Source organism: Pseudocitrobacter sp. 2023LY-00077 (assembly GCF_055796175.1).
On sequence record NZ_JBSPEI010000001.1, the window covers coordinates 1 to 114,167 of the forward strand.

The 114,167-nt window shown below is 53.8% G+C and carries 108 protein-coding genes, 6 tRNA genes and 1 pseudogene (1 of these 115 running past the window's edge); 71 read left to right on the plus strand and 44 right to left on the minus strand.

The features are described 5' to 3' along the window. Positions 1-241 (plus strand): hypothetical protein (locus tag ACWWFX_RS00005; RefSeq protein WP_473222905.1); only part of this gene is annotated, 241 nt, incomplete at its 5' end. A 54-nt stretch (positions 242-295) separates the two neighbouring features. Beyond that, positions 296-2,500, plus strand: coding sequence for a hypothetical protein (locus tag ACWWFX_RS00010; protein WP_473222906.1), 2,205 nt, complete (start codon positions 296-298; stop codon positions 2,498-2,500). Positions 2,501-2,548: 48 nt separating this feature from the next. Here ACWWFX_RS00010 and ACWWFX_RS00015 read toward each other — a convergent pair whose 3' ends face one another. Next, positions 2,549-3,667 carry an acyltransferase family protein gene (locus ACWWFX_RS00015; protein ID WP_473222907.1) on the minus strand — a complete coding sequence of 373 codons (1,119 nt, stop codon included), beginning with the start codon at positions 3,665-3,667 and terminating at the stop codon, positions 2,549-2,551. A gap of 191 nt (positions 3,668-3,858) precedes the next feature. Between ACWWFX_RS00015 and ACWWFX_RS00020 the strand changes: the two genes are divergently transcribed. From ACWWFX_RS00020 to ACWWFX_RS00035, 4 genes are read left to right on the plus strand one after another with little or no spacing between them, the layout of a single operon-like run. Beyond that, positions 3,859-4,263: a putative holin gene (locus ACWWFX_RS00020; protein ID WP_473222908.1), complete on the plus strand. Its 405-nt coding sequence runs from the start codon at positions 3,859-3,861 to the stop codon at positions 4,261-4,263. Next, positions 4,250-4,534, plus strand: a complete 285-nt coding sequence (locus ACWWFX_RS00025; RefSeq protein WP_473222909.1) for a phage holin family protein — start codon at positions 4,250-4,252, stop codon at positions 4,532-4,534. The genes ACWWFX_RS00020 and ACWWFX_RS00025 overlap by 14 nt, the downstream gene beginning before the upstream one ends. After that, positions 4,524-5,153: a glycoside hydrolase family 19 protein gene (locus ACWWFX_RS00030; RefSeq protein ID WP_473222910.1), complete on the plus strand. Its 630-nt coding sequence runs from the start codon at positions 4,524-4,526 to the stop codon at positions 5,151-5,153. The genes ACWWFX_RS00025 and ACWWFX_RS00030 overlap by 11 nt, the downstream gene beginning before the upstream one ends. Then, positions 5,150-5,632 carry a DUF2514 domain-containing protein gene (locus ACWWFX_RS00035; RefSeq protein ID WP_473222911.1) on the plus strand — a complete coding sequence of 161 codons (483 nt, stop codon included), beginning with the start codon at positions 5,150-5,152 and terminating at the stop codon, positions 5,630-5,632. The genes ACWWFX_RS00030 and ACWWFX_RS00035 overlap by 4 nt, the downstream gene beginning before the upstream one ends. A gap of 313 nt (positions 5,633-5,945) precedes the next feature. On the opposite strand, the gene ACWWFX_RS00040 is transcribed toward ACWWFX_RS00035, so the two are convergent. After that, positions 5,946-6,137 (minus strand): YfgG family protein, encoded by a 192-nt coding sequence (locus tag ACWWFX_RS00040; protein ID WP_276219426.1) that lies wholly within the window; start codon positions 6,135-6,137, stop codon positions 5,946-5,948. 353 nt (positions 6,138-6,490) lie between these two features. Here ACWWFX_RS00040 and ACWWFX_RS00045 point away from each other — a divergent pair, with 353 nt between their 5' ends. Then, positions 6,491-8,743 (plus strand): sensor domain-containing phosphodiesterase, encoded by a 2,253-nt coding sequence (locus ACWWFX_RS00045; protein WP_473222912.1) that lies wholly within the window; start codon positions 6,491-6,493, stop codon positions 8,741-8,743. On the opposite strand, the gene ppx is transcribed toward ACWWFX_RS00045, so the two are convergent. From ppx to purM, 4 genes are all read right to left on the minus strand, one after another. Then, a complete protein-coding gene (gene ppx / locus ACWWFX_RS00050) occupies positions 8,723-10,264 on the minus strand; it encodes an exopolyphosphatase (protein ID WP_276219430.1) in 1,542 nt (513 codons plus the stop codon). The two genes, ACWWFX_RS00045 and ppx, sit on opposite strands and share 21 nt — an antisense overlap. Before the next feature lie 3 nt (positions 10,265-10,267). Beyond that, positions 10,268-12,328, minus strand: coding sequence for a polyphosphate kinase 1 (gene ppk1, locus ACWWFX_RS00055; RefSeq protein ID WP_015963451.1), 2,061 nt, complete (start codon positions 12,326-12,328; stop codon positions 10,268-10,270). A gap of 206 nt (positions 12,329-12,534) precedes the next feature. Then, the gene (purN, locus tag ACWWFX_RS00060; protein ID WP_473222913.1) at positions 12,535-13,179 is read right to left on the minus strand and encodes a phosphoribosylglycinamide formyltransferase; all 645 of its coding nucleotides are present in this window, start codon (positions 13,177-13,179) and stop codon (positions 12,535-12,537) included. Next, a complete protein-coding gene (gene purM / locus ACWWFX_RS00065; RefSeq protein WP_015963454.1) occupies positions 13,179-14,216 on the minus strand; it encodes a phosphoribosylformylglycinamidine cyclo-ligase in 1,038 nt (345 codons plus the stop codon). Before purM ends, purN begins: the two co-directional genes overlap by 1 nt. A gap of 286 nt (positions 14,217-14,502) precedes the next feature. Here purM and bglK point away from each other — a divergent pair, with 286 nt between their 5' ends. The 5 genes from bglK (at position 14,503) to ACWWFX_RS00090 (ending at position 19,819) form a co-directional block, all read left to right on the plus strand. Beyond that, positions 14,503-15,381 (plus strand): beta-glucoside kinase BglK, encoded by an 879-nt coding sequence (gene bglK, locus ACWWFX_RS00070; RefSeq protein WP_473222914.1) that lies wholly within the window; start codon positions 14,503-14,505, stop codon positions 15,379-15,381. Between the two features lie 12 nt (positions 15,382-15,393). Beyond that, on the plus strand, positions 15,394-16,824 hold the full coding sequence (locus tag ACWWFX_RS00075; protein ID WP_473222915.1) for a 6-phospho-beta-glucosidase: 1,431 nt from the start codon (positions 15,394-15,396) through the stop codon (positions 16,822-16,824). Between the two features lie 194 nt (positions 16,825-17,018). Further along, positions 17,019-17,645: a uracil phosphoribosyltransferase gene (gene upp, locus ACWWFX_RS00080; protein WP_015963457.1), complete on the plus strand. Its 627-nt coding sequence runs from the start codon at positions 17,019-17,021 to the stop codon at positions 17,643-17,645. A gap of 88 nt (positions 17,646-17,733) precedes the next feature. Then, positions 17,734-19,023, plus strand: a complete 1,290-nt coding sequence (uraA, locus tag ACWWFX_RS00085; RefSeq protein WP_276219442.1) for a uracil permease — start codon at positions 17,734-17,736, stop codon at positions 19,021-19,023. Positions 19,024-19,117: 94 nt separating this feature from the next. Next, on the plus strand, positions 19,118-19,819 hold the full coding sequence (locus tag ACWWFX_RS00090) for a DnaA inactivator Hda (RefSeq protein ID WP_071843484.1): 702 nt from the start codon (positions 19,118-19,120) through the stop codon (positions 19,817-19,819). Positions 19,820-19,822: 3 nt separating this feature from the next. Here the strand turns inward: ACWWFX_RS00090 and ACWWFX_RS00095 are convergent, their stop codons facing one another. The 4 genes from ACWWFX_RS00095 to ACWWFX_RS00110 all read right to left on the minus strand — a co-directional run bounded on the left by ACWWFX_RS00095 (position 19,823) and on the right by ACWWFX_RS00110 (position 24,614). Continuing rightward, positions 19,823-20,740, minus strand: a complete 918-nt coding sequence (locus ACWWFX_RS00095; RefSeq protein WP_473222916.1) for an Rpn family recombination-promoting nuclease/putative transposase — start codon at positions 20,738-20,740, stop codon at positions 19,823-19,825. A gap of 154 nt (positions 20,741-20,894) precedes the next feature. Continuing rightward, entirely contained in the window at positions 20,895-22,334 is a 1,440-nt protein-coding gene (locus ACWWFX_RS00100) for a leucyl aminopeptidase family protein (RefSeq protein WP_473222917.1), read from the minus strand. A 3-nt stretch (positions 22,335-22,337) separates the two neighbouring features. Beyond that, a complete protein-coding gene (locus tag ACWWFX_RS00105; RefSeq protein WP_473222918.1) occupies positions 22,338-23,291 on the minus strand; it encodes a glycosylasparaginase in 954 nt (317 codons plus the stop codon). 3 nt (positions 23,292-23,294) lie between these two features. Beyond that, the gene (locus ACWWFX_RS00110; protein ID WP_456146181.1) at positions 23,295-24,614 is read right to left on the minus strand and encodes a PTS sugar transporter subunit IIC; all 1,320 of its coding nucleotides are present in this window, start codon (positions 24,612-24,614) and stop codon (positions 23,295-23,297) included. A gap of 154 nt (positions 24,615-24,768) precedes the next feature. Between ACWWFX_RS00110 and ACWWFX_RS00115 the strand changes: the two genes are divergently transcribed. Next, positions 24,769-25,638 carry a helix-turn-helix domain-containing protein gene (locus ACWWFX_RS00115; protein ID WP_473222919.1) on the plus strand — a complete coding sequence of 290 codons (870 nt, stop codon included), beginning with the start codon at positions 24,769-24,771 and terminating at the stop codon, positions 25,636-25,638. Here ACWWFX_RS00115 and arsC read toward each other — a convergent pair. Further along, positions 25,631-25,990: an arsenate reductase (glutaredoxin) gene (gene arsC / locus ACWWFX_RS00120; RefSeq protein ID WP_276219447.1), complete on the minus strand. Its 360-nt coding sequence runs from the start codon at positions 25,988-25,990 to the stop codon at positions 25,631-25,633. The two genes, ACWWFX_RS00115 and arsC, sit on opposite strands and share 8 nt — an antisense overlap. 37 nt (positions 25,991-26,027) lie before the next feature. After that, entirely contained in the window at positions 26,028-27,491 is a 1,464-nt protein-coding gene (bepA, locus tag ACWWFX_RS00125; RefSeq protein ID WP_276219449.1) for a beta-barrel assembly-enhancing protease, read from the minus strand. Positions 27,492-27,715: 224 nt separating this feature from the next. On the opposite strand from bepA, the gene ACWWFX_RS00130 reads away from it, so the two are divergent. Continuing rightward, positions 27,716-28,780 carry an AI-2E family transporter gene (locus ACWWFX_RS00130; protein ID WP_015963463.1) on the plus strand — a complete coding sequence of 355 codons (1,065 nt, stop codon included), beginning with the start codon at positions 27,716-27,718 and terminating at the stop codon, positions 28,778-28,780. A 151-nt stretch (positions 28,781-28,931) separates the two neighbouring features. Here ACWWFX_RS00130 and bcp read toward each other — a convergent pair whose 3' ends face one another. Continuing rightward, a complete protein-coding gene (bcp, locus tag ACWWFX_RS00135) occupies positions 28,932-29,402 on the minus strand; it encodes a thioredoxin-dependent thiol peroxidase (RefSeq protein WP_473222920.1) in 471 nt (156 codons plus the stop codon). Then, on the minus strand, positions 29,402-29,974 hold the full coding sequence (locus ACWWFX_RS00140) for a glycine cleavage system transcriptional repressor (protein ID WP_015963465.1): 573 nt from the start codon (positions 29,972-29,974) through the stop codon (positions 29,402-29,404). Before ACWWFX_RS00140 ends, bcp begins: the two co-directional genes overlap by 1 nt. A 156-nt stretch (positions 29,975-30,130) precedes the next feature. Between ACWWFX_RS00140 and dapA the strand changes: the two genes are divergently transcribed. From dapA to ypfH, 6 genes are all read left to right on the plus strand, one after another. Further along, positions 30,131-31,009, plus strand: a complete 879-nt coding sequence (gene dapA / locus ACWWFX_RS00145; protein ID WP_108473428.1) for a 4-hydroxy-tetrahydrodipicolinate synthase — start codon at positions 30,131-30,133, stop codon at positions 31,007-31,009. A gap of 16 nt (positions 31,010-31,025) precedes the next feature. After that, the gene (gene bamC / locus ACWWFX_RS00150; protein ID WP_473222921.1) at positions 31,026-32,060 is read left to right on the plus strand and encodes an outer membrane protein assembly factor BamC; all 1,035 of its coding nucleotides are present in this window, start codon (positions 31,026-31,028) and stop codon (positions 32,058-32,060) included. Between the two features lie 108 nt (positions 32,061-32,168). After that, positions 32,169-32,882 carry a phosphoribosylaminoimidazolesuccinocarboxamide synthase gene (gene purC / locus ACWWFX_RS00155; protein WP_015963468.1) on the plus strand — a complete coding sequence of 238 codons (714 nt, stop codon included), beginning with the start codon at positions 32,169-32,171 and terminating at the stop codon, positions 32,880-32,882. A 128-nt stretch (positions 32,883-33,010) separates the two neighbouring features. After that, a complete protein-coding gene (gene ypfJ / locus ACWWFX_RS00160; RefSeq protein ID WP_276219457.1) occupies positions 33,011-33,880 on the plus strand; it encodes a KPN_02809 family neutral zinc metallopeptidase in 870 nt (289 codons plus the stop codon). Between the two features lie 8 nt (positions 33,881-33,888). Continuing rightward, positions 33,889-35,898, plus strand: a complete 2,010-nt coding sequence (locus ACWWFX_RS00165; protein WP_473223133.1) for a tRNA(Met) cytidine acetyltransferase TmcA — start codon at positions 33,889-33,891, stop codon at positions 35,896-35,898. A gap of 74 nt (positions 35,899-35,972) precedes the next feature. Next, on the plus strand, positions 35,973-36,671 hold the full coding sequence (ypfH, locus tag ACWWFX_RS00170; RefSeq protein ID WP_015963471.1) for an esterase: 699 nt from the start codon (positions 35,973-35,975) through the stop codon (positions 36,669-36,671). A 34-nt stretch (positions 36,672-36,705) separates the two neighbouring features. On the opposite strand, the gene ACWWFX_RS00175 is transcribed toward ypfH, so the two are convergent. From ACWWFX_RS00175 to ACWWFX_RS00185, 3 genes are all read right to left on the minus strand, one after another. Then, a complete protein-coding gene (locus ACWWFX_RS00175; protein ID WP_473222922.1) occupies positions 36,706-36,909 on the minus strand; it encodes a YpfN family protein in 204 nt (67 codons plus the stop codon). Positions 36,910-36,933: 24 nt separating this feature from the next. Next, a complete protein-coding gene (dapE, locus tag ACWWFX_RS00180; protein ID WP_276219461.1) occupies positions 36,934-38,061 on the minus strand; it encodes a succinyl-diaminopimelate desuccinylase in 1,128 nt (375 codons plus the stop codon). A 104-nt stretch (positions 38,062-38,165) separates the two neighbouring features. Further along, positions 38,166-38,540, minus strand: a complete 375-nt coding sequence (locus tag ACWWFX_RS00185; RefSeq protein WP_276219463.1) for an ArsC family reductase — start codon at positions 38,538-38,540, stop codon at positions 38,166-38,168. A gap of 113 nt (positions 38,541-38,653) precedes the next feature. Between ACWWFX_RS00185 and ACWWFX_RS00190 the strand changes: the two genes are divergently transcribed. After that, on the plus strand, positions 38,654-38,872 hold the full coding sequence (locus tag ACWWFX_RS00190) for a hypothetical protein (RefSeq protein WP_473222923.1): 219 nt from the start codon (positions 38,654-38,656) through the stop codon (positions 38,870-38,872). 137 nt (positions 38,873-39,009) lie between these two features. Beyond that, positions 39,010-39,069, plus strand: a complete 60-nt coding sequence (gene ypfM, locus ACWWFX_RS00195) for a protein YpfM (RefSeq protein WP_001386977.1) — start codon at positions 39,010-39,012, stop codon at positions 39,067-39,069. Positions 39,070-39,179: 110 nt separating this feature from the next. Here ypfM and acrD read toward each other — a convergent pair whose 3' ends face one another. After that, entirely contained in the window at positions 39,180-42,296 is a 3,117-nt protein-coding gene (gene acrD / locus ACWWFX_RS00200; RefSeq protein ID WP_231826544.1) for a multidrug efflux RND transporter permease AcrD, read from the minus strand. Positions 42,297-42,658: 362 nt separating this feature from the next. On the opposite strand from acrD, the gene aegA reads away from it, so the two are divergent. The 3 genes from aegA to ACWWFX_RS00215 all read left to right on the plus strand — a co-directional run bounded on the left by aegA (position 42,659) and on the right by ACWWFX_RS00215 (position 46,446). Further along, entirely contained in the window at positions 42,659-44,638 is a 1,980-nt protein-coding gene (gene aegA, locus ACWWFX_RS00205; protein ID WP_473222924.1) for a formate-dependent uric acid utilization protein AegA, read from the plus strand. A gap of 59 nt (positions 44,639-44,697) precedes the next feature. Next, on the plus strand, positions 44,698-45,273 hold the full coding sequence (gene nudK / locus ACWWFX_RS00210; RefSeq protein ID WP_276219468.1) for a GDP-mannose pyrophosphatase NudK: 576 nt from the start codon (positions 44,698-44,700) through the stop codon (positions 45,271-45,273). A gap of 126 nt (positions 45,274-45,399) precedes the next feature. Beyond that, positions 45,400-46,446 carry a DUF1176 domain-containing protein gene (locus ACWWFX_RS00215; RefSeq protein ID WP_456147608.1) on the plus strand — a complete coding sequence of 349 codons (1,047 nt, stop codon included), beginning with the start codon at positions 45,400-45,402 and terminating at the stop codon, positions 46,444-46,446. A gap of 115 nt (positions 46,447-46,561) precedes the next feature. Here ACWWFX_RS00215 and tkt read toward each other — a convergent pair whose 3' ends face one another. Beyond that, positions 46,562-48,559, minus strand: coding sequence for a transketolase (gene tkt, locus ACWWFX_RS00220; RefSeq protein WP_473222925.1), 1,998 nt, complete (start codon positions 48,557-48,559; stop codon positions 46,562-46,564). Between the two features lie 188 nt (positions 48,560-48,747). On the opposite strand from tkt, the gene maeB reads away from it, so the two are divergent. The 19 genes from maeB (at position 48,748) to ACWWFX_RS00315 (ending at position 66,770) form a co-directional block, all read left to right on the plus strand. After that, positions 48,748-51,027, plus strand: a complete 2,280-nt coding sequence (maeB, locus tag ACWWFX_RS00225) for an NADP-dependent oxaloacetate-decarboxylating malate dehydrogenase (RefSeq protein ID WP_473222926.1) — start codon at positions 48,748-48,750, stop codon at positions 51,025-51,027. A 158-nt stretch (positions 51,028-51,185) separates the two neighbouring features. Continuing rightward, complete coding sequence (eutS, locus tag ACWWFX_RS00230; protein ID WP_015963481.1) at positions 51,186-51,521, plus strand: ethanolamine utilization microcompartment protein EutS; 336 nt, start codon at positions 51,186-51,188, stop codon at positions 51,519-51,521. Between the two features lie 12 nt (positions 51,522-51,533). Then, positions 51,534-52,013: an ethanolamine utilization acetate kinase EutP gene (gene eutP, locus ACWWFX_RS00235; RefSeq protein WP_015963482.1), complete on the plus strand. Its 480-nt coding sequence runs from the start codon at positions 51,534-51,536 to the stop codon at positions 52,011-52,013. After that, positions 51,991-52,674, plus strand: a complete 684-nt coding sequence (eutQ, locus tag ACWWFX_RS00240; RefSeq protein ID WP_473222927.1) for an ethanolamine utilization acetate kinase EutQ — start codon at positions 51,991-51,993, stop codon at positions 52,672-52,674. The genes eutP and eutQ overlap by 23 nt, the downstream gene beginning before the upstream one ends. After that, a complete protein-coding gene (gene eutT / locus ACWWFX_RS00245; RefSeq protein ID WP_473222928.1) occupies positions 52,671-53,474 on the plus strand; it encodes an ethanolamine utilization cob(I)yrinic acid a,c-diamide adenosyltransferase EutT in 804 nt (267 codons plus the stop codon). The genes eutQ and eutT overlap by 4 nt, the downstream gene beginning before the upstream one ends. Then, positions 53,471-54,487 (plus strand): phosphate acetyltransferase, encoded by a 1,017-nt coding sequence (gene pta / locus ACWWFX_RS00250; RefSeq protein ID WP_473222929.1) that lies wholly within the window; start codon positions 53,471-53,473, stop codon positions 54,485-54,487. Before eutT ends, pta begins: the two co-directional genes overlap by 4 nt. Before the next feature lie 40 nt (positions 54,488-54,527). Beyond that, positions 54,528-54,821, plus strand: a complete 294-nt coding sequence (gene eutM / locus ACWWFX_RS00255; RefSeq protein WP_015963486.1) for an ethanolamine utilization microcompartment protein EutM — start codon at positions 54,528-54,530, stop codon at positions 54,819-54,821. 81 nt (positions 54,822-54,902) lie between these two features. Further along, positions 54,903-55,190, plus strand: a complete 288-nt coding sequence (eutN, locus tag ACWWFX_RS00260) for an ethanolamine utilization microcompartment protein EutN (RefSeq protein WP_015963487.1) — start codon at positions 54,903-54,905, stop codon at positions 55,188-55,190. A gap of 10 nt (positions 55,191-55,200) precedes the next feature. Then, a complete protein-coding gene (locus tag ACWWFX_RS00265) occupies positions 55,201-56,604 on the plus strand; it encodes an aldehyde dehydrogenase family protein (protein WP_327621898.1) in 1,404 nt (467 codons plus the stop codon). Positions 56,605-56,614: 10 nt separating this feature from the next. Then, positions 56,615-57,451, plus strand: a complete 837-nt coding sequence (gene eutJ, locus ACWWFX_RS00270; protein WP_473222930.1) for an ethanolamine utilization protein EutJ — start codon at positions 56,615-56,617, stop codon at positions 57,449-57,451. After that, positions 57,441-58,628: an ethanolamine utilization ethanol dehydrogenase EutG gene (eutG, locus tag ACWWFX_RS00275; RefSeq protein WP_473222931.1), complete on the plus strand. Its 1,188-nt coding sequence runs from the start codon at positions 57,441-57,443 to the stop codon at positions 58,626-58,628. The genes eutJ and eutG overlap by 11 nt, the downstream gene beginning before the upstream one ends. A 123-nt stretch (positions 58,629-58,751) precedes the next feature. Further along, positions 58,752-59,978 (plus strand): ethanolamine utilization protein EutH, encoded by a 1,227-nt coding sequence (gene eutH, locus ACWWFX_RS00280; protein WP_015963491.1) that lies wholly within the window; start codon positions 58,752-58,754, stop codon positions 59,976-59,978. Further along, positions 59,975-61,378: an ethanolamine ammonia-lyase reactivating factor EutA gene (gene eutA / locus ACWWFX_RS00285; RefSeq protein WP_473222932.1), complete on the plus strand. Its 1,404-nt coding sequence runs from the start codon at positions 59,975-59,977 to the stop codon at positions 61,376-61,378. Before eutH ends, eutA begins: the two co-directional genes overlap by 4 nt. Positions 61,379-61,389: 11 nt before the next feature. Next, positions 61,390-62,751, plus strand: a complete 1,362-nt coding sequence (gene eutB / locus ACWWFX_RS00290) for an ethanolamine ammonia-lyase subunit alpha (protein ID WP_276219493.1) — start codon at positions 61,390-61,392, stop codon at positions 62,749-62,751. A gap of 20 nt (positions 62,752-62,771) precedes the next feature. Further along, a complete protein-coding gene (gene eutC, locus ACWWFX_RS00295; RefSeq protein ID WP_473222933.1) occupies positions 62,772-63,659 on the plus strand; it encodes an ethanolamine ammonia-lyase subunit EutC in 888 nt (295 codons plus the stop codon). A 9-nt stretch (positions 63,660-63,668) separates the two neighbouring features. Further along, a complete protein-coding gene (eutL, locus tag ACWWFX_RS00300) occupies positions 63,669-64,328 on the plus strand; it encodes an ethanolamine utilization microcompartment protein EutL (RefSeq protein ID WP_473222934.1) in 660 nt (219 codons plus the stop codon). Positions 64,329-64,340: 12 nt separating this feature from the next. After that, positions 64,341-64,838: an ethanolamine utilization microcompartment protein EutK gene (gene eutK / locus ACWWFX_RS00305; protein ID WP_276219497.1), complete on the plus strand. Its 498-nt coding sequence runs from the start codon at positions 64,341-64,343 to the stop codon at positions 64,836-64,838. Positions 64,839-64,885: 47 nt separating this feature from the next. After that, complete coding sequence (gene eutR / locus ACWWFX_RS00310) at positions 64,886-65,938, plus strand: HTH-type transcriptional regulator EutR (protein ID WP_473222935.1); 1,053 nt, start codon at positions 64,886-64,888, stop codon at positions 65,936-65,938. 151 nt (positions 65,939-66,089) lie between these two features. Next, positions 66,090-66,770 (plus strand): hypothetical protein, encoded by a 681-nt coding sequence (locus tag ACWWFX_RS00315; RefSeq protein WP_473222936.1) that lies wholly within the window; start codon positions 66,090-66,092, stop codon positions 66,768-66,770. A gap of 29 nt (positions 66,771-66,799) precedes the next feature. Here the strand turns inward: ACWWFX_RS00315 and hemF are convergent, their stop codons facing one another. Both hemF and amiA read right to left on the minus strand, forming a co-directional pair. After that, positions 66,800-67,699, minus strand: a complete 900-nt coding sequence (gene hemF / locus ACWWFX_RS00320; protein WP_473222937.1) for an oxygen-dependent coproporphyrinogen oxidase — start codon at positions 67,697-67,699, stop codon at positions 66,800-66,802. Beyond that, the gene (gene amiA / locus ACWWFX_RS00325) at positions 67,699-68,565 is read right to left on the minus strand and encodes an N-acetylmuramoyl-L-alanine amidase AmiA (RefSeq protein ID WP_276219502.1); all 867 of its coding nucleotides are present in this window, start codon (positions 68,563-68,565) and stop codon (positions 67,699-67,701) included. Before amiA ends, hemF begins: the two co-directional genes overlap by 1 nt. Positions 68,566-68,779: 214 nt before the next feature. Between amiA and ACWWFX_RS00330 the strand changes: the two genes are divergently transcribed. The 4 genes from ACWWFX_RS00330 to ACWWFX_RS00345 all read left to right on the plus strand — a co-directional run bounded on the left by ACWWFX_RS00330 (position 68,780) and on the right by ACWWFX_RS00345 (position 71,277). Beyond that, a complete protein-coding gene (locus ACWWFX_RS00330; RefSeq protein ID WP_015963500.1) occupies positions 68,780-69,205 on the plus strand; it encodes a GNAT family acetyltransferase in 426 nt (141 codons plus the stop codon). After that, positions 69,192-69,641 carry a DUF2919 domain-containing protein gene (locus tag ACWWFX_RS00335; protein ID WP_456146161.1) on the plus strand — a complete coding sequence of 150 codons (450 nt, stop codon included), beginning with the start codon at positions 69,192-69,194 and terminating at the stop codon, positions 69,639-69,641. Before ACWWFX_RS00330 ends, ACWWFX_RS00335 begins: the two co-directional genes overlap by 14 nt. Positions 69,642-69,703: 62 nt before the next feature. Beyond that, a complete protein-coding gene (locus tag ACWWFX_RS00340; protein ID WP_276219508.1) occupies positions 69,704-70,279 on the plus strand; it encodes an RpoE-regulated lipoprotein in 576 nt (191 codons plus the stop codon). Between the two features lie 98 nt (positions 70,280-70,377). After that, positions 70,378-71,277: a Dyp-type peroxidase gene (locus tag ACWWFX_RS00345; RefSeq protein WP_276219510.1), complete on the plus strand. Its 900-nt coding sequence runs from the start codon at positions 70,378-70,380 to the stop codon at positions 71,275-71,277. Between the two features lie 70 nt (positions 71,278-71,347). On the opposite strand, the gene ACWWFX_RS00350 is transcribed toward ACWWFX_RS00345, so the two are convergent. Further along, positions 71,348-72,334 carry an IS110 family RNA-guided transposase gene (locus ACWWFX_RS00350; RefSeq protein ID WP_473222938.1) on the minus strand — a complete coding sequence of 329 codons (987 nt, stop codon included), beginning with the start codon at positions 72,332-72,334 and terminating at the stop codon, positions 71,348-71,350. Between the two features lie 427 nt (positions 72,335-72,761). On the opposite strand from ACWWFX_RS00350, the gene ucpA reads away from it, so the two are divergent. The 6 genes from ucpA (at position 72,762) to cysM (ending at position 78,551) form a co-directional block, all read left to right on the plus strand. Further along, on the plus strand, positions 72,762-73,553 hold the full coding sequence (gene ucpA, locus ACWWFX_RS00355) for an SDR family oxidoreductase UcpA (RefSeq protein WP_015963504.1): 792 nt from the start codon (positions 72,762-72,764) through the stop codon (positions 73,551-73,553). 158 nt (positions 73,554-73,711) lie between these two features. Continuing rightward, entirely contained in the window at positions 73,712-74,728 is a 1,017-nt protein-coding gene (gene cysP, locus ACWWFX_RS00360; RefSeq protein ID WP_473222939.1) for a thiosulfate/sulfate ABC transporter substrate-binding protein CysP, read from the plus strand. Continuing rightward, the gene (cysT, locus tag ACWWFX_RS00365; RefSeq protein ID WP_000458420.1) at positions 74,728-75,561 is read left to right on the plus strand and encodes a sulfate/thiosulfate ABC transporter permease CysT; all 834 of its coding nucleotides are present in this window, start codon (positions 74,728-74,730) and stop codon (positions 75,559-75,561) included. The genes cysP and cysT overlap by 1 nt, the downstream gene beginning before the upstream one ends. Beyond that, the gene (gene cysW / locus ACWWFX_RS00370; protein WP_000852686.1) at positions 75,561-76,436 is read left to right on the plus strand and encodes a sulfate/thiosulfate ABC transporter permease CysW; all 876 of its coding nucleotides are present in this window, start codon (positions 75,561-75,563) and stop codon (positions 76,434-76,436) included. Before cysT ends, cysW begins: the two co-directional genes overlap by 1 nt. Beyond that, positions 76,426-77,520, plus strand: a complete 1,095-nt coding sequence (cysA, locus tag ACWWFX_RS00375; RefSeq protein WP_473222940.1) for a sulfate/thiosulfate ABC transporter ATP-binding protein CysA — start codon at positions 76,426-76,428, stop codon at positions 77,518-77,520. The genes cysW and cysA overlap by 11 nt, the downstream gene beginning before the upstream one ends. 119 nt (positions 77,521-77,639) lie before the next feature. Next, entirely contained in the window at positions 77,640-78,551 is a 912-nt protein-coding gene (gene cysM, locus ACWWFX_RS00380) for a cysteine synthase B (protein ID WP_473222941.1), read from the plus strand. Here the strand turns inward: cysM and ACWWFX_RS00385 are convergent. After that, positions 78,548-78,955 carry a YybH family protein gene (locus ACWWFX_RS00385; RefSeq protein WP_473222942.1) on the minus strand — a complete coding sequence of 136 codons (408 nt, stop codon included), beginning with the start codon at positions 78,953-78,955 and terminating at the stop codon, positions 78,548-78,550. The genes cysM and ACWWFX_RS00385 overlap by 4 nt on opposite strands. 248 nt (positions 78,956-79,203) lie before the next feature. Between ACWWFX_RS00385 and pdxK the strand changes: the two genes are divergently transcribed. Further along, a complete protein-coding gene (pdxK, locus tag ACWWFX_RS00390; protein WP_276219530.1) occupies positions 79,204-80,058 on the plus strand; it encodes a pyridoxine/pyridoxal/pyridoxamine kinase in 855 nt (284 codons plus the stop codon). Positions 80,059-80,074: 16 nt separating this feature from the next. Here the strand turns inward: pdxK and ACWWFX_RS00395 are convergent, their stop codons facing one another. The 6 genes from ACWWFX_RS00395 to cysZ all read right to left on the minus strand — a co-directional run bounded on the left by ACWWFX_RS00395 (position 80,075) and on the right by cysZ (position 86,590). Beyond that, on the minus strand, positions 80,075-81,622 hold the full coding sequence (locus tag ACWWFX_RS00395) for an EAL domain-containing protein (protein WP_473222943.1): 1,548 nt from the start codon (positions 81,620-81,622) through the stop codon (positions 80,075-80,077). A gap of 109 nt (positions 81,623-81,731) precedes the next feature. Then, positions 81,732-82,241, minus strand: a complete 510-nt coding sequence (crr, locus tag ACWWFX_RS00400) for a PTS glucose transporter subunit IIA (protein ID WP_008803873.1) — start codon at positions 82,239-82,241, stop codon at positions 81,732-81,734. 38 nt (positions 82,242-82,279) lie between these two features. Further along, positions 82,280-84,007, minus strand: a complete 1,728-nt coding sequence (gene ptsI / locus ACWWFX_RS00405) for a phosphoenolpyruvate-protein phosphotransferase PtsI (protein WP_276219534.1) — start codon at positions 84,005-84,007, stop codon at positions 82,280-82,282. Between the two features lie 44 nt (positions 84,008-84,051). Beyond that, positions 84,052-84,309, minus strand: a complete 258-nt coding sequence (ptsH, locus tag ACWWFX_RS00410; protein WP_002913505.1) for a phosphocarrier protein Hpr — start codon at positions 84,307-84,309, stop codon at positions 84,052-84,054. A 380-nt stretch (positions 84,310-84,689) separates the two neighbouring features. Then, the gene (gene cysK, locus ACWWFX_RS00415) at positions 84,690-85,661 is read right to left on the minus strand and encodes a cysteine synthase A (RefSeq protein WP_015963515.1); all 972 of its coding nucleotides are present in this window, start codon (positions 85,659-85,661) and stop codon (positions 84,690-84,692) included. Between the two features lie 167 nt (positions 85,662-85,828). Beyond that, positions 85,829-86,590, minus strand: coding sequence for a sulfate transporter CysZ (cysZ, locus tag ACWWFX_RS00420; RefSeq protein ID WP_327621837.1), 762 nt, complete (start codon positions 86,588-86,590; stop codon positions 85,829-85,831). 230 nt (positions 86,591-86,820) lie between these two features. Here cysZ and zipA point away from each other — a divergent pair, with 230 nt between their 5' ends. The 3 genes from zipA (at position 86,821) to ACWWFX_RS00435 (ending at position 90,148) form a co-directional block, all read left to right on the plus strand. After that, complete coding sequence (gene zipA / locus ACWWFX_RS00425; RefSeq protein WP_276219546.1) at positions 86,821-87,846, plus strand: cell division protein ZipA; 1,026 nt, start codon at positions 86,821-86,823, stop codon at positions 87,844-87,846. 72 nt (positions 87,847-87,918) lie between these two features. Further along, positions 87,919-89,934 (plus strand): NAD-dependent DNA ligase LigA, encoded by a 2,016-nt coding sequence (gene ligA, locus ACWWFX_RS00430; protein WP_473222944.1) that lies wholly within the window; start codon positions 87,919-87,921, stop codon positions 89,932-89,934. Between the two features lies 1 nt (position 89,935). Next, positions 89,936-90,148, plus strand: coding sequence for a DUF3820 family protein (locus ACWWFX_RS00435; protein ID WP_015963519.1), 213 nt, complete (start codon positions 89,936-89,938; stop codon positions 90,146-90,148). On the opposite strand, the gene ACWWFX_RS00440 is transcribed toward ACWWFX_RS00435, so the two are convergent. Continuing rightward, positions 90,145-91,152, minus strand: coding sequence for a bile acid:sodium symporter family protein (locus tag ACWWFX_RS00440; protein WP_473222945.1), 1,008 nt, complete (start codon positions 91,150-91,152; stop codon positions 90,145-90,147). The genes ACWWFX_RS00435 and ACWWFX_RS00440 overlap by 4 nt on opposite strands. Before the next feature lie 89 nt (positions 91,153-91,241). Here ACWWFX_RS00440 and ACWWFX_RS00445 point away from each other — a divergent pair, with 89 nt between their 5' ends. Continuing rightward, entirely contained in the window at positions 91,242-92,168 is a 927-nt protein-coding gene (locus ACWWFX_RS00445) for a LysR family transcriptional regulator (protein WP_456146155.1), read from the plus strand. 39 nt (positions 92,169-92,207) lie between these two features. Here the strand turns inward: ACWWFX_RS00445 and ACWWFX_RS00450 are convergent, their stop codons facing one another. After that, positions 92,208-92,972 carry a nucleoside-specific channel-forming Tsx family protein gene (locus ACWWFX_RS00450; RefSeq protein WP_473222946.1) on the minus strand — a complete coding sequence of 255 codons (765 nt, stop codon included), beginning with the start codon at positions 92,970-92,972 and terminating at the stop codon, positions 92,208-92,210. A 248-nt stretch (positions 92,973-93,220) separates the two neighbouring features. Between ACWWFX_RS00450 and xapA the strand changes: the two genes are divergently transcribed. From xapA to ACWWFX_RS00470, 4 genes are read left to right on the plus strand one after another with little or no spacing between them, the layout of a single operon-like run. Next, positions 93,221-94,054: a xanthosine phosphorylase gene (gene xapA, locus ACWWFX_RS00455; RefSeq protein WP_473222947.1), complete on the plus strand. Its 834-nt coding sequence runs from the start codon at positions 93,221-93,223 to the stop codon at positions 94,052-94,054. Positions 94,055-94,112: 58 nt separating this feature from the next. Next, positions 94,113-95,366, plus strand: a complete 1,254-nt coding sequence (gene xapB / locus ACWWFX_RS00460) for a xanthosine/proton symporter XapB (protein WP_276219558.1) — start codon at positions 94,113-94,115, stop codon at positions 95,364-95,366. Positions 95,367-95,418: 52 nt separating this feature from the next. Next, on the plus strand, positions 95,419-95,577 hold the full coding sequence (locus ACWWFX_RS00465; protein ID WP_276219560.1) for a XapX domain-containing protein: 159 nt from the start codon (positions 95,419-95,421) through the stop codon (positions 95,575-95,577). Positions 95,578-95,626: 49 nt separating this feature from the next. Beyond that, the gene (locus tag ACWWFX_RS00470) at positions 95,627-96,511 is read left to right on the plus strand and encodes a LysR family transcriptional regulator (protein WP_276219562.1); all 885 of its coding nucleotides are present in this window, start codon (positions 95,627-95,629) and stop codon (positions 96,509-96,511) included. A gap of 125 nt (positions 96,512-96,636) precedes the next feature. On the opposite strand, the gene ACWWFX_RS00475 is transcribed toward ACWWFX_RS00470, so the two are convergent. The 4 genes from ACWWFX_RS00475 to ACWWFX_RS00490 all read right to left on the minus strand — a co-directional run bounded on the left by ACWWFX_RS00475 (position 96,637) and on the right by ACWWFX_RS00490 (position 97,034). Continuing rightward, positions 96,637-96,712: transfer RNA gene (locus tag ACWWFX_RS00475), tRNA-Lys, on the minus strand. Between the two features lie 4 nt (positions 96,713-96,716). Further along, positions 96,717-96,792, minus strand: a tRNA-Val gene (locus tag ACWWFX_RS00480). 46 nt (positions 96,793-96,838) lie between these two features. Further along, positions 96,839-96,914 (minus strand) — tRNA-Val (locus ACWWFX_RS00485). A 44-nt stretch (positions 96,915-96,958) separates the two neighbouring features. Beyond that, a tRNA-Val gene (locus tag ACWWFX_RS00490) sits at positions 96,959-97,034 on the minus strand. 257 nt (positions 97,035-97,291) lie between these two features. Here ACWWFX_RS00490 and gltX point away from each other — a divergent pair. Next, entirely contained in the window at positions 97,292-98,707 is a 1,416-nt protein-coding gene (gltX, locus tag ACWWFX_RS00495) for a glutamate--tRNA ligase (RefSeq protein ID WP_473222948.1), read from the plus strand. Between the two features lie 26 nt (positions 98,708-98,733). On the opposite strand, the gene ACWWFX_RS00500 is transcribed toward gltX, so the two are convergent. Both ACWWFX_RS00500 and ACWWFX_RS00505 read right to left on the minus strand, forming a co-directional pair. Continuing rightward, positions 98,734-99,132: a YfeC-like transcriptional regulator gene (locus ACWWFX_RS00500; protein WP_276219566.1), complete on the minus strand. Its 399-nt coding sequence runs from the start codon at positions 99,130-99,132 to the stop codon at positions 98,734-98,736. 5 nt (positions 99,133-99,137) lie between these two features. Continuing rightward, positions 99,138-99,500, minus strand: coding sequence for a YfeC-like transcriptional regulator (locus ACWWFX_RS00505; protein ID WP_015963529.1), 363 nt, complete (start codon positions 99,498-99,500; stop codon positions 99,138-99,140). Positions 99,501-99,717: 217 nt separating this feature from the next. On the opposite strand from ACWWFX_RS00505, the gene ACWWFX_RS00510 reads away from it, so the two are divergent. The 3 genes from ACWWFX_RS00510 to ACWWFX_RS00520 all read left to right on the plus strand — a co-directional run bounded on the left by ACWWFX_RS00510 (position 99,718) and on the right by ACWWFX_RS00520 (position 102,283). Continuing rightward, positions 99,718-99,793: transfer RNA gene (locus tag ACWWFX_RS00510), tRNA-Ala, on the plus strand. A 40-nt stretch (positions 99,794-99,833) separates the two neighbouring features. Further along, positions 99,834-99,909, plus strand: a tRNA-Ala gene (locus ACWWFX_RS00515). Between the two features lie 190 nt (positions 99,910-100,099). Then, positions 100,100-102,283, plus strand: a complete 2,184-nt coding sequence (locus ACWWFX_RS00520) for a sensor domain-containing phosphodiesterase (RefSeq protein WP_473222949.1) — start codon at positions 100,100-100,102, stop codon at positions 102,281-102,283. Positions 102,284-102,337: 54 nt separating this feature from the next. Here ACWWFX_RS00520 and nupC read toward each other — a convergent pair whose 3' ends face one another. Next, on the minus strand, positions 102,338-103,525 hold the full coding sequence (gene nupC, locus ACWWFX_RS00525; RefSeq protein ID WP_276219570.1) for a nucleoside permease NupC: 1,188 nt from the start codon (positions 103,523-103,525) through the stop codon (positions 102,338-102,340). A 297-nt stretch (positions 103,526-103,822) separates the two neighbouring features. Between nupC and ACWWFX_RS00530 the strand changes: the two genes are divergently transcribed. The 3 genes from ACWWFX_RS00530 to ACWWFX_RS00540 all read left to right on the plus strand — a co-directional run bounded on the left by ACWWFX_RS00530 (position 103,823) and on the right by ACWWFX_RS00540 (position 106,735). Then, on the plus strand, positions 103,823-103,885 hold the full coding sequence (locus ACWWFX_RS00530) for a hypothetical protein (protein WP_436650122.1): 63 nt from the start codon (positions 103,823-103,825) through the stop codon (positions 103,883-103,885). Then, positions 103,860-105,101, plus strand: a complete 1,242-nt coding sequence (locus ACWWFX_RS00535) for an Nramp family divalent metal transporter (protein WP_276219572.1) — start codon at positions 103,860-103,862, stop codon at positions 105,099-105,101. The genes ACWWFX_RS00530 and ACWWFX_RS00535 overlap by 26 nt, the downstream gene beginning before the upstream one ends. 86 nt (positions 105,102-105,187) lie before the next feature. Continuing rightward, positions 105,188-106,735 (plus strand): BglG family transcription antiterminator, encoded by a 1,548-nt coding sequence (locus ACWWFX_RS00540; protein WP_473222950.1) that lies wholly within the window; start codon positions 105,188-105,190, stop codon positions 106,733-106,735. Here the strand turns inward: ACWWFX_RS00540 and ACWWFX_RS00545 are convergent. The 5 genes and pseudogenes from ACWWFX_RS00545 to mgrA all read right to left on the minus strand — a co-directional run bounded on the left by ACWWFX_RS00545 (position 106,728) and on the right by mgrA (position 111,260). Then, the gene (locus ACWWFX_RS00545; protein ID WP_473222951.1) at positions 106,728-108,074 is read right to left on the minus strand and encodes a class-II fumarase/aspartase family protein; all 1,347 of its coding nucleotides are present in this window, start codon (positions 108,072-108,074) and stop codon (positions 106,728-106,730) included. The genes ACWWFX_RS00540 and ACWWFX_RS00545 overlap by 8 nt on opposite strands. A 16-nt stretch (positions 108,075-108,090) precedes the next feature. Beyond that, positions 108,091-108,381 (minus strand): annotated as a pseudogene (locus ACWWFX_RS00550) (PTS sugar transporter subunit IIB); the annotation flags it as partial. A gap of 12 nt (positions 108,382-108,393) precedes the next feature. Further along, the gene (locus tag ACWWFX_RS00555) at positions 108,394-109,650 is read right to left on the minus strand and encodes a PTS transporter subunit EIIC (RefSeq protein ID WP_473222952.1); all 1,257 of its coding nucleotides are present in this window, start codon (positions 109,648-109,650) and stop codon (positions 108,394-108,396) included. Positions 109,651-109,808: 158 nt separating this feature from the next. Beyond that, the gene (locus tag ACWWFX_RS00560) at positions 109,809-110,135 is read right to left on the minus strand and encodes a DUF2502 domain-containing protein (RefSeq protein WP_276219580.1); all 327 of its coding nucleotides are present in this window, start codon (positions 110,133-110,135) and stop codon (positions 109,809-109,811) included. A 135-nt stretch (positions 110,136-110,270) separates the two neighbouring features. Further along, complete coding sequence (mgrA, locus tag ACWWFX_RS00565) at positions 110,271-111,260, minus strand: L-glyceraldehyde 3-phosphate reductase (RefSeq protein ID WP_473222953.1); 990 nt, start codon at positions 111,258-111,260, stop codon at positions 110,271-110,273. 175 nt (positions 111,261-111,435) lie between these two features. On the opposite strand from mgrA, the gene ACWWFX_RS00570 reads away from it, so the two are divergent. Next, positions 111,436-113,097, plus strand: a complete 1,662-nt coding sequence (locus tag ACWWFX_RS00570) for an alpha-keto acid decarboxylase family protein (RefSeq protein WP_473222954.1) — start codon at positions 111,436-111,438, stop codon at positions 113,095-113,097. Here the strand turns inward: ACWWFX_RS00570 and ACWWFX_RS00575 are convergent. Beyond that, positions 113,094-114,167 carry the 3' portion of an ion channel protein gene (locus ACWWFX_RS00575; RefSeq protein ID WP_276219587.1) on the minus strand. Its footprint extends 165 nt past the window's final position, so 1,074 of the gene's 1,239 nt are visible here — the last part of the coding sequence; the start codon falls outside the window, past its right edge; its stop codon occupies positions 113,094-113,096. The two genes, ACWWFX_RS00570 and ACWWFX_RS00575, sit on opposite strands and share 4 nt — an antisense overlap.

A 114,167-nucleotide genomic window follows, 5' to 3' on the forward strand; every position in this document is an offset into this window, starting at 1 on the left:
TTACCTGCCACGGATCGGACAGGTTGAGAATATGAGCGTAGAGGGACTTTTCGTCCATGGCGGTGACCTCTGGCGATTAAATACACCATTATCATGCCTTCAGCCACCACAACAAGGGAAGACCCATGTTTATACAGTAGCAAATAGTTTGCCGTCTATCCAGTGGACATTGCAAATTACCAATAGGGTAATAACTTTAATGATTGCTATTCATTCGATTCATATAGTGGTTATCAGGTAATAGAATAACCAGATGATGCACGCGCGCCGGGCGCTGCTTTACTGGAGAGAGGCCATGACGGTATCAACCGTAGTTGACCATAACGATTATACGGGGAACGGCGTTACGACATCATTCCCCTATACCTTCCGCATATTCAAGAAAACAGATCTGGCCGTATCCGTTGTAGACCTCAGCGAAAACATTACTGAGTTGGTGCTGGACACCGATTACACAGTGACAAATGCTGGTGGCTACAATGGCGGTAATGTGGTACTCACCTCGCCTCTGGCAAACGGCTGGCAGATCTCAATTGCACGGGAGCTTGAGCCAACTCAGGAAACAGATCTGAGAAACCAGGGCAAGTTCTTCGCTGAAGTGCATGAGGATGCTTTCGACAAGTTGACGATGCTGATCCAGCAGGCATACAGTGCGTTCCGTCTTGCGCTGCGTAAGCCATCCAGTGTTGCGAACTGGTACGATGCCATTAACAACTACATCCGCAACGTGCGAGATCCTCGCGACCCGCAGGATGCGGCCACCAAGAATTATGTGGATACGCTGGCAAGCGGCAATCTCAGCCGCACGTTGCGCGTTCCAGAGCCAATCCCAATACTTCCTGATGCAGCCACTCGAGCAAACAAGATGCCTGCTTTCGATAACAATGGTAACCCTGTTGTTGTGCTTCCTCCATCTGGCTCTGCTTCTGATGTATTGATCGAATTAGCTAAACCGACTGGCGCAGGATTGATTGGATCCACATCTGGAATAACTGTTCAGGAAGAGCTCGACGAGCTTAACAACAAAACAGGCTATGACCCTGCTGATATATCTCTTTATGGCTATACTTATGGCAGCGGACTTGATGGAAAGGATGCAGTTATTTCGGCAATATCGCATGTTGGAAGGGCGCATATAAGCGGTCCGACATCGCTATCAAGATTTGATTGGCCTCAAGGTGCTAGGTTAACAGGTAAAGCAACCATCACGTACACAAGATTGCCGAGCGTGCCATGTGAATTAGATAGCGATATTCCCGTTAATCACTCCCTGATTAAAGCGGTATATGTCCACCAGGTGTTTGATATTTGCGACATGCTTCAACTTAAGACCGCTGGATTTAATACACTAATTCACTATGGTCAGGCATGGCTTGATGGCGGAAACATGGTTAAAGCTTGCAATGCAGCAGAGGCTATAGGGATGCATATGATCCTTGGTGGTCCAATTTATGGACAAACAGACTCTCCATCACCATCATTGGATAATCGTAATTGTGTAGTTGGATATTATTTATATGATGAACCTCAGAATAATTCAGTAACAAGATTAGCTCAAGAAACCAGAATAAGTTCATTCAAGGCCTTTACTGAAAAGGCACTGGTAATTGCAGATCATGGTGTTTTTGGTTTCGATACAAGTACGCATCCGAATGGATATGATGGTATCGGATACGATCTCATTTTTGCTGACGCATACTATCATGATGACTGGGATGACGCGAGAAATAAGCGGCAGGCTGTTATTGGATGGGGTGAGATAAAATATAAATGCCCAAATGCTAAGATACTTCCATGTGTTGGTCTGTTTACAACTGATGCAAACGGAGGATCTGATCACTTTAAAAATAAAGCAAAACAATTAGGGTTCGCCAAAAAATTCTACGATATGGGAGATGGGTCATACGCAGCATTTTCGTGGGAGTCAAATCTTGTTGCCTCAACACATAAAACAATAACAACAGATACAGATCTTTATGCTTTAGGTAAAGAGCTAAATGCAAACTCTATCCAGAAACCTTATGAATGTAAAATATATGTATTCTATACTGATAGGCTTAGCGGGGCGTTAGAGTTATATAACGATAAATACAGTAGTACAGATGTAACGCCATGGCAGACTGTTAATACAGGAACAGCAACAAATGAAAGAAATACCACTTTCAAACAAGGAGGGATAGCAGCTAAAAATCTTGGTGGGATTTTTGCAACAAGAGTTAATAACTACGGATATATTTGCATCGAGGCGTATTATTTTAATGGTGCAGATTCTGCATCTACCGCGTTTGCAGTTACCACATGCGTAGATGATTTCTACACTAACGTAGAACGATTGGCAACAACATTTACATCTATTAACAATGGTTTTATAAATGCAGTGGAAACAACCCCAAATACTGGAGTGGCACTAAAGATTACACCATCTGCATCATACCAATACAGGTGGAAAATAATAACAGGTGGTGTTATTGACTGCTCATGGAGGGGGGACTCATTTTAAATTAAAGCGCATTAATCACTACATCCTTCGTGATTAATGCGCTAAAATTTATAATTTTATTCCTTTTCCGTACTTAATTAGTGGTCGTTCAATAAAAGAAAATGTAAGTGATGATAAAACACACAGCACTACGAATAGAATTGTTATCATTGGGAGTGAGATATTTAGGTTGTTAATATCATATTTATCTTTAATAAAGGCAAATGAAGGATAGAAAACAACCCCTTGTAAAAGGTAAATGCTGTAAGAGCACTCCCCCAAACGAGTAAATCCTTTTATATTTAATAGACCAAACAAGCTTGCGCCTTTAATCACGCAAAGCATAAACACTGTGACTATTATCCACGGTCTAGTGCTGTTAAGTGATGGATTTAACAGTACGAATATAGTCACAGATGCTAACAGCATGAGGTCAGATGTTTTTTTTGATAATGAAATTCTGCATGATAACTCTTTAGCTAGGATACCACAGGCGAAAGCAGAATAATACCAATATGATGCGTCTGTAAATGATGGTAGAAAATACATACAAACAAACATAATACCAATTGAAGCTTCAAGTGGCCTGGATCGTAAAAAATAAAGGATTGGTAAAGAGAAGTAGAATCCCCATTCCCATTTTATTGTCCATGTTACACCAGACAACACCAATACAGAATTATTGAATCCATTTATATTAGGTTTTATGTCAAATACACTTGCGTCAAACCATTTCAACAAATCATCCAAACTAATACTGTTGTGGTTTGTTGACATTAAAATAATATATGATACAGCAATGAATGATGAAAGATATGTCAGCGGTACGATTCTAAAAAATCTATCTTTATATAAGTTGATCCAGTCAACATTTTCTGATTTACGAATCTTTCCCCAGAAAAGAAAAGCTGTAATTGAAAAGAAAATCGCTACGCCAAATTTCCCTATCGCATAAATAAAATCAGAATGAGTAGTCCATTTATTTATTGTAAAATAATTAATAAAATAGTCTGAGTGATGGAACACAACCATGGATGCAAGAATATATCTTAGACCATCAAGATTCCGCTCCCTTGAGTAATCATGATCTTTCCCGTCTATGTAAGAAAAAACATTAGAGCTAAATAAAAGACCACATATAAAAATTGAACATCCAACCCACAAGTATATGATAACAGAGTCAGTCATTTTTAGTTTCCATATTATATCCCAGTATTAGCTGCATGCAGAACCATTTTCCTATGGACGGCAGCATTGTATCACCCAGGGGGTAATTTCGATAGGAGTATTCATAGGTAAACATATCCATATATGGTTTATTGTGTATGATGTACTCACCAACTAAGGGGGTTCTTTATGCACATTAAACGGTGGTCATAATGGCGCAAACGTTAACCACGGAAACGCTAAATCAGGGGCTTAGCATGAGCGCTCTGATGTCTGTGTTCGCTGGAGTACCGCCAGAGGTGGCTTTAGGGGCGCTAGCTGGAGCGGTAATTTTTGTTACCTCGGCAGTGGAGTACCCGATTAAGCGTAGGTTACTGCTGGCGTTCCTCAGCTTCTTCTGCGGACTTCTCTTCTATAAACCAACAGCAACCATCCTCATTGGGTTTGCATCTGCTTTCCCGGGAATATCAACAGATATGTTTGAGAAAGGGGTTGCGTTCTCAGCTGGAGCATTCGTTTCTTCAATCGTTGCTGTGGGTATTGGCACCTGGCTTTATCACCGTTCTGAAAATCCGCGCGACCTGATCCCGAGGAGAAAAGACGATGACCGGTCCTGACATTCTGAACGCCGCTATCTGCGGCGCCATAGCTATTAGAGTCTTGCTTTTTCGCCGTGACGGGTCACGCCACCGCTGGTGGGGTGGATGGCTCGCCTACATCCTGATCGTGGTGGCTGCCAGCGTACCTATCCGGACGTTCTATGGGTATTACGTCAGCACAGACTGGTCAGAAATCATCATCAAAGCCGTGTTCCTTGCCGCGCTCATTAAGACAAAGGGGAATGTGGTTCAAATCTTCAAGATAGCGAGGTCTCAACATGGACATTAATAAATTCCGCCGTGCAGCAGGAATCAGTGAGGTGCTGGCCGCGCGCTGGTTTCCGCATATCACCTCAGCAATGAAAGAGTTCGGCATCACTGAGCCAAAAGATAAGGCGATGTTCATTGCTCAGGCAGGGCATGAGAGTACTGGATTCACACGCCTTGTGGAGAACTTCAATTACAGCGTGGGCGGATTAGATGACTTTATCCGTCGTGGGAGAATTTCACAGGACCAGGCAAATGCGCTTGGCAGAAAGACATATGAAAAATTACTGCCACTTGAGCGACAACGCGCAATCGCGAATCTGGTATACAGCAACCGCCTCGGTAACAAAACTGCTGGTGATGGCTGGAAATACCGTGGACGCGGGTTAATTCAGATTACCGGTCTCACCAATTACCGTGACTGCGGCAACGGCCTGAAGGTGGATCTTGTTAAACAGCCGGAACTACTGGCGCAGGACGAATACGCAGCCCGCAGTGCAGCGTGGTTCTTCGCCACCAAAGGTTGCATGAAGTACACCGGTGACCTGGTGCGCGTCACGCAGATTATCAATGGCGGGCAGAACGGTATCGACGACCGGCGCGCGCGGTACATCACTGCCAGTAAGGTGCTGGCGGTATGATCTGGGCATTAGTCAAAGCGTACTGGAAACAGTTGCTTATCCTACTGATGCTTGCTGCGATGGTTATCGTCGGGGTGGTTGCCTGGAACGTTCACGGCGATCGGCAGTACGCCGCCGGGTACGCACAGGCACAGGAAGACCGCAAAGCCGAAGATGATAAAGCCCGTCAGTATGACGAACAGGAGAAAGCTAACAATGAACGTGAAGCGCAGCAGAGGATCGACCGGGCGCGCAATGATGCTCTTGATGCTGCCGCTCGCGCTGGTCGGTTGCAGCAACAGCTCGTTGCCATCCGTGAGCAGCTCAGGCAGTATAACGCCACTGTCGGCGCTGGGGCGTCAGCCGCAGACACCGGAGTATTGCTTGCCGACTTGCTCAGCAAATCTCTCGAGCGAAACCGACAACTGGCAGAGTACGCTGACCGGGCCGCCGAAGCAGGACGAGTCTGTGAAAAGCAGTACGATTCGTTGACCCGGTGACATGGCATTTTTCATGGTACTGATTTCCGGTGACGGTATATAAAACGGTACGGTGATAATTACTTTTTAGAAAGTTGTTACCAATCAATTGGTTATGCGTGTTGTAAATAATTGAGTGGGAATGATTATTTCTGCTTTGATTCGATAAAGTAATTTGAAACCCGCTTAACGGCGGGTTTTTTTATGCTTTCAGAAAGTTAAAAGAAGAACGTACGAAAAATTAATGACAAGAATAATATCGTACGAATAATCCGGGAGGGAGGGCAACGATAAAAGAGTACTCAGCGATTCGGTTACAGCATAGCGGTATCATTCAGCGCTGCACAGGTGCCTCAATCGTCAGGGTCGTTGATTGTGATTCTTTTTTATCCTGATGATGATGCCACGCGCCGATAGAAGAGTAGACGAAACGCCCAAGGAAGAACATCAAACTGATGAGTAGTATGATTCGAATCATTCGACCATTGAATTGGTGTCGTTTTCGCATACTGGTAGCCTGGCTCACAAAGGGGTCCTTTAACAATACCCACAAACGGGGCGATGTCTACATTAAGGCATAGGGAATCATCGGGGTCAATCAAAGACAATGTAAAAAAACGTCAAACGAATCATTAATTAATGTTATATAAGATAATAATGCTATTTACAAAATCCATTAATTAATCTGCCCCACCGCAAAAAATTGAAACTTTATGTTTTTATGCGCGTTATTTGTTGATTTGTATCAAGCGCTCATGCCTGTTGACCTCTAGAATTCCCAGTCCGAACCGCATGGTAACTTACTTTGCGGGCCACTAAGCCAGGTTGGATGCCTGTCTGAATATACCCAGCAGGATTTGGGATATCCTTAGAGCATCTATGTATTTCTGCAAAACATATAAAAAATATCGTGATTGCTGGTGGGCATTACCGCTTGCTTTGCCCTTGATTTTACTACCAATCATAAAGCTTGCTAATACATATGCATGGATTGATGGGGGCAAGGTATCGCTTTATTATCTGCCGCTGCCATTTATGCTGTGTCTAATGCTTTTTTTTGGCTGGAAAGCGATACCGGGTATTGCTGCGAGCATCTGGCTCTACCTGAGCAAGGATCTCTGTTTTCTTGAGAGAGTCGGTATTGTCCTGCATTTTATTATTCCGCTGGTTCTTGCCTGGGGCGGCTATCGTATTTTTATCCCGCGTCGCCAAATGGTTTCTCATGGTGATACGCGGCTGATTGCGCATCGCCTGTTCTGGCAGATGTTCTTCCCGGCGACCGTGTTTCAGCTGTTGTTTCAGTTTGCCATCTACGTGGGGCTCTATCCCAGCCGCAGTGATTTTCAGTGGGTATCGCCGCTGACGTTACGCAGCCTGATTAACTATCAATCGCTGCTGGTAAGCTGTTTAACCGGCGTACCGTTCTGCTACATGCTGATTCGCCTGGCACGTAACCCTTGCTACATTCGCGGGCTGATTTCGCAAATGCGGCTCGATTTCGATCCCAAAGTAAAGTGGATGGAAGTTGTCGCCTGGCTGATTGTCCTTTCATTGCTGCTTGGCCTGCTGCTGATGCCTTTGACCAATCAGAGCACCATTTTCAGCACCAACTACACGTTGTCGCTGCTGCTGCCCGTGACGCTGTGGGGCGCGATGCGTTTTGGCTATCGCTTCATCTCGCCGTTGTGGACTCTGCTGCTGATTGTCGCGATTCATTTCCATTATCACTATTTGCCTATACACCCCGGTTATAGTTCTCAACTGGCGATCACCTCATCCAGTTACCTGGTGTTCTCCTTTATCATTGCTTACATCGCCGTGTTGTCGACGCGTGAGCGAACGATCCATGCCAGAGTGCGGAGGATGGCATTCCTCGACCCTGTGGTACATTTACCCAATCTCCGCGCCCTGAATCGGGCAATTGATGCTGCGCCCTGGTCGGTGGTCTGTTTCCTGCGGATGCCCGACCTGGAAGTACTGGGCCGCCATTACGGCGTGATGCTCCGTATCAACTACAAACAGAAACTGGCAGAGTGGCTGAGCGAGGTGCTGCGGCCTGGGGAAGATGTGTACCAGCTTTCAGGGCACGATCTGGCAATGCGGTTGAATACTGAAGACTACCAGCAACATATCGCGCGGGTAGATGCCAGAGTGAAGCAATTTCGCTATATCTGGAACGGGATGCCGCTTCAGCCACAGGTCGGGATGAGCTACTGCTACATTCATTCACCGGTTTCCCACCTTTCCCTGCTGCTGGGAGAACTGAGTACCATCGCCGATTTGTCACTGATTTCTCACCAGCCGGAAAACCTTCAGCGGCGTGGCGCTCTGCATTTGCAGCAGGAATTAAAAGATAAAGTGGCGATGATGCTACGAGTGCAGCAGGCGCTGGAGAGCGATCGCTTTTGTCTGATGGCGCAACCGATCGTCAGTATTCGTGGCGATGATTATCATGAAGTGCTGCTGCGGATGATTGGCGATGACGGGGAACTGATTTCGCCCAATGATTTTCTGCCTGTCGCCCATGAATTCGGGATGGCATCACGAATCGATCTTTGGGTTCTGGAACATACATTGCGCTTTATGGATAACCATCGTGAGCATCATCCCGGAATGCGCTTGTCGGTCAATTTATCGCCGTCTACGGCCTGTGGGCTGGAGTTTTCCCAGCAGGTTGCTGATTTACTGGCAAAATATAATATTGAAGCCTGGCAGCTGATTTTTGAAGTCACCGAAAGCCATTCGCTAAGTAACCCGGAGCAGGCTCGTCAGACGCTGGCAGTGCTTCAGGATATGGGATGCCGCGTGGCGATTGATGATTTTGGCACCGGTTATGCGAGCTATGCGCGGCTGAAACACGTCAGCGCCGATATTCTCAAAATAGACGGCAGCTTTATCCGTAATATCGCGACCAGCAGCCTCGACTACCAAATCGTCGCCTCCATTTGCCATCTGGCGCGGATGAAAAATATGCGAGTGGTCGCTGAGTTTGTCGAAAATGAAGAGATTCGTGAAGCAGCGATATCGCTGGGAATTGATTACCTTCAGGGATATTGCATCGGCAAACCAGCTCCTCTGGAGGAACTGGCTACCGAGCCTTTATCGCCGCGATTAGGCAGCGATTTCCGGTGAACTTTCTTCGGTGATTTTTAACCACCAACCGGAAACGCCTTCCCAATATTCCTGCTCTTTTTCCAGATCGAGCAGGACCAGCGCATTCTGGCTAAACCAGCCGTGGGGGAAACAGAGCGTCCAGTGATGGGCCTCTGTTTTCAGCGTCAGCGTCGGCGGTTTAGTGGTGGCCTGACGTTGATTATTCAGCAGCACGCCAAGGCGCAGTAACTGAATCATCGGCAGGAACTGTTTTTTCTTAAACAGCGTAAAACGTGGAAGATCATCCAGCTTGATGGCCTTCCGGTGGTAGCGCACCAGCGTCGCCATCAGTGACTGCTGTTCCTGATTGAATCCCGGCAGATCGCTGTTTTGCAGAATATAAGCGGAGTGGCGATGCATACCGCTGTGATTAATATTCAGCCCAACTTCATGCAGCAACGATGCCCATTGCAGCAGAGCCGCCAGCTGCGGGTGTCCCAGCTTCGGATTCTGCGCCAGCCACTGTTCATACATATGCGTGGTGGTTTCCAGGACGCGCTGTGCCTGCTCGCGGTCAATGTTGTACTGGTTTGCCAGACTTTGCGCGGTACGGCTACGAACATCCTGATGACGGAAACGGCCTTCCATTTCATACAGCACGCCTTCGCGTAGCGCGCCATCGGACAAACGCAGCTCTTTAATCGCCAGCGAGTCAAAGACTCCGCAAAGAATCGCAAGCCCTGGAACAAACACGTTTTTGCGCTCTTCTGAAAGACCCGGCAAGCTTAGCGCCGAAAAGTTCTTACATTTCAGCACACCTTCCACCAGCATCTCGAGGCGCTCCGGCGTGATGAAACCATCTTTTTCACCCATTTCGATCAGTACTTCATGGGCGGCTTTTATCGTGCCTGATGCGCCCAGCGCAACGTTCCAGCCCTGAATGCGATATTGCCAGGAGAGCGTCTCCAGCTTTTGTACCGCCGCCAGACGGGCGCGCTGGAAGCTTTCGCGGGTAATCACACCGCCCGGGAAAAACTGCTGCGCGAAGCTGACGCATCCCATGCGACGGCTCTCAACCAGCTTGGGCTCGAAATCTTCGCCGATCACCAGTTCCGTCGAACCGCCGCCGATATCCAGTACCAGTTTGCGGCCTTTTTCCGGCTGGGTGTGCTCCACGCCCATAAAAATCAGACGCGCTTCTTCATTACCCGAAATGATTTCAATCGGATAGGGGATCACTTTTTCAGCGCGGGTTAAAAATTCCGTGGCGTTCGCGGCCTGACGCAGAGAGTGTGTGCCGACGATACAGACGCTGGAAGGGGAGAACCCTTGCAGGCGTTCGGCAAACAGCGCCAGGCAGCTTAATCCACGCTCCATCGCTTCTTCGCTAAGCATATTATTTTCATCCAGACCATCAGCCAGATGCACACGCTGCTTCAGGCGGCCAATGATCTGCATCGCGCCGTCAACCACACGGGCGATAACCATATGAAAACTGTTCGAACCAAGGTCTACCGCCGCAAATTCCTGCGGGCGGGGGGCTTTGCTTTTTATGGGCATAGGTTATTCAGGTTGTTCAAGTGATTTTATATAGTCGTAGATCGCCTGCTGGGCCCGCACTTTACGGCGGTTACCACGCGGAACATAGCGATTACTCAGCTCTTTATCAATGTAACGTGCTTTGACCGTGTCGCTGAACAGAATCTCGATAATATCGAGAATGCGCTGTTTCAGACGCGGATCGAGCAGCGGCGTCGCCACTTCAATTCGGTAGTCAATGTTACGTGTCATCCAGTCGGCGGAAGAGAGGTAAACCTGCTTGTCGCCGCCGTTTTCAAAAATATAGACCCGGTCATGTTCGAGGAAGCGGTCAACGATACTGATCACGCGGATGTTATCGCTCAGCCCTTCCAGTTCCGGGATTAACGAACACATACCACGAATCAGCAGGTTAACCTGCACGCCCGAGCCTGACGCGGCATACAGCCTGTCGACCAGGCCTTTATCAACCAGGTTGTTCAGCTTGAGCGTAATGCCCGCTTTCTGGCCGTTTTGCGCGTTGGCGATTTCCCGGTCAATCATCTCATAGAGCAGACGGCGGGAGTTTTGCGGTGACACCATCAGGTAATCGAAGGTGACCGGGCGATACGGGTTCTCAATAAAGTTGAAGACCCGACGCACTTCGTTGGTGATCCGCGCGTCGGCGGTCAGCAACGAGTAGTCGGTATAAATACGCGCGGTTTTCTCGTTAAAGTTCCCGGTACCGATATGGGCGTAACGCACCACATCTTCGCCTTCTTTACGCGAAATGAGGAACAGTTTGGCGTGAATTTTGAGCCCTGGCGCCGAGAAGATAACGTGAACGCCCGCTTCCGTCAGGCGCTTGGCCCAATGGATGTTGGCCTCTTCATCGAAACGCGCCTGTAACTCCACCACTACTGTCACTTTCTTGCCGTTGTGCGCAGCGTGGATCATGGCGTCGATGATGCGGGAATCTTTGGCCACGCGGTAAATGTTAATTTTGATAGCCAGCACGCTCGGATCGAATGACGCCTGGCGCAGCAGCTCCAGCACGTGCTCAAACGTGTGATACGGATAATAAAGCAGCACATCGCGTTCGCGGATGGCATCAAAACCGTTGCGGAATTTGTCGAACCAGATATGGCGCAAGCGCGGCATCGGTTTATTAACCAGATTGGCTTTGCCGACGTTCGGGAAGCCAATAAAGTCTTTAAAGTTATGATAGCGGCCACCCGGAACGATGGAGTCGTAGCGGGAGATCGTGAGCTTTTTACGCAGCATTTCCACCATCGCATCTGGCATATCGCGCTGATACACAAAACGCACCGGCTCGGCGGTCAAACGTTGCTTCAGACTGGAGGACATCAGCTCCATCAGGCTCGATTCCATTTCGTGTACCAGATCGTATTCGGCATCACGGGTCATTTTCATCGAGTAGGCGTTCAGAGCATCGTAATCAAAGAAGCCTTTGAAAATATCATCCAGACAGTATCGAAGAATGTTATCCAGCAGAATCATCGGTTTGCGACGGCGAGGCGTTTCCGGCGGCAGATTCACAAAGCGTGGAACCTTATCAGACGGAATTTCCAGCAGCGCATAGTTAGTTTCATCGCCGCGAATAATCTCCACCGCCAGATAGGTGTAATCATCCTTCAGGAACTGCACCAGGTCCGTTTCCCGGTTCAACAAAATCGGGGTAATGTGCTGACGCAATTGATGTTTAAAGTAATGGCGCAGCCAGCTTTGCTGATTCACTGAAAGCTGACGCTCGTTAATCAGGAAGATCTGATTACGCGCCATTTCCAGCAGCAGTTCGTTGTAGAGACCGTCGAATTCCTGATCGGCTTTCAGTACGCGGGATTGGATCTTGCCCAACAGATGACGAGAGTGGGCAGTGATGCCCTGTTCTTCGCTGATGATGATGCGCCGCTTCAGTTCGGCGAAACGCACTTTGTAGAATTCATCCAGGTTATTGGAATAAATCCCCAGAAAACGCATGCGCTCAATCAGCGGATTGCTTTTATCCGCGGCTTCCTGGAGAACCCGCTCATTGAAGGATAACCAGCTTAGCTCTTTCTCGATATACAGTTTGTCCTGACCCATTACTACTTACACTCCGTTCCATCCACGCGTTATGGCCTGGCTATTATGGCGAGCATTCCAGTTGAATGTCCAACTGTGCCAGAAGAGTATGACACTTATTAAGCGGTGGCAGGGAAATTCATGACCAGAATACTAATCGCCGGGCGGCTTTGGTGGGAGGATTGCTTGTATTAAAATCACCGCAGCGGAAGCTGCGGTGAATAAGATTACTCATCTTCAGACGCATAACCACTGACTGGCAATTTCACGCCATCCAGCCAGGCGCTGTTATCACGCATGGCCAGGCGGCCTTCGACAAACCAGCTCACCACCAGCGGGTAAATGGCATGTTCCTGAGCCTGCACGCGCGCGGTGATATCGGCTTCGTCGTCACCGTCAAACACGGGGACTTTGGCCTGTAAAATCACTGGCCCGCCGTCCAGTTCTTCGGTGACAAAGTGTACCGAGGTGCCGTGTACAGCATCGCCGTTTTCCAGCACCTGTCGATGGGTATCGAGGCCGGGATATTTTGGCAGCAGGGAAGGGTGGATATTCAGCAAACGCCCCTGATAGTGGCTGACAAACTCGGCGCTCAGAATGCGCATATAGCCTGCCAGCACCACGACATCCGGCGCATAAGCGTCGATTTCGTGCATCAGCTCGCGATCGAACGCTTCACGGCTGGCGTACTGGCTGGCGGTTAACGCATGCTGCGGGATACCCGCATCAAGGGCGCGCTCAAGGCCGAACGCGTCGGCCTTATTGCTGAATACCGCACGAATGGTGCCCTTTATTCTCTTCTGCGCACAGGCGTCGATAATTGCCTGTAAGTTGCTTCCGTTGCCGGAAATGAGCACCACGATATTTTTCATTATTCGATGACCACACGCTGTTCGGAATCAGTGGCTTTGATATAGCCGATTTTCCACGCGTTTTCACCTTTTTCGTTCATCAGGGCGATGGCTTTATCCGCTTCGTCGGCTGCCAGCGCAATCACCATACCCACGCCGCAGTTAAAGGTGCGGTACATTTCATGACGGCTAACGTTACCTGCGTCCTGCATCCAGTTAAAGATGGCCGGCCACTGCCAGGAGGACTCGTCAATCACCGCCTGAGTGTTATCCGGCAGCACGCGCGGGATGTTTTCCCAGAAACCGCCGCCGGTAAGGTGAGCGATGGCGTGAACGTCAACGTTTTCGATCAGTTCCAGAATGTTTTTCACGTAGATACGGGTTGGCGCCAGCAGATGGTCGGCGAGAGACTTACCTTCCAGCTGTGTGGTTTCCGGGTCGCAACCGCTGACTTCCACTATTTTACGCACCAGTGAATAACCGTTAGAGTGCGGGCCGCTGGAGCCCAGCGCGATCAGCACGTCGCCGTCGGTGACTTTTGAGCCATCAATGATTTCTGATTTTTCTACCACCCCGACGCAGAAGCCTGCCACATCGTAATCTTCACCGTGGTACATGCCCGGCATTTCCGCCGTTTCGCCGCCCACCAGGGAGCAGCCAGACTGTAAACAGCCTTCCGCGATGCCGTTGATTACGCTGGCCGCGGTGTCGACGTCCAGTTTGCCGGTGGCGTAGTAGTCGAGGAAGAACAGGGGCTCAGCGCCCTGAACAACAAGGTCGTTCACACACATGGCGACGAGGTCGATACCGATGGTGTCGTGACGCTTTAAATCCATTGCCAGACGCAGCTTGGTGCCAACGCCGTCAGTGCCAGAGACCAGCACCGGCTCACGATATTTTTGCGGCAGCGCGCACAATGCGCCGAATCCACCTAATCCACCCATCACTTCCGGGCGACGGGTTTTCTTCACCGTACCCTTGATTCGGTCAACCAGAGCGTTTCCTGCGTCAATATCAACACCGGCATCTTTATAGCTGAGAGAGGTTTTGTCGGTCACTGCTAAGTCTCCACGCGTTTGCGTTAGCAAGAAAAATCGGCGCAATTCTAACAGTCTAAGCAAACGTTTGCGAGCCCATTATGCATCCATTTTTCAGGGCGTGGATTTTTGCCGTTCGGCCTGAGAACGCGGTCAAGTTTGATACCGTTCACGAAAATGAAACCGGGTACATTTTTGTCCTTGCATCAGTTGCGTTGAATGCACATGATGCCACTGAAACCGGTTTCTGTTTTGGCGGAAACGAGAAGTCAGCGTGTCGTTTTACCATTCTGGAGGGATGAGAACGATGAGCATTGCAGCATTTGATATTGGCGGCACCGCGCTAAAAATGGGCGTAGTGGACGCGCAGGGCACGATTGTAGAGAAAGGCAAAGCGACGATTGTCGATAGCGACGGCGACCAAATTTTGCAGGCAATGCTCGACTGGGTTGCTGCGCATCCTCACTGTACGGGCATCGCTATCAGCGCACCGGGTTATGTTAATCCTCATACCGGATTTATCGAAATGGGCGGCGCTATCCGTCGCTTCGATAACTTTGCGATGAAAGCGTGGCTGGAGGCGAAAACATCGCGCCCCATAACGGTCGAAAACGACGCCAACTGCGTGCTGTTGGCGGAGCGCTGGCTTGGTAAAGCCACGAGCATGAATGATTTTCTGGTGCTGACTATCGGCACCGGTATTGGCGGCGCGATTTTCTGCAACGGCAAACTGGTTCACGGCAAGCGCTTTCGTGCCGGTGAGTTTGGTTACATGTTCACCGATCGGCCCGCCTCGCGCCACGTAACAAATTACACCATGAATACAACCTGTACGCTGCGCGTGCTGCGTAAACGCTACGCGGACAGCCTCGGGCAACCGCTGGATGCCGTTACCGGCGAAGCGGTTTTTGATGCCTATGAAGCCGGCGATCGCGCGGCGCTTCGTCTGGTCGATGACTTCCTGAATGGCATCGCTACCGGGCTCTATAACCTGGTCAATCTTTTCGATCCTGAAACCATTTTTATTGGCGGCGGCATTATTGAACGCCCTGGATTCCTGGCGTTGCTGCGTGAGCATTTGCGCTGGTTCGGTATCGACGACTTCGTGTGTGCGGCAAGCCAGGGCAACGACGCCGGGCTGCTGGGCGCGGTTTACCATTTCAATCAACAGAACGCGACTGTTTAATGAGGGAAAGCTATGTCTGGATTTAAAGCGGGATTTCTGTGGGGCGGCGCGGTGGCTGCGCATCAGCTGGAAGGTGGCTGGCAGGAAGGCGGGAAGGGCATCAGCGTGGCTGATGTAATGACGGCGGGTGCGCACGGCGTGCCGCGTGAAATCACCGATGGCGTATTGCCCGGCAAAAATTACCCCAATCATGAAGCCATTGATTTCTATCATCGCTATAAAGACGATCTCAAACTGTTTGCCGAAATGGGCTACAAGTGTTTCCGAACCTCTATCGCCTGGACGCGTATTTTTCCTAAAGGCAACGAACTGGAACCGAATGAAGCCGGATTGCAGTTCTATGACTCTCTGTTTGATGAGTGCCTGAAGCTCGGCATTGAGCCGGTGATCACCCTATCGCACTTCGAGATGCCATATCACCTCGTCACCGAATATGGCGGCTGGCGTAACCGTAAACTCATCGACTTTTTCGTACGCTTTGCACAGGTCGTTTTCGCGCGCTATCAGCACAAAGTGAAGTACTGGATGACCTTTAACGAGATCAACAACCAGGCCAACTTCCATGAAGATTTCGCCCCGTTTACCAACTCCGGGCTCAAATATCAGCCGGGTGAAGATCGCGAGCCGGTGATGTATCAGGCGGCGCACTACGAGCTGGTGGCCAGCGCCCTGGCAGTAAAAGCGGGGCGTGAGATTAATCCTTCGCTGCAAATCGGCTGCATGATTGCCATGTGTCCTATCTATCCGCTGACCTGCGCGCCTAACGACATGATGATGGCGATGAACGCCATGCATCGCCGCTACTGGTTCACCGATGTGCACGTACGCGGGAAATATCCACAACATTTGCTGAACTACTTCGAACGTCGCGGATTTGCACTGGATATCACCGAAGAAGACAAACAGGCGCTCACCCAGGGCTGTGTCGATTACATCGGTTTTAGTTATTACATGTCGTTTGCCACCAAAGCGACCGACGATAACCCGCAACTTGATTACGATGAAACCACCAGCCTGGTCTCTAACCCCTACGTGCAGAAATCCGACTGGGGCTGGCAGATTGACCCGGTAGGGCTGCGTTACTCGCTGAACTGGTTCTACGACCACTATCAGTTGCCGCTGTTTATCGTCGAAAATGGTTTTGGCGCAATCGACGTGCTGGAAAGCGACGGCACGGTGAACGACCAGTACCGTATCGATTATCTCGCGGCGCACATTAGCGAGATGAAAAAAGCGGTTGTGGAAGATGGCGTTGACCTGATGGGCTACACCCCATGGGGCTGTATTGACCTCGTTTCCGCAGGCACCGGCGAGATGAAAAAACGCTACGGCTTTATCTACGTTGATAAAGATAACGAAGGCAATGGCACGCTGGCGCGCAGCCGTAAAAAATCCTTCAACTGGTATAAAGAGGTGATCGCCTCTAACGGCGAGAAGCTGTAATTGCTTTTAAGCGGTCAACCCCGGTTGGCCGCTTTCCTTTCACAACGCGTGTCTGCGCCGATAATCGTTTCTCTCTTCACAGCAACCCCGCCTATGCTTGATCAGCATCAAGTAAAAAAATGTTGCCGGCGAAAAGAATGGCGGTATAATCCGTCGATTTTTTTTGTGGCTGCCCTATTCAAAGGAGAAAGAGAATGAAGATTGTGGAAGTTAAACACCCACTCGTCAAACACAAGCTAGGCCTGATGCGCGAGAACGATATCAGTACTAAACGCTTCCGTGAACTCGCCTCCGAAGTTGGCAGCTTACTGACTTATGAAGCAACCGCCGATCTGGAAACCGAGAAAGTGACTATCGAAGGCTGGAACGGCCCGGTAGAAATCGACCAGATTAAAGGCAAGAAAATTACCGTTGTGCCAATCCTGCGCGCGGGCCTTGGCATGATGGACGGCGTGCTGGAGAATGTTCCGAGCGCGCGTATCAGCGTTGTGGGTATGTACCGCGACGAAGAGACGCTGGAGCCGGTACCGTACTTCCAGAAACTGGTTTCCAATATCGATGAGCGTATGGCGCTGATCGTTGACCCGATGCTGGCAACCGGCGGTTCCGTTATCGCCACCATCGACCTGCTGAAAAAAGCGGGCTGCAGCAGCATTAAAGTGCTGGTGCTGGTGGCGGCGCCAGAAGGCATCGCTGCGCTGGAAAGCGCGCACCCGGACGTTGAGCTGTACACCGCATCCATTGACCACGGGTTAAACGAGCACGGATACATTATTCCGGGCCTCGGCGACGCCGGTGACAAAATCTTTGGTACTAAATAAGATAATAAATCATAAAGAGCCGACTTAAGAGTCGGCTTTTTTTTGAATAAAACTAAATGCAAAATCTAATAACACTGAGGAAAACATTATGACGCGCCGTGCTATCGGAGTGAGTGAACGACCGCCGCTGTTACAGACGATCCCGCTTAGCTTGCAGCACTTGTTCGCCATGTTTGGTGCCACCGTTCTGGTGCCAGTCCTGTTTCACATTAACCCGGCAACCGTGCTGCTGTTCAACGGTGTCGGCACTTTGCTTTACCTCTTTATCTGTAAAGGCAAAATTCCGGCGTATCTGGGCTCGAGTTTTGCGTTTATTTCACCGGTAATGCTCCTGCTGCCGTTGGGATACGAAATGGCGCTCGGCGGCTTTATTATGTGCGGCGTGCTGTTCTGTCTGGTGTCGTTTATCGTGAAAAAAGCCGGTAGCGGCTGGCTGGATGTGATGTTCCCCCCGGCGGCGATGGGCGCAATCGTTGCCGTCATCGGTCTTGAACTGGCCGGCGTGGCGGCGAACATGGCGGGCCTGCTGCCAGCGGAAGGGCAAACGCCGGATAGCAACACCATCATTATCTCTATGGTAACGCTTGCGGTCACCGTATTTGGTTCAGTTCTGTTTCGCGGCTTCCTCGCCATTATCCCTATTCTTATTGGGGTGCTGGTGGGCTATGCGCTCTCCTTCGTGATGGGCGTTGTCGATACCACGCCAATCGCACAGGCGCACTGGTTCGCGCTGCCAACTTTCTACACCCCGCGCTTTGAATGGTTCGCTATTCTGACGATTCTGCCTGCTGCGCTGGTGGTGATTGCCGAGCACGTCGGCCACCTGGTGGTGACCGCGAATATCGTTAAAAAAGACCTGATTCGTGACCCGGGCCTGCACCGTTCTATGTTCGCTAACGGTCTGTCGACGATTATCTCTGGTTTCTTTGGCTCCACGCCAAACACCACTTACGGTGAAAACATTGGCGTGATGGCGATTACCCGCGTCTACAGTACCTGGGTTATCGGCGGCGCAGCGGTGATTGCGATTCTGCTCTCCTGCGTCGGTAAACTGGCTGCGGCCATCCAGATTATCCCGCTGCCGGTGATGGGGGGTGTATCTCTGCTACTGTACGGCGTGATTGGCGCATCCGGTATTCGCGTCCTGATCGAATCGAAAGTGGACTACAGCAAAGCGCAAAACCTGATCCTGACCTCTGTGATTCTGATCATCGGCGTCAGCGGCGCGAAAGTGCACATTGGGGCTGCTGAGCTGAAAGGCATGGCGCTGGCGACCGTTGTGGGCGTCTGCCTGAGCCTGATCTTCAAACTGATTAGCGTGCTGCGCCCGGAAGAAGTGGTGCTGGATGCTGACGACAGCGACGTCTCCACCCGCTGATCCTCTGACCGGGCGGTACGCCGCCCGGTTCTCTCATGGGATAATTCTGTGATAAACTCATCGCGTTTTTACGTAAGCTCATGAAGAGGTCCCTCTGAACGCACCGGCACAGCTCTCTTTGCCACTCTATCTTCCCGACGACGAAACGTTTGCAAGTTTCTGGCCGGGTGATAACCCTTCTCTCCTTGCAGCCGTGCAAAATGTCCTGCGCCAGGAACACAGCGGATACATCTATCTTTGGGCACGGGAAGGGGCAGGGCGTAGCCATCTGCTGCACGCAGCCTGTGCTGAACTCTCGGCGCGCGGTGATGCCGTGGGCTATGTTCCGCTGGATAAACGCACCTGGTTTGTGCCGGAAGTGCTGGAAGGGATGGAACAGCTTGCGCTGGTGTGTATCGATAACATCGAGTGCGTCGCCGGAGATGAACTCTGGGAGATGGCGATTTTCAACCTGTATAACCGGATCCTCGAAACCGGGAATACCCGACTGCTGATCACCGGCGATCGTCCACCGCGTCAGCTTAATCTCGGCTTGCCGGATCTCGCTTCTCGTCTCGACTGGGGGCAAATTTATAAGCTTCAGCCGCTCTCTGATGAAGACAAACTACAAGCGCTACAACTGCGCGCGCGTCTGCGCGGGTTTGAGCTGCCGGAAGATGTGTGCCGTTTCCTGCTTAAACGGCTGGACAGAGAGATGCGTACGCTATTTTTAACGCTCGACCAGCTGGATCACGCGTCGATTACTGCCCAGCGAAAACTCACGATTCCGTTTGTGAAAGAGATTCTGAAGCTGTAGCGGTTAGTGCGTGCTGGCGCTGACCAGCTCTGTCTCAGCGACACCTGTCAGTTTACTCGCCTGTTGCACATTAAATCCCTCATCCAGCATGGCAAGCGCAATACGTCGTGCTTCTTCACTGCGGCCTTTCTGTTGCCCCTCTTCAACTCCTCTGGTCCAGCCTTTCTGCTCAAGATATTCGGCAATAGTCATTAGCGTTCCCTCATGGTGTGACGTGCGCTGAGAAAGCTCCTGAATCAGCTTCTCAGGGTTCTCGGCTGTGCCGGTATGCAGCATGTAGTTCAGAATGGCAAGCAGTCGATCCTTGTTAGTGTATCCCATCGTCAAAAGTGCGGCTAGCGGGGCGATTTGCTCGGAAAGATCCCGCAATCGGATATGTTTTTGCAGCAGTTCGAGTGTGGCAATTCGCCGATGCTGCATAATTTCGCTGTCGGGAATGACAGTGATATCCACCAGAGGAAAAGGCTGGCTATACAGTCGTTTAGCCAGGTCCGGGTCTGAAAACTCGTCAAACCAGCGCAGGCTGTAGGGGTAGGGCGTTGCTTCACCATGATAAAACAGCAGGGGGATAACGATAGGCAGCTGTTTATTTTTGGCATCCAGATGCCGCTGCATAACGTCCAGCGAGTAGCGCAGCATCCGAAACGCCATGTGTTTTTCCGGACGACTTTGATGCTCAATTAGCGTGTAGATGTAGCCATCGCCCGCCTGCGTTTTCACCGAATAGAGAATATCGGAAATACGCGAGCGCAGATTCTTCTCCACCATGCTGGTGGCTTCAAGCTTTAAACTGCTCAGATCGCAAATCGCGTGTAACGGGGCGGGGAGATAAATGTCGAGAAAATCACGCGCCGTGTCCACGTGGGCCATGAAATGTTTGAAAATCGCGTCGTGCGGTGTGGATGTGGTTTGTTCTTCCATAAGTCCCTCCATGGGATGTTGACCAATGGAAGGACTCTGGCAGCGTTACATCACCGACTCAATGGGCAAATCTCGCCGCTGCGAGCAGCGGCGAGAGAGACTTTTACTTGCCGTGCAAGACGACAATTTTTCCTGAAAGTGGCACGCATTTTTTTCAGTGAAGGTCGTTAAGCAAATGGCGCAGCAGCAGGGGAATGGGCCTCCCTGATGCTACACTTTTTCCACCTTCGCGCCACAAAGCGGTACCGCTGACGTCTAAATGCGCCCATGGGATACCTTGTGGGCAGAAGTGGTGCAGCAGCCACGCGGCGGAGGCGCTGATGGCGGCATTATTCCCCGGTGTATTACACAAATCGGCAATCGCGCTGTCGGTCTGTTTTTTCAGGCGTGCATCCAGAGGCAGCGACCACACGTCATCGCCGCTTTGTTCCCCGGCGTGCGTCAACGCCTGACGCAGATTTTCATCCTGGGTCATTAAACCACTCAGCTCGTAGCCTAACGCCTTGACCACCGCGCCGGTGAGCGTTGCCATATCAATGATGTATCGGGTATGGGGATGACGCTGGCTGGCCCAGGCGATGGCGTCGGCCAGCACCAACCGACCTTCGGCATCGGTGTTATTGATTTCAACCGTTAACCCGTTACAGGCGCGCGTCACACTGCCCGGTTGCATCGCATCGGGCCCGATGGCGTTCTCCGCCAGCGCCAGTACACCCATCACCCGCACCGGCAGCGCCAGCGTGGCGATGGTCAACATTAGCCCCAGAACGTTGGCGGCACCGCACATGTCGTACTTCATGGTATACATGCCAGCGCCTTCTTTCAGCCACAGACCGCCGGTGTCGAAGGTTATCCCTTTGCCCACGTAACTGCGTACCGGGCCTTCTTTTGCGCCTTCATAATGAATCGCTAACAGGCGTGGCGGGCGAGCGGATCCTTTCCCCACGGCATGCAACAATCCCAGCCCTTGCTCAACGATGGCCTGTTCGTCGAGAACTTCGCAGCGCAATGCCGGAAAGGCGGTGCAAAGTCGCTGCGCCTCGTCGACGACAAACTGCGGGGTACATTGTTCAGATGGAATATCAGCCAGTCGACGGGCGGCGATCATGCCATAGGCAATGGCGTGTTCTTCGCGGATTAATGCTTCCAGCGATGGTTTCTGTTCCTCGTGACAATAGAGGCTGAGCTGGGTGACGCGTAAGTGATTGGTCGTTTTCTTTAGCCCCAGATCGTCCAGGTTATGCGCCAGGTTGAAGATGAAACGCACCGCTTTTCTCACCACAACGAGATGTGGGGCATATGAACAATCCAGCACGACATGCTCGCTACGCGGCGCGGCCAGCAGAGGGCGCAGATGATTAACCAGCGTATCGGTTAGCGTATCCTGCCAGTCGCTTTGCGGCACGATGGTCAGGCGGGCCAACGGCGCGCAGTGAAACGTGGTATCCGCAAGCTCACCCGTCTCGGCTTGTGCGCTCATTTCTTGCATTAATAACGAGGGGAGTGCATTCGCGAGCGGGCTACCTGCTGTGGTGATGAGATGGCTTTTTGCCACAATCTCCTGGTGAGATGTCAGTAATCGATAGTGAATCATAAATTATTCCTCAATCGGAGCCCGGATACGCGCAGCGTAGGCCTGCATCCACGCATCATCGACGGGATAACAAACGGTTTTTCCTTGTACGCGCTCGGTGCGAAAAACAGTTAGCGGCTGGTTTTCCGTCGCAACCACGAAGGAGAAGGTTTGAATATTGGTGGCCGCGCCAAACTCACCTCGCGCGTTCATGCAGACGACAGACAGGTCGCCCGCTCGCCCGAAGCGCGACATCAGCTTGTCTTCCAGCTCCTGGACGACGGAATCCGCTGCCTGCTGTGGCGCCATGCCCTGCGCCATGCGGCGAACGATTTCGTAGCTGGCGCAGCCTTTCATGAGATCTTCCCCGACGCCGGTGGCCGTTGCGGCGCCAACTTCACTGTCGCAATAGAAACCGGAGCCGATAACAGGTGAATCGCCCACGCGTCCGCGTTTTTTCATAAACAGGCCGCTGGTGGAAGTCGCGACGCTCATTGAACCCTGTTTATCCAGACCGATGATGCCGACGGTGTCATGTCCATCGTACGGGCTTAGCCCTTTATCGAGCGTTTCGCGGCAGCGTTTACGATAGTGTTGAAGCGCGCGTTCGGTGAGCATCTTTTTATCGGCAAAACCCTGGCTTAACGCCCATTCCCGTGCGCCTTGCCCGACCAGCACACAGTTGTAGCGTTGCCGTCCAAGGGCATGCGCCACGCGGACCGGGTTCGCGATGTCGACCAGATTAGCTACCGCGCCAAAGGCCAGCGTATCGCCATCCATCCAGGCGGCATCCAGCTCAACGTCGCCATTTTCTGTTGGCAATCCACCGTAGCCGACGGATTTATAAAACGGAAAATCCTCAACGGCGGCAACCGCTTCTACGACCGCGTTGCCAGCGCGATGACCCTGCATCAGGGCAGTGGCGGATTCCGTTACGCCTTCCAGCGCCATTCTCCAGGTGGCAATAATTCCCCACATTGTTTACTCCTGTTTCGCCAGTTCGTTTGCGGCGTCGTGATGCGATTGAATTTCTGCGGCGCGGTACTGGTTATCCAGAATGCGCATGAAAGGGAGATAGAGCATGGCACCAATCAGCAGGTTCACTATCTGCATCAGACAGCCAGAAAGATGCCCGGTAACAATGAAACCGCTGATGACCGGCGGTAGCGTCCAGGGAATAAAGACCCCGGTGGTCACCGCGACGATACCGATTTTCATTGCTACATACTGCACCGTCACCAGTACCAGTGGCACCAGGTTAAATGGAATCAGCATGATGGGGTTCATAATGACCGGCAGGCCAAACAGAATCGGTTCGTTGATATTAAAGACCGAGGCCCCGGCTCCCAGCCGGGCGACCTCGCGCATATTTTTACTGCGGGCAAAAATGAGCATCGCAATCACCAGGGATAACGTCGCACCTGCGCCGCCCATCCAGATCATGTCGAAAAACTGCTCGGTGATGATGTGCGGTGGCGTTGCGCCGGCCTGAATAGCAGCGAGATTATCCGTTTGGTTTTCCATCCACAGCGGACGAATAATGCCGTTAATCATGGAGCCGGAGTTGATCCCGACGGACCAGAGGATGGTGATACTGAACACTGTCATCAGCGCACCAAAGTATGACGTGCCGTAGTGACGAACCGGCGTCGCAACCACTTCATAAATAAACTGATGAATGGTGCGGTAGTGGGTGTTGTCAAAACTAATACGAATAGCCAGCACGATAATCATCACGATCAGCGCCGGAATCAGCGCGGCGAAAGACTCCTGAACCGCCGGAGGAACGCCTTCAGGCATCTTGATCACCAGTTTTTTGCGTTTCAGCCAGCAGAAGAGTTCCGTCCATAGCAAGGAGCCAATCATGGCGACAAACAGGCCTTTGGTGCCAATCCATTCGACCGGCACCACGGTGATCCCGCCGTTGTCGGCGACTTTGATAAACGGGGTAAGAATTAAGAAGCAAACCAGCGCGAGGATCCCACTGGAGATTCTGTCCTCTCCATAGTGTTCCGCCAGGCGAAAGGCCACCAGAAAGCTGATGAACAGCGACATCGTGGAAAAGACGGCGCTGAAGGGAATTTCAACGATGCTGCTCCAGTTATCACCAAAGGTGCGAGACATAAACAGCTGGTAAGGCTGGTTAGGGAACGAGGAGATAACCAGCAGAATAGAGCCGACGATAATAAAGGGCATAAAGGAGACGTAGGCACCGCGAATGGCGCATAAATGGCGTTGCTGCGCCGCTTTTGCCGCCAGGGGCATGAGTTTTGCTTCAAGAAATCCCAGAACATTGTTCATTGTGAACTCCGTACAAGATTAAGGGCAGGGAGGTGTGTTATGTATCAGGATTATTGAAGAATTCCTCGCGCAGAACGGTGAAATGAGTCACATTGCGTTGGGTTTAATCATATTAATCTCATATGATTAGTTACGTTTTATTGCGGAGATAGCCATGGAAATTAAGCTGCATGCCAATGCCACCACCACGCCGCGTATACGTCGCTATCTACAACAATCGAACAAAAGCGACCGTGAGCTGGCGAAAGAGCTGGGTATTTCTGTGACAACCGTCCGCCGCTGGCGTCACCGCGAGCAAATCAATGACCGACAAACCACACCCGGCGTGGTACACAAAGCTCTGAGACCTGAACAAATTGCCTTGATAAATATCTTACGTGAATGGCTGCGTGCGCCGCTGGATGAACTGCTATTTCTCGTCGTCGAGGGGCTGGGGATTTCGGTTTCGCGGGCGACGCTGAATCGCTATCTGAAGCCTGTCAGACGCGGCCAGGTGGCTGCGCCATTACAGGGGAAAAAAGCGCTAAAGGCGGGGCTGCATGCGAATTCATTGCAGCTGCATTATGTTTTCCTGCCGCTGCACATGGATGATGGCGGCGATCATCACTTACTGTGGGCGCAGGAACCTGTCAGCGGCTGGCTCTATGCGCACATCTACTCAGGTATATCTCAACAACGGGTGGTTAACTGGCTGGAAGACGCGCTAATTCGGTGTCCGGCTGATATTCAATCTGTTGAGACAGATGATTGTAAGTGGTTTGAGGCGTCGACAGAAACGACAATCGGCAAGTGCCTGGCAGCAAAAAGTATTGAACACCGTGTGTCATCGCAACAAACAATGTTGTGGGGAGAGTTTTCGACACCGCCGCTGAGAGAGCTCTATCCGGCATTCAAAGATAAGACGCTTGATGAGGTATTACAGCACCTCTGTGAACTATGGAATTCGGGGAAAGGGCAGAAAAAACTGGGTGAATGCACGCCGCAGCACTTTCTTAAAGCGCTGCGGCAAACTCACACTAGCTAACGATTTCCAGAACCTGCTCCGGCGGGCGGCCGATTCGCGCCTGGCCATTGCTGACCACAATCGGGCGTTCAATCAGCTTCGGGTTCTCAACCATCGCCTGAATCAGCTGCGCTTCAGTCAGTTGGCTATCGGCCAGATTGAGTGATTTATAGAGATCTTCTTTCTGGCGCATCAGTTCGCGGGCGCTGCTCATGCCCAGCATTTGCAGCAGTTGCTTGATGCCTTCGGCATCCGGCGGCGTTTCCAGATAAAGCACTACTTCCGGCTCAACGCCGTTGGCTTTCAGCAGGCTTAAGGTTTCGCGGCTCTTGGAGCAGCGCGGGTTGTGGTAAATTTTTACCGCATCAGTCATAAAATCTCCCGTGTGTCTGACATTTTTCGTTCCCGATTTACATTTTCGTATAAGGGCGGAAACGTTCCTGTAATTGACGAAGCTGGTCGATACGCGCGTCGTAGCGGGCCTGTTCCAGGCTTCTGAGTTTGACCTGGGCGCTGGCACTACTGAGCAGAGATATCGCCTGATCGAGCCGTCCGACTAGCGCCATATTTTCGGCTCTGGCTGCCAGTTCCTGATCGCGATGGCCCAGTTTGGCCTGCGCCTGTGCCAGCAGTTCCCAGCCGTTGGTGTCGTCTTTATAGGTAAACGTGTAGCGGTTAAGGATGGTCACCGCTTCGGACGCCTGGCCTGCTTCCAGCAGGGCGTTGGCCAGGTTGAGCTGCAGCACCGGGTTCGTGCGCAGGTCGCGCGCGCTTTTCAGGCGGGTAATGGCGTCGGCGGCTTTGTTCTGACCGAGGTCGATATCGGTCGCCAGGTCAAGATACCATGGGTTTTGCGGGTCGGCGGCCAGCAGCGGACGCAGCAGGCTGCTGGCCTGCGCGTTGTTCTTCGCTTCCATCGCCTGAAGCGCACGGCCATACTGCGCGGCATTTTGTTCGCGAATATTGCCCTTCGACCAGGCATCGATCAGGTCACTGGTCAGCTGATTTTGCCCGGAGTTATACATCCCAAGCGTACGCGCTTTCGCCAGATAGAAATCGGCGGAGGATTGCACCACCATCGGTTTCATCTGGTTGGCGCGGTTACGCGCATCGGCCAGACGGCTTTCTGGCAGTGGGTGGGTCAGCAGCATTTCCGGTGGGCGTGAGGAGTAGCGCGCCTGGTCGAGCAATTTATCCATAAATGCCGGCATCGCCTGCGGGTCGAAGCCGGATCGTTGTAACACCTGAATGCCGATACGATCCGCTTCTTCTTCATTCTGACGGGTAAAGCTGATCATGCTCTGTTGCGTACCGGCGAGGGTACCGCTCAGCGCCGCCATCCCGGCCTGCGGGCTGGCCATCGCCAGCAGAATTGAGCCTAATGCGCCGACCCAGGTGAGCGGGGCGTTACGTTTCTGGTCTTCCATCGCACGCGCCAGATGGCGCTGGGTGACGTGGGAGATTTCGTGCGCCATGACCGATGCCAGCTGGCTTTCATTATCGGAATAGCGGAACAACGCCGAGTGCAGCACCACGTTCCCGCCGAAGAAGGCGAAGGCGTTGATATCGTCGTTGTTGATTAAATAGAAGTGGAACGGCGTACGCACCGACCAGGCGTGCGACACCAGACGCATACCCAGCGTATTGATGTACTGCACCAGCAGGGGGTCATTAATCAGCGGCGCGCTGCCGCGCAGCTGGCGTACGTAGAAATCCCCCATTTGCATCTCCTGACCAATGGAGAGCGTGCTTCCTGCGGAGGTGCCCATATCTGGCAACGTATCAGCGGCATCGGCAAAAGCGGGTGCCGCCTGGCCGAGTGTGAGCGTTGCAATAAGGGATGCCACCAGCGTTTTTTTCAACTGCCTGAACATAACCTCTGTCCTGTAATGTGGGATTTTTCAGTTTGACCGACAGGGCGGCGTTACGTTCCCTGAATGGCTGTTTGGGCAGTTTATCTGGCCTCAAAGAGGTTGAAAATGATATTCACATAACTTTTGCTGTTTGTGTCTATAAATAGAAAAAGCGAAGTCTTTTCTGTGACATTTAGATACAATTCGGGCACTGTGATCCGCCAATGTGCGTCAGGGAAGTCTTTATGCTCGAAATGTTGATGCAGTGGTACCGCCGCCGTTTTAGTGACCCGGAAGCGATAGCGCTGCTGGTTATTCTGGTGGCCGGTTTCGGTATCCTGTTTTTCTTTAGCGGCCTGCTCGCGCCGCTGCTGGTGGCGATTGTGCTCGCGTATTTACTGGAGTGGCCCACCATTCGTCTGGAGAAACTCGGTTGGTCGCGACGCTGGGCCACCACCGCCGTGTTGGTCGTGTTTGTCGGTATTCTGCTACTGATGGCGTTTGTGGTGATGCCGGTAGCCTGGCAGCAGGGTATCTACCTGATACGCGACATGCCTGGCATGCTGAATAAGCTTTCTGATTTTGCCGCCACGTTGCCGCGCCGTTATCCGGCGCTGATGGACGCAGGCATCATTGATGCGATGGCAGAAAACATGCGCGCGCGTATGCAGACCATGGGCGACTCGGTGGTGAAATATTCGGTGGCTTCGCTGGTCGGGCTGCTGACGCTGGCGGTCTATCTGGTGCTGGTGCCGTTAATGGTCTTTTTCCTGGTGAAGGATAAAGAGCAGATGTTGAACGCTGTGCGTCGCGTGCTGCCGCGTAATCGCGGTCTGGCCGGGTTAGTCTGGAAAGAGATGAACCAGCAAATCACCAACTATATCCGTGGCAAGGTGCTGGAAATGGTAGTGGTCGGCGTAGCGACCTGGATAGGCTTCATTCTGTTCGGCCTCAACTATTCGCTGCTGCTTGCGGTGCTGGTTGGGTTCTCCGTCCTGATTCCCTATATCGGTGCGTTTGTGGTCACCATTCCGGTGGTGTGCGTGGCGCTGTTCCAGTTTGGCCTTGGGACCGAATTCTGGAGCCTGTTTGCGGTGTACCTTATTATTCAGGCCCTGGATGGTAACCTGCTGGTGCCGGTGCTCTTCTCTGAAGCGGTGAACCTGCATCCGCTGGTGATTATTCTGTCGGTGGTGATTTTCGGCGGGCTGTGGGGATTTTGGGGTGTTTTCTTCGCCATTCCGCTGGCGACGCTGATTAAAGCGGTGGTGCATGCCTGGCCGGATGGGCTGGTGGCCGACGAAGAGTAAATAAAAAGCCGACGCGAAAACGTCGGCTTAAGATTGCTGGCAAAGTGCGCTTTGTTCTTGCCGGATGCGGCGTAAACGCCTTATCCGGCCTACAAAATAGTGCAAATTCAAAATACTGCAGAAACCTTGTAGGCCTGATAAGCGTAGCGCATCAGGCGCTCTCTTTGAGCCAGTTCAGCACCACGTCGTGGTGATTGCTGGTTTTGAAGTCATCAAAGACGTGCTCAACTTTCCCATCGCCATCAACCAGGAAGCTGATGCGGTGGATACCGTCGTAGGTTTTGCCCATAAAGGACTTTTCGCCCCAGACGCCAAACTGTTCACAAACCTGATGATCTTCATCGGACAGCAGGGTGAAGTTCAGCAGCTCTTTTTCGGCAAAGCGGGAGAGTTTTTCCGGCTTATCGGTGCTGATGCCCAGCACTTCCACACCCGCTTTTTTCAGTTCATCCATATTATCGCGCAGACCGCAGGCCTGCACGGTGCAGCCCGGCGTCATGGCCTTCGGGTAGAAATAGACCAGTACGCGTTGTCCCAGGAAGTCGGTCAAATTTACTTGCTCGCCGTCTTGATCGGGCAAACTAAATTTCGGTGCGATGTCACCGGCTTTCAGTGGGTTCATTAGGCAACTCCATCTTGTTCGTCATGCTGGGAATGATTTATGACGTTTATACTGCCTTGTGCATTCAATTCTGTACATAGGGCTTTGAACGCTTGCTCAATATTTGATGCATTTTTCGTAGCCGGGCTATGCGCGGTTATCTGAATAAATAGCTGTGGCTGTGCATTTTCATCGCCGGGTTGGGTTCGGGAAACCAGTTCGGCAATGTTCATCTCCCATGAATCGATAAGCGCGGTGAAGCGTTCGATAATATGTGGAGAATCAGGCACCTCAACCTGCACCCACACGGTGGAAGGCATTGCCGGGCGCGGTCGCGCAGTGGTGCGCTTCATCACAATCAGCAGATCCAGTTCGGCCCCTTTCAACGGCAGAGTGGACTCAATCAGGGTGATCGCGTTCCAGCTACCGGAAAGCAACATGATGAAGGTGAACTCATCACCCAGCATGGCCAGCCTGCTGTCCTCGATGTTGCAGCCGCAGCTACTGACGTGACGCGTAATGGTATTGACAATGCCAGGGCGATCGGCCCCCAGAGCTGTAATGACCAAATAGTGTTGTAATGTGGCTGTCAAACCGGTGCTTCCTTCAAAAAGGTGAGGTATTCCCTAGGAAAGCATAAAAAAAACCGGCATACAACATTCTGAGGGGCTTCAGTCTCTTGCTTTTATTACAGTACCAAACGTACCATTGAGACTCATGTCCGCACGTCAGCACAGAGGATGGCCCCCATGTTCACGGGAAGTATTGTAGCGCTTGTCACGCCGATGGATGAGAAAGGTAATGTCGACCGTTCAAGCCTGAAAAAACTGATTGATTACCATGTCGCCAACGGGACCTCGGCGATTGTATCTGTAGGGACGACAGGAGAATCGGCGACGCTTGGCCACGACGAGCATGGCGATGTCGTGATGATGACCGTAGAGCTGGCCGATGGCCGTATTCCGGTTATCGCGGGCACCGGGGCGAATGCCACCGCAGAGGCGATAAGCCTCACCCAGCGCTTCAACAACACCGGCGTTGTCGGCTGCCTGACCGTGACCCCCTATTACAACCGCCCGACTCAGGAAGGTCTGTTCCAGCACTTTAAAGCGATCGCAGAACATACTGACTTGCCGCAAATTCTGTATAATGTGCCGTCTCGTACGGGTTGCGATATGCTGCCAGAAACCGTGGGTCGCCTGGCTGAAATAAAAAATATTATCGCAATCAAGGAAGCAACAGGGAACTTAAGTCGTGTTCACCAGATCAAAGAGCTGGTTTCAGACGATTTCATCCTGCTGAGCGGTGATGATGCCACGGGTCTGGACTTCATGCAGCTTGGCGGTCAGGGTGTGATTTCCGTCACTGCAAACGTTGCTGCGCGTGATATGGCAGAAATGTGTAAACTGGCCGCCGCTGGCGAGTTTGCGAAAGCGCGCGTCATCAACCAACGTCTGATGCCGCTGCACAATAAATTATTTGTCGAACCCAATCCTATCCCGGTTAAATGGGCGTGTAAGGAGTTGGGACTTGTAGCAACCGATACGATGCGTCTGCCGATGACACCTATCACCGACCACGGTCGTGATATCGTCGCCTCTGCAATGAAGCACGCCGGTTTGCTGTAAAGTTTAGGGAGATTTGATGGCTTACTCAGTACAGAAGTCGCGCCTGGCGAAGGTTGCGGGTGTTTCACTTGTCCTGCTGCTTGCAGCGTGTAGTTCCGACTCGCGTTATAAGCGCCAGGTGAGCGGCGATGAATCCTATCTGGATGCCGCGCCGTTAAGTGAACTTCACGCGCCGGCTGGCATGATCCTGCCGGTTCAACGCGGTGATTATAACATTCCGGTTGCTAACGGTAGCGGCGCAGTAGGTAAAGCCCTGGACATCCGTCCGCCGGCTCAGCCTCTGGCGCTGGTTTCTGGTGCGCGCACGCAGTTCACGGGCGATACAGCCTCGCTGCTGGTCGAAAGTGGCCGTAGCGGTAACCTGTGGCCGCAGGTAGTGAGCATCCTTCAGGGTAAAAACTACACCATCGATAAACGTGATGATGCCACCCAAACGTTAACCACCGATTGGGTTGAGTGGAACCGTCTCGATGAAGACCAGCAGTACCGTGGTCGTTATCAAGTCTCCGTGAAACCGCAGGGCTATCAGCAGGCGGTAGTGGTGAAACTGGTTAACCTGGAACAAGCGGGCAAACCGGTTGCCGATACCGCATCGCTGCAGCGCTACAGCGCCGAGATGCTGAACGTTATCTCTGCGGGCCTCGATCAGAACGCGACCGCCGCGCAGAATGCTTCACAAAGCGCAGCGGGTTCTACCTTCGACGTGCAGAGCGCAGCGGATGACACTGGCCTGCCAATGCTGGTAGTGCGTGGTCCGTTCAACCAGGTATGGCAACGACTGCCTGGCGTGCTGGAAAAAGTGGGCATGAAAGTGACCGACAGCACCCGTTCTCAGGGCAGCATCAACGTGACCTACAAGCCGCTGTCTGACAGCAGCTGGCAGGATCTGGGTGCCACCGATCCGGGGCTGGTCTCCGGTGATTACAAACTGCAGGTCGGTGATCTCGATAACCGCAGCAGTCTGCAATTCATCGACCCGAAAGGTCATACCCTGACGCAGTCTCAGAACGACGCGCTGGTCGCCGTCTTCCAGGCAGCGTTTAGCAAGTAATATTCAGGGCTGGAGCAATCCAGCCCTTTTTTCTGATATGATACGCAAACGTGTGCGTCGGCAGAAAAGCGGCAAGTTTATCGTTAAATCTCACCAGGAGTAATAAAGATGCAAAAGCAAGCTGAGTTGTATCGTGGTAAAGCGAAAACCGTCTACAGTACGGAAAACCCGGATCTGTTGGTGCTCGAATTCCGTAACGATACGTCAGCAGGGGACGGTGCGCGCATCGAGCAGTTCGATCGTAAAGGCATGGTGAACAACAAGTTCAACCACTTCATTATGACCAAACTGGAAGAAGCGGGTATTCCTACTCAGATGGAACGTCTGCTCTCTGACACCGAATGTCTGGTGAAAAAACTGGATATGGTGCCGGTAGAGTGCGTGGTGCGTAACCGTGCGGCAGGCTCGCTGGTGAAACGCTTAGGGATTGAAGAAGGTATCGAACTGAATCCACCGCTGTTCGACCTGTTCCTGAAAAATGATGCGATGCATGACCCGATGGTCAATGAATCTTACTGCGAAACCTTTGGCTGGGTGAGCAAAGAAAACCTCGCACGTATGCAAGAACTGACCTTCAAAGCCAACGACGTTCTGAAAAAAATGTTTGATGATGCGGGCCTGATCCTGGTCGATTTCAAACTGGAATTTGGTTTGTTCAACGGTGAAGTCGTACTGGGTGACGAATTCTCACCGGACGGTAGCCGTCTGTGGGATAAACAAACCATGGATAAAATGGATAAAGACCGTTTCCGCCAGAGCCTGGGCGGCCTGATTGAAGCTTACGAAGAAGTGGCGCGTCGTCTGGGTGTTAACCTGGACTGAGTCTCCTGAGTCACTGCATCGCAGAGGGTGCCTGCACCCTCTGAATTTCCCCGTTATTTCCTGTGGTAATCCTCGTCTGAACCGCCTACGATCATAACTATAATTAATAGGATAGGTTCGAGGTAGATATGCGTTGGCAAGGTCGTCGCGAAAGCGACAATGTTGAAGACAGACGAAATGATTCCGGTTCGCCGATTTCAGGCGGCGGGCGAAACATTCGTATTCCCAGCGGGAAAGGCGGCATCATTCTGTTGATTGTCGTGGTTGTCGCGGGCTATTACGGCGTCGATCTCACGGGCTTTCTGACCGGAGAACCTGTATCACAGCAATCCTCCCAACAACGGACCGTTAGCCCTCAGGATGACGAAGCCGCTAAATTCACCTCAGTAATACTTGCGACCACCGAAGATACTTGGACCCAGCAGTTTGAAAAAATGGGTAAAACCTATCAGGTGCCGAAGCTGGTGATGTATCGCGGCGCGACGCGTACGGGTTGTGGCACCGGCCAGTCGGTCATGGGTCCCTTCTATTGCCCGGCGGATACCACGGTATATATCGATCTCTCTTTCTATGATGATATGAAAGAGAAACTGGGCGCGGATGGCGACTTTGCTCAGGGCTATGTGATTGCTCATGAAGTAGGGCACCACGTGCAGAAACTGCTGGGTATCGAGCCAAAAGTCCGTCAGATGCAGCAGAATGCGTCCGAATCACAAGTGAATCAACTCTCTGTGCGTATGGAACTCCAGGCGGACTGCTTCGCCGGTGTTTGGGGCCATGCGATGCAGCAGCAGGGCGTGCTTGAGCCGGGCGATCTGGAAGAAGCGCTGAACGCGGCACAAGCGATTGGCGACGACCGTCTTCAGCAGCAGGGCCAGGGGCGCGTCGTGCCGGATAGCTTCACGCACGGCACATCACAGCAGCGTTATACCTGGCTGAAACGTGGCCTGGATAGCGGTGACCCGGCGCAGTGCAACACGTTCGGCAAAACGCTGTAATTTAATGAATCGCAATCATGGATGAACTTTTAACCCTCGCGCCGCGCATGGCGCAGGAAGGTGTACGCCGCTTGTTGGTTATCAGCGGCGAGTCACACTGGGCACAGCAGCAGGCACAAGCCTTTCGTGATACCGCTCAGTCAGACGTACTGTGGGTGGGGCCCGAAGCGCAAGCGGAACCGTACTGCGCGCCAGCAAAGCTGGTAACGCTGCTGGGGCGTGAGTTTCAGCACGCCATCTTTGATGCCCGCCAGGGTTTCGACGTTTCCGCTTTTGCTGCACTCGCTGGCACGTTGCGCGCCGGAAGCTGGCTGTTGTTGCTGGTGCCGGAATGGGCGCGATGGCCTTATCAAGCGGATACCGATTCCCTGCGCTGGAGCGACGCGCCAGAAGCGATTGCCACGCCGCGCTTTGTGCACCATTTTTGCGATGTATTGCGCGAAAGCCCGGAAGCACTGCTGTGGCGACAGGGAGATGCCTTCCCGGAGGTCAATTTTCCCTCGCGCCCACACTGGCTGCGCGCCAGTGGTGAGCCGGATGCGGAACAAGCCACGATCCTCAACGCGCTGGCGGGTAATCCCGCGCGCGTGACCGCCATTACCGCCGAGCGCGGGCGTGGCAAATCGGCACTGGCGGGGATGCACATCCGCAGCCTGAAGGGGCGAGCTATCGTTACCGCGCCGACGCGGGCATCTGCTGACGTCATTGCTGCTTTTGCCGGCGAGCGTTTTCACTTTATGGCGCCGGACGCCCTGCTGGCTTCTACTGAAACCGCAGACTGGCTGGTGGTGGATGAAGCCGCCGCTATTCCCGCACCACTGCTGGAACAACTTGCCTCACGATTCCCACATCTTTTACTGACCACTACCGTTCAGGGCTATGAAGGCACGGGACGGGGATTCCTGCTGAAATTCTGCGCACATTTTCCCGCGCTACGGCAGTTTACGCTCAACACGCCCGTTCGCTGGGCTCAGGGCTGCCCGCTGGAAGCTGTGGTGAATGACCTGCTGATTTTCGCTGACGATAGCTTTACCGTTTCCCCGTCCGGCCCGTTAAGTTTCAGAGCGATAGAACAGGCGCAATGGCTGTCGGAACCTAAGCTCCCCACGGCGATGTATCAGCTACTGTCCGGTGCGCACTATCGCACCTCACCGCTCGATCTCCGGCGGATGATGGATGCACCGGGGCAACATTTTATCGCCGCCGACACGCCGAACGGCCTGGCAGGCGCGCTATGGCTGGTGGATGAGGGCGGATTGAGCGCCGAATTAAGTCAGGCGGTATGGGCGGGGTTTCGTCGACCGCGCGGTAACCTGGTCGCGCAGTCGCTCGCCGCGCACGGCGGTAGCCCGCTGGCGGCAACATTGACTGGTCGGCGCATTAGTCGGGTGGCAGTGCATCCATTGCGCCAGCGCGAGGGCATGGGTTCCGCGCTCATCGCTCGTGCCTGTGAGCAGGCCACCGGCTGCGATTATCTCTCCGTTAGCTTTGGCTATACCGAAGCACTCTGGCAATTCTGGCAACGCTGTGGCTTTACCCTGGTGCGCATCGGCACGCAACGCGAAGCCAGCAGCGGTTGTTATGCGGCGATGGCGCTGTTCCCGCTCACCGATGCCGGAAATCAGCTGACGCAGCATGAGCATTTACGTTTATGCCAGGAGTGGCGCTGGCTGCAAGGGTGGGTCGATGAGAAATTGACGCTCCCGAATGGGCCGGAGGCTATGCTTAATGATGAAGCGTGGTGGGATCTGGCGGGGTTTGCATTCGCCCATCGCCCGTTGCTGGCTACGCTGGGTAATCTGCACCTGTTGGTCTCGCTCAGCCCGTTGCCGTTGTCGGCGCTGCGCCGCAGGCTACGACGAGAAGGGGAGGCTGAACTTTGTGCGGCGCTTCGCCTTCACGGACGAAAATCGCTGCTTATCCGACTACGGGAAGAGGCCGCCCAGGCGATGTTTGGGCTTAATCACGCGCGAACCGAACAGCTTCGTGAACGGATAAAGCAGGTGCAATTTTTTTAACTATCTCATTCAGTTAAATGGCATGGTCATTCTTTCCGGCCAGCGTAAACTGAGCGGTAACAAAGGAGATAGCCATGAAACACGATCATTTTGTCGTTCAAAGCCCCGCTAAACCCGCGCAACAGCTGCTGCTGCTGTTCCATGGCGTGGGTGATAACCCGGTGGCAATGGGGCAAATTGGCAGTTGGTTCGCACCGCTGTTTCCTGATGCGCTCATTGTGAGCATTGGTGGCGCAGAGCCTTGTGGTCCGGCTCCGGCGCGTCAGTGGTTCTCTGTGCAGGGCGTAACCGAAGAGAATCGTCAGGCGCGTGTTGATGCGATTATGCCAACCTTTATCGAAACCGTACGCTACTGGCAAAAGCAGAGCGGCGTCGGCCCGCTGGCAACCGCATTAATTGGTTTCTCGCAAGGCGCGATTATGTCGCTTGAGAGCGTCAAAGCGGAACCCAATCTGGCGTCCCGCGTTATTGCCTTTAATGGCCGTTATGCGACGCTGCCTGAAACCGCATCGACAACGACGACGGTGCATTTGATTCACGGTGGTGAAGACCGGGTTATCGATCTTGCGCATGCTGTGGCGGGTCAGGAAGCCTTACTGGCAGCAGGCGGAGATGTAACGCTGGATATCGTAGAGGATCTGGGGCATGCGATTGACGAACACAGTATGCAGTTCGCGCTCGATCATCTGCGCTACACCATTCCGAAACATTACTTCGATGAAGCGTTAAGCGGCAGTACGCCGAAGAATGACGATCTCATTGAGATGCTTTAAAACAAAACGGGCCGGATTTCCGGCCCGTTTGTTATTACGGTTTTTTCGACTGATCGTGCTTCGGCCAATCGTCGTCTTCGTCCCACTTCGCGTTGTTATCACGATGGGGAGGAAGATCCGGCTTATTGGCGAGGAATTTCTTGTGATCGACGCGGTTGAGATCTTTAATCACGTTGATCATCACGCCAATCAGAAACACCAGTACCAGAATCCACCAGTATTTTGACAGCCAATCCATGTGCGTTACCTCTTAAATGTGTTGTCAGGCGACAAGCTGTTCCATAATGCGCTGATACATCCGCGCCAGCAGTTGCAAATCGGCAGCGTTCACACATTCATTGATTTTATGAATGGTGGCGTTGACTGGACCCAGTTCCACCACCTGTGCGCCCATTCTGGCAATAAATCGACCATCCGATGTGCCACCCGTCGTCAACAGTTGCGGTTTAATTTCATTATAGTGCGCAATGGCGTTGACCACCGCGTCGACCAGTTTACCGCGTTCGGTCAGGAACGGCTGTCCGGAAATCCACCATTCAACGCTGTAGCGCAGCTGATGTTTTTCCAGCAGGGCAATCACGTGCTCCTTGATCATTTCATCGGTCAGTTCGGTGCTGAAACGGAAGTTAAATTGTACGAACAGATCGCCAGGAATCACGTTGTTGCTGCCGGTACCGGCCTGAATGTTTGCCACCTGCATGCTGGTCGGCGGGAAGAATTCGTTACCCTGATCCCACTCAACTGCCACCAGTTCGTTGAGCCACGGCGCGGCGCGGTGAACCGGGTTATCGGCCAGATGCGGATAGGCCACGTGGCCCTGAACGCCGTGGATCGTCAGGTTACAGGTCATCGAGCCGCGACGACCGTTTTTCACCACGTCGCCCACCACTTCGGTGCTCGACGGTTCACCCACCAGGCAGTAATCCAGACGCTCGTGGCGCGCCATTAATGCGTCAACGACTTTCACCGTGCCATTTGTGGCGCTGGCTTCTTCATCGGAGGTGATCAGAAACGCCAGTCGTCCCTGATGATTCGGGTTCTGCGCGACAAAACGTTCGGCGGCAACCACCATGGCGGCCAGTGAACCTTTCATATCTGCCGCACCGCGGCCAAACAGCATGCCGTCGCGGATGGTCGGTTCGAAGGGCGGGTTGATCCAGCGATCGGCATCGCCGGAAGGTACGACATCTGTATGACCGGCAAAAGCCAGCGTCTCTCCCTGACCGCGCCACGCCCAGAAATTCTGCGTATCGCCAAAATCCATGTGTTCAATGGTAAAACCCGCTGCGCGCAGGCGTTCAATCATTAGCGCCTGGCAGCCCGCATCATCGGGGCTAAGGGAAGGGCGGCGAATAAGCTGCTGAGCCAGCTCAATGACCGGGCAAGACATAGACTACACCTCATTGATTAACTGCTGATGTTTGCGTGTTTTCTTCATCGGTACGAAGTCAGTTTGCGTGCTTCGTACCGAGTGTGCTGTTGCTGACAGGCGGTTTATTGACCGGCTGCCGGAGCGATGTCGGCAAGCCACTGGCTGTAACGTTCATCACTAAAACCCAGCAGCATAGGCTGTGCGGGCGCGCAGAGCAATGGGCGTTTGATGATTGCTGGCATTTCGAGCATTAGCGCCGCTGCGCTATCCGCGTTGTTGACACCGGCGCGAACGGATTCATCCAGTTTGCGCCAGGTGGTGCCACGCGTATTGAGCAGCGCCTCCCAACCCAGTTCATTTATAAAGGTGGCTAATAATTCTGCCGTTAATCCATCGGCGCGATAATCATGAAAGCGATAGGTGACCTGGTGTTCATCCAGCCAGCGACGGGCTTTTTTTATGGTGTCACAATTTTTTATTCCATAAAGGGTGATCATGTATTGGCGTCCTTATTTTTATCAATTAGCAGGTTTAATGAGAGAACAAATATACACGGAATAATCTTAGCAATCCGTATTATCAATTAATTCAGCGTGATTTCCAAAGGCTGATGAATAAAATTTCACTGGAGATGCATACTATTTCTGCCGAAAGCAGGGAAGGTAAGTTATTGGCTGGGAAGATGAACGGAAAAAAGCAGGCTTCTGATGAGGGGGAATCACGCCCCGGCTCTACCACTATGGCCGTTATAACAGCTTCTGACGTCTGTTTTTCTCCATTAAATGCGGTGCGGGTAAACTATTTCAAAATGTTGCTGTGCATCACATAATTTTATATTCAGCGGGCCCATAGTTACCGCAAGAAGTGAAAGCAGTCCTGGAGGCAACAATCATAGCAATAGGGTAAACGATCTTCACAGGCCATAAAATTCCACGTAAGATAAGCATAATAATAAGAGAGGCTGTTATGATTGAACGTGAACTGGGGAACTGGAAAGATTTTATCGAAGTTATGCTTCGTAAATGATTCCAGCATTGTGAGTTAAGGGCGCGCTGTTCTTCTTCTCATTATATGTACGGATGTACAAATAAAAAGGCGACTGACCAGTCGCCTTTTTTGTTGGCTGCGATAAGGGGTTACTCGGGCTTCTCTTTCAACGGGAAACGACGGCGTACCAGCACAAAGAACAACGGCACGAAGAAGATAGCGAGAACCGTTGCGGAAATCATCCCGCCCATCACGCCGGTACCCACGGCGTGCTGTCCGCCAGAGCCCGCGCCGGTGCTGGTGGCCATTGGCAGTACACCGAAGATGAACGCTAGCGAGGTCATCAGAATCGGGCGCAGACGCTGACGGCAGGCATCCAGCGTTGCCTGAAGCAGGTCTTCCCCTTCCTGATTTCGCTCGTTAGCAAATTCGACAATCAGTATGGCGTTCTTCGCCGATAGCCCAATAACGGTCAACAGCCCCACCTGGAAGTAGACGTCGTTCTCCAGCCCGCGCATCCAGGTTGCCAGCAGCGCGCCGATAACCCCCAGCGGAACTACCAGCATCACCGAGAACGGTACCGACCAGCTCTCATACAGCGCGGCCAGACAGAGGAACACCACCAGCAATGAGATAGCATAGAGCGCCGGAGCCTGCGCGCCGGAGAGCCGTTCCTGATAGGACATCGCCGTCCATTCGAGGCCAAAGCCCGCCGGAAGCTGGCGCACCAGATTTTCCATGATATCCATTGCCGTCCCGGTACTGACGCCCGGCGCGGCTTCACCGACAATCTCCAGCGCCGAATAACCGTTGTAACGCTCCAGACGCGGTGAGCCGGTTTCCCAGCGCGAGGTCGCAAAGGCGGAGAATGGCACCATCTGACCGGACTGGTTACGCACATACCACAGGTTGATATCTTCCGGCAGCATGCGGTATTTCGCCGCCGACTGAACGTAGACTTTCTTCACACGGCCACGATCCATAAAGTCGTTCACATAGCTTGAGCCCCACGCGGTTTGCAGAGTGTCGTTGATATCATCAATCGACACGCCAAGCGCCTGCGCTTTACGCTGGTCGATATCAACCTGCAACTGCGGGCTATCATCAAGGCCGTTGTGGCGCACGCGCGTCAGTTCCGGATTTTTGGCCGCCATTTCCAGCAACTGGTCACGCGCTGACATCAGCGCATCGTGGCCTGCCCCGGCGTGGTCCTGAAGCTCCATATCAAACCCGGCGGAACTGCCCAGGCCGCTAATGGCTGGCGGGCTGCTGGCAAAAACGCGGGCTTCATTGATCTTGTTAAACGCTTTGGTCGCACGCTCAATAATGGCGAAGGAGGTACCGGTTTTGGCGTCGCGATCGTCCCAGTCCTTCAGGCGCACAAACATACGCGCCACGTTTTGCCCGTTACCGCCAGGGCCGGAACCGATGGTGGCGAAAATCGAGGTGACGTTATCTTTCTCGTTGGCGAAGAAGTAGTCCTCTACTTTCTGCACCACTTTCAGCGTTTGCTGCTGTGTCGCCCCGCTGGGCAACTGCACAGAGGTAGTGAACATGCCGCGATCTTCCTGCGGCAGGAAGGACGTGGGCAGACGCAGGAACAGGAACACCATGCCGCCCAGCAGCAGGACATAAATCACAATCCAGCGCAGGCTGCGGTGCAGAATTTTTGCCACGCCCGATTCATAACGACGCGAGCTGGTATCAAAGACGCGGTTAAACCAGCCGAAGAAACCTTTCTTCGTATGCTGGGATTCCCCTTTATGAATGGGCTTCAACAATGTTGCGCACAGGGCAGGGGTGAGGATCATCGCCACCAGCACCGAAAGCACCATCGCTGCGACAATCGTAATCGAGAACTGACGGTAGATGGCCCCCGTGGTGCCACCGAAAAACGCCATCGGGATGAATACCGCCGAGAGCACCATTGCAATGCCGACCAGCGCGCCCTGAATTTGCCCCATCGATTTACGCGTTGCCTGCCGTGGCGTCAGCCCTTCTTCGCTCATGATGCGTTCGACGTTCTCGACCACCACGATGGCATCATCCACCAGCAGGCCGATCGCCAGCACCATCGCGAACATGGTGAGGGTGTTGATACTGTAATCGAAGGCGTAGAGCGTGGCGAAGGTACCCATTAACACCACCGGAACGGCGATGGTCGGGATAAGCGTCGCACGGAAGTTTTGCAGGAACAGGTACATCACCAGGAACACCAGCAGAATGGCTTCCAGCAGGGTTTTTACCACATCGGTGATGGAGGCTTTAACGAACGAGGTCGTTTCATAGGCCACTTTGTATTCCAGCCCGCGCGGAAAATACTCTTTGAGTTCATCCAGGCGCGCGATAACCCGTTCCGCGGTTGCCATTTCGTTGGCACCGGACGCGAGTTTCACCCCGAGGCCCGAGGCGGCATTGCGGTTAAAACGGCTCAGATAATCATATTTTTCCGCGCCCATTTCCACTTCAGCCACATCACCAAGCGTGACGACAGAACCGTCCTGGTTAACGCGCAGCGTGATATCGCGGAACTGCTGCGGCGTTTGCAGCAGCGACTGCGCGTTAATGGTGGCGTTCAGCGCCTGCTTATCAACAGAAGGCGTTCCCCCCAACTGACCGACGGCGACCTGGGCGTTTTGTGAGGAAATCGCATCGGTAACGTCCTTGGTGGTGAGCTGGAAACTATTGAGTTTGGCGGGGTCCAGCCAGATACGCATGGAGTATTGCGAACCGTAGGCATCAATATCGCCCACGCCGTTCACGCGACTGAGTGGCTCCTGAATATTACTGGCGACGTAGTCAGCAATATCCTGTTTATCCATGCTGCCGTCAGTGGAGACGAAAGCGATGGTCAGAATGTTGGTATCACCGGTTTTACGTACCGTGACGCCCTGAGTTTGCACCGCCTGCGGCAGTTTACGTAACGCCGATTGCAGCTGGTTTTGCACCTGCTGGACGGCTTCATCAGGATCGGTACCCGCAAGGAAGCTGAGCGTCACGCTCGCCTGCCCGGTAGCGCTACTTTGTGATGACATGTACATCAGGTTATCGAGGCCGGTCATGTTCTGCTCGATAACCTGGGTGACGGTGTTCTCCAGCGTCTGCGCGGACGCCCCCGGATAGTTGGCGGTGATGCGCACGTTCGGCGGAGCAAGATCGGGATATTGCTCAACTGGCAATGAAAAAATAGCCAGGGTTCCCGTCAGACATAACAGGATTGCCAGTACCCAGGCAAAAATGGGGCGATCGATGAAGAAATTCGCCATCAGGAAGAGACCTCGTTATACGTATTTTTAATGACGCCAATGCTCGGAACACTCTAGCCGCAAGGCTCCCGGCAATCGTGGAGAAATTAAGGAGATAGTGTAAATTATCATGCCGCTTTTCTGCATAGACAGGCATTTCGTCAAGATTATTACGGTCACGTTACAAGAAGTTTTCAGCGGGGATCTTGCCATTAACTGAATGAAACGTAATTTCATTTAAGATGAAATTTTTTGATCTGCCACAGCATAGTGATAAATAGTCGTCATTCCTGGGCAAATGGACATTGCCTGCTGCATAGCTCCTCGGCTAATAAATAGACCTTATAAATATAAAGCTTATATAACCCGGACAGAGGGACGCTATGAACCGTTTTATAATGGCTGACAGCCAAAAATGCATTGGCTGTCGGGCATGTGAAGTTGCCTGCGTAATGTCGCATAACCATGAACAGCATGTCTTAACGCCTGCGCGTTTTCAACCGCGCATCACCGTCTTCAAAAATCAGACGCAGCGGAGCGCGGTAACCTGCCGCCATTGCGAAGATGCGCCGTGCGCACGAAGCTGCCCGAATGGCGCTATCAGTCAACGCGATGATGCAATCCTGGTTGACCAAAGCAAATGTATCGGCTGTAAATCCTGCGCCGTCGCGTGCCCGTTTGGCACCATGCAGATTGTCCTGACGCCCGCTGCCGATGGCCGGGTAAAGGCCAATGCGCAAAAATGTGACCTTTGCGACGGGCGTGATGGCGGCCCGGCCTGCGTGGAAAACTGCCCGGCGGATGCGCTGGCGCTGGTAAGCCCGCAGCGTCTGGCCGATATGTCGAAAAACCGCCGCATGCAGGCGGCCTGTCGCGATGCCCAGCCGTGGCACAGCGAAAGTGCAGGTCAGCACTCCATCACGCTCAGTAAACGCCAGCAGATGGCGCAAACGCCCGCGCGTGGTGAAGCCGACAAACTGGCGATTGAGGCGCGCAAAACCGACTTCGCGGAAATCTACCTGCCGCTCAGTGAAAATCAGGCTCAGCAGGCTTCTTCGCGCTGCCTGACCTGCGGCGAGCACAGTATCTGCGAATGGACCTGCCCGCTGCACAATCATATTCCACAGTGGATTGACCGGGTAAAGGCCGGCGATATTGACGCGGCGGTGGCGCTGTCGCATCAGACTAACCCCCTGCCGGAAATTACCGGACGCGTCTGCCCGCAGGACCGTCTCTGCGAAGGCGCCTGCACCGTGCGTGACGAACACGGCGCGGTCACCATTGGCAACCTTGAACGCTATATTACCGACCAGGCGCTGGCGAAGGGCTGGCGACCAGAAGTGGGCCCGGTAGTGGCAAGTGGTAAACGCGTAGCGATTATCGGCGCGGGCCCGGCAGGGCTGGCCTGTGCGGATCTCCTGGTGCGTCAGGGCGTGGAGCCGGTGGTGTTTGACCGCCATCCGGAAATCGGCGGCCTGCTGACCTTCGGCATTCCGTCCTTCAAGCTGGATAAATCGCTGCTGGCACGCCGCCGCGAAATCTTTACCGCGATGGGCATTCGCTTTGAGCTGAATTGCGAAATCGGTAAAGACGTGACGATGAACGACCTGCTGGAAGAGTACGATGCGGTCTTTGTCGGCGTGGGCACCTACCGCTCGATGAAAGCCAATTTAGCCAACGAAGATGCGCCTGGTGTGTATGACGCGCTGCCTTTCCTGATCGCCAACACCAAAAATGTGATGGGGCTGAACGAACTGCCAAACGAGCCTTTCATCAACACCTCCGGGTTAAATGTGGTGGTGCTGGGCGGCGGCGATACGGCGATGGACTGCGTGCGCACCGCGCTGCGTCACGGCGCAGCAAAGGTAACCTGCGCTTATCGTCGTGACGAAGCCAACATGCCTGGCTCCAGGAAAGAGGTGAAAAACGCCCGGGAAGAGGGGGCGGAATTTGAATTCAACGTTCAGCCGCTGACGCTCGAACTGGATAAAGCGGGCAAGGTGAACGGGATTCGTTTCATCCGCACCGCGATGGGCGAGCCCGACAGCCAGGGGCGCCGTCGCCCGGTACCGATTGAGGGCAGCGAGTTTGTCATGCCTGCCGATGCGGTCATTATGGCGTTTGGTTTCCATCCACATAGCATGCCGTGGCTGAGCGCCCAGGGCGTCGAAGTGGATGACTGGGGACGCATCCGTGCAAATGTCGAAAGCCGCTATCGTTATCAGACGACTAATCCGAAAGTGTTTGCAGGTGGTGATGCGGTGCGCGGAGCGGATCTGGTGGTGACCGCGATGGCAGAGGGCCGCCATGCTGCGCAAGGGATTATTGACTGGTTAGGCGTGAAAACGCACGGCGTACATTAACGACAAAACGGGCTCCACGGCGTAGTATGGTTCGCTTCGAATCGCGTTGTGGAGCCCGTATGTCATTTAAGATTGAACTGATTAAAGATAAAGTCCTCTCCGATAACTACTTTATTCTGCGCAATATTACCTACGATTTAACCCGCAAAAATGGTGAAGTTATCCGGCATAAACGCGAAGTTTATGACCGGGGTAACGGCGCCACCATTCTGCTCTACAATCCGCGCAAAAAGAACGTGGTGCTGGTGCGCCAGTTCCGCGTCGCCACCTGGGTCAACGGCAACGCTGACGGGCGATTAATCGAAACCTGTGCTGGCCTGCTGGATAATGACGAGCCGGAAGTGTGCATCCGCAAAGAGGCGATAGAAGAGACGGGCTATCAGGTCGGCGAGGTGCGCAAAGTGTTCCAGCTCTATATGTCCCCAGGCGGCGTCACGGAAATCGCTCACTTCTTTATTGGCGAATATGATGATAATCAGCGCCGCAGCGCGGGCGGCGGCGTCGATGATGAAGACATTGAAGTGCTGGAAATCCCCTTCACTGAGGCGCTGGCGATGATCACGCGGGGTGAAATCTGCGACGGTAAGACGGTGATCTTGTTACAGTATTTGCAATCTTCCGGTTTAATGGATTGATTTTACTAAAGAAATAATTATGTATTTTATATGAATCAATCCGACAAATCCGATTGAGCGCAGCGGCTATGCCGTTGAAGATACCCCGGTTAACTGATGTTTTTTTCTTCTGGGGTTGTACCGTTCATGCGCTATCGCGTTCTTCTCTTATTGTTTCTGGGGCTGCTCCCAACGTCTCTGACGTGGGCGTCTCCTGTCCAGCAGGTTTTTTCTGACTGGCTGGTCACCTGCAATAATCAGAATTTCTGCGTCACGCGTAACGTCGGCCTGCATCACGGCCTGGTGATGACCCTCAGCCGCAGTGCGGGCGCGCATATGGACGCTGCGCTGCGTATCGAACTGGGCGGTCTGGTCAATCCGGTTGCAGCCGTGCCGCCGATTGCGCCGCGACTGCTGCTGGATGACAAGCCGCTCCAGCGTGGAGAAGAGCACTGGAAGGTTCAGCCAAAGCTTCTCGCCACGGAAGATAGCGCGACGATAGATGCGTTTTTGCAACAGGTGCAGGACGCGCAGGCGATAACCCTACAAAAAGGGGTCCAGGTGATTTCCCTGAAAGGGCTAAAAGCCGCGCTGCTGTTTATCGATTCACAGCAAAAACGGGTTGGCAGTGAAACGGCGTGGGTGCGAAAGGGCGATGAACCGCCGCTGAGCGTTCCCCCGGCGCCACCGCTGAAAACCGTTGCTAAAGTCAACCCGACGCCGACGCCGCTCACCCGCGATGAATATAACGATCTGCTCGATTATGGCACCTGGCGGATGAACAATACCCAGTGCTCGCTGGATCCGCTGCGTCGCGAAGTGTGGGTTACCGCACTTACCGATGATAAAGCGCTGATGATGATCAGTTGTGAATCCGGCGCCTATAACACGATTTACCGTGCCTGGCTGGTGTCGCGTAAAAAGCCCCATGCCTCGCATCCGGTGCGTTTGCGTCTGCCGTTCCTGCCTTCCGGGCAGGACAACCGTGACGTCGAGTTGATGAACCTGACCTTTAATGAAAATACGCGCGAGCTTATCACCCTTGAGAAAGGGCGCGGACTGGGCGACTGCGGCGTGCAAACCCGCTGGCGCTACGATGGGCAGCGTTTTCGTTTAGTGCGCTATGCGGGGCAGCCGGAGTGCGATAACTGGCAGGGGGCCGATGCGTGGCCTACCCAGTGGATCACCGGGTAGGGGGCGGAGAATTGCCGGATGCGGCTGCGCCTTATCCGGCCTACAAAACACCGTTCGTAATAACATTCGCTCGTAGGCCTGATAAGCGAAGCGCATCAGGCACTTGCACCATAACCTAACGCTTCTTCAATACCGCTTTTGCCTTCTCGACAATATTCTCAACCGTAAAGCCAAAGTACGGGAACAGTTTTTCCGCAGGCGCCGATTCGCCATAGCCGGTCATCCCGATAATCGCCCCTTTCAGGCCGACATATTTGTACCAGTAATCGGCAATGCCTGCTTCGACCGCCACGCGGGCGCTGACGCCGGAAGGCAGCACCGACTCACGGTACTCTTCATCCTGTGCATCGAAGGTATCCGTCGAAGGCAGCGAAACCACCCGTACGTTTACCCCATCCGCACGCAGCTTTTCTGCCGCCAGCACGGTGATTTCCACTTCTGAACCGGTGGCTATCAGAATCAGGTCCGGCTTGCCGCCCGCATCCTTCAGCACATAACCGCCGCGCGCGATTTCCTGAACCTGCTCTGGCGTACGCTCCATTTGCGCCAGGTTTTGTCGGGACAAGATCAGCGCCGTTGGGCCATGGTGACGCTCAACCGCCGCTTTCCAGGCGACCGCGGTTTCCACCTGATCGCACGGACGCCAGGTGCTGAAGTTTGGCGTGAGACGCAGGCTGGCAAGCTGCTCTACCGCCTGGTGCGTCGGGCCATCTTCACCAAGGCCGATGGAGTCATGGGTATAAACCATAATCTGCCGCGCCTTCATCAGCGCCGCCATACGCGCGGCATTACGCGCATACTCGACAAACATCAGGAAGGTGGCGGTGTAGGGCACAAATCCACCGTGATGGGCAATCCCGTTGGCAATAGCGGTCATCCCAAACTCACGTACGCCATAGTGAATATAGTTACCCGCGAGATCCTCTTTCAGCGATTTCGAGCCGGACCAAATCGTTAAATTACTGGGCGCGAGATCCGCCGAGCCGCCCAGCAGCTCCGGCAGAATCGGGCCATAGGCATTGAGGGTATTTTGCGAGGCTTTACGGCTGGCGATTTTCGCCGGCTCCGACTGCATTTTCTCGATGTACGCCTGCACGGTACTCGCCCAGTTTTCCGGTAAGCCACCGCTCATGCGACGGATAAACTCCGCCGCCAGTTCCGGGTGCGCCTTTTGATAGGCGGCGAGCTTCCTTTTCCAGCTCTGTTGTTCTTTCTCACCGCGCTCACGGGCATCCCACTTTTTGTAAATCTCTTTTGGAATCTCAAACGGTGGGTGATTCCAGCCAAGCTGTTTACGCGCCAGCGCGACTTCTTCCGCGCCCAGCGCCGCGCCGTGCGCTTCCTCTTTACCGGCTTTATTCGGCGAGCCGAAACCGATAACCGTGCGGCAGATAATCAGCGACGGTTTATCCTTAACGCTCTGCGCCTCTTCAATCGCTTTTTTCACCGCCTGCGGATCGTGTCCGTCGATTTCATGTATCACGTGCCAGTGATAAGCCTCGAAGCGTTTCGCCGTATCGTCGGTGAACCAGCCTTTGGTTTCACCATCAATCGAAATCCCGTTGCTATCGTAAAAACCAATCAGTTTGCCCAGCCCCAGCGTCCCGGCAAGGGAACTCACTTCGTGCGAAATCCCCTCCATCAGGCAGCCATCACCCATAAATACGTAAGTATAGTGATCGACAATCTCATGCCCCGGCTGGTTAAACTGTGCGGCCAGCGTGCGTTCGGCGATAGCCAGACCGACCGCGTTCGCCAGCCCCTGGCCGAGTGGCCCGGTGGTGGTTTCAACGCCTGGCGTATAGCCAATCTCCGGGTGGCCTGGCGTTTTGGAATGCAGCTGGCGGAAATTTTTCAGCTCTTCAATCGGCAGGTCGTAACCGCTCAGGTGCAGCAGGCTATAGAGCAGCATCGAGGCGTGGCCATTAGAGAGAATAAAGCGATCGCGGTCATACCACGTTGGGTCCGTGGGGTTATGTTTCATGAAGTCGTTCCACAGGACTTCAGCAATATCCGCCATGCCCATTGGTGCGCCAGGGTGTCCGGAATTGGCTTTCTGAACGGCATCCATACTCAGGGCACGGATGGCATTAGCGAGATCTCTTCGTGACATTAACGACTCCTTAGCAAAAGTGGCGATCTTGATAAGTTATGAGATGCATAACAAAAAAGCATAGCAGACAGGCATAGCATTGTTTTCGATACTTGGTAACATGTTCCTCATATACCAATAACAATGTGAACCCACCAGCCAGACCGTGGCGCATCACTTTTTAGTTCGATACGTGAAAGGAACCCCAAATGGACGAGCAGTTAAAACAAAGTGCCCTCGATTTCCACGAATTCCCGGTTCCGGGGAAAATTCAGGTCTCTCCGACAAAACCGCTGGCGACGCAGCGCGATCTGGCGCTGGCCTATTCACCGGGTGTAGCCGCGCCGTGTCTGGAAATTGAGAAGGACCCGCTGGCTGCCTACAAATACACCGCCCGTGGCAACCTGGTGGCGGTGGTGTCTAACGGTACAGCGGTGCTTGGCCTCGGTAACATTGGCGCACTGGCCGGTAAACCGGTGATGGAAGGTAAGGGCGTCCTGTTTAAAAAATTCGCCGGTATTGATGTGTTCGATATCGAAGTGGATGAACTCGATCCCGACAAATTTATCGATGTGGTCGCGGCGCTGGAGCCGACTTTCGGCGGCATCAACCTCGAAGATATCAAAGCGCCTGAGTGCTTCTACATCGAGCAGAAACTGCGCGAACGCATGAACATTCCGGTATTCCACGATGACCAGCACGGCACGGCGATTATCAGCACGGCGGCTATCCTCAACGGCCTGCGCGTGGTTGAGAAGAATATCTCTGACGTGCGCATGGTTGTGTCCGGCGCGGGTGCGGCGGCAATTGCTTGTATGAACCTGCTGGTGGCGCTGGGGATGCAGAAACACAATATCGTGGTCTGCGACTCTAAAGGCGTCATCTATAAAAACCGCGAAGCCAATATGGCGGAAACCAAAGCGGCTTACGCGGTGGACGATGACGGTAAGCGCACGCTGGATGACGTGATTGCCGATGCGGACATTTTCCTTGGCTGCTCTGGGCCAAAAGTGCTGACCCAGGAGATGGTGAAGAAAATGGCGCGCGCGCCAATGATCCTCGCGCTGGCAAACCCGGAGCCGGAAATTCTGCCGCCGCTGGCAAAAGAAGTGCGCCCGGATGCGATTATCTGTACCGGTCGTTCGGACTATCCGAACCAGGTCAACAACGTGCTTTGTTTCCCGTTCATCTTCCGTGGTGCGCTGGACGTTGGCGCGACGGCGATCAACGAAGAGATGAAGCTGGCAGCGGTGCACGCGATTGCCGAACTGGCGCACGCGGAACAGAGCGAAGTGGTGGCATCGGCCTATGGCGATCAGGATCTGAGCTTTGGCGCGGAGTACATCATTCCAAAACCGTTCGATCCGCGCCTGATCGTCAAGATCGCCCCGGCTGTCGCCAAAGCCGCGATGGACTCCGGCGTGGCGACGCGTCCGATTGCCGACTTCGACGCCTACGTTGAAAAACTGAGCGAGTTTGTTTACAAAACCAACCTGTTCATGAAGCCGATTTTCTCCCAGGCGCGTAAAGAGCCGAAACGCGTGGTGCTGGCGGAAGGTGAAGACACGCGCGTGCTGCACGCCACGCAGGAGCTGATTACGCTGGGGCTGGCGAAACCGATTCTGATCGGTCGTCCGAGCGTTATCGAAATGCGCGTCCAGAAACTGGGCCTGCAAATCAAACCGGGCGTCGATTTCGAAATCGTCAACAATGAATCTGACCCGCGCTTTAAAGAGTACTGGAATGAGTACTATAACCTGATGAAACGCCGCGGCATCAGCCCGGAACAGGCACAGCGTGCGGTGATCAGCAACACCACGGTGATTGGCGCGATCATGGTGCATCGCGGCGAAGCGGATGTGCTGATCTGCGGTACCATCGGCGACTATCACGAGCATTACGGCGTGATTCAGCCGCTGTTTGGCTATCGCGATGGTGTACACACCGCCGGTGCGATGAACGCCCTGCTGCTGCCAAGCGGCAACACCTTTATTGCCGATACCTACGTCAACAACGATCCGACGCCGGAACAACTGGCGGAAATCGCGTTGATGGCGGCGGAAAGCGTGCGTCGCTTCGGTATCGAACCGCGCGTGGCGCTGCTGTCTCACTCGAACTTTGGTTCGTCTGACTGCCCGTCAGCCAGCAAAATGCGTGAGGCGCTGGCGCTGGTGAAAGAGCGTGCGCCGGAGCTGATGATTGACGGTGAAATGCACGGTGATGCCGCGCTGGTGGAAAGCATCCGCGCTGACCGCATGCCGGACAGCCCGCTGAAAGGCTCGGCAAACATTCTGGTGATGCCGAATATGGAAGCTGCGCGTATCAGTTATAACCTGCTGCGCGTCTCCAGTTCTGAAGGCGTGACCGTCGGCCCGGTATTGATGGGCGTGGCGAAACCGGTGCATATTCTGACGCCGATTGCCTCTGTGCGTCGCATTGTGAATATGGTGGCACTGGCGGTAGTTGAGGCGCAGACGCAGCCGCTGTAAGCGATTTAATTAATATCAGGCGCGGAAATATCTCCGCGCCTTTTTTATTTCCATTCTTAGTGATCTACCTCTCCTTTTAAATCTCCTTGCCGAATTTTGTTATTTACTCTGCCGAAAAATTGCCACGATGAGGCACGTTTTAGCGGAGGCGGCGAGTCATGGATAAAGAACGCATTATTCAGGAATTTGTACCGGGGAAACAGGTCACGCTGGCGCATCTTATTGCGCATCCGGGCGAAGAACTGGCCAAAAAAATTGGCGTTCCCGAGGCGGGTGCCATCGGCATTATGACGCTCACGCCCGGCGAAACCGCCATGATTGCCGGTGACTTAGCGATGAAAGCCGCAGATGTCCACATCGGTTTTCTCGACAGATTTAGCGGCGCACTGGTTATCTACGGCTCCGTTGGCGCGGTGGAAGAGGCCTTATTGCAGACGGTCGCAGGCCTGGGGCGTTTATTAAATTACACGCTGTGTAGCCTGACAAAAAGCTAATACGGAGTGGCGATGAAACGCATTGCTTTCGTGGGCGCTGTCGGTGCAGGGAAAACCACGCTCTTTAACGCGTTGCAGGGAAATTACGCGCTGGCACGTAAAACGCAGGCCGTGGAATTTAACGACAACGGCGATATTGATACGCCGGGTGAATATTTCAGCCATCCACGCTGGTATCACGCGCTAATAACGTCGTTACAGGATGTCGAAACGCTTATTTATATTCACGCCGCAGACGATAAAGAGAGTCGATTACCCGCCGGGTTATTAGATATCGGCGCGCGTAAGCGGCATATCGCAGTGATCAGTAAAACGGATCTGCCCGGAGCGGACGTGGCGTTTACCCGCCAGCTTTTGCAGGCAGCAGGATTTCAGGCGCCAATTTTCGAGCTCAACAGCCACGATCCACACAGCGTGCAGAGCCTGATCGATTATCTGGCCGAGCTTACCGAACAGGAGGAAGGGGCAGGTGAAAAAACTCATTACCGCTAACGATATTCGTGCAGCCCATGCGGATGGCGCAAAAGAACTCGCCGTTGTGCTGCGTGCCAGCATTATCACGCCTGAAGCGCGGGAAGTGGCTGACCAGCTCGGCATTGCCATTCGTGAATGCGACGAGCAAACCGCACCATCTACGATTGAACCACAGAGTGACAGCCAGCGTATTCGCGAAGCCATTATTGCGCAGTTGCCCGCCGGGCAGTTTACCGAAAGTCTGGTCACGCAGCTGATGGATAAGGTGATGAAGGAGAAGCAGTCGCTGGAGCAGAGCGCCATGCAGCCGAGCTTCAAATCCGTGACCGGCAAGGGCGGCGTGAAGGTGATTGACGGGAGTAGCGTCAGGTTTGGCCGCTTCGACGGGGCGGAACCGCACTGCGTGGGCTTAACGGATCTGGTGACGGAGCAAGACGGTAGCAGCATGGCCGCCGGGTTTATGCAGTGGGACAACGCCTTTTTCCCGTGGACGCTGAACTACGATGAAGTTGACATGGTACTGGAGGGCGAGCTGCACGTTCGTCATGCAGGCGAAACCATGATTGCCAAAGCCGGGGATGTGATGTTTATCCCGAAAGGCTCCAGTATTGAGTTCGGCACGCCCTCGACCGTGCGATTCCTTTACGTTGCCTGGCCTGCGAACTGGCAATCGTTATGAAAGATTTCATCACTGAAGCGTGGCTCAGAGCGAATCATACGCTCAGCGAAGGCGCAGAGATCCATCTCCCTGCGGACAGTCGCCTGACGCCATCGGCTCGCGAGCTGCTGGAAAGCCGTCATCTGCGCATCAAATTTCTCGATGAACAGGGAAGCCTGTTTGTTGATGACGAACAGCAGCAACCGCAGCCGGTACACGGTTTAACCAGCAGCGACAGCCACCCGCAGGCGTGCTGCGAGCTGTGCCGTCAGCCGGTAGAGAAAAAACCGGATACGCTCACGCACCTGACCGCCGACAAAATGGTTGCCAAGAGCGACCCGCGCCTCGCGTTTCGTGCGGCGCTCGACAGCACCATCGCCCTGGCGGTATGGCTACAGGTTGAACTGGCGGAAGCCTGGCAACCGTGGCTTGCGGATATTCGTTCGCGTCTGGGCAACATTATGCGTGCGGATGCGCTGGATGAGCCGCTGGCGATGCAGAGTATCGTCGGGCTTAACGAAGAGGAACTGCACCGTCTTTCGCACCAGCCGCTACGTTATCTTGACCACGATCATCTGGTGCCGGAAGCCAGCCATGGCCGCGATGCCGCGCTGCTTAATTTACTGCGCACCAAAGTGCGTGAAACCGAAACGCTCGCCGCGCAGGTGTTTATCACCCGTGGTTTTGACGTGTTGCGCCCGGATATTTTGCAGGCGCTGAACCGGCTCTCCAGCGCGGTTTACGTGATGATGATCTTGAGCGTGGCAAAGCACCCGCTAACCGTAAATCAAATTCAGCAACGGCTGGGAGGCGCGCAATGATTATTGAACGCGCTCGCCAGTCGGCCTTACGCGCGCCTGCCCGCGTGGTGTTCCCGGATGCGCTGGATATCCGCGTGCTGAAAGCCGCGAACTCTCTGCATCAGCAGAAGCTGGCATACCCCATTCTGGTCGCCAGTCCGTTTGAACTGCGGCAATTTGCCCTCAGCCACCGTGTCCCGATGGACGGTATTCAGGTTATCGACCCGAACGGCAATTTGCCGATGCGTGAAGCGTTTGCCGAGCGTTGGCTGGCGCGCGCAGGCGAGAAAACCCCGCCGGATGCCGTGGAAAAATTATGCGAGCCGCTGATGTTCGCGGCCGCGATGGTGAGTGCGGGTAGTGCGGATGTGTGCATTGCCGGCAACCTCTCTTCGACCGCGAATGTACTGCGGGCCGGGCTTCGTATTATCGGCTTACAGCCGGGCTGCAAAACGCTCTCTTCGCTTTTTCTGATGCTGCCGCAGTACCGCGGGCCAGCCTTAGGATTCGCCGATTGCAGCGTTGTGCCGCAGCCGACGGCGGCGCAGCTGGCGGATATCGCGCTTGCCAGCGCCGAAACCTGGCGGGCGATATCCGGTGAAGAACCCCGCGTGGCGATGCTCTCTTTTTCAACGAACGGCAGCGCGCGTCATCCCTGCGTGGCTAACATACAGCAGGCGACGGCGATTGTCCGCGAACGTGCGCCGCAGTTGGCGGTGGATGGTGAATTACAGTTTGACGCCGCCTTCGTCCCGGATGTTGCCGCGCAAAAAGCGCCTGCCAGCCCGTTGCAGGGAAAGGCCAACGTGATGGTTTTTCCATCGCTGGAAGCGGGCAATATTGGCTACAAAATCGCCCAGCGGTTGGGGGGCTATCGCGCTGTAGGGCCGCTGATTCAGGGGCTTGCCGCGCCGCTTCATGACCTATCCCGAGGCTGTAGCGTACAGGAAATTATTGAACTGGCGTTGGTGGCAGCCGTGCCGCGCCAGACTGACGTGAGCTGCGAGAGTCGCTCACAAACGCTGGTTGAATGAACGGTCCCGTTCTGGACCCCTTAAATGAGAGGAAAACACAATGGAAGCATTAGGAATGATTGAAACCCGGGGCCTGGTTGCACTGATTGAGGCTTCTGACGCCATGGTTAAAGCGGCACGCGTGAAACTGGTCGGCGTGAAGCAGATTGGCGGCGGCCTGTGTACTGCGATGGTTCGTGGTGATGTTGCAGCCTGCAAAGCCGCAACGGATGCCGGCGCGGCGGCCGCGCAGCGTATTGGTGAGCTGGTGTCTGTGCACGTAATCCCGCGTCCGCACGGCGATCTGGAAGAAGTGTTCCCGATCAGCTTCAAAGGCGACAGCAACAATATTTAATGGCTCGGTGCGGGATGGCGCATTCATCGCAGGCCGAAAAAGCGAAGCGCCATCCGGCAAATCTCACCCACGGAGGCGGGTATGAAACTGGCAGTCGTCACAGGACAAATCGTTTGTACCGTACGCCATCAGGGACTGGCACATGACAAATTGCTGATGGTGGAAATGATCGATGCCCAGGGAAATCCCGACGGACAGTGCGCTGTCGCCATCGACAATATCGGTGCGGGAACCGGTGAGTGGGTGCTGCTGGTCAGCGGCAGCTCTGCCCGTCAGGCGCATCACAGCGAATTGTCGCCGGTGGATCTGTGCGTTATCGGCATTGTCGATGAAGTGGTGGCTGGCGGTAAGGTGACTTTCCATAAATAGGGCAGAAATCATGAATCAACAGGATATTGAACAGGTGGTAAAAGCCGTGCTGCTGAAAATGAAAGACAGCAGTCAGCCTGTTGCCGACGTTCATGAAATGGGCGTCTTTGCCTCCCTGGATGACGCCGTTGCGGCGGCAAAAATCGCCCAACAGGGGCTGAAGAGCGTGGCAATGCGCCAGCTGGCGATTCACGCCATCCGCGAGGCGGGTGAAAAACACGCCAGAGAATTAGCGGAGCTTGCCGTCAACGAGACGGGCATGGGCCGCATCGACGATAAATTTGCCAAAAATGTGGCGCAGGCGCGCGGCACGCCGGGCGTGGAGTGTTTATCTCCACAGGTGCTGACGGGTGATAACGGCCTGACGCTGATAGAAAACGCGCCGTGGGGCGTGGTGGCATCGGTGACGCCGTCCACCAACCCGGCGGCCACGGTGATTAATAACGCGATAAGCCTGATTGCCGCGGGCAACAGCGTCGTATTTGCCCCACATCCGGCGGCGAAAGGCGTTTCGCAACGCGCTATTGCGCTGCTTAATCAGGCGGTTGTTGCTGCGGGCGGCCCGGAAAACCTGCTGGTGACCGTCGCCAATCCGGATATCGAAACCGCACAGCGATTGTTCAAATATCCCGGCATCGGCCTGCTGGTGGTGACGGGCGGTGAAGCGGTCGTTGAGGCGGCGCGAAAACATACCAATAAACGCCTGATTGCCGCCGGGGCGGGAAATCCGCCGGTGGTGGTGGATGAGACGGCTGATCTTGCGCGTGCTGCGCAGTCCATCGTCAAAGGCGCGTCTTTCGATAACAACATCATCTGCGCTGATGAAAAAGTGCTGATTGTGGTCGATAGCGTGGCGGACGAACTGATGCGCCTGATGGAAGGTGAGCACGCGGTCAGGCTGACGACCGCGCAGGCTGAGCAACTCCAGCCGGTACTGCTGAACAAAATCGACGAACGCGGAAAAGGCTCTGTCAGCCGTGACTGGGTCGGGCGCGATGCAGCAAAAATCGCAGCGGCGATTGGCCTGAAGGTGCCGGAACAGACGCGGTTGCTGTTTGTGGAAACGTCGGCTGCGCATCCGTTTGCCGTGACCGAACTGATGATGCCGGTGCTGCCTGTCGTGCGCGTCGCCAACGTGGCGGAAGCCATTGCGCTGGCGGTGGTCCTTGAAGGCGGCTGTCATCACACGGCCGCGATGCACTCGCGCAATATCGACAACATGAACCAGATGGCGAACGCCATTGATACCAGTATTTTCGTCAAAAACGGGCCCTGTATTGCCGGGCTCGGATTAGGCGGGGAAGGCTGGACCACCATGACCATCACCACGCCTACCGGTGAAGGCGTGACCAGCGCGCGGACCTTCGTGCGCCTGCGCCGCTGCGTGCTGGTAGACGCATTCCGCATCGTATAAGGAAAACGAGATGGCCTTCGACGAACTGTGGCTCACTCCGCGCCTGCAACACGCCGCTCGCTTGTGCCAGCAAACCCCGGCTGTCAGCGACTCACCGCTGTGGCTGGGCGTGGATCTGGGCACCTGCGATGTGGTGTCGATGGTGGTCGACCGAGAGGGTCAGCCGGTCGCCGTTTGTCTCGATTGGGCTGACGTTGTGCGCGACGGCATCGTCTGGGATTTCTTCGGCGCGGTGACGATTGTTCGTCGCCATCTCGAGTCGCTTGAGCAGCAGCTTGGCTGTCGCTTCACCCATGCGGCGACCTCTTTTCCGCCGGGCACCGACGCGCGTATTTCTATCAACGTGCTGGAGTCTGCGGGCCTGGAGGTGAGCCACGTACTGGACGAACCGACCGCGGTGGCAGACCTGCTTCGGCTGGATAACGCCGGTGTGGTGGATATTGGCGGCGGGACTACCGGAATCGCCATCGTCAAACAGGGCAAGGTTGTCTATTCAGCCGATGAAGCTACCGGCGGACACCACATCTCCCTGACGCTCGCGGGCAACCGCCGCGTTCCGCTGGAAGAGGCGGAGCAGTACAAGCGCAGCAATGCGCAGGAGATTTGGCCGGTAGTGAAGCCGGTGTACGAAAAGATGGCGGAGATTGTCGCCCGACATATCGAAGGGCAGGGGATAACCGATTTATGGCTGGCAGGCGGCTCGTGTATGCAACCCGGCGTGGCTGATTTGTTTCGCAAGCGCTTCCCGGAATTACGGGTGCATCTCCCGCAGCACAGCCTGTTTATGACCCCGCTGGCGATTGCCAGCAGCGGGCGCGAGAAAGCGGAGGGGATCTATGCAAAGTGAATTGCAGACGGCGCTCTTTCAGGCATTCGATACCCTGAATCTGCAACGCATGAAAACGTTCAGCGTCCCGCCAGTGACGCTCTGCGGCCTTGGGGCGGTGAGCAGCTGTGGGCAAGAAGCGCAGACACGCGGGCTGAAGCATCTGTTCGTGATGGTCGATAGCTTTTTGCATCAGGCGGGAATGACCGCCGCGCTGACGCGTAGCCTGGCCGTTAAAGGGATAGCCACCACAATTTGGCCGTGCCCGGTGGGCGAGCCCTGTATTACGGATGTTTGCGCGGCAGTTGCGCAGTTACGTGAATCTGGCGGCGACGGTGTTATTGCCTTCGGCGGCGGTTCGGTGCTGGATGCGGCGAAAGCCGTTGCGCTGCTGGTGACTAACCCGGATAGCACGCTGGCAGAGGTATCGGAAACTCGCGTTTTGAAACCGCGCCTGCCGTTGATGGCCATTCCAACCACGGCAGGTACCGGCTCCGAAACCACTAACGTAACCGTGATTATCGACGCCGCGACCGGGCGCAAGCAGGTGCTGGCGCATGCTTCCCTGATGCCGGATGTGGCGATTCTGGATGCCGCGCTGACAGAGGGCATTCCGTCGCATATCACCGCAATGACCGGTATCGATGCCTTGACCCATGCGATTGAAGCCTATAGCGCGCTGAATGCCTCGCCGTTTACCGACAGCCTGGCGATTGGCGCAATGGCGATGATCGCGCAATCGCTGCCTAAAGCGGTGGGCTACGGGCATGACCTGGCGGCACGCGAGAGCATGCTGCTGGCTTCATGTATGGCGGGAATGGCGTTTTCCAGCGCCGGGCTGGGGTTATGCCATGCGATGGCGCATCAGCCAGGGGCGACGCTGCACATTCCTCATGGTTTGGCGAATGCCATGCTGCTGCCCACGGTGATGGAATTCAACCGAATGGTGTGCCGCGAACGGTTTAGCCAGATTGGCCGGGCGCTGAGAAATAAAAAATCGGACGATCGCGACGCCATTAACGCGGTAAGCGAGCTGATTGCGGAAGTAGGGATCGACAAACGGCTGGGCGATGTTGGCGCGACACCTGCGCATTACAACGCCTGGGCGCAGGGCGCGCTGGACGATATTTGTCTGCGCAGCAACCCGCGCACCGTGAGCCAGGAACAGATTGTCGGCCTGTACGCGGCAGCGCACTAAAGCATACCAGGACGTAGGCCGGATAAGGTGCTTGCACCGCCATCCGGCGTATTAGCCGCAGCATTGCCTGATGGCGCTGCGCTTATCAGGCCTACGAAACCACCTGAAAATGGAGATGACTTTATGGGAATTAACGAAATCATCATGTACATCATGATGTTCTTTATGCTGATTGCCGCCGTGGACAGGATCCTGTCGCAGTTTGGCGGTTCTGCACGTTTCCTCGGTAAATTTGGCAAGAGTATTGAAGGTTCCGGCGGCCAGTTCGAAGAGGGCTTTATGGCGATGGGCGCGCTGGGTCTGGCGATGGTCGGTATGACCGCGCTGGCACCGGTGCTGGCGCACGTGCTGGGCCCGGTCATTATCCCGCTGTATGAAATGCTTGGCGCTAACCCGTCAATGTTCGCCGGAACGCTGCTGGCGTGCGATATGGGCGGCTTCTTCCTCGCTAAAGAGCTGGCGGGCGGCGATGTGGCGGCGTGGCTATACTCAGGTTTGATTCTGGGCTCGATGATGGGGCCGACGATTGTGTTCTCCATTCCCGTGGCGCTCGGCATTATCGAACCTTCCGACCGTCGTTACCTGGCGCTTGGCGTGCTGGCCGGGATCGTCACCATCCCCATCGGCTGTATCGCGGGTGGCTTAATCGCCATGTATTCCGGCGTGCAGATCAACGGTCAGCCGGTGGAATTCACCTTCGCGTTGATCCTGATGAACATGATCCCGGTATTAATTGTCGCGGTGCTGGTGGCGTTGGGGCTGAAGTTCATCCCGGAAAAAATGATCAACGGCTTCCAGATCTTCGCCAAATTCCTCGTCGCGCTGATAACGATTGGCCTTGCCGCGGCGGTGGTGAAATTCCTGCTTGGCTGGGAACTTATTCCAGGCCTTGATCCTATCTTTATGGCGCCTGGCGATAAACCTGGCGAAGTGATGCGCGCCATCGAAGTTATTGGTTCTATCTCCTGCGTTCTGCTGGGAGCGTATCCGATGGTGCTGCTGCTCACCCGCTGGTTTGAAAAACCGTTGATGAGCGTCGGTAAGCTTCTGAATGTGAATAACATTGCGGCAGCGGGCATGGTGGCAACGCTTGCCAACAATATTCCGATGTTCGGCATGATGAAGCAGATGGATACCCGCGGCAAAGTGATCAACTGCGCCTTCGCCGTCTCTGCGGCGTTCGCTCTGGGCGATCACTTAGGTTTTGCGGCGGCCAACATGAACGCGATGATCTTCCCGATGATTGTCGGCAAGCTGATTGGCGGCGTCACGGCGATTGGCGTGGCAATGATGCTGGTGCCGAAAGATGACGCAGCACAGGTGAAAACCGAAGCGGAGGCACAATCGTGAACACTCGCCAGCTACTGAGCGTCGGTATCGATATCGGCACCACCACCACCCAGGTGATTTTCTCTCGCCTGGAACTGGTTAACCGTGCGGCAGTGTCGCAGGTGCCGCGTTACGAATTCATCAAACGCGAAATTAGCTGGCAAAGCCCGGTGTTCTTTACCCCTGTCGATAAACAGGGCGGATTAAAAGAAGCGGAGCTGAAAACTTTAATCCTTGAGCAATATCAGGCTGCGGGCATTGCGCCGGAAAGCGTTGATTCCGGGGCCATTATCATCACCGGCGAGAGTGCGAAAACTCGCAATGCGCGCCCGGCTGTTATGACGCTTTCCCAGTCGCTGGGCGATTTTGTGGTGGCCAGCGCCGGGCCGCATCTGGAATCGGTGATTGCCGGGCACGGCGCCGGAGCGCAAACCCTGTCGGAACAACGGATGTGCCGGGTGTTGAATATTGATATCGGCGGCGGCACGTCAAACTACGCGCTCTTTGAAGCAGGGAAGGTGAGCGGTACTGCCTGCCTGAACGTCGGCGGACGTCTGCTGGAAACGGATAGCCAGGGCCGGGTGGTTTACGCCCACAAGCCGGGGCAGATGATTGTCGATGACCTTTTTGGTAAGGGAACCGACGCCTGCGCGCTCACTGGCGCACAGCTTGGGCAGGTTACCCGGCGGATGGCGGAGCTTATCGTGGAAGTGGTGAGCGGCACGCTCTCTGCGCTTGCGCAGCAGTTGATGCAAACCGGCCTTCTGCCCGCCGATGTGAAACCGGACGTTATCACCCTTTCTGGCGGCGTGGGCGAGTGTTACCGCCATCAGCCTGCCGACCCGTTTTGTTTTTCCGATATTGGCCCGCTGCTGGCGACGGCGCTGCATGAACATCCGCGCCTGCGTGAGATGAACGTGCAGTTTCCGGCGCAAACCGTGCGCGCCACGGTGATTGGCGCGGGCGCGCATACGCTATCGCTTTCTGGCAGCACAATTTGGCTGGATGGCGTTGATTTGCCGATACGCAATCTGCCGGTGGCCATCCCACAGACTGAGTCGAACCTGGTTGATGCCTGGCAGCAGGCATTGGCGCAGCTCGATCTTTGTCCCCAAACAGACGCATACGTGCTGGCGCTGCCCGCCGGGCTTCCCGTGCGTTATGCCGCATTACTGACGGTCATCGACGCGTTGACCCAATTCGTCGCGCGTTTTCCGAATCCACATCCCCTGCTGGTGGTGGCCGAGCAGGACTTTGGTAAGGCTCTGGGCATGTTGTTACGCCCGCAATTACAGCAACTCCCGCTGGCGGTGATTGACGAAGTTTCCGTCCGCGCGGGGGACTATATCGACATTGGTACGCCTCTTTTTGGCGGATCGGTTGTGCCGGTGACGGTGAAATCACTCGCATTTCCTTCCTGAGGGAACGACTTATGAAACTAAAGACCACATTGTTCGGCAATGTTTATCAATTCAAGGATGTAAAAGAGGTGCTGGCGAAGGCCAACGAACTGCGTTCGGGGGATGTGCTGGCGGGGGTTGCGGCGGCAAGCTCGCAGGAGCGGGTGGCGGCAAAGCAGGTGTTGTCGGAAATGACCGTGGCGGATATCCGCAATAACCCGGTGATTGCCTATGAAGAAGACTGCGTCACGCGGCTGATTCAGGACGACGTCAATGAAACGGCCTACAACCAGATTAAAAACTGGAGCATCAGCGAGCTGCGCGAACATGTGCTCAGTGATGAAACCAGCGTGGATGACATTGCCTTCACCCGCAAAGGGCTGACCTCGGAAGTGGTTGCGGCGGTAGCGAAGATTTGCTCAAACGCGGACCTGATCTACGGCGCAAAGAAAATGCCGATTATCAAAAAGGCCAATACTACCATCGGTATTCCAGGCACTTTTAGCGCGCGTTTGCAGCCTAACGATACTCGTGACGACGTGCAGAGTATCGCCGCGCAAATCTACGAAGGGCTTTCCTTCGGGGTAGGCGATGCGGTGATCGGCGTCAACCCGGTGACGGACGACGTGGAAAACTTAAGCCGCGTGCTGGACACCATCTACGGCGTAATCGACAAATTCAATATTCCAACCCAGGGCTGCGTGCTGGCGCACGTCACCACCCAGATTGAAGCGATTCGTCGCGGCGCGCCTGGCGGGCTGATCTTCCAGAGTATTTGCGGCAGCGAGAAAGGGCTGAAAGAGTTTGGCGTAGAGCTGGCGATGCTCGATGAAGCACGCGCAGTGGGCGCGGAGTTCAACCGTATCGCCGGGGAAAACTGCCTCTACTTCGAAACCGGGCAAGGTTCGGCGTTGTCCGCTGGCGCTAACTTCGGCGCTGACCAGGTGACGATGGAAGCGCGTAACTACGGGCTGGCGCGCCATTACGATCCGTTTATCGTCAACACCGTGGTCGGTTTTATTGGGCCGGAGTATCTCTACAACGACCGGCAGATTATCCGTGCGGGCTTAGAAGATCACTTTATGGGCAAGCTGAGCGGCATCTCTATGGGCTGTGACTGCTGCTACACCAACCACGCTGACGCTGACCAGAACCTCAACGAAAACCTGATGATCCTGCTCGCCACCGCAGGCTGCAACTACATCATGGGGATGCCACTGGGCGATGACATCATGCTCAACTACCAGACCACCGCCTTCCATGACACCGCCACCGTACGCCAGTTGCTGAATTTGCGTCCGTCGCCGGAGTTTGAACGCTGGCTGGAGAGCATGGGCATTATGGCAAACGGTCGCCTGACCAAACGGGCGGGCGATCCGTCACTGTTCTTCTGATGACGCGGAGATAACACATCATGGATCAAAAACAGATTGAAGAAATTGTACGCAGCGTGATGGTGTCAATGGGGCAGGTGGATGCCGCACCAGCGGAAGTGAAGTGCAGCACCATGACCTGCGCGACGCCTGCGTCCACGGAAAGCTGCTCGCTCGATTTAGGCTCGCCGGAAGCGAAAGCATGGATTGGCGTTGAAAACCCGCATCGCGCGGACGTCCTGACGGAACTGCGTCGCAGCACGGCGGCGCGCGTTTGTACCGGTCGCGCTGGCCCGCGCCCGCGTACACAGGCGCTTCTGCGTTTCCTGGCCGACCACTCGCGCTCTAAAGATACGGTGCTGAAAGAGGTGCCGGAAGAGTGGGTGAAAGCGCAGGGGCTGTTGGAAGTACGTTCTGAAATTAGCGACAAAAACCTGTATCTGACGCGCCCGGATCTGGGCCGCCGTCTGTGTGCGGAAGCCGTTGAAGCGTTGAAAGCCCAGTGCGCCGCGAACCCTGATGTGCAGGTGGTGGTCTCTGATGGCCTTTCTACCGATGCCATCACCGCCAACTATGAAGAGATCCTGCCACCGCTGCTGGCTGGCCTGAAACAGGCTGGGCTGAAAGTCGGCACGCCGTTCTTCGTGCGCTACGGGCGCGTAAAAATTGAGGATCAGATTGGCGAAATTCTTGGCGCGAAAGTGGTGATTTTGCTGGTGGGAGAGCGTCCGGGGCTGGGGCAGTCAGAAAGTCTCTCCTGCTATGCCGTTTACTCACCGCGCGTGGCGACCACCGTGGAAGCCGACAGAACCTGTATTTCCAACATTCATCAGGGCGGTACCCCACCGGTCGAAGCGGCGGCGGTAATTGTGGATTTGGCGAAACGTATGCTGGAGCAGAAAGCATCCGGCATCAATATGACCCGTTAAGGAGGCATCATGCCAGCTTTAGATTTGATTCGACCGTCCGTCACCGCCATGCGGGTGATTGCCTCTGTTAACGCGGAGTTCGCCCGTGAACTTAAATTACCGCCACATATACGTAGTCTCGGACTCATCACGGCAGATTCTGATGACATAACGTATATTGCCGCTGACGAAGCGACAAAACAGGCGATGGTTGAAGTGGTTTATGGTCGCTCGCTGTACGCCGGGGCGGCGCACGGCCCGTCACCGACTGCCGGTGAAGTGCTGATTATGCTGGGCGGCCCGAACCCGGCGGAAGTTCGCGCCGGTCTGGACGCGATGGTTGCCAATATTGAAAACGGCGCGGCGTTCCAGTGGGCTAACGATGCGGAAAACACCGCATTCCTGGCGCACGTGGTATCGCGCACCGGTTCATATCTCTCCTCGACGGCGGGATGCACGCTGGGCGACCCGATTGCGTATCTGGTCGCGCCACCGCTGGAAGCCACCTATGGCATTGATGCCGCGCTGAAATCGGCGGATGTGCAACTGGTAACCTACGTCCCGCCGCCGTCGGAAACGAACTATTCCGCCGCATTCTTAACGGGCAGCCAGGCCGCGTGTAAAGCTGCCTGTAATGCCTTTACCGATGCGGTACTGGATATTGCACGCAACCCTATCCAGCGTGCGTAACGGAGGTAGCGGATGATCAACGCCCTGGGATTACTGGAAGTAGAGGGGATGGTCGCGGCGGTTGATGCGGCTGATGCGATGCTGAAAGCCGCCAACGTACGCCTGCTGAGTCACCAGGTGCTTGACCCAGGCCGGCTAACGCTGGTGGTGGAAGGTGACCTGGCGGCGTGTCGCGCCGCGCTCGATGCGGGGTATGCAGCAGCAATGCGCACCGGTCTCGTTATCAGCCGCAAGGAAATCGGCAGGCCGGAAGAGGATACCCAGTGGCTGATTGGCCGGTTTACCCGCCAGCCGACGCAACCGGTAAAAGCGCCTGAAGCGCCCGTGCTGGAGGCTGAATCTGCCGACGCGCTAATGGCGCTGCTGGCAAACGCACGTCAGGGAATGACCGCAGGTGAGGTGGCGGCACACTTCGACTGGCCGCTTGAACAGGCCAGAAATGTGCTGGAACAGCTTTTTTCTGATGGTGCGTTGCGTAAACGCAGTAGCCGCTATCGCGTCAAAAATTAACCCGCCGGAGGTGCCGGAAGTGCAAAAGCGCTTCCGGCATGCAGATCATGAAAAAGACTCGTACCGCAGATTTGCATCATCTTTATCATGAAGCGTTACCCGATAACGTTAAGCTGACGCCAAAGGTTGAAGTGGATAACGTTCATCAGCGGCTGACGACGGATGTCTATGAACATGCGTTGACGATAACCGCCTGGCAGCAGATCTACGATCAACTGCATCCGGGGAAATTTCGCGGTGAGTTCACGGAAATTCTGCTGGATGATATTCAGGTATTCCGTGAATATACCGGCCTGGCGTTACGTCAGTCGTGCCTGGTGTGGCCAAATTCCTTCTGGTTTGGCATTCCCGCCACGCGCGGTGAGCAGGGGTTTATCGGTTCGCAATGTATCGGCAGCGCTGAAATCGCCACGCGTCCGGGCGGCACGGAGTTTGAACTGAGCACGCCGGATGACTATACCATCCTCGGTATTGTGCTTTCTGAAGATGTGATTGCCCGCCAGGCCAATTTCCTGCATAACCCGGAAAGGGTGTTGCATATGCTGCGCAACCAGTCGGCGCTGGAAGTCAAAGAGCAGCATAAAGCGGCGCTGTGGGGCTTTGTGCAACAGGCGCTGGCAACCTTCAGCGCCGACCCGGAAACGCTGCAACGTCCCGCAGTGCGCAAAATGTTAGGCGATAACCTGCTGCTGGCGATGGGGATGCTGCTGGAAGAGGCGCAGCCCATGATGACGGCGGAGAGTATCAGCCATCAGAGCTATCGTCGGCTGCTGGCGCGCGCGCGGGAATACGTGCTGGAGAACATGTCCGAGCCGCTGACGGTGCTTGATTTATGTAACCAACTCCATGTGAGTCGTCGTACGCTGCAAAACGCGTTTCATACTATTTTGGGCATTGGCCCGAACGCCTGGCTGAAGCGCATCCGCCTGAATGCCGTGCGCAGAGAGTTAATTAGCCCGTGGTCGAAAAGTATGACGGTGAAAGACGCGGCAATGCAGTGGGGATTCTGGCATTTGGGACAATTTGCGACGGACTACCAGCAACTGTTTGCCGAGAAGCCGTCGCTGACGCTGCATCAGCGGATGTGTCAGTGGGCGTAATGTGCGGCCTGTGTGCCGGATGGCGACGCGTTGCGTCTTATCCGGCCTACTGGTGTATTGCTGTCGGGCTTTATTCTGATTTTTCATACACAGGATGTCCTGATTAATGTCCATTCGATAACATCTACTTTTTGAAAATGGACAATTCAACATGCAAAAAGGATTGCTATTCCTCTGCCTTCTCGCATCAAGTCTGCCTGCGTTGGCGCAAGATGAAATTCCAACCGCGTTAAAGGAATATTACCGCTCCTCTTATAATGAAAGTCATGAATATATATGGTTGAGAAAAGGGCAACCCGAGCTGGAATACTCTGTTTGTCTGAATAAGCAGGTAGCGACTGAACAGCGGATTATGGTGATGTGTGGCTATATGACTAACGCTTCGGAACCAGATTCTGCGCCATTTGATATCTGGTATCTGGACGGAAGTAATATTGCTGCGCGTAGAACGACGGAAGGCTATGGTCGTATGGGGGAATCTGGTGATGCAAAAGCGGTAAAAATTGGCGAAAAGTGGGGCGTGATTCTGGAATCAAGCTATATGATGCAAGGTGTCGAACAAACCTTTCAGCAGTTTTACGTTGCGAAAGAAAAGAGCATTCAGCTTATTGCTAGTCTTCCAATCCATTCCAGTAACGAAGAAAATGGTCCGCCAGATAACCTTGATACCCAGGTTGCATTTGCGCAGAAATATACTGGCACCTATCCAAATATGCTTTTACATTCTACCGGAGTATTAGCCGGTGAGAAAATTAATAAGCAGTGGTCGGTGCCATTTGACTCGAAGACCAATCAATATCTCATCCCTGAAGAAATTGACATTGGTTATTGATTATTAGAGTTGGTCAGGAATTTTTGGGGCTACACCCAATCTCTGACCTTAATAAACTCGCTCAGTGCCGCTTCCGGGCTGCCTGCTTGCGGCTGATAATCATACTCCCAGCGCACCAGCGGCGGCATCGACATCAAAATGGATTCGGTGCGCCCGCCGGTTTGTAGACCAAACAGCGTGCCGCGATCCCAGACCAGATTAAATTCGACGTAGCGGCCACGGCGGTAAAGCTGGAAATTACGCTCGCGTTCGCCCCAGATAGCCGCTTTTCGTCGCTCAACGATCGGCAAATATGCGTCGGTAAAACCGTTGCCGACCGCCTGCATAAAGGCAAAGCAGCTGGCGAAATCGGGTGTGTTGAGATCGTCAAAGAACAGCCCGCCAATGCCGCGCTGCTCGTTGCGGTGTTTAATGAAGAAGTAATCGTCGCACCATTTTTTATAGCGCGGATAAACGTCTTCTCCGAAGGGCTGGCACAGATCACGTGCGGTACGGTGCCAATGAATGGCATCTTCTTCGAAACCGTAAAACGGGGTTAAATCGAAGCCGCCGCCAAACCACCACACCGGGTCAGCGCCCGGTTTTTCAGCGATAAAGAAACGCACGTTGGCATGGCTGGTGGGAACATACGGGTTGCGCGGATGCACCACCAGCGATACGCCCATCGCTTCGAAGCTACGCCCGGCGAGTTCCGGGCGGTGTGCGGTAGCCGATGCAGGCATCGCATCACCGTGAACATGCGAGAAGTTAACGCCCGCCTGTTCGAAGATATCGCCGTCGCGCAGCACGCGGCTGCGACCGCCGCCGCCCGCATCGCGCTGCCAGCTGTCTTCAATAAACGCACCGCCGTCCAGCGCAGAGAGTTGCTGGCAGATACCGTCCTGCAATTGCAGTAAAAAGGCTTTTACCTGGTTTGCATCAACGGTCATTAGCGCTTCCTGGCGTGGGCTTTCTGGTTATCGAACCAGTGGAAATAGCTGACGATACCCGACGCGATCGCGTTGGCGATTTTCTGACGAAATGCCGTGGTGCCCAGCAGACGTTCCTCTTCCGGGTTGGTGATGAACGAGGTCTCAACCAGTACCGACGGAATGGACGGCGATTTCAGTACCACAAATGCGGCCTGTTCAGTGCCTTTACTGTGCAGTCTATGCACCGGCTTAATCTTTTTCAGGATATGCGAGCCCAGCGTCAGGCTGTTCTTGATGGTATCGGTTTGCACCAAATCGAACAGGACCTGCTGGAGCAGGTGATCTTTATCCGTGGCTTTTTTGCCCGCCACTTCATCCGCCCGGTTTTCACGGTCGGAGAGGTATTTTGCCATTGCACTACTCGCGCCACGGTTGGAAAGCGCAAACACCGACGCTCCGGCGGCAGACGGGTTGGTAAAGCCGTCTGCGTGAATCGACATAAAAAGGTCCGCGCCGTGTTTGTGGGCGATCTCTACCCGGTCGTACAGCGGAATAAAGGTATCGCCGGAACGGGTTAAGCGCGCGTCAATGCCCTGACTGCGCAGAATGGAACGCACGTTTTTGGCAATCGCCAGCACCACGTGTTTCTCTTTCGAACCGTTGCGGCCAATCGCACCGGTATCAATACCGCCGTGACCGGGGTCGAGAACCACGATGCGTTTACCCGATTTTTTCGCCGCAGGTTTACTGTGCCCGTTGCTGGTTTTTAACGGCGCCTCTTTGGCGGTCGCCTGGGATATTCCTGACAACGTCAGTGCTGCCAGTCCGGCTTTCAGCACCTGGCGGCGCGAAGCAAGTGATTTTAAAGGTTTAAAAGTGCTCATTCGGCCTGAGTTGTAAAAAATAGTGTTCCAGATGTTATATCGTATCGCGTTTCCCGTTACGACAACTGAAGATTAGAATTGTTTTACTTTTCATTTCAATACGTGACGAAGCGGCATTATGGCATTTTTTTGCGCTATTTTCGCCAGATATTGGCTAATTCGGACGATCACGCCATAATCACTGTTTTTAAACCCGAGAAGGGGCAGGGATACCATGGAGATACGCGTTTTTCGCCAGGCCGATTTCGAAGAGGTCATCACCCTGTGGGAGCGATGCGATCTGCTGCGCCCATGGAACGATCCTGAAATGGATATCGAACGCAAAGTGCATCACGACGTCAGCTTGTTTCTGGTGGCAGAAGTAAACGGCGAAGTGGTAGGCACGGTGATGGGCGGCTATGACGGCCATCGCGGCTCGGCCTACTACCTTGGCGTGCACCCGGAATTTCGTGGGCGCGGTATCGCCAATGCGCTGCTCAATCGTCTCGAGAAAAAGCTGATTGCGCGCGGCTGCCCGAAAATCCAGATTATGATCCGTGAAGATAACGACGTGGTGCTGGGCATGTATGAACGGCTGGGCTACGAGCACAGCGACGTGCTGAATTTAGGTAAGCGCCTGATTGAAGATGAAGAGTACTGAGTTTTTCCCTTCCGATTACGACCATCATGGCCGCCTGCGTTTACCTTTCCTGTTCTGGCTTGTACTTTTGCTACAGGCCCGAACATGGGTATTGTTTGTGATTGCTGGCGCATCGCGCGAGCAGGGCGGCGCGTTGCTTGGGCTGTTTTATCCCGATCACGATAACTTCTGGCTCGGCCTGTTGCCCGGCGTGCCTGCGGTGCTGACTTTCCTGTTAAGCGGCAGGCGGCAGCATTTTCCTCGCTGCTGGCGCGCGCTGCGTCCGCTGTTGATTATCGCCCAGGGCGTACTGCTGGTCTGGCAACCCTGGCTCTGGCTTCAGGGCGAACCGCTTTCCGGTATTGGCCTGAGCCTGGTACTCATCGACCTGTTTGCGCTCTGGTGGTTGATGACCAATCCCCGATTGCGCGCCTGTTTCCGGGAAATTACAGAATAAAGTGCACTTTTTGCCGAGAGCACACTCCAACAGGCGTTGAACAAATAAGAAAGGACTTAGAGATGAAATCGCTGCGTTTACTTGTATGTGCCCTGCCGCTGGCCTTAACCGGCTGTTCCACGCTCTCCTCGGTGAACTGGTCTGCGGCAAATCCGTGGAACTGGTTTGGTTCTTCGACCGAAGTCACGGAGCAGGGCGTCGGCGGAATCACCAGTACCACCGCGCTGGATGAACAGGCGATTAACGACGCGCTGGGCGGCGATTATCGCCTGCGCAGCGGGATGAAAACCGATAACGGTACCATCGTGCGTTACTTCGAAGCGTTGAATGGCGACAAGCTGGCATTGGTGGTGAACGGCGAAAACGGCAGCGTAAGCCGCATTGACGTGCTGGATAGCGCCATCAAAACCGACAGTGGCGTGGAAATTGGCTCGACCTTTAGTGATATCTACAGCAAAGCTTACGGGCACTGCCAGAAAGCCACCGGTGATGACAGCGCGGGCGTTGAATGTAAAGCCGAAGGCAGCCAGCATATTAGTTATCTCTTCACCGGCGAATGGAGCGGCCCGCAGGATTTAATGCCGTCCGATGACGCGCTGAAAAACTGGACGCTGAAGAAGATCGTCTGGCGTCGTTAATTTTGCGCAAGGTTAATCCTTCGTACTGAAAAAACGCGTACAATAGCCCTCATAAATTGAATGCCACGATGTCGTGGCATTTTTGTGAAGGAGGAGCGATGTCTCAGGTTCAGAGCGGCATTTTGCCGGAACATTGCCGCGCGGCGATTTGGATTGAAGCCAATGTGAAAGGGGATGTAAACGCCCTTCGTCAGTGCAGCAAAAATTTTGCCGATAAACTGGCTGGTTTTCAGGCTAAATTCCCCGATGCGCATTTAGGCGCAGTTGTTGCCTTCGGCCCGAAAGTGTGGCGCGAACTGAGCGGCGGCGTGGGTGCGGAAGAGCTGAAAGATTTCCCGGGCTACGGCAAGGGCCTCGCGCCAGCAACCCAGTTTGATGTGCTGATCCACATTCTCTCTTTACGCCAGGATGTTAACTTCTCGGTTGCGCAGGCGGCGGTTGAAGCCTTTGGCGACAGCATTGATGTACAGGAAGAGATCCACGGTTTCCGTTGGGTGGAAGAACGTGACCTGAGCGGCTTTGTCGATGGTACGGAAAACCCGGCAGGTGAAGAAACGCGTCGCGAAGTGGCGGTCATTAAAGACGGCGTCGATGCGGGCGGCAGCTATGTGTTTGTTCAGCGTTGGGAACATAACCTTAAACAGCTGAACCGCATGAGCATTCCTGATCAGGAAATGATGATTGGCCGCACCAAAGAAGCCAACGAAGAGATCGACGGCGACGATCGTCCGGTGACCTCTCACCTGAGCCGCGTTGACCTGAAAGAAGACGGCAAAGGGCTGAAAATTGTTCGCCAGAGCCTGCCGTACGGCACCGCCAGCGGCACTCACGGCCTCTATTTCTGCTCTTACTGCGCGCGTCTGCACAACATCGAACAGCAACTGCTAAGTATGTTCGGCGACACCGACGGTAAACGTGACGCGATGCTGCGCTTCACCAAACCGGTTACCGGCGGCTACTACTTCGCGCCGTCGCTGGATCGTTTGCTGGCACTGTAACAGTTGCCTGATGGCGCTACGCTTATCAGGCCTACAGGCCGCACGGACTTTGTAGCTACCGTCTTGAACGTCAAGCGGTAGCTGCATAATTTTCGTCCCAGAGAAGCCGCGTTTTTAACACTCCGAAGCATAAATGCACCAGTTTGCGCATAACCGCTCCCAGTGCGGCTTTTTTGGCTTTACCCTTTGCGACCAGTCGTTCATAAACGGCTTTTGCCTGTTTGTTCCAGCGGCACGCGCTCAGCGCTGCAACATACAGCTTAGCCCGTACTTCCGACGGCCCTGTCTTTGACATATGGGGTCTGCCACGTACCGAACTCCCCGACGTTTTCTCTACCGGCGTGATACCCAGATAAGCCGCGACCTGTGAGGCGCTTTTGAACGTCCCGTCTTTCAGCAGTGTCAGCATCTCCCGCCCGACCTGATCTTTAACGCCCTTGATCGATTTCAGTAAATCAAGATCAGACTTCAACCCCGGATCGTTATCTGTATGATCGGTTATGAGTTTTTCTATCCGGGCCAGTTCATCGCTCAGCCAGCTTTTCGTCCGCTCAAGTGAACGGATGACCTCCTGCGGAGTGGTTGTGGAATTCGCTTTTTCCAGCCAGTTCACCGTGCGCTGAACATCCTCTTTCAGGGCATCCCGCTGGCGCAGCAGCGCCCTCAGCTTGCGGACTTCGGGCGAAGGTGGAACCCAGGCATTCGGGTGTTTCAGCTCGCCATAACAGGCCAGAACGAAGGCATCCACAGCATCATTCTTGTTGAGAATACCCATCCCGCTGGCAAATTCACGAACACGCCAGGGATTAGCCATGCAGACTCTGACACCGGCTTCATGCAGGCCATATGCCAGATTTTCATGGTAGATACCCGTCGCTTCCAGCACGACCGTCACACTTTCCGGAACGCATTTTTGTGCGCTCAGCCAGTCGATAACTTTGCTGGAGACGTCGGGTTCATTGGTCAGAACTTTGTGCTTTTTTTTGCCGCCGGGACCGGCAGTAAGCAGACAAACATCGATTTTATTTTTACTGACATCAATACCGAGAGTACACATCGAGAATCTCCTTTCACCTGAGCCAACACGTCATTCCAGCCTTGTACATACGAAGTCAGAGCTTCTGGTTACCGTTCGGATTTTGAGTGACGTGAAAGGTGAAACGGGAGGCTTAAGCTACGTCGAAAGATCGATGTCTTCAGGCCGGATACAAGCTTCTCCCGTTTCATGTAGCTGATAGCTAATCAGCTACCAGTTCAAGATACAAGGCCGGGTAAGGCGCCAGCCGCCACCCGGCAAAGCGCCCGCACAACGCCTGATGGCGCTACGCTTATCAGGCCTATCTGCTAATCCCCGCGCCTGCGGGGATTTTTTTACCTGAGATTTACCCTAATTAGTGAGCTGTTCCGCAGTATTCATTTGTTTTTAATGTATTTTCATTGTTAATGGAGTGTAAGGCTCTATCTTCAAAAGGGAGAACATTGAAATGGGTAAACTCACGGGCAAAACAGCATTGATTACGGGCGCGTATCAGGGTATCGGCGAAGGCATCGCCAGAACCTTTGCCCGCCATGGCGCGAACCTGATCCTGCTGGATATTTCCGATGAGCTTGAAAAACTGGCCTACGATCTGGCCGGACGTGGCTATCGCTGTACGGTCGTGAAGGCCGACGTGCGCGACTTCGCTGCTGTTCAGGCGGCCATTGCGCAGGCTAAAGAGCGGGAAAATAAAATCGATATTCTGGTTAATAACGCGGGTGTCTGCCGCTTAGGCAGCTTCCTCGAAATGAGCGAAGAAGATCGTGATTTCCACATTGATGTGAATATCAAAGGCGTCTGGAACGTCACGCGAGCCGTATTGCCGGATATGGTGGCGCGCGGTGATGGGCGTATCGTGATGATGTCATCGGTCACCGGTGATATGGTCGCTGACCCTGGTGAAACGGCTTACGCGATGTCGAAAGCGGCGATCATTGGCTTAACCAAATCGTTGGCGGTGGAATACGCGCAGTCGGGTATTCGCGTGAATGCCATTTGCCCGGGCTATGTACGCACGCCAATGGCGGAAAGCATCGCGCGTCAGTCGAACCCGGAAGACCCGGAATCGGTGCTGACGGAGATGGCGAAAGCCATTCCGCTGCGTCGTCTGGCGAACCCGCTGGAAGTCGGCGAACTGGCGGCATTCCTCGCCTCTGATGAGTCGAGCTACCTGACCGGTACGCAGAATGTCATCGACGGCGGCAGTACGCTGCCGGAAAGCGTCAGCGTCGGTATCTGAGTCTGACTACTCGCCTCTTCACATCCTGTGGAGAGGCTAAAAGCCTTATTCCCTTTTAAACTTCCAAATCACCAAACGGTATATAAAACCGTTACTCCTTTCACACCCGTTATAAATACACTGATGCTTAGAGAATCATCACACGACAAGGGTGCGCAATGGCCGTTAACTTACTGAAAAAAGGATACCTGACGCTGGCTGCTTCCATGTTGCTGGTCGCACAGGCGCAGGCAACTGAGTTGCTGAACAGTTCTTATGACGTCTCTCGCGAGCTGTTTGCAGCCCTGAATCCGCCGTTTGAGCAACAATGGGCCAAAGATAACGGCGGCGACAAACTGACGATAAAACAATCTCATGCCGGGTCATCAAAACAGGCGCTGGCGATTTTGCAGGGCTTAAAAGCAGACGTTGTAACTTATAACCAGGTGACTGACGTACAAATCCTGCATGACAAAGGCAAGCTGATCCCGGCGGACTGGCAGTCGCGCCTGCCGAATAATAGCTCACCGTTCTACTCCACCATGGGTTTCCTGGTGCGTAAGGGCAACCCGAAGAATATCCACGACTGGAACGACCTGGTGCGCTCCGACGTGAAGCTGATTTTCCCGAACCCGAAAACCTCCGGTAACGCGCGTTACACCTATTTAGCCGCGTGGGGCGCAGCGGATAAAGCTGACGGTGGCGATAAAGCCAAAACCGAACAGTTTATGACCCAGTTCCTGAAAAACGTTGAAGTGTTCGATACCGGCGGTCGTGGCGCGACCACCACTTTTGCCGAGCGCGGCCTGGGCGATGTGCTGATCAGCTTCGAATCGGAAGTGAACAACATCCGTAAACAGTATGAAGCGCAGGGCTTTGAAGTGGTGATTCCGAAAACCAACATTCTGGCGGAATTCCCGGTGGCGTGGGTCGATAAGAACGTGCAGGCCAACGGTACGGAAAAAACCGCCAAAGCCTACCTGAACTGGCTCTACAGCCCGCAGGCGCAAACCATCATCACCGACTATTACTACCGCGTGAATAACCCGGAAGTCATGGACAAACTGAAAGATAAATTCCCGCAGACCGAATTGTTCCGCGTGGAAGACAAATTTGGCTCCTGGCCGGAAGTGATGAAAACCCACTTCACCAGCGGCGGCGAGTTAGACAAGCTGTTAGCGGCGGGGCGTAAGTAATGTTTGCAGTTTCTTCAAGACGCGTGCTGCCGGGCTTTACCTTAAGCCTTGGCACCAGTCTGCTGTTTGTGTGCCTGATATTGCTACTGCCGCTCTCCGCGCTGGTGATGCAGCTTTCTGAGATGAGCTGGGCGCAGTACTGGGAGGTGATCACTAACCCGCAGGTGGTCGCGGCCTATAAAGTGACGCTGCTGTCGGCGTTTGTGGCGTCGATTTTTAACGGTGTTTTCGGCCTGCTGATGGCGTGGATCTTAACCCGTTATCGCTTCCCTGGCCGCACGCTGCTTGATGCGCTGATGGATTTACCCTTTGCGCTGCCAACGGCAGTGGCCGGTTTAACCCTGGCTTCGCTCTTTTCCGTGAACGGCTTTTACGGTGAATGGCTGGCGAAGTTTGATATCAAAGTCACCTACACCTGGCTCGGGATTGCGGTGGCGATGGCCTTTACCAGCATTCCGTTTGTGGTGCGTACCGTGCAGCCGGTGCTGGAAGAGTTAGGCCCGGAATATGAAGAAGCGGCAGAAACGCTTGGCGCAACGCGCTGGCAGAGTTTCTGCAAAGTGGTGCTGCCGGAACTTTCTCCGGCGCTGGTAGCGGGCGTGGCGCTGTCGTTTACCCGTAGTCTTGGTGAGTTTGGCGCGGTGATATTTATCGCCGGGAACATCGCCTGGAAAACCGAAGTGACGTCGCTGATGATTTTCGTTCGCTTACAGGAGTTTGATTACCCGGCAGCGAGCGCGATTGCCTCGGTGATCCTCGCGGCATCCCTGCTGCTGCTGTTCTCAATTAACACTCTGCAAAGTCGCTTTGGTCGGCGTGTGGTAGGTCATTAATGGCGGAAGTGACACAGTTGAAGCGTTATGACGCGCGCCCGATTAACTGGGGCAAATGGTTTCTGATTGGCATCGGGATGCTGGTTTCGGCGTTCATCCTGCTGGTGCCGATGATTTATATCTTCGTGCAGGCATTCAGCAAAGGGTTGATGCCGGTTTTACAGAATCTGGCTGACCCGGACATGCTGCACGCCATCTGGCTGACGGTGATGATCGCGCTGATTGCCGTACCGGTAAACCTGGTGTTCGGCATTCTGCTGGCGTGGCTGGTGACGCGCTTTAACTTCCCCGGACGCCAGTTGCTGCTGACGCTGCTGGATATTCCGTTTGCCGTGTCACCGGTGGTTGCCGGTCTGGTTTATCTGCTGTTCTACGGCTCTAATGGCCCGCTGGGCGGTTGGCTCGACGAGCATAACCTGCAAATTATGTTCTCCTGGCCGGGAATGGTGCTGGTGACGATTTTTGTCACCTGCCCGTTTGTAGTGCGCGAGCTGGTGCCGGTGATGTTAAGCCAGGGCAGCCAGGAGGACGAAGCGGCGATTTTGCTTGGCGCGTCCGGCTGGCAGATGTTCCGTCGCGTCACATTACCGAATATTCGCTGGGCGCTGCTTTACGGCGTGGTGCTGACCAACGCCCGCGCGATTGGCGAGTTTGGCGCGGTATCGGTGGTTTCCGGCTCGATTCGCGGCGAAACCCTGTCGCTGCCGTTACAGATTGAATTGCTGGAGCAGGACTACAACACCGTCGGCTCCTTTACCGCCGCCGCGTTGTTGACGCTGATGGCGATTATCACCCTGTTTTTAAAGAGTATGTTGCAGTGGCGCCTGGAAAATCAGGAAAAACGCGCGCAGCAGGAGGAACATCATGAGCATTGAGATTGCCAATATTAAGAAGTCTTTTGGTCGCACCCAGGTGCTGAACGACATCTCACTGGATATTCCTTCTGGTCAGATGGTCGCGTTGCTGGGGCCGTCCGGTTCCGGAAAAACCACGCTGCTGCGGATTATCGCCGGGCTGGAGCATCAAACCAGCGGGCATATTCGCTTCCACGGCACCGACGTCAGCCGCCTGCACGCGCGCGACCGTAAAGTCGGTTTCGTGTTCCAGCATTACGCGCTGTTCCGCCATATGACGGTATTCGACAATATCGCTTTTGGCCTGACGGTGCTGCCGCGTCGCGAGCGCCCGAATGCGGCGGCGATCAAAGCGAAAGTGACAAAATTGCTGGAGATGGTGCAGCTTGCCCATCTGGCGGATCGTTATCCGGCGCAGCTTTCCGGCGGGCAGAAACAGCGTGTGGCGCTGGCGCGCGCGCTGGCTGTAGAACCGCAAATTCTGCTGCTTGATGAACCGTTTGGCGCGCTGGATGCGCAGGTGCGTAAAGAGCTGCGTCGCTGGCTGCGTCAACTGCATGAAGAGCTGAAATTCACCAGCGTGTTCGTCACCCATGACCAGGAAGAGGCGATGGAAGTCGCCAACCGCGTGGTGGTGATGAGCCAGGGCAATATCGAACAGGCCGATGAACCGGACCAGGTATGGCGCGAACCGGCGACCCGTTTTGTGCTCGAGTTTATGGGCGAAGTGAACCGCCTGCAGGGAACCATTCGCGGCGGGCAGTTCCACGTTGGCGCACATCGCTGGCCGCTGGGCTACACGCCTGCGTATCAGGGGCCAGTGGATCTCTTCCTGCGCCCGTGGGAAGTGGATATCAGCCGCCGTACCAGCCTCGATTCGCCGCTGCCGGTCCAGGTGCTGGAAGCCAGCCCGAAAGGTCACTACACCCAATTAGTTGTGCAGCCGCTGGGGTGGTATGAAGATCCACTCACCGTGGTGATGCGTGGCGATGACGCGCCAGTGCGCGGCGATCGTTTGTTCGTCGGGCTGCAACATGCGCGGTTGTATAACGGCGACGAGCGTATCGAGTCTCATGAGACGCTTGCTCTGGCGGAAACGGCCTGATAGGTTAATTTGCAGGTTTATCGCCCGGTGGCGCTTCGCTTACCGGGCCTACAGCGTATGTCGTGGTTTTGTAGGCCGGGTAAGCGAAGCGCCACCCGGCTTTTTCTTGGGCAGAAAACGTGAACACATTAGAACAAACCATCGGCAATACGCCGCTGGTCAAATTACAACGTCTGGGGCCGGATAACGGCAGTGAAGTGTGGGTGAAGCTGGAAGGCAATAACCCGGCAGGTTCGGTGAAAGATCGTGCCGCGCTATCGATGATTGTCGAGGCGGAAAAGCGCGGAGAAATCAAACCGGGCGATGTCCTGATTGAAGCCACCAGTGGTAACACCGGTATTGCGCTGGCAATGATCGCCGCGCTGAAAGGCTATCGCATGAAATTGCTGATGCCCGACAACATGAGCCAGGAACGCCGTGCGGCGATGCGTGCCTACGGTGCGGAACTGATTCTTGTCACCAAAGAGCAGGGCATGGAAGGTGCACGCGATTTGGCGCTGGAAATGGCGAATCGCGGTGAAGGCAAGCTGCTCGATCAGTTCAATAATCCCGATAACCCTTATGCGCATTACACCACCACAGGGCCGGAAATCTGGCAGCAAACCGGCGGTCGCATCACCCATTTTGTCTCCAGCATGGGGACAACCGGTACGATTACCGGCGTGTCGCGCTTTATGCGCGAGCAATCCAGGCCGGTGACGATTGTTGGCCTGCAACCGGAAGAAGGCAGCAGTATTCCGGGCATTCGCCGCTGGCCGGCAGAGTATATGCCGGGTATTTTCAACGCCTCATTAGTGGATGAAGTGGTGGATATTCACCAGCGCGATGCGGAAAACACCATGCGCGAACTGGCGGTACGGGAAGGGATTTTCTGCGGCGTGAGCTCCGGCGGTGCGGTCGCTGGCGCGATACGCGTGGCAAAAGCGAACCCCGGCGCGGTGGTGGTGGCGATCATCTGCGATCGCGGCGATCGCTACCTTTCTACCGGGGTGTTTGGGGAAGAGCATTTTAGCCAGGGGCTGGGGATTTAAGCGACGTGCGGGTTCAGTAAATCCGTCCCGTAGGAATTGTCGATGGTACAAAGCCAGCGCTCATCGCGGTGGGCAAACACATAGGTTGCCCGCCTGGTGACCTGAGTGCTGCCGCCGTCTTCCGTTGGAATATCCAGCCGGGTTTCCATAATCACCAGCGCCGTGTCGCCGCCTTCAATAATTTCCATCTTTCCCTGCGTGACAACCAGGCGATGCTGGAAGAAGTCGGCGATGGCGATAAACGCTTTATGAATATTCACTTTGCCTTTCACAATCATCTCCGGCTTCACCACAAGCGTAGCGTCCTCGGCGTAGTAGTTCATCAGTGTGTCGTAATCTTCCTGCGAAATGGCCTGGTCACAGGCTTCGATAACGGCCTTGATTTGGGTCTGTACCTGGGTCATCGCGATGGGCCTCGTGGGTTGGCGTGGTTCACCGTATTAATCGTAGTGATATTCAGTATATGTGGGCTGGGAGAAACCGTGGTTAAATTGTCTGGTTTCTCATTGAATTTGTGATGGTTTCTTCATTTTTGAATTTTCAGTTATCTGCATGAAAACCCGTGCGGGTGATCGACCTTTGTCGCTGACTGGCATAACATAGAACCAAGAGTGGATAGCGCATGACCCGCCGTCCAGCGGGAGGAGAAATAATGGACCAGCAAGACGACATACAATCGGTGCTGTTTAGCGACACGCGCCAGGCATTGCAGGCGGATATCGTTGCCGTGCAGTCTCAGGTTATTTATGGCAGCGTGGGCAACAGTATTGCGGTGCCGGCCATCAAACAGCACGGCTGGCAGGTCATGGCGGTGCCGACGGTTTTGTTCAGCAATACGCCGCATTACGACACGTTCTATGGCGGGGTGATCCCGGCTGAATGGTTCCGGGGGTATTTGCTGGCGCTGGAAGAACGTAATGCGCTGCAAACCCTAAAAGCGGTAACCACCGGCTATATGGGTAGCGCGGAACAGATTGCCCTGCTGGCCGATTGGCTGGCGACGATTCGTCAAACACACCCTGATATTTTTGTGTTGGTCGACCCGGTTATCGGCGACATCGACAGCGGGATGTATGTGAAGGCGGAGATTCCTCTCGCGTATCGCCAGCATTTATTGCCGCAGGCGCAGGGCATTACGCCGAATCTGTTCGAGTTGCAGATGTTGAGCGATATGCCGTGTCATACCCTGGAAGAGGCGATTCTGGCTGCGCGCAGTCTGCTTTCAGATACCTTAAAATGGGTGATTATCACCAGTGCGCCGTCGAAAAATCCTGAGGCTATCTCGGTGGTGGCGGTGACGGCAGAGGATATTCGCGTCATCGAGCATCCGAGAATTGTCACTGACCTGAAAGGCACCGGCGACCTGTTCTGTGCTGAGTTGGTGAGCCGTCTGCTGGAAGGCGCATCGCTTGGCGATGCAGCGGAACGCGCGGCCAATCGCGTATTGCAGGTCATGACCTGGACCCACGAGCACGAGTGTCATGAGCTGATGCTCCCCCCGCTGTAAATCGGTTCCCACGTCGTCAGGCGTGGGAAATCTTTTCAAGCTGCGGAATGCGATACGTTTGTTTTACCACGGTAGCCAGTTCGCTAACGGGCAGCGGTTTTGAGAAGTAGTAACCCTGAAAGTAATCGACCTGTTTATGCGTCAGATATGCCACCTGATATTCCGTTTCCACGCCTTCAACGATAATTTTCATCCCCAGCGATTTTGCCATATCGATAACACAATCAATCAGTTTGGTGGAATCCGTAGCGCTGGAAATCCCGTTCACAAACAGCTTATCGATTTTAATCAGACCGACCGGCAACCCGGTGAGTAAATTCAGATTGGAATAACCGGTACCAAAATCATCCAGCGCGATGGTCACGCTGCGGCTTTCGAGAAATATGAGCGTTTCTTTTAGCTCATTCACCTTCTCAAACGGTTCACGCTCGGTGATTTCTGCGGTGAGGCGAATACTGTTTTCCGGGAAGCGTTTCAGAAATGCACGACACTCGTCGATAAAGTTGGGCGTCTGAATATGTGATGCGGTGAAATTAAAACTCACGTGGAAAGGCAGGGGCCGTGTCTCAAGCAGGGAAGGCAGTTCATCACCGGCCAGCGCCATTAATTTGCGTGTCAACGGCACAATTAGCCCGCTCTCTTCAGCAAGCGGAATAAAACTGTCGGGTGAGATAATTTCGCCAGAAGGTGTCACCCAGCGCGCAAGCACTTCCACGCCGTAGAATTTCCCTGAGCCACTGTGGATGACCGGTTGATACCATGGGACGATTTCCCCTTCAGCGATGGCACGCTCAAGATTTTCATACAGCGTAGGGCGATGAAGAATATGTCGCCACAGCACAACCCCGACGATCAGCGCCAGGCACAGCGTCAGCAGTAACGACAGCCAGCCCTGTTGCAGATACAACGAAACGGGAACCGTCTTCCAGGCCGGATAGTCGACGGAATAGGGGAATTTATCTGACTGTACAATGACATGCCTGGCGTTATCGTCCGGAACCGTTTTTGCGTTTTGCCGCATTACCGTATCGCCAATATGTAACGTCAGCGGCCGCTGATTGCTCAACAGTTCCAGTACCTCGGTCAGCCACTGGCCACTGAAGCTTGAGGTAATCATCCCTTCCGGATATGCCGTTTGTAGCACAATCACCTTATCACCAGGCGAGATGGTCTTATCATCAATGATGGTCAGTTCCTGCGCGATATGTGCCGCATAATTCATATTGATAGCGTTGGCATCATTATAGGAAGAGCAGAACAGGGTCTTATCTTTATAAAGATTGATGATGCGGATATGCGGAACAGAAACCACCAACCGCTCAAGTTCGGTACGCGTTTGGGCGGTGCAGGGTTGTGAAAGCAGAGGATGCGCTTTTGTGGCGGCCTGTCGGGAGGCATTCAGCAGCGTATCGATTTTTTGCACGGTCTTTTTCGCCACCAGGGAGGTCTGCTCAAGCTCCGCGCCAATCACCTGAAACCAGGTTAACACTGCGCCACCCACGAGGATTATCAGCACGCAGAAAAGGGTGGTGAACGTTCTGAGTTTTGTGCCGACCGCTTTCATCTGCCATCCATTTTTGTCTGATGAACTGGAAGTATACGTCAGCGAGCCAGTAAAGGGATAACAGAGACAAAAAAGGCGCCTTTCGGCGCCTTTTTCAGTTCAGCAAGAATTACTTCTTGATGCGGATAACCGGGGTTTCACCCACAGTTACGCTACCGGACAGTTTGATCAGCTCTTTGATCTCGTCCATGTTGGAGATAACAACCGGAGTCAGGGTAGACTTGGCTTTCTCTTCCAGCAGCGGCAGATCGAATTCGATAACCGGGTCGCCGACTTTCACACGTTGGCCTTCTTCAGCGATACGTTTGAAACCTTCGCCTTTCAGTTCAACGGTGTCGATACCGAAGTGAACGAACAGCTCGATGCCGCTATCGGATTCGATAGAGAAGGCATGGTTGGTTTCAAAAATCTTGCCGATAGTCCCATCAACCGGCGCAACCATTTTGTTGCCAGTTGGTTTGATGGCAATACCGTCGCCAACGATTTTTTCAGCAAAAACTACATCCGGCACGTCTTCAATGTTAACGATCTCGCCAGAGAGCGGTGCAATAATCTCAATAGTACCGGTGTCTTTTTTGTCGTCAGAAACCAGAGATTTCAATTTGTCGAACAAACCCATGATCTTCTCCTAAGCAGTAATTGGGCCGAACTCGTGGATTAGCAGATTGTTTTTTCTTCAATGAACTTGTTAACCAGCGCCATTAACTCGTCCGTTGTCGGTTGAGCAAGAGCTTGCTCTGCTAATACCTTCGCATCTTCGAAGTTCGTGTTACGAATGATCTTCTTAATGCGTGGGATAGAAATGGCGCTCATTGAGAATTCGTCCAGACCCATACCCAGCAACAGAAGTGTAGCACGTTCGTCGCCTGCAAGCTCACCACACATGCCAGTCCATTTACCTTCAGCATGAGAAGCATCAATAACCTGCTTGATCAGCGTAAGGACAGACGGTGACATTGGTTGGTAAAGATGTGAAATCATATCATTACCACGGTCAACTGCCAGAGTGTACTGCGTTAAATCATTGGTACCGATACTAAAGAAATCAACTTCTTTGGCTAAATGACGAGCAATCGTGGCCGCAGCCGGTGTTTCCACCATTACGCCAATCTCGATGGACTCATCAAATGCTTTACCTTCGTCGCGCAGTTCCTGTTTATAGATTTCGATCTCTTTGCGCAGGGCGCGTACTTCTTCAACAGAGATGATCATCGGGAACATGATGCGCAGTTTACCGAAAGCGGACGCACGCAGGATGGCGCGAACCTGGTCACGCAGGATCTCTTTACGATCCATTGCGATACGCACGGCACGCCAGCCCAGGAACGGGTTCTCTTCTTTCGGGAAGTTCATGTACGGCAGCTCTTTGTCGCCACCGATGTCCATGGTACGGACGATAACCGCCTGAGAGCCACACGCTTCAGCAACGGCTTTGTACGCAGCGAACTGTTCTTCTTCAGTTGGCAGCGCGTCACGGTCCATGAACAGGAATTCAGTACGATAGAGACCAACGCCTTCTGCGCCATTGCGCTCAGCGCCTTCGACGTCACGCACGGTACCGATGTTGGCGCAAACTTCAACCTGGTGACCATCAAGGGTGATAGCCGGCAGATCTTTCAGTTTTGCCAGTTCAGCTTTTTCAGAAGCAACCTGCTCCTGAACGGCGCGCAGTTTTTCGATCTCTTCGTTGGTCGGGTTGACGTAAACCTGGTTGTTTACGGCATCCAGAATCAGATAGTCGTCGTTTTTCACCTGAGAGGTGACGCTACCGGTACCCACAATCGCAGGCAGTTCCAGAGAACGCGCCATGATAGAAGTGTGAGAGGTACGGCCACCGACGTCAGTGATAAAGCCCAGCACCTTGTTCAGGTTCAGCTGTGCGGTTTCGGACGGGGTCAGGTCAGCAGCAACCAGGATAACTTCGTCCTGAATTGCGCTCAGGTCGATGATTGCCAGACCCAGGATGTTGCGCAGCAGGCGCTTACCGATGTCACGTACGTCAGCCGCACGCTCTTTCAGATATTCATCATCCAGTTCTTCCAGGGCAGTCGCCTGACCTTCGATAACCTCATGAGCCGCTGCGTCAGCAGTCATGTGCTTATCTTTAACCAGGGCTATGATTTCCTGCTCCAGCTCTTCATCTTCGAGCAGCATGATGTGCCCTTCGAAGATAGCTTCTTTTTCTTCACCGAAAGTTTCGCCAGCTTTAGTCTTGATGGCTTCTAACTGTGCCGACGCCTTGGCGCGACCAGCCAGAAAACGCTCAACTTCCTGATCAACCTTATCGGCAGAAATTTTTTTCCGGTCGATGACAATCTCATCTTCTTTCAGCAGCAGTGCTTTACCGAAAGCGATACCCGGGGATGCTAAAATGCCTGAAATCATAACCCTACCTTACTTGTGACTGATATGAAAAAGAACTCTGGAACTTACTCGAGTTCAGCCATCAGCTTAACGAGATGCTCAACTGCTTTTTGTTCGTCTTCACCTTCAGCGGACAGGGTCACAACGGTGCCCTGAGTCAGGCCCAGAGTCTGCAGTTTGAACAGGCTTTTGGCGCTGGCGCTTTTGCCGTTGGAGGTCACAGTGATCTCAGAAGTGAAGCCTTTCGCTTCTTTAACAAACTGAGCAGCAGGGCGGGTATGCAGACCGTTCGGAGCGGTAATGGTAACTTCTTGCTGGAACATTATATTTCCCCAACTTATAGGTTTAGTGTTGTGGAACTAAAGTCTAGCCTGGCGGCCTGACTTTAGCCTGTAGTAATCAGCGATGTCACGATTCTGAGCGCCGGAATCGGTACAACCGTTTCCGATTCGTGCGCTTCTGGCCTTCGGCGCTTCGCTTAACATTAAACATTATGCCGCGAAAGCGAGATTTGAACCAAATCATAAAATCGATTCAGCTTGTGCAAATCCGGAAATGAATAATTTCGCGCATCAAAATAAATCTGAATGTTAAATACCAGACCTGATGCGGTGAAGCAATGGCAGGGGGGGTAAAAGTTTGATGCGTGCCACAAAAAAGCACCCAAAAGGGTGCTTTTTTACGCGCTTTTAACATGCTGGCACTACTGTTGCAGTTCCTTCTCTGTGAAGAGATCGGCAAACAATGCAGTGCTCAGATAACGCTCACCCGATGACGGTAGGATAACCACAATATTCTTATTGGTAAAGGTTTCATCTTCCTGAAGTTTCAACGCTGCCGCAACGGCTGCGCCGGAAGAGATGCCTGCCAGAATACCTTCTTCTTCCATCAGACGACGTGCGGTGGAAATGGCTTCTTCATTGGTGATAGCAACAACTTTATCAACCAGTTTCAGGTCGAGGTTGCCAGGGATGAAACCGGCGCCGATACCCTGAATTTTGTGCGGGCCCGGTTTGATCTCTTCACCCGCCAACGCCTGAGCAATGACCGGGGAGTCGGTCGGTTCAACCGCGACGGAAATCAAGTCGGTTTTGCCTTTTGTGCCTTTAATGTAACGCGACACGCCGGTCAACGTACCGCCAGTACCAACACCGGCGATAAATACGTCAACCTGACCATCGGTGTCTTCCCAGATTTCCGGGCCGGTGGTTTTTTCGTGAATTTCCGGGTTCGCCGGGTTGCTGAACTGCTGCAGCAGCAGGAATTTTTCCGGATCGCTGGCAACAATTTCTTCTGCTTTTTGAATCGCGCCTTTCATGCCTTTCGCGCCTTCCGTCAGCACAAGGTTTGCACCCAGCGCTTTGAGCAGCTTGCGACGTTCAATACTCATGGTTTCCGGCATGGTCAGCGTCAGTTTGTAGCCACGTGCGGCGGCGACATAGGCCAGCGCGATACCGGTGTTACCGCTGGTCGGTTCAACCAGTTCTACGCCCGGTTTCAGCACACCACGTTTTTCTGCATCCCAAATCATGTTGGCACCGATACGGCACTTAACGCTGAAGCTTGGGTTGCGTGATTCTACCTTCGCCAGAATGCGTCCGTTACCGATGCGGTTCAGTCGAACCAGCGGCGTGTGACCGATAGTCAGCGAGTTATCTTCAAAAATCTTACTCATGGCCTGTCCTTAACTGTATGAAATTTGGGGTACTGCCCCAGCATACCTGCTTAAAGATTCTGCGGAAGTAAGTAATTAGCATATCTATATTCAGAAGGGAAATAATGGCTGCCAGGATGGAATAAGGAAAGCATAACGGCGCTCACGGGTGCGAGCGCCTGAAACGGTTACTTCCACATTGCGTGTTTATCGCGATAACAATCGACCCACATCGCCGTTGCGCCGCAGATGGCGACCGGGATGATGACCAGGTTTAACACCGGGATCATAGTGAACAGACTCGCCAGCGCGCCGAACTGCATGTTCAGCACTTTGCGCTCGCGCAGAGACGCGCGCATCGTTTTAAACGGCACTTTATGGTTGTCGAACGGATAGTCGCAATACTGAATCGCCAGCATCCATGCGCTGAACAGGAACCATAATACCGGCGCGACGGTCTGCCCGATGCCGGGGATGAAATAGAGCACCAACAGCACCAGCGCGCGCGGCAGATACCACGCCAGCTTTTGCCACTCACGCTTCATTATACGCGGCACATCCTTTACTACGCCCAGCACGCCGGTATCTGGCGGCGTCGCGCCGGTCAGACGCGCTTCCAGCTGTTCCGCCAGCAGGCCATTAAACGGCGCGGCAATCCAGTTCGCGATGGTCGAGAAGAAGTAGCCGAACACCAGCAAAATCGAAATCACCGCCACCGGCCACAGCAGGTAGCTCAGCCATTGCAGCCAGTCAGGGATTCGCCCCATCAGCGAGGGGATCCACTCGCCGAGCTTACTGAATAGCCACCAGAACGCGCCTCCCATCAGTACAATGTTGACCAGCAACGGTAAAATAACGAACCGGCGAATGCCGGGTAACCCGATCAGTTTCCAGCCCTGCGAGAAATAGTAGAGACCGCTGCGCGGGGAAGGGGTGGATGATGAAACCATGGTCAGCAAATGCTCCTGTGTCTGACAGCTACGAAATTACCTGCGTATATTATCGGGTTGTCAGGGAATGACCAGTTAGGAAATGTTCGAAAAAACAGCAAAAAGCACGATTTAGGTTATCTTTCTGCGGGGAATGTCATGCGCGCACTTGCACTTGACGTGTTGGGCAAATACTCTTAGGGAGTAAATGTTTGCCGTGGTGGCAAGGTGTTAGAACAACAGAGAATATAATGATGCAGGATTTGCGTCTGATATTAATCATTGTTGGCGCGATCGCCATACTCGCTCTTCTGGTTCATGGTTTCTGGACCAGCCGTAAAGAGCGCTCGTCAATGTTCCGCGATCGCCCACTAAAACGCATGAAGTCTCGTGAAGACGACGAGTCTGATGATGGCTTCGATGATAGTGATGAAGGCGTGGGCGAAGTTCGTGTCCACAAGGTCAATCACGCCCCGGGCGTAGCAGGGGAGCATGACGCACCTCATCAGGCGCCTTCGCACCAGTACCAGCCCCCTTATGAGCGTCAGGTACAACAGCCTGTGCGCCACGAGGAGCCAGCCCGGCCATCCGCACCGCAGCCTCAACAGCCGCGCGTGCAGCAACCGTCTGTCCAGCCGCCGCATGCGCAGCCACAGCCGGTTCATCAGCCACAACCTCATTCGCAGCCGCAGCCTGTTGCCGCACCTCAGCCGGTGCAGCCCGCCGCGCCGCAGCCTCAACCGGTTGCTCCGCCACAGCCTGCCGCGCCAGAACCTCAGGCCGCGCAACCTGCGCCAGCCGCTGTACAGCAGCCAGAGCCTAAGCCGGTTGAAGAAGCGCCTGCGAAGCCTGAGCGTAAAGAGACGGTCATCGTAATGAACGTCTCCGCACACCAGGGCACCGAAATCAACGGCGAGCTGCTGCTGAACAGTATTCAGCAGGCCGGGTTCAAATTTGGCGATATGAATATTTTCCATCGCCACTTAAGCCCTGACGGCAGCGGCCCTGCGCTTTTCAGCCTGGCGAATATGCTGAAACCCGGCACCTTCGACCCTGAAAATATGGCTGATATGGCTACGCCAGGCATCACTATCTTTATGCAGGTACCGGCTTACGGTGATGCACTGCAAAACTTCAAGCTGATGTTGCAATCGGCACAGTACATTGCCGATGAAGTGGGCGGTGTGGTGCTGGACGATCAACGTCGGATGATGACGCCGCAGAAGCTGCGCGAATACCAGGACCGCATCCGCGACGTGCTGGAATCGAACGCCTGATAACGGCTGGCGTTTTATCAACTCTCCCTGAACCCCCGCCTGTCGGGGGTTTTTTATCATTGATGGTGTGATATGGAACCGATCGAACAACAACTGAATGAACTGCGAACCACGCTTCGCCATCATGAATATCTCTACCACGTTATGGATGCGCCGGAACTGCCGGACGCCGAGTACGATCGCCTGATGCGCGAACTGCGCGAGCTTGAGGCGCAACATCCCGAACTGATTACGCCAGATTCGCCGACGCAACGCGTGGGCGCATCGCCGCTGGCCGCGTTCAGCCAGGTGCGTCACGAAGTGCCTATGCTGTCGCTGGATAACGTGTTTGATGAAGAGAGCTTCCTTGCCTTTAACAAGCGCGTGCAGGATCGACTGAAAAGCAGCGACGCGCTGGTCTATTGCTGTGAGCTGAAGCTGGATGGCCTGGCGGTGAGTATTCTTTATGAAAACGGCGTCATGGTGCAGGCGGCGACGCGCGGCGACGGTACCACCGGGGAAGATATCACCGCTAACGTGCGCACCATTCGCGCGATCCCGTTAAAACTGCGCGGAGACAATATCCCGGCGCGCCTCGAAGTGCGTGGCGAAGTGTTCCTGCCGCAGGCGGGGTTTGAAAAAATCAATGATGACGCGCGACGTACCGGCGGCAAATTATTTGCCAACCCGCGTAATGCGGCAGCGGGTTCGCTGCGTCAGCTTGACCCACGTATTACGGCGAAGCGACCACTTACTTTCTTCTGCTACGGCGTTGGTATTCTGGAGGGCGGCGAACTGCCCGCCAGCCATATGGGGCGTCTGCAACAGTTTAAAGCCTGGGGTTTACCGGTGAGCGATCGCGTAAAACGCTGCAACTCCCCGGAGGAAGTGCTCGCTTACTATCACAAGGTTGAAGAAGACCGCCCAACGCTCGGTTTTGATATCGATGGCGTGGTGATTAAAGTCGACTCGCTGGCATTGCAGGAACAACTGGGCTTTGTCGCGCGTGCCCCACGCTGGGCCGTGGCTTTTAAATTCCCGGCGCAGGAACAAATGACCTTTGTGCGCGACGTAGAATTCCAGGTGGGTCGTACCGGGGCAATCACCCCGGTTGCACGCCTTGAACCGGTGCAGGTCGCGGGCGTGCTGGTGAGCAATGCCACGCTGCATAATGCCGATGAAATCGAACGTCTTGGGTTACGTATTGGCGATAAAGTGGTGATTCGCCGCGCCGGGGATGTTATCCCGCAGGTGGTGAATGTGGTGCTCTCTGAGCGCCCGGAAGAGACGCAGGAAATTGTGTTCCCGACCCATTGCCCGGTTTGTCAGTCTGACGTCGAGCGTGTGGAAGGCGAAGCGGTGGCGCGCTGTACCGGCGGTCTGATTTGCGGGGCGCAGCGTAAAGAGTCGCTGAAGCACTTTGTCTCCCGCCGCGCGCTGGATGTTGACGGCATGGGCGATAAAATCATCGACCAGTTGGTGGAAAAAGAGTACGTCCATACGCCTGCCGATCTGTTCACGTTAACCGCAGGCAAGCTGACCGGGCTCGATCGCATGGGGCCGAAATCGGCGCAAAATGTGGTCAACGCGCTGGAAAAAGCGAAAAACACCACCTTTGCACGCTTCCTCTACGCACTCGGTATCCGCGAAGTGGGTGAAGCCACGGCGGCTGGCCTGGCGGGCTATTTCGGCACCCTTGAGGCGCTGGAAGCCGCATCGATTGAAGAGCTGCAAAAAGTGCCGGATGTCGGCATTGTGGTTGCCACGCATGTCTTTAACTTCTTTGCTGAAGAGAGCAATCGTGAAGTTATCCAGCAGTTGCTGAAAGAGGGCGTGAACTGGCCTGCGGCGGTGGCTATCAATGCTGAAGACATCGACAGCCCGTTTGCCGGGAAAACGGTTGTTCTGACCGGCAGCCTGAGCCAGATGTCGCGCGATGATGCAAAGGCGCGTTTGGTGGAACTTGGCGCAAAAGTTGCGGGAAGCGTGTCGAAGAAAACCGACCTGGTCATCGCCGGAGAGGCTGCGGGTTCTAAGCTTGCGAAAGCGCAGGAGCTGGGGATTGAGGTGATTGATGAAGCCGAGATGCTACGGCTGTTAGGCGTCTGATATGGATAAGGCGCAGCTCATTGAAATCGCCAATACGGAAATGCCGTTTGGTAAATATAAGGGACGTCGGTTGATTGACGTCCCGGAAGAGTATCTGCTCTGGTTTGCCCGTAAGGATCAATTTCCTGCCGGGCATCTGGGCGAGCTGATGGCCTTAACGCTGCTGATTAAAACCGAGGGGCTGACCCAGTTGGTGCAGCCCCTGAAGCGTTAAGCGTCGGATGTCCTGGCCGCGCGGGCCTGCTCTTCGGCCTGCAATTTTTCTGCCTGCTGTTTGTAGCGACGCGCCAGTACCGCGCACACCATCAACTGGATTTGATGGAATATCATCAGCGGCAGTACCATCATGCCGATAACCGATGTCGGGAACAGGATGTTCGCCATCGGTATCCCGTTCGCCAGGCTTTTCTTCGAGCCGCAGAAAACAATCGTGATTTCATCCGCTTTATTAAAGCCTGCTTTACGTGCGACCAGTACGTTCACGGCAATCACAATCGCCAGCAGGATAATGCTCACTACCACGATAAACAGCAGCGAACCCAGCCCCACTTTGTGCCAGATACCGTTCACCACCGCTTCGCTGAATGCCGAGTAAACCACTAACAGAATGGAGGTCTGGTCGGTTTTGCCAATCCACTTTTTATGCTTCGCGACAAATGCGCCGGTCCACGGGCGAGAAAGATGTCCAAGCACGAATGGCAACAGCAGTTGCAGCATGATTTTGCCGACCTGCTCAAGGCTGCCTTCCGCGCCGTGCATGTTCATCAGCAACCCAACCAGCAACGGCGACAGGAAGATCCCCAGCAGGCTGGACGCTGACGCAGAACAGACCGCTGCCGCAACGTTCCCGCCCGCAAGCGATGTAAATGCGATCGCTGACTGTACCGTTGCCGGCAGAATACACAGATAGAGAAAACCGGTATACAGCGCCGGGTCCACCGCCACCGGCGACCACCACACCAGCAGCACGCCCAGCACCGGGAAGAGAATAAAGGTGCTACACATCACCCACAGATGCAATCGCCAGTGGCTGCCCCCGGCAATAATCGCTTCGCGAGACAATTTTGCACCGTGCATAAAGAACAGTAGCGCAATCGCGGCGGTGGTCAGATGTTCAAAAAAAGGCACAAACTCACCGCGAGCCGGGAAGAATGAGGCCAGCAGGACCACGGTAATGAGCGTCAGCGTAAACGGATCAAGAATACGAAAAAGTTTCATAAAGACTCCTGAAAATCGATGGCGCTATTGTGCTTCTTTCATTTTGAGAAATAAAATTGATTTATTGCATCCATTCATGAAGAAAATATATGAATTACTCGCTAAAGCAATTAAAGGTTTTCGTCACGGTGGCGCAGGAGAAAAGTTTCAGCCGTGCGGGAGAGCGTATCGGCCTGAGCCAGTCGGCGGTAAGTCACAGCGTGAAGGAGCTGGAGCATCATACCGGCGTTCGTTTGCTGGACAGAACGACGCGCGAAGTGGTGCTCACTGAGGCAGGGCAACAGCTGGCTTTGCGTCTGGAGCGACTGCTGGATGAACTGAACAGCACCCTGCGCGACGCCGGGCGTATGGGACAACAGCTGAGTGGCAAAGTCCGCGTTGCTGCCAGCCAGACCATTTCCGCGCATCTTATTCCGCAATGCATTGCCGAAAGTCATCGCCGCTATCCGGATATTCAGTTTGTCCTGCACGATCGTCCGCAGCAGTGGGTAATGGAGAGCATTCGTCAGGGCGATGTGGATTTTGGCATCGTCATCGATCCAGGTGCAGTGGGCGATCTGCAGTGTGAAGCGATTCTTTCCGAGCCGTTTTTCCTGCTTTGTCATCGCGAGCATCCACTGGCAGCCCATGATTATGTGCCCTGGCAGGCGCTACAGGGGGCAAAACTGGTGTTACAGGATTACGCTTCGGGCAGCCGGCCGTTGATTGATGCCGCACTGGCGCGCAACGGTATTCAGGCGGATATCGTGCAGGAGATTGGCCACCCGGCGACGCTGTTCCCGATGGTGGCTGCCGGTATCGGCATCAGCATTCTTCCGGCGCTGGCGCTGCCGTTACCCGAGGGCAGCCCGCTGGTGGTGAAGCGTATCACGCCGGTGGTGGAACGCCAGCTGATGCTGGCTCGCAGGAAAAACCGGTCGCTTTCAACTGCCGCGGAAGCATTATGGGACGTGGTGCGTGATGAAGGCTGTGCCTTAATGGCGGGGCGCGAAGGTAATCCGTTGTATCGGATTTAGAGCGCATAATTTCTGCCGGACGCGCCGGCAGAAAAAGGATCAGAAGTTAAATTTGATGGAGTAGATTATCGCATCCTGATAAAAATCTTCGCCCAGTTTGTCATCCGCATAACGGTACTGAATCCCTGTGGTGATGTGTGATGTTGCATTCCACCATAGCGCAACTGCGCCGTTCAGCCCCTCTTTGCCGCCATTACCCGCTGCATAGGTAGCATCACGGTCAAACTCGTACTCGTTCCAGTTGGTGAGAGTGAATTTCTCGCTGCCCAGTGTAAAACTGTAACCCGCAACCCAACCGGCTACGTAGCCGTTATCACCCGTGTAATAGGTTTGGTCCGTATAGCGTTTGGCAAAGAAAGGCTTGAACCACCAACCGTTGCCGGTGAAGTTGTAGCCAAAACCGTACAGGAACATATCGTCGTGGAAATTTACCCGATTTGCCGAGCCGTAGGTGCCATACGCGTGCAGGTAGAGGTTAAATCCGCTATCCCCGAGATAAATGCGGTTGGTATTTTTAAAGGTATAGCGCTGCTCACTTCCTGGTTTATCGTGACGACCGTTATAAAAGTTTTCCCAATCAAAGAAACCGTAGGTTTCTCCCCAGCTAAAATTAGCGCCGCCTTCCAGTTCGAGATAACCAAAATCATCTTTATGCGATTTGGTTGAGGATTTTTCCGTTGTCCGGCTGGACCAGTCAAGGTAATGAAAACCGATATCTGCGAACCCACCTTTAAATTCTGCGTGGGAGATTACGGGTACGGCTAATAAAGAAGAGATAGTCAGAGTTAAAAGATGTCTTTTCATAGCATATATCCCTATGCCGATCGTTATTAGTAGAGTGCTTAATAAACGTGATTTATTAAAACGGCATATTGTTAATGCAGATGGGGAAAGGGCGCCAATACTGTTTTCCCTGCAGATTGATAGTGAAAAGATATAAATATATCGATATCGAATGACTATTGATTTTGCGTGAAAAGTGTATTGGTCAGGGCGGTGACGATCTCGCTATAAAAAGGCGTCATCTTTTACCCTACAGAAGAAGGATTCTTATGCATCAGGCTCATTTTTCTCATAACCCTATGTATTGCGTGGATATCATTCGCGCGTATAAACCAGACTTCACACCCCGTGTGGCATTTATTTTAGGTTCCGGGCTGGGGGCGCTGGCGGACCAGATTGAGAACGCCGTTGCCATTTCTTACGAAAAATTGCCGGGCTTTCCGGTAAGTACCGTCCACGGACATGCGGGCGAGTTGGTACTGGGGCATCTTCAGGGGGTACCGGTTGCCTGTATGAAAGGTCGCGGGCATTTCTATGAAGGGCGCGGGATGACCATCATGACCGACGCGATTCGTACCTTTAAGCTTCTGGGTTGCGAACTGTTGTTCTGCACCAATGCTGCGGGCTCGCTTCGTCCTGAAGTCGGCGCCGGCAGCCTGGTCGCACTAAAAGATCATATTAATACTATGCCGGGTACGCCAATGACGGGCCCCAACGATGAACGCTTCGGCGAACGCTTTTTCTCGCTGGCTAACGCTTACGACGCGGACTATCGCGCGATGTTGCAACAGGTGGCCAGTGAGGAAGGTTTTCCGCTGACTGAAGGCGTGTTTGTCTCCTATCCGGGGCCAAATTTCGAAACGGCGGCGGAAATTCGCATGATGCAGATTATCGGCGGCGATGTCGTGGGGATGTCCGTTGTGCCGGAGGTGATTTCTGCGCGCCATTGCGAACTGAAAGTTGTTGCCGTATCGGCTATCACCAACATGGCGGAAGGTTTGAGCGACGTCAAACTCTCTCATGCCCAAACGCTGGCGGCGGCCGAACTCTCACGGCAGAACTTCATCAATCTTATCTGCGGCTTTCTGCGCAAAATTGCCTGATTAAAACAACAAGAAACGGCCTCCGCGTGAGGCCATATGATGCGATAAGGAAACGATTATGAGCATCGCCATGCGCTTAAAGGTAATGTCCTTTTTGCAATATTTTATCTGGGGGAGCTGGCTGGTTACCCTCGGTTCTTACATGATTAATACCCTCCATTTTACTGGCGCAAACGTCGGGATGGTCTATAGCTCAAAAGGGATCGCCGCAATCATTATGCCGGGTGTTATGGGCATCATTGCGGATAAATGGCTGCGTGCGGAACGGGCCTATATGCTGTGCCATCTGGTATGCGCAGGTGTGCTGTTTTACGCGGCAGCTGTCAGCGATCCGGATACGATGTTCTGGGTGATGTTGGTAAACGCGATGGCGTTTATGCCGACGATTGCCTTATCGAATAGCGTGTCCTATTCCTGCCTCGCGCAGGCGGGGCTCGATCCCGTCACCGCGTTTCCGCCTATTCGGGTTTATGGCACGGTGGGGTTCATCATTGCGATGTGGACGGTAAGTCTACTGCATCTGGAACTGAGCAGCTTGCAGCTCTACATTGCGTCCGGTGCGTCTCTGCTGCTGTCGGCTTACGCGCTAACGTTGCCTAAAATTCCGGTTGCTGAGAAAAAATCGACATCCTCTCTTGCCAGCAAGCTGGGGCTGGATGCCTTTGTGTTGTTCAAAAATCCACGCATGGCTATCTTCTTTCTGTTCGCCATGATGCTGGGCGCGGTGCTGCAAATAACCAACGTTTTTGGCAACCCGTTCCTGCATGATTTTGCCCGCAATCCGGAATTTGCAGACAGTTTTGTGGTGAAGTATCCCTCTATTTTGCTGTCGGTATCGCAAATGGCGGAAGTGGGTTTCATTCTGACTATTCCGTTCTTTTTAAAACGTTTTGGTATCAAAACAGTCATGTTGATGAGCATGATTGCCTGGACGCTGCGTTTTGGATTTTTTGCTTACGGCGATCCCTCGCCAACCGGTTTTATCCTGCTTCTGTTGTCGATGATCGTCTACGGCTGCGCGTTTGACTTCTTCAACATTTCTGGCTCTGTGTTTGTCGAACAGGAGGTTGATTCCAGCATTCGTGCCAGTGCTCAGGGGCTGTTTATGACCATGGTGAACGGGGTAGGGGCATGGGTAGGATCCATTCTGAGCGGGATGGCGGTAGATTACTTCTCGGTAGATGGCGTGAAGGATTGGCATACTATTTGGCTGGTATTTGCTGCATATGCATTATTGCTGGCCATTATTTTTTCCATCGGTTTTAAATATAAGCACCAGCCCGATAAGGTCAGTGCTTCCGTTATACATTAGTCGTTGTCCGCAGGCCCCGCTGTGGGCCTGCTTTTATAATGAAGGATATTGAGTGAAAGAAATATTATTCTCTTCCGGTGTGGGTTTAGGTCTTGGGGTGTTTTTTACGTTGTTACGATTACCCATTCCGGTCCCGAATGTTTTACCCGGTATTTTATCTATAGTGTTTATGTATATTGGTTATCAGGTGGTGCAGTTTTTTATTTCCTGACGAGTATGGTACGCTCAGGTTAATTTTCAGACTCCTTCGGGCTCTCATTATGGAACGTGTTTACCGTACAGATTTAAAGCTGTTACGTTATTTTCTCGCCGTTGCTGAAGAGCTCCATTTTGGACGGGCTGCGGCCCGTCTGAATATGTCGCAACCTCCACTCAGTATTCATATTAAAGAGCTGGAAAACCAACTGGGTACGCTGCTCTTTGTTCGCCATTCACGCAGCGTGGCGCTCACGCATGCCGGAAAAATATTAATGGAAGAGTCGCGCAGACTACTGGCAAATGCCAATCAGGTATTAGCGCGGGTGGAACAGATTGGTCGAGGAGAAGCAGGGCGGATTGAACTCGGCGTTGTGGGAACGGCAATGTGGGGAAGGATGCGGCCGACAATGCGTCGATTTTTGAAGGATAATCCGAACGTTGAGGTTCTTTTTCGCGAAAAGATGCCCGCCATGCAAATGGCGCTCCTGGAACGTCGTGAACTTGATGCGGGCATCTGGCGGATGGCGACTGAATTGCCGCAGGGATTCACCAGTAAACGTTTACATGAATCGGCATTTTTGGTGGCGATGCCGGAAGAGCATCATCTCGCCGGTTATACCTCAGTACCTCTGGCTGCGCTTCGCGATGAATATTTTGTCACGATGCCGCCTGTTCATACCGACTGGGCTTTTCTACAGCGAGTCTGCCAACAGGCCGGATTTACCCCGATCATCGTGCGCGAAGTCAATGAGCCGCAAACGGTATTGGCGATGATCAGCATGGGGATTGGTATCACGTTGATAGCGGACAGCTATGCGCAAATGAACTGGCCCGGCGTGGTTTTTCGACCTCTTAAAGAGCGTATACCGGCAGATTTGTATATTGTTTATGAAACACAGCAGGTTACGTCAGCGTTGGTGAAGCTGCTGGCGGCGTTGACGCAGTAGGTGAGAATGTGGGGTAGCACACGATAAGATTCGTGCCGTACTGTAGGCCTGATAAGCGAAGCGCCATCAGGCAATTTTGCAAACCGCAGATAGCAAAAAAGCGCCTTTAGGGCGCTTTTTTACATTGGTGGGTCGTGCAGGATTCGAACCTGCGACCAATTGATTAAAAGTCAACTGCTCTACCAACTGAGCTAACGACCCGAAGTGGTGGGTGATGACGGGATCGAACCGCCGACCCCCTCCTTGTAAGGGAGGTGCTCTCCCAGCTGAGCTAATCACCCACTTCGGTACTTCACATTTTTGCAAGAAATCCAGCTGGCGAGAAAGTGGTGGGTGATGACGGGATCGAACCGCCGACCCCCTCCTTGTAAGGGAGGTGCTCTCCCAGCTGAGCTAATCACCCACTTCTCAATTTCTTGCTACACGGCGGAGACTACATAAAGTAGTTGGTGGGTGATGACGGGATCGAACCGCCGACCCCCTCCTTGTAAGGGAGGTGCTCTCCCAGCTGAGCTAATCACCCCCGCTGTGTGGAGTCGCATTATAGGGAGAGTTGAAAATGAGTCAACGCATTTTCTAAAGAATTTGTTTGTTCGTCGTAAAATTAAACAATGCGGTGGGGTTTTATGCGCTCATGCATGATTTCTATACAAAAACGACTAACTTTGACCGTGATGAGGGATGAAGATTGAGGAATCAGCCAGGAGTGATAGAATATTGCCCTTCTCAGTTCCAGGTTTTGCCGGTTGTCGGCATCTTTAATAAACGTAAGGCCATTTAATGAAAATCAAAACTCGCTTCGCGCCCAGCCCGACAGGCTATCTGCACGTCGGCGGTGCTCGTACTGCTCTTTACTCCTGGCTTTTTGCACGTAATCACGACGGTGAGTTTGTGCTGCGTATTGAAGACACCGATCTCGAGCGCTCCACGCCGGAAGCTATTGAAGCCATTATGGATGGTATGAACTGGCTGAATCTGGAATGGGACGAAGGTCCGTACTATCAGACTAAACGTTTCGATCGCTACAACACGGTTATCGACGAAATGCTGGAAGCGGGCACGGCGTATAAATGCTACTGCTCCAAAGAACGTCTGGAAGCGCTGCGTGAAGAGCAGATGGCGAACGGCGAAAAGCCGCGTTATGACGGCCGTTGCCGCCACAGCCATGAACATCATGCTGACGATGAGCCGTGCGTGGTACGTTTCGCGAACCCGCAGGAAGGTTCGGTTATCTTTGATGACCAGATCCGCGGCCCGATCGAATTCAGTAACCAGGAGCTGGACGATCTGATCATCCGCCGTACCGATGGCTCTCCAACCTACAACTTCTGCGTTGTGGTGGACGACTGGGATATGGAAATCACCCACGTGATCCGTGGTGAAGACCATATCAACAACACGCCGCGTCAGATCAACATCCTGAAAGCGCTGAATGCACCGGTGCCGGTTTACGCACACGTATCGATGATCAACGGTGATGACGGTAAAAAACTCTCTAAACGTCACGGCGCAGTAAGTGTGATGCAGTATCGTGATGATGGCTACCTGCCGGAAGCGCTGCTGAACTATCTGGTGCGTTTAGGTTGGTCTCACGGCGATCAGGAAATCTTCACCCGTGAAGAGATGATCAAATTCTTCGCGCTGAACGCCGTAAGTAAATCAGCCAGCGCCTTCAACACTGAAAAACTGCAGTGGCTGAACCATCACTACATCAACAATCTGCCTGCTGAATATGTTGCAACGCATCTGCAGTGGCATATTGAGCAGGAAAATATCGACACCCGCATGGGTCCACAGCTGTCTGAGCTGGTGAAACTGCTGGGCGAGCGTTGCAAAACGCTGAAAGAGATGGCGCAGAGCTGTCGTTACTTCTATGAAGATTTCGCTGAGTTCGACGCGGATGCGGCGAAAAAACACCTGCGTCCGGTAGCGCGTCAGCCGCTGGAAGTAGTGCGCGATAAACTGTCTGCTATCACCGACTGGACGGCAGAAAATGTTCACCACGCAATTCAGGCGACCGCCGATGAGCTGGAAGTGGGCATGGGTAAAGTGGGGATGCCACTGCGCGTAGCCGTAACGGGTGCGGGTCAATCGCCCGCGCTGGACGTGACCGTTCACGCGATTGGTAAAAACCGTAGCATCGAGCGCATCAACAAAGCGCTGGGCTTTATTGCTGAGCGCGAAAGCCAGCAGTAATAAAAAACGGGCGAAAGCCCGTTTTTTTACGCCTGTGTTTCGCTCAACCCAAGCCGCGACATAAACCCACATATGCCTTCACGACGCAGTAAAACATTCAGCTTTTCCATCTCATCTGGCGTCATCACCTGTAAGGTGTCGCTGATCTGCTGCCAGATAACGTCCGCTTCGTTAGTCGAGTAGCTTTTCGCCGGTTCATTCATTTGCGCGTCGGCTTCATCAACGTGGAGCAGGGCAGGCGTATTCGCCAGAAAGTCTCTCACCTGCTGCGTGATGTGTATCAACCTTGCCCGGCCACCTTTCACGCCCGGCATCGGCTCGGTTTGCCAGTGTTGTTCGCGGATCCAGCGGTTGATGGTCTGACGCGTCATTCCCAGACAGCGCGCCAGCTCTTCGGTAGACATTTTATCTTTGAGTCTTTTCATCACGATTATGCGCCACGGATACCCAAACGTTGCAGCAGGCCGCTGATCCCTTCACGCAACAGTAAAGAGGTTAACTGTCGCTGCTCTTCAAGCGTCATTTCCTGCGCCAGATTCAGCAACAGGCCGTGAAACGCATTGTCATTCACACTCTGCGTGGTGTAAGTCGCGGTGGTGTCGGATGCGCGTTGCGCGCTATAGATAAATTCCCTGACCTGATCGTTAATATGGACCAGACGGGCCTTTCCTCCCTGGACGCCGGGACGGGGCGAGGTTTGCCATCCTTCCTTGCGCACCCATTTATTAACGGTTTGTCGGCTGTAGCCAGTCAGGTGGGCGATTTCTTCCGGTGTCATTCGTTCCTTGAGCATGCTATTTCCTGAATCGCAGTGTGGGAATTACGAGTTCATGTTATAGCATCCTTTTATTAGAAAGCGTGACAGGTTTAACTTCTCTCTGCGAGCGTGCTCGGAATGTTATTCATCTGTCTGCTTTTTCAGCGATTAGCTTGCCACACAGCATTTTGCCGTTGACACCTCGCAATGGAATTCATATTATGCCGCCCGTCAACACGACACGCTTTACGTTGGGGCTATAGCTCAGCTGGGAGAGCGCTTGCATGGCATGCAAGAGGTCAGCGGTTCGATCCCGCTTAGCTCCACCAAATCCTGCTCCCATCAGGTTTGGAACGTAAAAGCACCGTTGGGGCTATAGCTCAGCTGGGAGAGCGCTTGCATGGCATGCAAGAGGTCAGCGGTTCGATCCCGCTTAGCTCCACCAAATTCAAACCCTCGCCTGTGGCGGGGGTTTTTTGTTTGTCTATACTGTTCCTAAACCAGCCGCAACAATATTCGTATTCCGCCTTGTTTAGTCGGAATTTCCTCCTTTAGCACCTTGATTCGCTCGAATAATGCCCATAGTATCAGTCTGGGTTATAGGTGTACCGACAAGGATGCAGTTCTGAATACTAATGAGATTTAATACAGATATTTTGTCGCGCAAGTTTTTTGTAGCATTAGCTCTCTCTTTAATCGCAATTCCCTTTGCTCGCTTTGTCTCGCCTAAAGCCGTTATTGATGGTACTGAAGCTTATCTTGCCTGGTTACCGCTTAGCGCAGCGTTTGCTATCGTTCTCCTGTTCGGTCGTCATGCCGTTATTCCTTTGATCATAAGTTTTTTTGTGGTCAATAATTTCGTCGTTAATCTCACGCTTTTCCAGGCTGTCGTCTTACTCACCTGTCAGTTGCTGGGCGTGCTGATTTCATCGGTGATGTTGCGCTGGAGCGTTGGCCGACGGTGGCGGTACGGATTACCCAGCCACCATATGGGCGCAGTCGTCTTCTGGATTGGCTTTGTCGCGCCGGCGATCATCAAAGGCATCATGTACCTGGTTGGCCACTACCTTGATTTTCCGGTAAGCGTCTCCAGCTACTTTGGCACCCATTCGTTGGTTTATGGCGTTGTAGATGTGCAAAGTCTCATTTGTGCGTCCCTGATATTTACGCCGCTTTTCTATTATCCAATGCGGATGATCCTTAACCCGCGCTACGCCAGAGCCTTCTGGCGTCGTCATGTGGTCGCTTGCCTGACGTCGCAGAATCGAACTTTTGTGCTGTATTGGATTCTCGGGCTGGTCGTTTTGTTAACCGTACTGTGTTCGCCTTATGAGACGGAGTACATTGCCGGTTATCTGGTGCCGATTATCTTTATCCTGTTCTTCTCAGGAATCAGCCGCTTAAGCGGCGTACTTATCGTTCTGATTTGGTCTGTGTCAGCATTCCTGCTGGTGCTGAATAACAAGCATTTCCTGTTTGGGGTGCTGAGTGCCTACTCGGTTGCTTTTGTTTTGTCCGTGTTGATCTCGTTCACGATTTGTATTCTGTATATGGTACAGATTTACGCGCGAGGCGAAGCGTTGAAGCGTAAATGGCACGATCAGGCGCTGATCGATCCATTAACCGGCCTGCCGAATTTGCGCGAGTTTGAGTCGTGGTTAAAGGAGAACCAGCAGGCAACGGTGTGCTGTCTGCGCATCGATAATCTTGAGTTCTTAAGCCGTCACTACGGCATGATGATGCGTATTCACTGTAAGCGTGCGATCACCCGAAATTTACAACCGTTGCTGACGAGTGATGAAAAACTCTTTCAGATCCCCGGCAATGAACTGCTGCTGGTGCTGACCGGCCCGGAGACCGAAGCGCGCCTGACGCACATTGTTGAGTTCCTGAATAATCACAAGATTAGCTGGAATAACAATGTAATCGACCTGGAATTTGGCGCGTCCTGGGGCGTCATTGACGGCAAAGAGGAAAACCAGCTGCACCATACGCTGGGGCAACTGAGCTGGCTCTCTGAACAGGCGTGCAGCTCGCACCAGGTGCTGGCGCTGGATAGCCGGGAAGAGGCCATTTCCGGCTTCACGACCGAGCGCGTCATGATGCTAAACCGGGTTAAACGCGCGCTGGCGCATGGCGGTATTCTTCTCTATGCGCAACCTATCGTTGATAAAAACGGCCAGGGCTACCATGAGATTCTGAGCCGCCTGCAGTGCGACGGCGAGCTGATTACACCGGATAAATTTATCCCGATTATCACCCAGTTTAACCTGAGCTACCGCTTTGATATGCAGGTAGTGGAAACGCTGCTGAGCAAGATGAAGCACTATCCGGGGCATCGTTTTTCAATCAATCTGATGCCGTTTACCCTGATGCAGAAAGGCGCGGCGGATGAAATTATTCGGCTGCTGAAACGCTATCGGGTAACGCCCGGGGCTATTACCATCGAGGTTACGGAAGAGCAGGCGTTCTCAGACTCGGAAAACAGTCTGCATAATATTCGCCAGCTCAGCGCCTATGGCTGTCTGATTGCCATTGATGACTTTGGTACCGGGTACGCTAACTATGAGCGCCTCAAGCGTCTGGAAGCGGATATCGTCAAGATTGACGGTTGCTTTGTGCGCGATATCGTCAGCGACAAGATGGATCAGCTGATCGTGAAGTCGATTTGCGACATGGCGAAAGTGAAGAGTCTGACGCTGGTGGCTGAGTACGTCGAAACGCAGGAACAGAAAGAGAAGTTATTCGAGCTGGGTGTGGATTATCTGCAAGGCTATTTGCTGGGTAAACCTGAGCCGCTCAGTGAACTGAAGAAATAAAAAACGGGACGATTATCGTCCCGTTTTTTTACGTCTTGTAGACGCAGCCTGGCGTTACAGCACCAGCGCCGCGATAGACGCAGACAGCACGCTCACCAGCGTAGAACCGTAAACCAGTTTCAGGCCGAAGCGAGAAACCACGTTACCTTGCTCTTCGTTCAGGCCTTTAATCGCCCCGGCGATGATACCGATAGAAGAGAAGTTCGCGAAGGAAACCAGGAACACGGAGATGATACCGACTGCGCGCGGAGAGAGCGTAGACGCCACTTTCTGCAGGTCCATCATCGCGACGAATTCGTTAGAGACCAGTTTGGTCGCCATGATACTGCCTACCTGCAGCGCTTCGCTGGCCGGTACACCCATCACCCATGCAATCGGGTAGAAGATGTAGCCCAGGATGCCCTGGAAGGAAATACCCAGAACGGCAGCAAACAGGGCGTTCAGACCTGCAATCAGCGCGATAAAGCCAATCAGCATCGCCGCAACGATAATCGCTACTTTGAAACCAGCCAGAATGTATTCACCCAGCATTTCGAAGAAGCTCTGACCTTCGTGCAGGTTAGACATCTGGATGTTTTCTTCGCTGGCATCAACGCGGTATGGGTTGATGATAGAGAGGACGATAAAGGTGCTGAACATGTTCAGAACCAGCGCCGCCACCACATATTTCGGGTCCAGCATTGTCATGTAAGCACCGACGATAGACATCGACACGGTAGACATTGCCGTTGCCGCCATGGTGTACATGCGGTTGCGGGACATTTTGCCGAGAATATCTTTATAGGCGATAAAGTTCTCAGACTGACCCAGAATCAGCGAGCTCACGGCGTTGAACGATTCCAGTTTGCCCATGCCGTTGACTTTGGAGAGCACGAAACCAATCGCCCGGATAACAATCGGCAGCACGCGAATGTGTTGCAGAATACCGATAAGCGCAGAGATGAAGACGATAGGGCACAGAACTTTCAGGAAGAAGAATGCCAGGCCTTGATCGTTCATGCTACCGAAGACGAAGTTGGTGCCTTCGTTGGCGAATCCGAGCAGTTTTTCGAACATTTCGGAAAAGCCTTTCACGAAGCCCAGACCGACGTTGGAGTTCAGGAAGAACCATGCCAGTAAGACTTCAATGACAAGTAATTGAATTACATAACGAATTCGAATTTTTTTGCGGTCATGGCTGACCAGCAACGCTAAAATCGCCACAACGCCAAGCGCCAGGACGAAATGAAGAACGCGGTCCATATTTGCTCCAAATATGAGGCAGGTTTAATTTTCTTGCACATTCTATGTAACGTAACTAAATAAAACGAGATCAAAGTCGCACTATATTCAGAACCTGTGAGCAATCTCAAAAAGAGTGATCGAACATACATTTTTATTATGTTAAGTAAATGTGTTTAAAGATTGTATAATGTACTAACCTCACAATAAGCGTATACCAAACCTTCCCAACCTCCAGCCCGACTATCGGTTTCGGCTATCAGAGCAATCATTATCACCTTTTTAAATGAACTTGATAATCATTCTCATTTTGGTAGCATGAAACATAGCAAAGGCTATGTTTTTGAGGCAGAGAATGACAGACAGTCGCGTGGCAAGTAACAACAGCAGTCGTACAGCGCGCCGGATGAGGCTTGCGCTGATGGGGCCCGCATTTATTGCCGCCATCGGCTACATCGATCCGGGTAACTTTGCGACCAACATTCAGGCCGGGGCCAGTTTCGGCTATCAGCTTTTGTGGGTGGTGGTATGGGCCAACCTGATGGCGATGCTGATTCAGGTGCTTTCTGCCAAGCTCGGTATCGCCACGGGCAAAAACCTGGCGGAACAGATTCGCGACCATTACCCGAGACCGGTCGTGTGGTTTTACTGGGTGCAGGCCGAGATCATCGCCATGGCGACCGATCTCGCGGAATTTATCGGCGCGGCGATCGGCTTTAAGTTGATCCTGGGGATCTCGCTGCTTCAGGGCGCGGTATTAACCGGGATTGCGACGTTCCTGATCCTGATGCTGCAACGGCGTGGGCAAAAACCGCTGGAGAAAGTGATCGGCGGGCTGCTGCTGTTTGTCGCCGCAGCCTACATCGTCGAACTGATTTTCTCGCAACCTGCGCTGGCCCCACTGGCAAAAGGGATGATTATTCCTTCTCTGCCCACCTCGGAAGCCGTATTCCTCGCGGCGGGCGTGCTGGGTGCGACCATCATGCCGCACGTGATTTACCTGCACTCATCGCTGACACAAAATCTGCACGGCGGTAGCGCGCGTGAACGCTATAACGCTACGCGCTGGGATGTGGCGATAGCCATGACCATTGCCGGATTCGTTAACCTCGCGATGATGGCGACCGCTGCCGCCGCGTTTCACTTCCACGGGCATACCGGAATTGCGGATCTCGACCAGGCGTATCTGACGCTGGAACCGTTGCTCAGTCATTCAGCCGCCACTATCTTTGGCCTGAGCCTGATTGCCGCCGGGCTCTCCTCTACCGTAGTGGGTACCCTGGCAGGGCAGGTCGTGATGCAGGGCTTCATTCGCTTCCACATACCGCTGTGGGTGCGCCGCTCCGTCACCATGCTACCGTCGTTCATCGTGATCCTGATGGGGATGGATCCGACCCGCATTCTGGTGATGAGCCAGGTGCTGCTGAGCTTCGGGATTGCGCTGGCACTGGTACCGCTGCTGGTCTTTACCAGTAATCAAAAACTGATGGGTGAGTTGGTAAACTCCGCACTGGTAAGACGCACCGGTTGGCTGATTGTGGGTCTGGTGGTTGCGCTGAACGGCTGGTTGCTGGTGGGGACGCTGCTGGGGCTCTAGCATAAAACCCGTGGCCCGCGACAGGTCACGGTTTTGCTTACGCATTTCCCATAGGATGGATGCGCCTTGTTAATCGGTGCGCATCCATGAATCACTTCGATCTCGCTTTTCTCAAATATCTCCAGGATAACTCGCCGCTTGCCATCGATGCTGCCGTGCAGCGTTTTGGTAAAACCCTCTCTACACTCAAGCGCACGATGAAGGAGATTAACGATCTTCTGCCGGAACACGCCCAGCTTCATCAGGATAATCAATTCATTACCACCCGCATTGGTTATCGGGAATACATCGAATTTTTGCAGCGTGTACAGTTCAGCCGCTATATCACCACGCCTGAAGAGCGCGTAAGCTGCCTGTTGGTTGCACTTTGCCTGCACGATGTGGTGAACAAAAACGAGTACTACAAAAAGTTTAACGTTAGCGCCGGAACGGTGAAGAACGATAACCCGCTGATACAGCGTCAGTTGCAGGTTCACGCGCTGTCACTGGTAAGCGTTCCTCGTAAAGGTTCGCGGCTGGTCGGTAATGAATTTCGTCTGCGTGTCGCTGCGTGCATCGCGATAGTAAAAACCGTTGAGATAGGCGCGAATCATCGGTTAGTGGCGCATCAGGCGAACGAGCCAGCGAATCGGGCCATTGCTGAACAATTTCTTGATGAATGCGCAGAAGAGATCGTTCAGGCGGCAGAGTGCTATTCCCGCGTCATTAGCCCAATAATCCGCCCCGGTTATAACGGCAGAAAGTATTTGCTGGTTTATCTTAGCCTGGGGCTGCATCGTAGTAAGCGGGGACACAGGATTACGCCCGCGGAGACAGTCCGGTTCCTGACAACTTATCCCTATCAGGCGCTGGACAGTGACGCGGAAAACGCCTGCCTGGATATGTTGATTGCCTCACTTACGCTGACGTACCGTCCCTTTACGCTTTATGATGCGGCGCTGGTTCACTGCGTGAGACGAGTGTGTACGATACTGGCGCGCAAGCTGAACGTTACCATTCATAGCCCTCACGCCTGGTTTGCTGAACTCTATAACTTCATTTATGCCGCAATTATTCAGAACACGCTGCGGCTGTGGTTTGATGATAAAAAATTACACGGTGTTGAAGGGCGGTACCCTGACTTATGGCTACAGGTGCGGCAGGCGTTAGAAGAGATTGAGCATCTGTGGCAGGTCTCTTTTTCGCCTGTCCATCTGGCGACGCTGATCCTGATTATCAAGAAATATGAACTGAGAAATAGCGTAGTGAGTGACGCGAAAAAACGCGTAATCATCGTCACAAATTCCTCAGAAAGCAAAGTGGGTTACTTTCGGGAAGTGCTGCTCTCACGGTTTCACATTGATGTTGTGGCATGCGTAAACATTAATGAAATAGACCTCCTGAAGCAGGAGGCATTTGATCTGCTCATCACATTCACCAACAAAATCTCCAATCATCTGCGCTATGCGGAACTGGAATGCGTGAAAGTGAATTTCTGGCTGACGCAGGAAGATTTCAGGCTGTTACGTGAACGCGGTTTACTCCCCGCGCGTCAGAAAATACCTGCCGACACATTTGTGCGGCAGGTACAAGGCATGAGCCCGGAAGCGTTAAAAGCGTTTCTCGAATTTCGCTACGGCGACATCTTTATTTAAGTGCATCGACACGGTCGGCGGCTTCCCGCGCAATTTGCGAACAAAGGCCGAGGTAATGCGCCGGATCGAGCAGCGCCGCTATCTCTTCATCGCTGAAATGCTCACGTATGACATTATCCTGACGTAAAACGTCTGCATAGGGCAGCGATTCGTGGGTACTGCGCATCGCCAGTTGATAGACGCGCTCGTGGGCGGCATCTTTGCCCAGTTTCTCCACCAGTTGCATCATGATTTTCTCGCTGTTAATGAGTCCATGCGTTAACTGCGCATTTTGCTGCATCCGTTCACGATGAATCACCAGTGTGCGCGTCAGCTCCTCGGCACGCATGACTATCTCAGTGATGCACTCCATACTCTCCTGTATATTGGCATCAAAAATAAAATAGGCGGAGCTGTCTGCTTCAAAAGGGCGTGAGGTGACATAGAGACAGGAGGTCAGCACGGAATACAGCTTCTGCGCATTACCGATAATCCCTTTGGCCAGTTTCGGGTTTACTTTTTGCGGCATTGTGCTGCTACCGACGGTGCCTTTGGTAAAGGCCTCCGACACTTCGCCAAACTCCTCACCAGAGGTTTGATAGACCTCTTCCGCTATCTTATGCAGGGTTGTGGCCAGCAAGCACAAATTGCTGATGTACTCCATGCGGTACACGCGTGAATTTCTTGAAGGTATTGCCATTGAATGCATGCCGAGCCGCCGGGCAACGCTCTCCTGAACTTTCCGTCCGGTCTCGCCCGTAGCGTGAAAGGCGCCAACGGCACCCCCCATCATCACCGTAAAAATTCGCTTTTCGGCTTCGCGCATTCGTTCTTGCGCGCTCAGAAGCTCTTCAATCCACACCGCAACTTTGTAGCCCCAGGTAATGGGCAATGCGTGTTTCCCGTGGGTGCGGCCCGCCATGAGCGTATCGTGATGCGCGCGCGCCATAGCGGCGAGGTTGTGTAAAATATCGCGTAGGAATGTCTGTATTTGCGCATCGAACTGCTTCGCCAGATAGAGCTGTGCGGTTTGCTGGATATTCTGTGTTGTCACGCCGTAATGAACGTATTTTCCGCTTTCACTCTCACAGGCTTTCACCAGCACTTTCAGCACCGGCACAAAACCGTGGCCAATTTCACGCAGCAGGCGATCCATCTCCAGTAGATCGATGCGTTCAACCCGGCAATTGGCGGCAATATTTTCAGCCGCGCTGGCGGGGATCACACCATGCTCCGCCTGAGCCAGGGCCAGCGCGGCCTCAACGTCCAGCCAGGATTGCACTCGCGCCTGTTGGCTAAGCCATGTTTTCAGACCGCGATCGTCAAGCGTTTTGCTTTTTGAATCATAGAGTGCGCGCATTATTCTCTCCTTGTTTTTAATTCGCGCCCGCGAGACGGTCATCTACCGCGTTACGGACAAACTCAACATGTGGGCCAAAGACCACGTGGATGTGGTTGCTTGAGGGAATAAATGTCCCCAGCGCGCCGGAATCTTTCAGCAATGCCATATCAATTTTCTTCTGATCGCTCAAATCGATGCGTAAACGAGAAACGCAGTTCTCAACGCGTTTGATATTCTCTTTACCGCCGAGCCCCTGAATCACCAGTTCGGCGACTTTATCGTATTCTTTATTATTCAGCAGGGTGCTGTCGGTCGTTTCACTCTCACGCCCCGGCGTTTAAATATCGAACTTGCTAATCGCGAAGCGAAATACAAAATAGAACACGACAAAGTTAACCATACCCAGCAGAATTAAATTCAGCCACTGCGTGTGCTCGTACATCAAACCAAAAATGCCGAAGTCAAAAACAGTACCGCGAATATAACCAATAGATACGTCCAGTAATTGCAGCGGTATAGTCAATAAACCGCACAGTACGGCATACACAATAAACAGTTTTGGTGCGATAAACAGGAAGGAAAATTCAAGCGGTTCGGTAATATTGCCGAGCATCGCCGTTAATACCACGGTGAGAATCATTCCCTTAGCGAATTTTTTATTTTTGAAATAGGCGGTGTGGTACATGGCAAGGCCAATTGCCGGCACACGAAACAGAGTGGTTAACATTTGCCCGGAAGCGAGATAGCTGGTCAGTGTGGGCATAAATTCTTTCCAGGCCGTATGGGCAGGGCCAAGGTCGAAGAGAATCTTATTCATTACGGGCAGAATTCCGACGTAAGTTTGCCCGTCAATAAGATAGGTGCCGCCAGCGGCGGTGAAGCGCACGGTGGAGCTGAGCACATGCTGCAGGCCGAAGGGAATGAGCAGGCGGTTAAGCGTCATATAAATTCCTGCGCCGACGTTCGGTGCCATCATAATGGTTGAGACGGCGCGCATGCCGGCGGTAAAAAGCTCCCAGATGAACGGAATGATTAAGCCCACCGGGATCGCGAAGGCGATGGTCAAAATAGCCACTGACTTTTTACCGCTAAAAAAAGCAAACGCCAGCGGCAGCTGTAAGCGGTAAAAACGGTCGGTTATTTTCGCTGCCAGAAGACCCGCGATAATTCCGCCCAGCGCCTCAATCTTCAGCGTTTGGATCCCTAAAATCATCCCCTGGCCTGCAAGCGAAAGGTCGCCTTTAGCCAGGTCACCGGCCAGTTTTAAATGCACATGCATGGCGATAAGCAATGTCAGATACGCCGCCACGGAGGCAAATACGGCAATCCCTTTTTCTTTCTTCGACATGCCGTACGCGACGCCCATCGCGAAAAGCAGTGGGATATTATTAAATATCACACTGCTGATTAATCCCAGGGAAGATAAAACGGCTTTGAATATGTCATTACCTAAAAAAGGCAGCTTATCGATCATATAGCTCTGACCTAAAGCAGAACTAATGCCCATTACCATGCCAACCGGAGCCAGTACGGCAATAGGTAATAACAGTGAACGACCGAATGTCTGAATTTCATCTCTAAAATGTGCATTCATGATAGTAATCCTGACGTGAAATACCGTCACGCTAAGATACGTTGAGCACCTTTTTGCTCAAGGGCAAATAGTGATGAATAAAAAGCGCAGGATTTGACCATAAAAAAAGGTTCCTGATATACAGAAACCCTTTTTAAAGTCATTAGCGTTGGGGGAAATTAATGATGCTTCCCGTGCCCATGTCCGTGACCACGTCCTCGCCCGTCATGGCGGCCATCGTGATAACCGCGCTCATAAGCCCGGCGATTATCCCAACCGCGATGTCTGCCGTTATCGTGACGATGCCAGCCGCGATCGCGCCATTGATAGTGATCGTGCCAGTAACCCCGGTCACGCCAGCGGCCGCCGTCCCAGTAGTTACCGTAATTATCACGATCGCCAATTTGTAATTTTATTGATGGCAGCAGGGTGATTTCACCAGCGTTAGCAATCATTGGTGCTGCTGAGGCCATCAATACTGCAGCCAGAATCAGTGACCTGAACATAGTTTATCTCCTTCACGATCGGGCCTTGCCCGGCCTGTTAACCCTATATTACGAACAAGTAAATATCCGTATCATCGGGGTAACTCCTAAATCGTAAAGGGCAGCACTTTTTGCTAAAAGTGCTGCTAATTTGCGCTATTGCAAAATCGCGTCTATGGCGGCCCGCTCTTCAACGCTGAAGTGCCTGTTATTCAGCATGCCAACGGCGTCATCCAGTTGCGCGGTTTTACTGGCGCCAATCAGTACCGATGTCACTTTATCGTCACGTAATACCCAGGCCAGCGCCATTTGCGACAATTTCTGCCCACGCTGCATGGCTATCTCATTTAACTGGCGAACCTTCGCGAGTTTCTCATCCGTCAGTTGATCCGGATTAAGAAAACGGCTGCCGCTGGCGGCACGGGAATCTGTCGGAATACCATTGAGATAGCGATCCGTAAGCTGCCCGCCCGCTAACGGTGAAAAAGCGATGCTGCCAACGCCTTCCTGCTTCAGCAGATCGAGCAGCCCATCTTCTACCCAGCGTTCAAACATGGAATATTTTGGCTGGTGGATCAGGCAGGGAGTGCCCAGATCGTTAAGAATCGCAAGGGCCTCTTTCGCACGGTCAGCCGGGTAGTTGGAAAGCCCGATGTACAGCGCTTTGCCCTGACGTACGATGTGATCCAGCGCACGCATAGTTTCCGCCAGCGGCGTATCCGGATCCGGACGGTGATGATAAAAAATATCCACGTAATCCAGCCCCATGCGTTTCAGGCTTTGATCGAGGCTGGCGACCAGATATTTACGCGATCCCCAGTCGCCATAAGGCCCATCCCACATGGTGTAGCCCGCTTTGCTGGAGATAATCAGCTCATCGCGCCAGGGTAAAAAGTCTTCCCGCAGAATGCGGCCAAAATTACTCTCCGCCGAGCCCGGCGGTGGCCCATAGTTGTTGGCTAAATCAAAATGGGTAATGCCGAGGTCAAAGGCATGGCGCAGCAGCTGCCTGCTGGTTTCGATTAACGTGGCGTCGCCAAAGTTATGCCATAAGCCCAGCGAAATGGCGGGAAGTTTCAGCCCGCTTGCGCCGCAGCGACGATATTCCATCGTGTTGTAGCGTGACGGATCTGCCTGATAAACCATAAGTTCCTCCGCAAAGCATCAGTAGTGTATACGTTTACACTACGCATTGTTGCCGCCGCCGTATACTCCCTTTCGCTGTAAATTTTACTTTCCAATAGCATTTTCGTATCTGTCTGGACAGGCGAACCGCTTCTTCAATACTCAGAGATGAGCAAGTGGCTAAAGGGTACTTATCATGCAAACGTCTTACACTGTTGCGGATTATCTACTGGATCGCCTCGCGGACTGCGGCGTGGACCATCTGTTTGGCGTGCCGGGAGATTACAACCTGCAATTCCTCGACCATGTGATTGCGCATCCTGCGCTGCGCTGGGTTGGCTGCGCCAATGAACTCAATGCCGCTTATGCCGCCGATGGCTATGCACGCGTTCAGGGTTGCGGCGCGTTGTTGACGACTTATGGCGTGGGAGAGTTGAGTGCGTTAAACGGCGTAGCGGGAAGCTTTGCCGAATATGTGCCGGTGCTGCACATTGTGGGTGCGCCTTGTACTGGGTCGCAGCAGCGTCAGGAGCTTCTGCACCATACGCTGGGCGACGGAAAATTCGACCATTTTCGGCAGATGAGCGCCCCGATTTCCGTGGCGCAGGGCGTGTTAACCGTCCGCAATGCGACGGATGAGATCGACCGCGTATTGACTGAAATGATCAAACATCGCCGTCCGGGCTATCTCTCTCTGCCCGCCGACGTGGCAAAAGCGCCGACCAGTCGTCCGGTAAACGCGCTTACGCTTACCGATACAGCCATCAATGACGGCCAGATTGAACGCTTTACGCGAGCCGTCCGCGACCTGCTGCAACCCTGTCGTCGGGTCTCTCTGCTGGCGGACTTTCTCGCGCTGCGCTTTGGCCTGCAAGAAACGCTGCGCGACTGGATGGCGCAGACACCGATTCCTCACGCCTCGTTGTTAATGGGCAAGGGTTTGTTTGATGAGCAGCAACCGGGCTTCGTGGGTATATACAGTGGTGTGGCGAGTTTATCGCAAACGCGCGAATCGATAGAGGACGCGGAGGCGATTCTGTGTATCGGCACGCGTTTCACGGATACCACTACAGCAGGCTTTACCCACAAAATTCCGGACAAAAAATCGATTTCAATTCAACCGTTTGCCGCGCGTGTCGGCGATCGCTGGTTCAGCGGGATTCCGATGGCGCAGGCGACGCAGGCGTTGATTGCCGTGAGCCATGAGCTATCGGCGAAATGGCGCACGGAAACACGCTGCGTGGCGCCGCTTGCCCCCGGAAAAGCGGGCGAGTTAACACAGGCGCGCTTCTGGCAAACGCTGCAAAAACATCTCCAGCCAGGCGACATTATTCTGGGCGATCAGGGGACCGCGGCGTTTGGCGTAGCGGCCCTTAAGCTACCCAGCGATGCTTCACTGATTGTGCAACCGCTGTGGGGCTCAATCGGTTTCACGCTACCCGCCGCGTTTGGCGCGCAAACCGCTCGCCCGGAAAGACGCGTGGTGCTGATTGTCGGCGATGGCGCAGCCCAGCTGACGATTCAGGAACTGGGTTCAATGCTGCGCGACGGCCTGCGACCGTTAATTCTGCTGCTGAACAATGATGGCTATACGGTGGAGCGGGCGATCCATGGCCCCGAAGCGCGCTATAACGACATCAGTTTGTGGAACTGGACGCAGCTGCCGCAGGCGCTGAACCTCGACAGCCAGGCCCAGTGCTGGCGCGTAACCGAAAGCGTTCAACTGGACGAGGTACTGGCGAAAACCGCGCAAATTGAACGCTTAACGCTGGTGGAAGTGGTGCTGCCGAAGCAGGACATTCCTGACCTGCTTCGTGCCGTCACTCAGGCGCTCGAGACGCGCAACAGTAAAGGCTAGGGTTTGTCTTTACGCGGAACCATCATCATCGGCTTGCCCGCCAGCAGGAGCCAGGCGGGCAGCATCACAATACACAATAGCGGTAGAAGCGTGGTATCCGGCACGACCACCGCGGCCATAAACAGACTCAGCCAGCCATCACGCGTGACGACCAGCACCAGCCCCAGAATCGCGCAGGAAACGGTAATTGCCGCTGGAACGGCATCGACGTGAGCGTGCAACATCAGACCGAGCGCCACGGCGACAAATACCGCCGGGAAGATACGGCCACCACGAAAACCGCTGGCCGAGGCAATCACCAGCGCCGCCAGCTTCACGGCGGCAATCAGCATAAAATCACTGCTGGTCAGCGTCTGGCTAAAGGCGAGCTGCTGCATTTCGTCGAGCCCTTTAAACAGCGTAATAGGCCCGCCGATAATCCCCAGCAGGCCCAGCAAAAAACCACCGGCGCTGAGAACCAGAACCGGATGTTTTAAGCGATGCATCAGGGCGTGCAGACGGGGCAGACACCATACCGCCACCATGCCCACCGCAATGGCGATCGCCGCAACCACCGCACCGCTGAAAATATCGATTATCCGCATCTGCTGATAATGGGGAATCGGCAGCGAAAAGTGTGGCTGGAAGAAGAGGCTGGTGGTGAGCGCCCCGGCAGCCGCCGCCAGCAGCGGCGCAAACAGGCGATCCCACAGTGGCGCGTCGTTATTGCCATTCAGGGTTTGCGAGAAAATCAGTGCCGCGGCGACCGGCGTGCCAAACAGCGCGCCGATGGTGCCTGCGGCGGCAAGGATGGTCCATTCAAGGGAACTAACGCGCGGGAAAAAGCGTGCGCCGAGCACCACGGCGAGCGCGATATTCACCGACATAATCGGATGCTCCGGGCCGAGGCTAACGCCGCCTGCCAGGCCCAGAACCAATGCGAGAATCAACCCCGGCAAGCAGTAGGGCGCGACGGGCACGCCAATTAAGGGTTCTGTCGCCGGGTCGGGCCCCGCGTGACCTGGGCTAAAGCGAATCACCAGGCCTACCGCCAGGCCGGTCAACGTCAGTACAAGTATTATCCACCACGG

Excerpts from the sequence above, each read along its gene's own strand:
- ACWWFX_RS00010 (WP_473222906.1), top strand. The coding sequence starts at position 296 with ATGACGGTATCAACCGTAGTTGACCATAACGATTATACGGGGAACGGC.
- ACWWFX_RS00015 (WP_473222907.1), bottom strand. The coding sequence starts at position 3,667 with ATGACTGACTCTGTTATCATATACTTGTGGGTTGGATGTTCAATTTTT.
- ACWWFX_RS00020 (WP_473222908.1), top strand. The coding sequence starts at position 3,859 with ATGGCGCAAACGTTAACCACGGAAACGCTAAATCAGGGGCTTAGCATG.
- ACWWFX_RS00025 (WP_473222909.1), top strand. The coding sequence starts at position 4,250 with ATGACCGGTCCTGACATTCTGAACGCCGCTATCTGCGGCGCCATAGCT.
- ACWWFX_RS00030 (WP_473222910.1), top strand. The coding sequence starts at position 4,524 with ATGGACATTAATAAATTCCGCCGTGCAGCAGGAATCAGTGAGGTGCTG.
- ACWWFX_RS00035 (WP_473222911.1), top strand. The coding sequence starts at position 5,150 with ATGATCTGGGCATTAGTCAAAGCGTACTGGAAACAGTTGCTTATCCTA.
- ACWWFX_RS00045 (WP_473222912.1), top strand. The coding sequence starts at position 6,491 with ATGTATTTCTGCAAAACATATAAAAAATATCGTGATTGCTGGTGGGCA.
- ppx (WP_276219430.1), bottom strand. The coding sequence starts at position 10,264 with ATGCCCATAAAAAGCAAAGCCCCCCGCCCGCAGGAATTTGCGGCGGTA.
- ppk1 (WP_015963451.1), bottom strand. The coding sequence starts at position 12,328 with ATGGGTCAGGACAAACTGTATATCGAGAAAGAGCTAAGCTGGTTATCC.
- purN (WP_473222913.1), bottom strand. The coding sequence starts at position 13,179 with ATGAAAAATATCGTGGTGCTCATTTCCGGCAACGGAAGCAACTTACAG.
- bglK (WP_473222914.1), top strand. The coding sequence starts at position 14,503 with ATGAGCATTGCAGCATTTGATATTGGCGGCACCGCGCTAAAAATGGGC.
- ACWWFX_RS00075 (WP_473222915.1), top strand. The coding sequence starts at position 15,394 with ATGTCTGGATTTAAAGCGGGATTTCTGTGGGGCGGCGCGGTGGCTGCG.
- upp (WP_015963457.1), top strand. The coding sequence starts at position 17,019 with ATGAAGATTGTGGAAGTTAAACACCCACTCGTCAAACACAAGCTAGGC.
- uraA (WP_276219442.1), top strand. The coding sequence starts at position 17,734 with ATGACGCGCCGTGCTATCGGAGTGAGTGAACGACCGCCGCTGTTACAG.
- ACWWFX_RS00095 (WP_473222916.1), bottom strand. The coding sequence starts at position 20,740 with ATGGAAGAACAAACCACATCCACACCGCACGACGCGATTTTCAAACAT.
- ACWWFX_RS00100 (WP_473222917.1), bottom strand. The coding sequence starts at position 22,334 with ATGATTCACTATCGATTACTGACATCTCACCAGGAGATTGTGGCAAAA.
- ACWWFX_RS00105 (WP_473222918.1), bottom strand. The coding sequence starts at position 23,291 with ATGTGGGGAATTATTGCCACCTGGAGAATGGCGCTGGAAGGCGTAACG.
- ACWWFX_RS00110 (WP_456146181.1), bottom strand. The coding sequence starts at position 24,614 with ATGAACAATGTTCTGGGATTTCTTGAAGCAAAACTCATGCCCCTGGCG.
- ACWWFX_RS00115 (WP_473222919.1), top strand. The coding sequence starts at position 24,769 with ATGGAAATTAAGCTGCATGCCAATGCCACCACCACGCCGCGTATACGT.
- arsC (WP_276219447.1), bottom strand. The coding sequence starts at position 25,990 with ATGACTGATGCGGTAAAAATTTACCACAACCCGCGCTGCTCCAAGAGC.
- bepA (WP_276219449.1), bottom strand. The coding sequence starts at position 27,491 with ATGTTCAGGCAGTTGAAAAAAACGCTGGTGGCATCCCTTATTGCAACG.
- ACWWFX_RS00130 (WP_015963463.1), top strand. The coding sequence starts at position 27,716 with ATGCTCGAAATGTTGATGCAGTGGTACCGCCGCCGTTTTAGTGACCCG.
- bcp (WP_473222920.1), bottom strand. The coding sequence starts at position 29,402 with ATGAACCCACTGAAAGCCGGTGACATCGCACCGAAATTTAGTTTGCCC.
- dapA (WP_108473428.1), top strand. The coding sequence starts at position 30,131 with ATGTTCACGGGAAGTATTGTAGCGCTTGTCACGCCGATGGATGAGAAA.
- bamC (WP_473222921.1), top strand. The coding sequence starts at position 31,026 with ATGGCTTACTCAGTACAGAAGTCGCGCCTGGCGAAGGTTGCGGGTGTT.
- purC (WP_015963468.1), top strand. The coding sequence starts at position 32,169 with ATGCAAAAGCAAGCTGAGTTGTATCGTGGTAAAGCGAAAACCGTCTAC.
- ypfJ (WP_276219457.1), top strand. The coding sequence starts at position 33,011 with ATGCGTTGGCAAGGTCGTCGCGAAAGCGACAATGTTGAAGACAGACGA.
- ypfH (WP_015963471.1), top strand. The coding sequence starts at position 35,973 with ATGAAACACGATCATTTTGTCGTTCAAAGCCCCGCTAAACCCGCGCAA.
- ACWWFX_RS00175 (WP_473222922.1), bottom strand. The coding sequence starts at position 36,909 with ATGGATTGGCTGTCAAAATACTGGTGGATTCTGGTACTGGTGTTTCTG.
- dapE (WP_276219461.1), bottom strand. The coding sequence starts at position 38,061 with ATGTCTTGCCCGGTCATTGAGCTGGCTCAGCAGCTTATTCGCCGCCCT.
- ACWWFX_RS00185 (WP_276219463.1), bottom strand. The coding sequence starts at position 38,540 with ATGATCACCCTTTATGGAATAAAAAATTGTGACACCATAAAAAAAGCC.
- ACWWFX_RS00190 (WP_473222923.1), top strand. The coding sequence starts at position 38,654 with ATGAATAAAATTTCACTGGAGATGCATACTATTTCTGCCGAAAGCAGG.
- acrD (WP_231826544.1), bottom strand. The coding sequence starts at position 42,296 with ATGGCGAATTTCTTCATCGATCGCCCCATTTTTGCCTGGGTACTGGCA.
- aegA (WP_473222924.1), top strand. The coding sequence starts at position 42,659 with ATGAACCGTTTTATAATGGCTGACAGCCAAAAATGCATTGGCTGTCGG.
- nudK (WP_276219468.1), top strand. The coding sequence starts at position 44,698 with ATGTCATTTAAGATTGAACTGATTAAAGATAAAGTCCTCTCCGATAAC.
- ACWWFX_RS00215 (WP_456147608.1), top strand. The coding sequence starts at position 45,400 with ATGCGCTATCGCGTTCTTCTCTTATTGTTTCTGGGGCTGCTCCCAACG.
- tkt (WP_473222925.1), bottom strand. The coding sequence starts at position 48,559 with ATGTCACGAAGAGATCTCGCTAATGCCATCCGTGCCCTGAGTATGGAT.
- maeB (WP_473222926.1), top strand. The coding sequence starts at position 48,748 with ATGGACGAGCAGTTAAAACAAAGTGCCCTCGATTTCCACGAATTCCCG.
- eutS (WP_015963481.1), top strand. The coding sequence starts at position 51,186 with ATGGATAAAGAACGCATTATTCAGGAATTTGTACCGGGGAAACAGGTC.
- eutP (WP_015963482.1), top strand. The coding sequence starts at position 51,534 with ATGAAACGCATTGCTTTCGTGGGCGCTGTCGGTGCAGGGAAAACCACG.
- eutT (WP_473222928.1), top strand. The coding sequence starts at position 52,671 with ATGAAAGATTTCATCACTGAAGCGTGGCTCAGAGCGAATCATACGCTC.
- pta (WP_473222929.1), top strand. The coding sequence starts at position 53,471 with ATGATTATTGAACGCGCTCGCCAGTCGGCCTTACGCGCGCCTGCCCGC.
- eutM (WP_015963486.1), top strand. The coding sequence starts at position 54,528 with ATGGAAGCATTAGGAATGATTGAAACCCGGGGCCTGGTTGCACTGATT.
- eutN (WP_015963487.1), top strand. The coding sequence starts at position 54,903 with ATGAAACTGGCAGTCGTCACAGGACAAATCGTTTGTACCGTACGCCAT.
- ACWWFX_RS00265 (WP_327621898.1), top strand. The coding sequence starts at position 55,201 with ATGAATCAACAGGATATTGAACAGGTGGTAAAAGCCGTGCTGCTGAAA.
- eutJ (WP_473222930.1), top strand. The coding sequence starts at position 56,615 with ATGGCCTTCGACGAACTGTGGCTCACTCCGCGCCTGCAACACGCCGCT.
- eutG (WP_473222931.1), top strand. The coding sequence starts at position 57,441 with ATGCAAAGTGAATTGCAGACGGCGCTCTTTCAGGCATTCGATACCCTG.
- eutH (WP_015963491.1), top strand. The coding sequence starts at position 58,752 with ATGGGAATTAACGAAATCATCATGTACATCATGATGTTCTTTATGCTG.
- eutB (WP_276219493.1), top strand. The coding sequence starts at position 61,390 with ATGAAACTAAAGACCACATTGTTCGGCAATGTTTATCAATTCAAGGAT.
- eutC (WP_473222933.1), top strand. The coding sequence starts at position 62,772 with ATGGATCAAAAACAGATTGAAGAAATTGTACGCAGCGTGATGGTGTCA.
- eutL (WP_473222934.1), top strand. The coding sequence starts at position 63,669 with ATGCCAGCTTTAGATTTGATTCGACCGTCCGTCACCGCCATGCGGGTG.
- eutK (WP_276219497.1), top strand. The coding sequence starts at position 64,341 with ATGATCAACGCCCTGGGATTACTGGAAGTAGAGGGGATGGTCGCGGCG.
- eutR (WP_473222935.1), top strand. The coding sequence starts at position 64,886 with ATGAAAAAGACTCGTACCGCAGATTTGCATCATCTTTATCATGAAGCG.
- ACWWFX_RS00315 (WP_473222936.1), top strand. The coding sequence starts at position 66,090 with ATGCAAAAAGGATTGCTATTCCTCTGCCTTCTCGCATCAAGTCTGCCT.
- hemF (WP_473222937.1), bottom strand. The coding sequence starts at position 67,699 with ATGACCGTTGATGCAAACCAGGTAAAAGCCTTTTTACTGCAATTGCAG.
- amiA (WP_276219502.1), bottom strand. The coding sequence starts at position 68,565 with ATGAGCACTTTTAAACCTTTAAAATCACTTGCTTCGCGCCGCCAGGTG.
- ACWWFX_RS00330 (WP_015963500.1), top strand. The coding sequence starts at position 68,780 with ATGGAGATACGCGTTTTTCGCCAGGCCGATTTCGAAGAGGTCATCACC.
- ACWWFX_RS00335 (WP_456146161.1), top strand. The coding sequence starts at position 69,192 with ATGAAGAGTACTGAGTTTTTCCCTTCCGATTACGACCATCATGGCCGC.
- ACWWFX_RS00340 (WP_276219508.1), top strand. The coding sequence starts at position 69,704 with ATGAAATCGCTGCGTTTACTTGTATGTGCCCTGCCGCTGGCCTTAACC.
- ACWWFX_RS00345 (WP_276219510.1), top strand. The coding sequence starts at position 70,378 with ATGTCTCAGGTTCAGAGCGGCATTTTGCCGGAACATTGCCGCGCGGCG.
- ACWWFX_RS00350 (WP_473222938.1), bottom strand. The coding sequence starts at position 72,334 with ATGTGTACTCTCGGTATTGATGTCAGTAAAAATAAAATCGATGTTTGT.
- ucpA (WP_015963504.1), top strand. The coding sequence starts at position 72,762 with ATGGGTAAACTCACGGGCAAAACAGCATTGATTACGGGCGCGTATCAG.
- cysP (WP_473222939.1), top strand. The coding sequence starts at position 73,712 with ATGGCCGTTAACTTACTGAAAAAAGGATACCTGACGCTGGCTGCTTCC.
- cysT (WP_000458420.1), top strand. The coding sequence starts at position 74,728 with ATGTTTGCAGTTTCTTCAAGACGCGTGCTGCCGGGCTTTACCTTAAGC.
- cysW (WP_000852686.1), top strand. The coding sequence starts at position 75,561 with ATGGCGGAAGTGACACAGTTGAAGCGTTATGACGCGCGCCCGATTAAC.
- cysA (WP_473222940.1), top strand. The coding sequence starts at position 76,426 with ATGAGCATTGAGATTGCCAATATTAAGAAGTCTTTTGGTCGCACCCAG.
- ACWWFX_RS00385 (WP_473222942.1), bottom strand. The coding sequence starts at position 78,955 with ATGACCCAGGTACAGACCCAAATCAAGGCCGTTATCGAAGCCTGTGAC.
- pdxK (WP_276219530.1), top strand. The coding sequence starts at position 79,204 with ATGGACCAGCAAGACGACATACAATCGGTGCTGTTTAGCGACACGCGC.
- ACWWFX_RS00395 (WP_473222943.1), bottom strand. The coding sequence starts at position 81,622 with ATGAAAGCGGTCGGCACAAAACTCAGAACGTTCACCACCCTTTTCTGC.
- crr (WP_008803873.1), bottom strand. The coding sequence starts at position 82,241 with ATGGGTTTGTTCGACAAATTGAAATCTCTGGTTTCTGACGACAAAAAA.
- ptsI (WP_276219534.1), bottom strand. The coding sequence starts at position 84,007 with ATGATTTCAGGCATTTTAGCATCCCCGGGTATCGCTTTCGGTAAAGCA.
- ptsH (WP_002913505.1), bottom strand. The coding sequence starts at position 84,309 with ATGTTCCAGCAAGAAGTTACCATTACCGCTCCGAACGGTCTGCATACC.
- cysK (WP_015963515.1), bottom strand. The coding sequence starts at position 85,661 with ATGAGTAAGATTTTTGAAGATAACTCGCTGACTATCGGTCACACGCCG.
- cysZ (WP_327621837.1), bottom strand. The coding sequence starts at position 86,590 with ATGGTTTCATCATCCACCCCTTCCCCGCGCAGCGGTCTCTACTATTTC.
- zipA (WP_276219546.1), top strand. The coding sequence starts at position 86,821 with ATGATGCAGGATTTGCGTCTGATATTAATCATTGTTGGCGCGATCGCC.
- ligA (WP_473222944.1), top strand. The coding sequence starts at position 87,919 with ATGGAACCGATCGAACAACAACTGAATGAACTGCGAACCACGCTTCGC.
- ACWWFX_RS00435 (WP_015963519.1), top strand. The coding sequence starts at position 89,936 with ATGGATAAGGCGCAGCTCATTGAAATCGCCAATACGGAAATGCCGTTT.
- ACWWFX_RS00440 (WP_473222945.1), bottom strand. The coding sequence starts at position 91,152 with ATGAAACTTTTTCGTATTCTTGATCCGTTTACGCTGACGCTCATTACC.
- ACWWFX_RS00445 (WP_456146155.1), top strand. The coding sequence starts at position 91,242 with ATGAATTACTCGCTAAAGCAATTAAAGGTTTTCGTCACGGTGGCGCAG.
- ACWWFX_RS00450 (WP_473222946.1), bottom strand. The coding sequence starts at position 92,972 with ATGAAAAGACATCTTTTAACTCTGACTATCTCTTCTTTATTAGCCGTA.
- xapA (WP_473222947.1), top strand. The coding sequence starts at position 93,221 with ATGCATCAGGCTCATTTTTCTCATAACCCTATGTATTGCGTGGATATC.
- xapB (WP_276219558.1), top strand. The coding sequence starts at position 94,113 with ATGAGCATCGCCATGCGCTTAAAGGTAATGTCCTTTTTGCAATATTTT.
- ACWWFX_RS00470 (WP_276219562.1), top strand. The coding sequence starts at position 95,627 with ATGGAACGTGTTTACCGTACAGATTTAAAGCTGTTACGTTATTTTCTC.
- gltX (WP_473222948.1), top strand. The coding sequence starts at position 97,292 with ATGAAAATCAAAACTCGCTTCGCGCCCAGCCCGACAGGCTATCTGCAC.
- ACWWFX_RS00500 (WP_276219566.1), bottom strand. The coding sequence starts at position 99,132 with ATGAAAAGACTCAAAGATAAAATGTCTACCGAAGAGCTGGCGCGCTGT.
- ACWWFX_RS00505 (WP_015963529.1), bottom strand. The coding sequence starts at position 99,500 with ATGCTCAAGGAACGAATGACACCGGAAGAAATCGCCCACCTGACTGGC.
- ACWWFX_RS00520 (WP_473222949.1), top strand. The coding sequence starts at position 100,100 with ATGAGATTTAATACAGATATTTTGTCGCGCAAGTTTTTTGTAGCATTA.
- nupC (WP_276219570.1), bottom strand. The coding sequence starts at position 103,525 with ATGGACCGCGTTCTTCATTTCGTCCTGGCGCTTGGCGTTGTGGCGATT.
- ACWWFX_RS00535 (WP_276219572.1), top strand. The coding sequence starts at position 103,860 with ATGACAGACAGTCGCGTGGCAAGTAACAACAGCAGTCGTACAGCGCGC.
- ACWWFX_RS00540 (WP_473222950.1), top strand. The coding sequence starts at position 105,188 with ATGAATCACTTCGATCTCGCTTTTCTCAAATATCTCCAGGATAACTCG.
- ACWWFX_RS00545 (WP_473222951.1), bottom strand. The coding sequence starts at position 108,074 with ATGCGCGCACTCTATGATTCAAAAAGCAAAACGCTTGACGATCGCGGT.
- ACWWFX_RS00555 (WP_473222952.1), bottom strand. The coding sequence starts at position 109,650 with ATGAATGCACATTTTAGAGATGAAATTCAGACATTCGGTCGTTCACTG.
- ACWWFX_RS00560 (WP_276219580.1), bottom strand. The coding sequence starts at position 110,135 with ATGTTCAGGTCACTGATTCTGGCTGCAGTATTGATGGCCTCAGCAGCA.
- mgrA (WP_473222953.1), bottom strand. The coding sequence starts at position 111,260 with ATGGTTTATCAGGCAGATCCGTCACGCTACAACACGATGGAATATCGT.
- ACWWFX_RS00570 (WP_473222954.1), top strand. The coding sequence starts at position 111,436 with ATGCAAACGTCTTACACTGTTGCGGATTATCTACTGGATCGCCTCGCG.